The organism is Uliginosibacterium sp. H1, assembly GCF_036017065.1.
GTDB lineage: Bacteria > Pseudomonadota > Gammaproteobacteria > Burkholderiales > Rhodocyclaceae > Uliginosibacterium.
In genome coordinates, this window is record NZ_JAYXHR010000002.1 from 1,295,778 (window position 1) to 1,406,632 (window position 110,855).

Below are 110,855 nucleotides of genomic sequence, written 5' to 3' on the forward strand. Positions count from 1 at the left end.
CTCCAGTTCGCGCAGCAACAGGGCGTGATCGTAGTCGGGCAGCACGCCGGGCCGGCTGGCGCGCTGGATCGTGGCCAGCGTGCCCAGGGCTTCGGCGTACAGCGGGGCCGCGCTGGCGGGGTCGGCCGGGCTCAGTTGCGACAGGTAAGTGCTGCCGCCGAGATCGGACAATTCCAGGAAGCCTTGGCCCAGATCCTGCGCATGCACGACCGGGACATGGGCGCCCGCGGCACCGAACAGTTCCGCGACCTGGATGAACGGACGGCAGTCTTCGTGTTCCGGCGGCGCGTCCATGATGATGCGCGTGCTGCCGTCGTCGGCGAAGCGGACGCGGAAGTAGCGGCGGAAGCTTGCATCGGCCGAAGCGGGGGAGATGTCGTGCAGGCGGCCCGGGTGGCGGGTGGCCACCCAGTTGCGCAGAAGGGAGAGGCGATCCACGGTCGGTTCCGGCCCCGGCCGGGCTGGCCGGCAGAGCTTCATGTAAAATCGCGCATCCTATCAAAACCCTGCCCGCGGTCTGTTGTCCGACGAGGCAAGTTTTCATCCACCACCGTTCATGCCAAAGGCCCGACCGTTCCGCCAGGCCCTGCAACCGCTTGCCCTCAGCCCCGTCTCGCTGGCCGTGCTGACCGCACTGAGTACTCCGGCACGTGCCGAGCCGGTGCTGCATGTGGATCCGCGCCTGTTGCTCGTTGCCCAGGCCGCGCCCGCTGCCGTGCAAGCCCCCGGTGCCAAGCCGCCGACCGTGCTCGAGGCGGATGTCATAGAAGGCCGCAACGAAGTCGAGGTGAAGGCGCGCGGCAAGGTGCGGATGGAGCGCGGCAATGTGCAGCTCGACGCCGACAACCTGAAGCTCGACCAGGTCACCAACGACGCGCAGGCCGAAGGGCAGGTGGAGCTGCGTCGCGAAGGCAACCTGATCCGCGGCCCGCGGGCGAAGCTGAACCTGGACACCTTCGAAGGCAGCTTCGAGACCCCTTCCTACATCGTGAAGCCGCCTGCTCGGCGGGGCATGCCGGATGACGTGGTCGGCTCGGGTGAGGCAGAAGAGCTGCGCTTCGAGGGGCACAACCACTACCGGCTGTTCAACGCCACTTATTCAACCTGTCCCGCGCCCACGCCGGACTGGTACCTGCGCATGCCGAACCTCGGCCTGGATTTCGACCGCGATCTGGGCGAGGGCTACAACGGCACCCTGGTGTTCAAGGGGGTGCCGATCGCCTACCTGCCGTGGGCCGAATTCCCGCTGTCGGGCGGACGCCAGAGCGGCTTCCTGCCGCCTACGCTGGGGACGTCGACCAATACCGGCGTCGATGTCAGCGTGCCGTATTACTTCAACCTCGCGCCCAACTACGACGCCACCTTTGCGCCGCGCTGGATGGGGCGTCGTGGCCTGCAGTTGAATGGCGAGTTCCGCTACATCACGCCGAGCATCAGCAACGGGCGCCTGCAGGCGGAATGGATGCCGCGGGACGACCTGACCCAGGAGTCGCGTTCGCTGGCGTCGTGGTCGCATACGCAGGATTTCGGGCGGGGTTGGTCCGGCTTCGTGAATGCTTCCGAAGTATCGGACCTGGACTACTTCGCCGACCTGTCGACGCGGATCGCGCTGACCTCGCTGTCCTCGCTGAACCAGCAGGTCGGACTCAACTACAACAGCGGCACCTGGCTGAGCGCCGGGGTCAATGTGCAGCGCTTCCAGGTCATTACGGGCGCGACGCCCTACAGCCGCCTGCCGCAGGTCACGGCGCGCGTCCTGCAGCCGGACGTGGGGGGCTTCAGCTTCCTGATGCCGGCCGACTTCACCAGTTTCCGCCATCCGACCGATGACGAAGGCACGCGCAGCGTGGTGTATCCGCAGCTGTCCCTGCCGCTGGAGCAGCCGGGGTACTTCGTGGTGCCCAAGGTCGGCGCGCACCTGTCCTACTACAACGTGGACCGTCGCAGCACCAGCAGCGCCACGACCACCGCCATATCGCGGACCGTGCCGATGGCCAGCGTGGATGCCGGCCTGCGCTTCGAGCGTGATACGACCTGGGGGCAGACGGATTACATCCAGACGCTGGAACCCCGGCTCTACTACCTGCGCACCGCCTATCGCGACCAGTCCGACATTCCGGTCTTCGACACCGCGCGTGCCGACTACAACTTCGCGCAGCTCTACGCCGACAACGTGTACTCCGGCTACGACCGCATCGCCGACGCCAACCAGCTGACGGTGGGGGTGGCCTCACGTTTCGTCGAATCGGCCACCGGCATCGAGTGGCTGCGCCTGAACCTGGGCCAGCGTTTCTATTTCGAGGACCAGCGCGTAACCCTGCCGGGCGAGGTTCCGCGCGAGGGGGCCGTGGCCGACTGGCTGGCAGGTGTGACCGGGCGGATCCACCCGAAGTTCTACGTCGACACCCTGCTGCAGTACGACCCGCGCGAAGACCAGAGCGAGCGCGCCACGTTCGCCATGCGCTACCAGCCTGGCCATGCCCAGGCTCTCGCCGTGTCGTGGCGCTACAAGCGTGACGAGTTCCGTGACCTGGACATCGCCGGGCAATGGCCGATCCTGGGTGGCTGGTACGGGGTGGCGCGCTACAACCGCAGCCTGCGTGATCACCGCGTCAACGAAGGCCTCGTCGGGCTGGAATACAAGGCCGACTGCTGGGTGTTCCGCACCGTGTATCACAAGATCATCAACACCAAGCAGGAATACAACAGCGCGATCTTCCTGCAGATCGAATTCACCGGACTCGCCGCCATCGGGTCCAACCCTGTCGAACTCCTGCGTCGTAGCGTCAGTGGCTACGGCAAGATCAACGATACGTCCGTCCAGGACCCCGTCTTCGGCGCGCGTTAAGGTACGTCATCCATGCAATTCCCCGCACGACTGCTTTCCTTCCTCTTCCTCATGCTGCCGTTGTGGGCGCAGGCTGCCGCGCTGGACCGCATCGTCGCGGTGGTCAACAACGAAGTCATCACCGAGCTGGAACTCAACGGTCGGGTGGCGACTGTCACCGGCCAGCTGCGCCGCCAGGGCACGCCGCTGCCGCCGCAATCGCAGCTGCAACGCCAGGTGCTGGAGCGCATGATCACCGAGCGCCTGCAATTGCAGACCGCCCGTGACCAGGGGATCCGCGTCGACGACAGCGAGCTGGATCGCGCCGTGCAGCGCATCGCCGACAACAACAAGCTGAGCCTTGCGGACATGCGCAAGGCGGTGCAGAGCGAAGGCGTCGCCTGGAACACCTTCCGCGAGGAAATCCGTTCCGAGATCATCGTGACCCGCCTGCGTGAACGCGAGGTCGACAGCCGCGTCACCGTCAGCGACAGCGAAGTGGAGTCCTTCCTGGCGGCCGATGCGGCCGCGGGCCCGGGGCGCGAGTATCTGGTGTCCCACATCCTGCTGCGCGCACCCGAGGGCGCACGGCCGGAACAATGGGCACAACTGCAGCGACGCGCCGCGGATATTTCGCGCCTCGCCAAACAGGGTGAAGACTTCGCCAAGCTCGCTGCCTCGTTCTCCGAGGCCCAGGACGCGATGCAGGGCGGTGCTTTCGACTGGCGTCCGCTGGAACGGCTGCCGGCCTTGTTCGCCGACGTGGTCGTGCGCATGCAGCCGGGCCAGGTCAGTGACCCCTTGCGCAGTGCGGCCGGCATCCATTTCGTGAAGCTGGTCAACGTGCGCCAGGCCACCGCGAAGGCCGAGCAGATCCAGCAGACCCACGCGCGCCACATCCTGCTGCGTACCGCCGATGGTCTGAACGACGCCGAAGCACGTCGTCGCCTGACCGAACTGCGCGAGCGCGTCGTCAACGGCGGTGACTTCGCCGAACTCGCCCGCAACTTCTCCAGCGACATCACCTCGACCAAGGGCGGTGATCTTGGCTGGCTGTCGCCGGGCGACACCGTGCCGGATTTCGAGCGGGCGATGGACGCGCTGCGCCCCAATGAAATGAGCCCGCCGGTGCAATCACCGTTCGGCTGGCATCTCATCCAGGTGCTGGAGCGACGCACTATCGACGTGACCGACGACCGCCGCCGCGCACGCGCACGCAACGCCCTGCGCGAACGCAAGGCCGAGGAAGTGTACGAAGACTGGCTGCGTCAGTTGCGTGATCGCTCCTACGTCGAACTGCGCCTGGACCAACCGTCCTGACGACCCCCATGAGCGGCCTGCCCGTCATCGCGGTCACCAGTGGAGAGCCCGCCGGCATCGGGCCGGAGCTGTGCGCTGCGCTGGCCACCCGCGACTGGCCGGCGCGCCTGGTCGTGCTGGGCGACGCGGAGCTGCTGGCCGAACGCGCGGCCGCCACCGGCCGCCACGTCGTGTATCGGCCCTACAAGCCCGACAATGCGCCCATGCTAGGTGCGCTGGAAGTACTGCACCTGCCGCTGGCCCGGGCCGCGCAGGCCGGCCGGCTGGACGTCGCCAATGCCGCCTACGTGCTGGCCCTGCTTGACCGCGCCTGTGACGGCTGCAGCGCTGGCGAGTTTGCGGCGATGGTGACCGCGCCGGTGCAGAAGAGCGTGATCAATGACGCCGGGATTGCCTTCAGCGGCCACACCGAGTATCTCGCCGAGCGTACCGGCACGCCGCAGGTCGTCATGATGCTCGCCGGCGAACACGGGCCGGCCGGGGACCGCAGCTGGCTGCGGGTCGCGCTGGCCAGCACCCACCTTCCGTTGCAGCAGGTCAGCGATGCGCTGACGGCGGCATCGCTGGAGCGCACCCTGCGCATCCTGAATGCCGACCTGCGCGACAAGTTCGCTATCGACTCGCCGCGCATCCTCGTCGCCGGCCTCAACCCGCATGCGGGTGAGAGCGGCCACATGGGGCACGAGGAGATCGATGTCATCGAGCCGCTGCTGGAGCGCCTGCGTGGCGAGGGCATGCAGCTCATCGGACCACTGCCGGCTGACACCCTGTTCGTGCCGAAGCAATTGCAGCGTGGCGATGCCGTGCTGGCGATGTACCACGACCAGGGTCTGCCGGTACTGAAATACGCGACCTTCGGCGGCGGCGTGAACATCACGCTGGGCCTGCCCATCCTGCGCAGCTCGGTGGATCACGGTACGGCGCTGGACCTCGCCGGCAGCGGGCGTGCCGATGCGGGCAGCCTGTTTGCCGCGGTCGACTGCGCGTTGGCCATGACTGCTGCGCGCGGGGTGCAGGCATGAAGCGTCGCGACCTGCTGGGCGCTGGCCTGGCCAGTGCCATGCTCGCGGCCTGTGCCAGCAACAAGCCTTTCGAGACCGCTCCGACACCTGTCGCGGTGACGCCCCCGCCCGCACCGGTCGCCGTCATTCCGCCGCGCAAGCCGCGCATCGGCTTCGCCCTGGGGGGCGGGGCGGCGCGCGGCTTCGCGCATGTCGGCGTCATCAAGGCGCTGGAGACACAAGGGATCGTGCCGGACGTGGTGGTGGGCACCAGCGTCGGCAGTGTGGTCGGCGCGCTGTACGCAGCGGGGGGTGACGCCTTCGCGCTGCAGAAGCTCGCCTTCCAGATGGAAGAGAGCGCGCTCACCGACTGGAGCGTGTTCGATCGCGGCTTCATCAAGGGCGAGGCGCTGGAGCGCTTCATCAACCAGCAGGTCGGCAACCGGCCGATCGAGCAGTTGAAGCGCCGCTTCGGCGCCGTGGCGACGGATCTGGGGCGTGGCGAGATGACCGTTTTCGCCACCGGCAATGTCGGCCAGGCCGTGCGGGCTTCCTCGGCGATCCCGGGGGTGTTCGGCGCGGTGACGATCCGCGAACGCGAGTACGTCGACGGTGGCCTGGTCAGTCCGATCCCGGTGCGTGCCGCGCGACAGATGGGGGCGGACATCGTCATCGCCGTGGACATCTCCTCGCAGGCGTCCGGGCGTCGTCAGCAGGGCAATCTCGATCTGATGATCGACACCATCGCGATCATGGGCCGCACCATCGCCAACTACGAGCTGAAGGAAGCGGACGCCGTGGTGCGTCCGGACATCGTCGGCCTGCCGGTGAGCAATTTCCAGCAGCGGCATGAGGCCATCCTTCGTGGCGAGCAGGCGGCCTATGTGGCGTTGCCGCGCATCCGCGAGCGCATCGCGGCTTTCGGCAAACAGGGGTAGCGATGCCGGACGGCCACATCGCCCGCAAACGCTTCGGGCAGAACTTCCTGCACGACCGCAACATCATCGGCAAAATCGTCTCGGCCATTGCGCCGAAGCCGGGTGAGACCGTCGTCGAGATCGGCCCGGGCCTGGGGGCGCTGACGCAGCCGCTGCTGGCGGCCTGTGGCCACCTGCACGTGGTGGAAATCGACCGCGACCTCATCGCCCGCCTGAAGGAAACCTACGAGCCGACGCAACTGAGCATCCACGAGGGTGACGCGCTGAAGTTCGATTTCGGCAATCTGCCGACGCCGCTGCGCGTCGTGGGCAATCTGCCCTATAACATCTCCACGCCATTGCTGTTCCACCTCGCCCAGTATGCCGAGCGGGTGCGCGACATGACCTTCATGTTGCAGAAGGAGGTGGTGCAACGCATGGTGGCGGAACCGGACACCGAGGAGTACGGACGCCTGTCGGTGATGCTGCAGTACCGTTTCAACATGGCGCGCCTGTTCGATGTACCGCCGGGGGCGTTCAATCCCGCCCCGAAGGTGACCTCGGCCATCGTGTGGATGCAGCCACGCCCGCTCGCCGAACTGCGGTGTCGCGACGCGGTGCTGCTGTCGCGCATCGTCACCGCCGCATTCGGCCAGCGCCGCAAGACGCTGCGCAATACCCTGCGCGAATGGCTGGGCGATGCCGATTTTGCCGCGCTGGGTATCGACCCCGGCGCGCGCGGCGAGGTGCTCGGCGTGGATGACTACGTGCGCATCGCCAATCACCTCAGCATGCGCGACGGGCTGGAGCGATGAACCTGCCGCGTCGCCTCAACCTGTCGGTGCAGTACCAGGTGAGCGACCCCAGCCTGCCCACGCGCCCGCAGATACGCCGGTGGATCCGGGCTGCCGAGCCCGGTGCCGCGCAGATCGCCGTGCGCTTCGTCGACGCGGACGAGGGGCGTACCCTCAATCGTGACTACCGGGAGAAGGACTACGCCACCAACGTGCTGTCCTTTCCCTACGAGGTGGAGCCGCTGCTGATGGGCGACCTCGTGTTGTGCTGGCCGGTGTTGCTGGCCGAGGCGGCGGCACAGGGCAAGACGGTGGAGGCGCACGCGGCGCACCTCATCGTGCACGGCACCCTTCACCTGCAGGGCTACGACCACGAGAGCGAGGTCGACGCAGTGGAAATGGAGACCCTCGAGCAGGAGATTCTGCTCGGTTTGGACTATCCTGATCCTTATGCCGGTGAGGACAGGTAAGGAATGATGAGGGGCCGAAACGTGAAACGTGAGGGGTGGAGAGCTGCCACCCCTCACGTTTCTCGTTTCAATCCTTCCGTTTCACCCTCCGATTTATGGAACCTTCCAGTAGCCGACCCAGATTCCTTGAACGACTGTCCGCCCTGCTGACGCGGGAGCCGGAAGACCGCGGCGCCCTGATCGATCTGCTCCACGCCGCCTACGAGCGCAATCTCTTCGACGCGGATGCGCTCAGCATCATCGAAGGCGCACTGAACGTCGCCGACATGCAGGTGCGCGACGTGATGGTGCCGCGTGCGCAGATGGACATCATCGGGATCGACGATCCTTTCGAAGAGGTGGTCGCCTTCGTGCTGGAAACCGCGCACTCGCGCTTTCCGGTGGTGGGTGAGAACAAGGACGACGTGCTGGGCATCCTGCTGGCCAAGGACCTGCTCCGCGCGCGCAACCAGGACGGCTTCAGCCTGAAGGACAACCTGCGGCCGGCCGTCTTCATTCCCGAGTCCAAGCGGCTCAACGTGTTGCTCCGCGAGTTCCGCGTCAGCCGCAACCACATGGCGATCGTGGTGGACGAGTACGGAGGCGTGTCCGGCCTGCTGACCATCGAGGACGTGCTGGAGCAGATCGTCGGCGACATCGAAGACGAGTACGACTTCGACGAGGATGCCGACAACATCATCGTCGACCAGTCGGGCCGCTACCGCGTCAAGGCCATCACGACCATCGAGGACATCAACGAGGCCTTCGGCACCGACTTCCCGCGTGACGATGCGGACACCGTCGGCGGCATGGTGATCGCCCGCCTTGGCCGCCTGCCCAAGCGTGGCGAGGTGCTGCAGATCGACAACCTCCGGGTGCACGTGTTGCGTGCAGACAGCCGCCGCGTACACACCCTGTTGATCGAGCGCCTGACGCCGGCGCCCACAGTCGGAGGCTGAGCGCCAGCCCACGCACGAAAGCAGAACGCCCGCTGATGCGGGCGTTTTGTCTTGGCCTGCCGGATTTCAGACCGGCAAGGCGCGGTCGATCTGGCTGCAGAGGTTGCTTACCCACTTGTGATAGTTGGGGTGGATCAGTGCGGCGGCGCCTTCGCCGCGATAGTTCATCTCGGTGCTGTCCGCATACGCGACGGAGTAACCGGTCGCGTGATAGCTGACGTCGACCACCACGGTGTGGCTGCGCACCTGGATGCCCAGGCGGATCTTGCCCGGCTCTTCCGACCGGACCTGCCAGCCGAGATTGCGGCCGCCATTGACGATGGCATCGCGGACCTGGGCGGCGGTGCGCGCACCGTTGCCGGGCTGGACGACGGCACGTTGTGCCGGTTCGCCTACCGGCACGGCGCGGGCCGCCAGTGCGCCGCCGGCGGACAGGCCAATGACAAGCACGGCACAGAGCCGGATGAATTGCTGGAACATGTTGCGATCTCCCTTGAGCTGATTGGCCGCGCACTGCGTGGTGCGCGACGCGTACGGACTAACCCCGGTTTCAGGCCGGAGCAGAAACGGCGGCGCAGCCTAGCAAGCGGGCAGGGCGCGTAACAATCCGGCCAATCGGGCGGGCGACTGGTGGCGGATAATGCGGGTTCGATCGTTGCAGCTCTTCTCGCAGGAAGCTTTTTGCATGGCACAGACCCTGACCGCCGTCCGCATCGACAAATGGCTGTGGGCCGCCCGTTTCTTCAAGACGCGCACGCTGGCCACCGAGGCGGTGGAGGGCGGCAAGATCCACGTCAACGGCCTGCGCATCAAACCGGCCAAGGACGTGAAGGCGGGTGACCGGGTGGAGATCAGCATCGGCGAGACGCGCTGGGAGCTGGTCGTCCAGCAACTCTCCGACAAGCGCGGCCCGGCCACCGTGGCGCGCACGCTCTACGAGGAGACGGCCGAGAGCAGTGCGCGCCGTGCCGCGCAGGCGGAGGCGCGGCGCTTCGAGGTGGAGCCGGCCGACTGGATGCCCGAGGGGCGTCCCACCAAGCGCGCCCGCCGCATGCTGGAGCGGCTGCGGCGCGGCTGAGCGCCGTCGCGACACAGGCCCCGCTTATACTGCCCGCCATGATCGAGACCGATTCCTTCCAGCCTGGCCGCATCGTTTCCGCGTCGAACACCACGCCGCAGGAAGACGCCATCGAACGCGCGCTGCGGCCCAAGCGGCTGGCCGAGTACGTCGGCCAGAAGAAGATCCGCGAGCAACTGGAGATCTTCATCCACGCCGCGAAGAACCGCAAAGAGGCGCTGGACCATGTGCTGCTGTTCGGCCCGCCCGGCCTGGGCAAGACCACGCTGGCCCACATCATCGCCGCCGAGATGGGCGTGAACCTGCGCCAGACTTCCGGCCCGGTGCTGGAGCGCGCTGGCGACCTCGCCGCGCTGCTGACCAATCTCGATCCGCACGACGTGCTGTTCATCGACGAGATCCACCGCCTCTCGCCGGTGGTGGAGGAGATCCTCTACCCCGCGCTGGAGGACTACCAGATCGACATCATGATCGGCGAAGGGCCGGCGGCGCGCTCGGTGAAGCTGGACCTGCCGCCCTTCACGCTGATCGGTGCCACGACGCGCGCCGGCATGTTGACCAACCCGCTGCGCGACCGCTTCGGGATCAACGCGCGGCTGGAGTTCTACACGGCCGACGAGCTGGGCTACATCGTCAGCCGCTCCGCCGGCCTGCTGAACGTGGAGATCGAGGATGCCGGCGCGCTGGAGATCGCGCGCCGCTCGCGCGGCACGCCGCGTATCGCTAATCGCCTGCTGCGCCGCTGCCGTGACTATGCGGAAGTGAAGGCGCAGGGACGCATCACCCGCGAGGTGGCGGACGCCGCGCTGATCATGCTGGACGTCGATAGCGTCGGGCTGGACATCATGGACCGCAAGCTGCTCGGCGCCGTGCTGGAGAAATTCAACGGCGGCCCGGTTGGCCTGGACAACCTGGCAGCCGCCATCGGCGAAGCGCCGGACACCATCGAGGACGTGCTGGAGCCCTACCTGATCCAGCAGGGTTATCTGCAGCGTACACCGCGCGGTCGCATCGCCACGCCCGCGATCTGGCGCCACTTCGGCCTGTTGCCGCCGAAGCAGGACGGCGACATGTTCGGCGCCTGATTCCGTCACGATTTCACGTCCTCGTTCCCACTTCCTCTTTCCACGCCCTCGTTCCCACGCCCCTCATGACCCGCCTGCCACCGCCCGTTCCCGACAACGCGACTCCCGGCATCAAGGAGGCCTTGTCCGCAATGGTCCAGCCCTTGCTGACGGGCCTGCTGGCACTGGCGCCACTTGCGCTCACCGTGGTGTTGCTGGGCTGGGCGGCGCGCATCGTGCGCGACTTCATCGGCCCCAACAGCCTGATCGGCCGCGGCCTCGCCGCGGTGGGCTTCACCTTCGCATCCAACCCGATGACGGCCTACGCGATCGGTGCCGTCCTCCTGCTGGGCGTGGTCTACGCGGTGGGGGTGGTGGTGCAGACGCGCCTGCGCCATGCCTTGTCCGGACTGATCGACTCCACCGTGCGGCGCATTCCGTTCATCAGCACCCTGTACGACACCACGACGCGCTTCATCGGCATCTTCGACCGCGACGCGAAGGCCGATGTCGCGGCGATGAGCCCGGTGTGGGTGTTCTTCGGTGAATCGCGCGGCACGGCCGTGCTGGCCCTGATGCCCAACCCCGTGCCGGTGCTGATCGACGACCAGGAATACCTGACCGTGCTGGTGCCCACCGCGCCGGTGCCCATCGGCGGCGGCCTGTTCTACGTACGCCGCGATCAGGTCAGGCCCGCGGACATCGGCGTGGAACAACTCAGCAGTGTCTACCTGTCCATGGGCCTGACCCCCCCGACGCCGGCCGGGGCACCTGCCCGCAAGCAATGATCTGGCGCACGCTGGCCGATGCGGTGCTGGTGCTGCATCTGGCCTTCGTGCTGTTCGCCCTGCTCGGTGGCCTGCTGGTGCTGCGCTGGCGCTGGCTGGCCTGGCTTCATCTGCCCGCCCTGGCCTGGGGGCTGTGGATCGAACTCTCCGGCGGGGTCTGTCCGCTGACGCCACTGGAAAACGGCTTGCGCCTGCGCGGTGGCGAGGCCGGCTATGGCGGCGGCTTCATCGAGCACTACCTGCTGCCGGTGCTCTACCCTCCCGGCCTTACCCGCGAGACGCAATGGTGGCTGGCCGCCGTGCTGGCCGCGGTCAACATCGCCGTCTACGGCCGCTTGTTGTGGCGTCGCCGCTGACCCACCTGCCCTTCTGTCGGATGTCACGTATTTGACATGTACGCCTGCGCTTGCTTGATTGAAAGCTGGCATCGCAACACCGCGGCAACGCGGGCAGGGGGTGGCGCATGGCAGTCTGGCGTTATCTCGTTCTGGGGTTCGGGCTGCTGCTCGCAGCGCCGGCGCTCGCCCAGCTCGAATTCGACTACATGGTGGGGGTGGCGGAGGACCGCTACGACACCCTCGTGCTCAACGCGCGCCGCGACGGGCCACCCGACGAGCTGGCCAGCGGCTTCGAGAAGCGTGCGGGGAACGTCGCACGACGGCTGTGGGTGATCGTCCGCGAGCAGCATCCGGACGTGATGAACGCGCGCCTGGATGTGCTGGTCCTGGCCGATCTGGCGGTGCCCTTCGCGGTGCTGGGGCGCGGCAAGATCATCGCGGACCGTGACTACGCCCTGTCGCTCAGCGACGAAGCGATGGCCGCTGCCGTGGCACATGAGCTGGCGCATCTGGCGCTGTCGCACCAGAAGAAGCGCCTGGCGCTCGGCATGGCCCTGATGGGGAGCGACGTGCCGCAGCGGCTGGACCAGCGTGTGCGGCTGGCGATGCGGCTGTCGTCCAGCCCGGCGGAGTCGCGCGCCATCGAGGCGGAAGCCGACAGCTACGCCCTGAAACTGCTGCAGGCGGCCGGCATGCCGCGCGAGGGTCTGCTGGAAGCCTTGCTGGCCCTGCGGGGGCGCATGCAGGACGAGGCCTGGTTCAGCGACGTGGCGCCACGGGTGGCCAGCCTGCGGGCCGAGCTGGGCCTGGACCCTTCGATGCCGTAGCGCCCTGTCTTCAGGCGAGCCAGGGCCGCGCGACGTCGAACAGCAGCTTGGCGAGCAGGCTCAGGGCCAGTACCAGGAACAGGCGCCGTATCCAGGCGTTGCCGCCCTTGAAGGCGAGCCGGGTGCCGACGAGCGCGCCGGCGATGCCGGCCAGTCCCAGCGGGATGGCGATCTCGTAGAACACCAGCCCGGCCGGTACGAAGAAGGCCAGCGCGGCGAGGTTGGTCGCCATGTTCACGACCTTGGCGCAGGCCGTGGCGCGCAGGAAATCGAAGTGGAACACGCGCACGAACAGGAACAGCAGGAAGCTGCCGGTGCCGGGGCCGAAGAAGCCGTCGTAGAAGCCGATGGCACAGCCCAGTGACAGGCCGATCCACATATCGCGCCGGGTGATCGGACGATTCGCGTCCACCGCGCCGAACTGCGGCTTGAACCAGGTGTAGATCAGCATCACCACCAGCAGCACGATGACCAGCGGGCGTACCCATTCCGCCGGCAGGTGATGGACGGCGCGTGCGCCCAGGTAGGCGCCGGCAAACGCCGCGCCGGCTGCCGGCACCAGCATGCGCCAGGGCAGGGCGAGACGGCGGGCGTACTGTGACATCGCCACCGTATGGCCCATGACCGAGCCGAACTTGTCGGTGCCCAGCAGGGCGGCGGGGGCGGCGGCAGGGTAGGTGGCGAAGAGGCCCGGCACCAGGATCAGGCCGCCTCCGCCGACGACGGCGTTGATGAGGCCCGAGGCGAAACCCAGGGGCAGCAGGAAGATCAGTTCCAGCGGGAGTTCGGAAGGCATGTGCAGCGAGGAAGGGAGCGGCTGGTCAGGTTTTGTTGCAGCGCCGCGTCGGCGGACTGTAACATTCAACTACCATACAGGCTAGTTTGTCTGACAGCTTGGCCGCTCAGGGCACCGCCGCCCGCCCTCCAACTTTGATCTACCGCACAGCGCAACGATGCCTGGCCTGCTCCGCCGACTCGACAACCCTTACTTGCTGCTGGTACTGACCGTCCTGTTCTGGTCGGGAAACTGGGTGATCGGTCGCGGCATCCGCGGCGAGGTGCCGCCCGTGGCGCTGGCATTCTGGCGCTGGGTGCTGGCGTTCCTGTGTGTCCTGCCGCTGGCCTGGCCGCATCGTGCCGCGATGGCCGAGGCCCTGCGGCAGCAGCCCTGGCGGCTGATCGTCATGGCGTTGCTGGGCATCACCGGCTACAACACGCTGACCTACATCGGGCTCAAGCACACCACGGCCACCAACGGCGTGCTGCTCAATTCGCTGATCCCGGTGGTCATCATGGCGCTGTCGTGGCCGGTCTTCCGGCGCCGCCTCAGCCTGCGCCAGTGGTTGGGGACCATGGTCTCGCTCGCGGGCGTCACGGTGGTGGTGGCCCATGGCGAGCTGGAGTACCTGCTCGGCCTGCGCATCAACCCCGGTGACCTGTGGATCCTGCTGTCGGTCTTCGTGTGGGCGGCGTACACGGTGTTGCTGCAATGGCGGCCGGTCCCGCTGCATCCGATGGCACTGCTCGGGCTGTTGTGTGGCCTGGGGGTGATCGGCCTTGCGCCGTTCTACGCCTGGGAGCTGGCCCAGGGCCTGCGCATCCATGTGTCGGCGGCGTCGATGTCGGCCATGCTCTATACCGGCGTGGTGCCGGCTTTTCTCGGTTACGTTTTCTGGAATCGCGCGGTGTCACGCGTGGGCGGCGCGACTTCCGGGCTGTTCATCCATCTGATGCCGGTGTTCACGCCATTGCTGGCCGCGCTGTTCCTGGGCGAGGCGCCGCGCGTGTATCACTTCGTGGGGCTGGCGCTCATCGTCGGCGGCATCCTGGTGAGTACCTCGGTGCGCCGCTGACGAGCCGCTACAGCCAGAGCCGTGGCGCCAGGACGCGGGCCACGCTGCGCAGCGTGTTCTTGGCGCGATAGCCCAGTCCTTCGTAGCTCTTGTTGGAGTGTCCGCTGACGCCGGCCAGACGAGGCTGGCGACGGAAGCGCGGTACGACGCGGGCCTTGCCCCCTGCCGCTTCGGGGCCGGTGAGCAGCGTGAAGAAGGCCTTCTCCAGCACGTAGCTCTTGCCATACTGGCCGCGCAGGCATGCGTCGTAGGCAGCGGGCGTGAACGAAAACACCCGCAGCTCCATCCAGTCATTGCCACCGAGCCGCTCGCCGATCAAAGGCACCTTGCGCAGGTCGCAATAGAAACCGTAACCGGCTGGCGCGGTCGCCAGCATTTCCGCGATGTTGAGCAGCTTGAGCCGGCCGGTGAGCTTCCACATCGGCGTATCCATCTGGACCGCGCCGCTGGCAATGAGCCGTGACAGACCCTCGTCGACCATGCGGAATTCGCCGTAGCCCTTGCCCTTGGACGCGGGGTACTCGCTGCTGGTGTTGATGAGTTGCAGCCGCTTGGTCGAGCCTTGCTCCGCAGCCACCCGTGCGAACGGACTGAGATCGGCGTCGGAGTTCTCCATGATGACGATCTGGTCGACCAGCGCGTCGTCCACCGTCAGGTAGAACCGGAATGCCTCCAGGTACTCCCGTAGCCGTAGTTGCGGATCGTTGCGGACCGAGCCGGGCATGCCGGATGGGGGTTGCACGGTCGCCGTCATCACCAGCGTCGCGGGCTTGTTGTGCGGGGTCTTGGCCATCGGGCTCTCCGGTGCGCTAGTGGGCAGCTGCCGCCCATACTAGCGTTCAGAGTGCCTTGTTTTGCGGCGCAACACAGGATTGCCACACGGACAAACGGGCAGGCGTGTTCCCTACAGCCGCTCGACCGCCTCGCGCAGTCGCTCGGGCTCGTCCAGCTTGATGAGCCGGGCCACCTTGGCGGACAGGTCTGCGTAGTCCGCGCGCAGGACTTCCTGCTTCACTTCCAGGATCTGCGACGGGTGCATGGAGAACTGATGGAGCCCCATGCCCAGCAGCAGGCGGGTGAAGCGTGCGTCACCCGCCATCTCCCCGCACACCGACACCGGAATCTCGTTGCGGGCGCCGACCTGGATGGTCTGGTGGATCAGCCGCAGGATCGCCGGGTGGAGCGGGTCGTACAGGTGCGCCACCGCCTCGTCGGTACGGTCGATGGCCAGGGTGTACTGGATGAGATCGTTGGTGCCGATGGACAGGAACTGCAGGCGCTTGACGAACATGCCCAGCGACAGCGCCGCAGCCGGGATCTCGATCATGCCGCCCACCGGCACGCTGTCGTCGAACTTCACCTTGTCGGCGCGCAGGCTGGCCTTCGCCAGCGCAATCGCGTGCAGGGCGGCATCCACCTCGTGGGCGTGCGAGATCATCGGCAGCAGGATGCGGATCTTGCCGTACTGGCTGGCGCGCAGCAGCGCCCGCAGCTGCGTCTGGAACATCTGCGGCTCGGCCAGGCAGTAGCGGATCGCCCTCAGGCCGAGCGCCGGGTTGGTCTCCATGCGCGGGCCACCACTCTTCAGCGCCTTGTCGGCGCCGATGTCCAGCGTGCGGATCGTCACCGGCTTGCCGGTCATGGCCTTCGCCACTGTCCGGTAGGCCTCGAACTGCTCGTCCTCGTCAGGCAGTTCGTCCCGGTTCATGAACAGGAACTCGGTACGGAACAGGCCGATGCCTTCGGCCTCCACGTCGCGCACCTGCGGGAGATCGCGTGGCAACTCGATGTTGGCCTGCAGCGAGATCAGCTCGCCGTCGAAGGTGGCAGAGCGGTTGCTGCGCAGGCGCTTGAGCTTGGAGCGCTCCAGCTCCAACTCGCTCTTGCGCAGGCGGTACTCGTCGAGCACGCGTTCGTCGGGGTCGACGATGATGATGCCGCGTGCGCCGTCGATGATGATGATGTCGTCATCACGCACCGTGTGCCGCACATGGCGCAGGCCCACCACGGCCGGAATGCCGAGGCTGCGCGCGACGATGGCGGTGTGCGAGGTGGCGCCGCCCACGTCGGTGACGAAGCCCGCCACCTGGCGGTTGTCCTTGAAGTGGATGGTGTCGGCGGGGGACAGGTCGTGGGCCACCACGATGGTGCCCAGGTCTTCCTTGCGCCGTGGTGACACCGAGCCGGGGTGGCCGAGCAACACCTTCAGCAGGCGCTCCACCACCTGCACCACGTCCGCCTTGCGCTCACGCAGGTAGGGGTCGTCGATGGCCTCGAACTGCTCGACGATCTGCTCCATCTGCTGCACCAGTGCCCACTCGGCATTGCAACGACGCTCGCGGATCAGGCTGCGGGCCGCAACGGTCAGCATCGGGTCGTCCAGCAGCATGGTGTGCAGGTCGACGAAAGCGGCGACTTCGGACTGTGCGCTGGTGGGGGTGGCGCGCAGGGTGCGCAGTTCGGCATGCACTTGCGCGACAGCTTCGTCGAGGCGGGTGATCTCCGCCTCGACGTGGCGGGGTGCAATGACGTACTGGTTGACCTCCAGCAGCGCGTGCGAGACCAGATGGGCATGGCCGATGGCAATGCCCTGCGAGACAGGGAGGCCGTGAAGGGTGAAGGGCATCTGCGGAGTGTGGCCGGTCGTCGGGGGCGTTGCGGGCCTACTCGGCTTCGCCGAACCGGCTGGCGATCAACTCGACAATGGCCTGCAGGGCGGACTCGGCGTCTTCGCCCTCGGTCTCGATGGTCAGACGCGTTCCTTGCGACGCCGCCAGCATCATGACGCCCATGATGCTCTTGGCATTGACGCGGCGGCCCTGCTTTTCCAGCCAGACCTCGCTGCGGAACTGCGTGGCAAGCTGGGTAAGCTTGGCTGACGGGCGTGCGTGCAGTCCCAGTCGATTGGCGATCTCGGCTTCGGCACGAGGCATCTCAAACCCCTCCCTTCATGTGCAGCACGCCGTCGCAGCCACCTGCAACGGCTTTCTGGATCACGGTGTGAATATCGTCCTTCTCGCGGTAGGTCAAGATGCGAAGCAGCATCGGCAGATTGGCGCCGGCAATGCCTTCGACATGGCCGGGCTCCAGCAGCTTGAGCGCGATATTGGATGGCGTGGCACCGAAGATGTCGGTCAGCAGGATGACGCCCTTGCCGGAGTCGACCGAGTCCACCCAGCGTCGAGCGGTCGGCAGGATATCCAGCGGATCGTCCTGCGCCGAAACGCCCAGCTGTGCAAGCTGTGGCGGACGACGGTTGAGGACGTGGCAGGCACACTGGATCAGCGATTCGCCGAGCGTGCCGTGGGTGAGCAGGAAGATCCCGATCATGCTTGCGACTGTGCATCGTTGCGGTGCATCACTTTACCATCGGCATCGCCGCGGCCGTATGTCGCGGGACATATGGGGCGATGCACGGACAGGCAGTGAAGCGAACGCAGAAACGAGTGCCGGGGGGCGCTCAGGCGCCGTCGCGCAGGATCAGGTCGATGCGCTGCTGGATGACCGGCTCGGCGGCAAGAATGCCGGGCAGGCCGGGGCGGGAAAGGGTCTTCTGGCTGTCGATACGTTGCAGCATGCCGGCCAGCCATACCGGTTCGATTGCGTTGGCGCGCAACATTGCCAGCGCGTAGCGGTCGGCAGCCATGTTTGCCTCGGGGCTGCCTTGCCAGTCGATGAAGCGGCGGGCCAGCGCCTGGCTGCCGCGCTGCTCGTCCTGCAGATAGATGGCCGTCAGGACCGGCAGCATGGCATCACGGATTGCCGCCTCCAGGCGCCGTTGCTGCTGCAGCTTGCCCAGCAGGTGGGCGAGCAAGGCGAGGATCTCGCGATCATCCTGGGCCAGGTTCACGATCTCGTCGGTGACGACCAGCTCGCCGCCTGGCAGCGTGAAGGCACGGGCTCCGGCCAGGTCACCCCGGCGGAACAGCAGGCGGTAGGCGGGAGCCCCCTCGCTCGGGGCACGCATCGCAGCGAAATGCGCCCGGATGGCGTCCTGCCTTGTCAGCGGAAGCGCCGTGGGTTGTAGCCAGTCCTTGTCCAGTGCATCCAGCGTCGTTTGCGAAGCGCTGCGCACCCATTGGGCAGGCAGGCGCTGGGCCAGCTGGTCTGCCACGAGGGGTCGGGTGAGATGCATCCCCGCCACCAGCACGATACCGAGGACCAACATGCCCACCAGCACGATGCGCCACCGGCGATGGCCGCGGGAGGGCGATGCCTCATGCGCGCCCTGGCGTTGCTCCGGGAAGCGGAGGATGCGGGGCGAGGCCGCATAGGAAGGCTCGCGCTGGCTCGTGCCAGCAGCCGGCTTGCCGTCGCGCTGGCTATGGAGCTGCGCCGCTGCCGGAGTCATGTCCGTGCGGCTCCGTGGCGCCTGCCGGAACGCAAGGCATCCCGCCGTGGCACGTCATGGCGACACGGTTGCGGGATGGAGGGTGCGTAAGCAATTGGCATGGCGGGTGGGCGGGGAGGATGATCTGATTATGCTTACGGTGCCTTGAGAGGGGTCTGAAGCGCCCTTTGGTCTGTATCAAAAGGGCAGGGTCTTGCGCGGCGGATAATGCCTTGGGCATAAGAACGGCCGGCTGGCGCACGGCCAGCCTCAGCGATGGACCTTCAGGGCCTCGATGCGTTCCGCGGTATGCGGGTGAGTGGACAGTAGCGAGGGGGTGCCATCAACCTTTCCGGCATGCGCCTGCTCCAGCCGTTGCAATGCGGTGGCGAGCCATTCGGACGACAGATTGTTGTGTTGCAGCATGCGTGCCGCGTAGGTGTCGGCCTCCCGCTCGAACTCGCGGGAGTAACGCGCGCCGAGGACCGCTGAGGACAGTCCGGCCAGTGCGGTGCTGACATCGCCCAGCCAGGCCGTCACCGCGGCGCCGACGATGATGCCCTGCAAGGCACTGCGCAGTCCGTGCCGGTAGTGCTGGTGTCCCAGTTCGTGCGCCAGCACCGCCATGATCTCGCGGTCATCCCTGGCCAGCGCCACCAGTTCGTCGGTGAGCACGATGTCGCCGCCAGGCAGGGCGAAGGCGTTGGCGCCAACCTGTGGCGCGGCGCGGAACAGCAGTCGCCAGTGCGGTGCTTCGCCGTCGGGAGGGCGCAAGGCGGCGAACTGGCTGCGCAGCGCCTCGCGTCGCGCACCCGGAAGGCGAGAAGGCCGCAGCCAGTGGTCGTCGAGCAGTTCGAGGGTTTCTTCGCCGCTCCTGGCGACCAGCTCTTCCGGCACGCGTGCTGCCACGAGATCCGCGGCGATGGGAACGCCCCATTGGTAGCCGGCCGCCGCGATGGCGATCAGGGCGACGATGGCCAGCACTGCAAGCAGCAGGCTGCGCTGGCCGCGTGCGACCAGGCCGTCGCGATACCCGCCTGCCTGCAGCAGGCTCGCCAGTCCTTCGCGATCGTCGACCTCGCAAACCCCGCCGCCGGGCAGTCGCAGCAGGCGAGGACCGTCACCCAGTTGCTCGGTGACGTCCACTTCCTGCAGCGGATGCCGGCGCAAGGTTTCCTCGCCGTCGTTCAGCATCAACGCGCCGTCCTGCCAGTCCAGCAGGACGGCGCGAGGGCGGCTGCTGCGGCCGTCGAAGTAGCGGGCTTCCACCATGTGTCGCCTACAGTCCCAGGTCGAGGTCCAGCCAGTCTGCAGCTTCCTCCCCGGTGGCGCCGACGTCCTGCTCGGCATGGGCGAGGAAGTCGTCCAGCCCGCCATCGGCGAGCAGTGCGGTGTGCTCGGCGCGGTAGCGCGCCAGACGCACGACTGCCCAGGGCCAGTAGAACCCCAGCGTCAGGATCAGGCCCAGCAGGTTGGTCAGGCTGATCCACAACAGACCGCGCGCGCGTACCGTCGACACGAAGCGGATGCGGCCCAGCGTGCTGTTGTTCCACACGAGGTTCAGCAGGCGAGACCAGGCATAGGGGCCGATGAGGAAGAACACGACGAAATAGAACGCGACGACGCCGATGATGCCGATGGCAACACCATCAGGTGTAACGCCAGGCGCGAAACCCGCCATCGGCAGATAGCTCAGGAATATGGCGCCGAACGAGATCGCGAGGGCGAGCAGCATCAGGCCGAGGATCTTCAGGAAGACCTTGTAGTAGTCACCCACCGTCGCGGTCATTTCGAAGTTGCTCTGACCGAAGAACAGGTTGTTCATCTTGTAGCGCGCCTGCCCTTGCATGGCCCACGGGGCGGCCAGACCCAGGGTGATCGCAGTGGCCAGGCCACGGCCGACATAGGCACGGAACGCTTCGCCCAAGGTGCCGGCGAAATGGAAGCGCAGGCCGCGGTAACTGGTGTTCCAGGCCCGGAAGCGCAGCGCCTGGCGGATCATCCACGGGCTGATGAGGAAGACCAGGCCCAGCACGGCGTAGACCAGACCGAGCGAGCCGCTGAAACCGGCTACCTGATAGATCACGAAGATGCCGAACACCAGCAGGCGGCCCTTGAGGATGCCGACCGGGTTGCCGTGGTAGTCGAAGCCGGAGCCGGCCAGCAGGGTATTCCGATGGAAATACTGCAGGCGTCGCACCTTGGCCCAGGCGGAATAGATGCCCAGCGTGCAGATGCTCAGCAGCAGGTTGACGATCCAGATCCTGAAGTAGTCGCCGCCGCTGCCGGTGAAGGACAGCCTGTATTCCTGGGTGTTGCCCACTGCGTCGTGGGTCTCGCTCAGATCCATCGTTCCCCTCCCTGGAGAATCATTGTGACGTGGAGGGGATTATGCCGACACGCTAGCGACGGGCAGCGTGCCCTTGCGGGCCATGCGCGGCGGCCCGCGGCTTACTGCGTGGCTTCCAGCGCTTCGATGACCTTGGTGGCGATGTCGTAGCCCGTCTGCTGGCGGATCTCGACCATGCAGGTGGGGCTGGTGACGTTGATCTCGGTCAGCCTGCCGCCGATGAGGTCAAGGCCCACGATCAGCAGGCCGCGCGCCCACAGCGGCGTAGCCAGCGCCTCGGCGACCGCGCGTTCCTCGTCGGTCAGCGGCATCGCCACACCGCGGCCGCCCGCGGCGAGGTTGCCGCGCGTTTCGCCAGCCTTCGGAATGCGGGCGAGGCTGTAGGGCATGACTTCGCCGCCCACCAGCAGCACGCGCTTGTCACCTTCCGATATCTGCGGCAGATAGCCCTGCGCCATGATCGTGCGCCGGCCGTTGTCGGTCAGCGTCTCGACAATGGCGTTGCGGTTGGGGTCGTCGGCGCGCACCCGGAAGATGCCGATGCCGCCCATGCCGTCCAGCGGCTTGAGGATGGCGTCCTGCTGCTCGTCGATGAAGGCGTTGAGGTCGCCCGCGTCGCGCGCGACCAGGGTGGTCGGCGTGAACTGCGGGAACTCGGAGATGGAGAGTTTCTCCGAGTGGTCGCGGATCGCGCGCGGGTCGTTCCACACCTTGGCGCCCTGCGCGACTGCACGTTCCAGCATCCAGGTGGCGGCCACGTACTCGGCGTCGAAAGGCGGATCCTGGCGCATCAACACGGCGTCGAAGCTGCGCAGCGCTTCCTGCGCGGTCTCGCCGCTCACGTACCAGTGATGGTCGTCATCGTGCAGGGCCAGGGCGGTGGCGCGTGCGCTGACCAGGCCGTCGCGCACGCTCAGGCTGTCGCGGCCGATGCTGTACACGGCGTGGCCGCGCGCCTGCGCGGCACGCATCATGGCGATGCTGGAGTCCTTGTAGGCCTTGAGCTTCTCGATCGGATCGACGATGAAGGCGATGCGCATGCCTGTCGCCATCCTCAGGCCACCACCGCTTCCGCCGGGGCGGTCTGCTCCAGCTCGACCGAGGCGGCCAGCAGGGCCAGGCGGGCCACCACGCCATAGGCGTAGAAGCGGTTGGGACCTTCGTCCGGCGCCTGGCGGCAGTCCGGTACGCTGCACGGGCTGTCGAAGGCCAGCGGCTCGAAGTGCATGCCGGGGGCATTGAGGTTCTCGTCGCGGCCGCGGTCGTTGTTCACGCGGTAGAAGCCGCCCACGACGTAGTGGTCGATCATGTACACCACCGGCTCGGCCACGCCGCCGCTGATGGTCTCGAAGGTATGCACGCCTTCCTGGATGATCACCTCGGTGACCTGCATGCCTTCCTTCACCACGCTCATCTTGTTGCGCTGGCGACGGTTGAGGTCTTTCACCTCGCTGGCGTCATGCACCGTCATCACGCCCATGCCATAGGTGCCGGCATCGGCCTTGACGATGACGAAAGGCTTTTCGTCGACGCCGTACTCCTTGTACTTGGCGCGGATGCGCGTCAGCAGCATGTCCACCTGCCCGGCCAGGCAGTCCTCGCCGGTGCGCTCGTGGAAGTTGATCTGGCCGCAGCGGCCGAAGTAGGGGTTGAGCAACCACGGGTCCAGCCCGAGTCGTTCGGCGAAGCCGTTTGCCACCTGGTCGTAGGCGGCGAAGTGGCCGGATTTGCGGCGCTGGTGCCAGCCGGCGTGCAGCGGCGGGATCAGCCACTGGCCGTCGAGGCCCTGCAGGATTTCCGGCACGCCGGCCGACAGGTCGTTGTTGAGCAGGATCGCACAGGGGTCGAAGCCGTCCAGGCCCAGTCGCGAGCCCTTGCGCACCAGCGGCTCCAGCAACAGGGACTCACCGTTGGCCAGCTCGATGCGGGTCGGCGTGGTGACTTCGGGCAGCAGCGAGCCGATGCGCACGGTCAGCCCGGTGTGGCCGAGCAAGCTCACCAGGCGGGCGACGTTCTGCAGGTAGAACTGGTTGCGGGTGTGGTTCTCCGGGATCAGCAGCAGTTGCTGGGCGTCCGGACAGATGCGCTCCACCGCCGCGTTGGCCGCCTGCACGCATAGCGGCAGGAAAGCGGGGTTGAGGTTGTTGAAGCCACCCGGGAAAAGATTCGTGTCGACTGGCGCGAGTTTGTAACCGCTGTTGCGCAGGTCCACCGAGCCGTAGAACGGCGGCAGGTGGTCCAGCCATTGCATGCGGAACCACTGCTCGATGGTCGTGGTGTGGTCCAGGAATTTGCGCTCGAGTTCGAGCAGCGGGCCGTTCAGGGCCGTGGTGAGACGGGGCACCATCTTTGGAGTCCTTTCACGCTGCAGCGGACGGGTGCTGGGAGGTCGATCTTACATCAGCCCACGGCGTGCCCGTTCGCTCCCGGGGGCGACCCGCGGCGCGGTTTGCAGTAAAATCCGCCGTTCCCTCAAGCTGTTGCATGCGTTCGCGGATCGTCAGAGGTTTGCGGTAGCGCATCTTTCCTGCTTCATCTTTTTGCATTCTTTCTTCCCATGTTCTCTGGAATCGTTGCCACCACCGGTCGCATCGTCGAGGCGGCGCCCCTGCAGGACGGCCTGCGCCTGACGGTCGACACCGGCGCGTGGGATATCGCCGATGTCGCGCTGGGCGACTCGATCGCCTGCAACGGCGTGTGCCTCACCGTCATCGAACGCGCCGGCAGCACGCTGAAGTTCGACGTATCCCGCGAGTCGCTCAACTGGACCACCGGCCTGGAAAAGGCCGGCGGCGAACTGAACCTCGAGAAGGCCATGCAGCTCACCGACCGCATCGGCGGTCACCTGGTGAGCGGCCATGTCGATGGCGTCGGCGAGGTGCTGAAGTTCGAGCCCGTCGGTGAGAGTCATGAACTGGTGATCCGTTCCCCGCGCGAGCTGGCCGGTTACATCGCCCGCAAGGGTTCGATCACGGTCAATGGCGTCAGCCTGACCGTCAACTGGGTGCAGGGCACCGATTTTTCAATCAACCTGATCCCGCACACCGTGCAGGTCACCACGCTGAAGCAGTTGCAGGCCGGCAGTCGCGTGAACCTGGAGATCGACCTGATTGCCCGCTATGTCGAGCGCATGCTGGCCTGGAAGAAGGAAGAACAATGAGCAGCACCGCAGGCAGCGTCCTGTCGCCCGTCCTCGAAATCGTCGAGGATATTCGCCTGGGCAAGATGGTCATCCTCATCGACGACGAGGACCGCGAGAACGAAGGCGATATCGTCATCGCCGCCCAGCACTGCACGCCGGAAGCCATCAACTTCATGGCCAAGCATGCTCGCGGCCTCATCTGCCTGACCTTGTCCGAGGCGCGGTGCAAGAAGCTGGGCCTGGGCCTGATGGTGCGTGACAACGGCTCGCCGCACGGCACCGCCTTCACGACCTCCATCGAAGCGGCGGAAGGCGTCACGACCGGCATTTCCGCGCATGACCGTTCGCGCACCGTGCAGGCGGCGGTGGCGCCGAATGCGCGCCCCAGCGACATCGTGCAGCCCGGCCACATCTTCCCGCTGATGGCGCAGCCCGGCGGCGTGCTGGTGCGTGCCGGTCACACCGAGGCAGGCTGTGACCTGGCGCAGATGGCCGGGCTGGAGCCGGCCGCGGTCATCTGCGAGATCCTCAAGGACGACGGCAGCATGGCCCGCCTGCCGGACCTCGTGGAATACGCGAAGGAGCACGGCCTGAAGATCGGCGCGATCCGCGACCTGATCAACTACCGCGCCGCCGCCGAGAAGCTGGTGGAGCGCGTCGCCGAGAAGACCGTGCCCACCGCGCACGGTGACTTCCAGCTCGCGGCCTACGAAGACAAGGTGTCCGGCGAGATCCATCTCGCGATGTGGCGCGGCGACATCCAGCCCGGCGTCGAAACGCTGGTGCGCGTGCATGAGCCGGTGTCGGTGCTGGACTTCATCGACCCCGGCAGCACGCGCCACAGTTTCACCGTCGACGCCGCGCTGGCGCGCATCGCCGCCAATGGTCACGGTGTGCTGGTGCTGCTGCGGCGCGACCAGAGCCGGGAGGAAGTGCTGGCGACGCTGGGCTGTCCCGACGTGCCGCGCCCCAACGTGAAGTGGGACCAGCGCATCTTCGGCATCGGCGCACAGATCCTGCGCGATCTCGGCGTCGGCAAGATGCGCGTGCTGTCCACCCCGCTGCGCATTCCCAACATGACCGGTTTCGGCCTCGAGGTCACCGGCTATCTCTCCCCGGAAAACTGACATGCCCCGTTTCGAACACGTCCCCGAGATCGAACCCAACCTGCGCGGCAACGGCCTGCGCGTCGCCGTCGTGCTCGGCCGCTTCAATGCAGACATCGGCGACGGCCTGCTGTCCGCCTGTGTCACCGAGTTGCTGGAGCGCGGCGTGGCCCCCGAGCACATGCTGGTGGCCACCGTGCCCGGCGCGCTGGAGCTGCCGCTCACCCTGCAGCAACTCGCGCGTAGCGGCCGCTACGACGCGCTGGTAGCACTCGGCGCGGTGATCCGCGGTGACACCTACCACTTCGAGATCGTCTCCAACGAAATGGCCGCCGGCATCACCCGCGTGACGCTGGACACCGGTGTGCCCATCGCCAACGGCGTACTCACCACCGAGGACGACGACCAGGCCATCGCGCGCATGCACGGCAAGGGCCGTGACTGCGCACAGGTCGCCATCGAGATGGCCCATCTTCTGAAAGCGATCCGACCATGAGCGACAACAAGCAGGACAAGCCCGCCGACACCAAGCGCACGCCGCGTCACCTAGCGCGCGAACTGGCGATGCAGGGCCTCTACCAGTGGCGCATGAGCGGCAACTCGCTGCCGATGATCGAGCAGCATCTGGAAGCGGAAAGCGAAGACTGGTCGCGCGCCGACCGACCGCTGATGCTGGTGCTGCTGCGCGGCGCGGCGCAGAACGCCGACGCGCTGGAGGCGGAGTTCGCGCCCTACCTGGACCGTCCCATCCACGAGATGTCGCCGATCGAGCGCGCCATCCTGCTGCTGGGCACCTACGAGCTGACCCACCGCATCGAGACGCCGTATCGCGTCGTCATCAACGAAGCCATCGAGCTCGCCAAGCAGTTCGGCGGCAGCGACGGCCACAAGTACGTCAACGGCGTGCTCGACAAGCTGGCGCCGCGCCTGCGTGCGGCCGAAGTGGCCCACGGCCGCAAGTAACAAAGAAGGAACGAAGGCGTCGCGTGGGGCGGCGCCTTCCTGCGTGGCCGGCATCGCCCGGCCCTGTCGCGAGGCTGATCCATGCTCAAGGTGTATGGCGACGTGTATTCCGGCAACTGCTACAAGCTGCGGTTGTTGTTGTCGCAGCTGGAGATTCCGCACGTCTGGCAGCACGTCGACATCCTCGGGCGCGAGACGCACACCGATGCCTTCCTCGCGCGCAATCCCAACGGCAAGATTCCCGTGCTGGAACTCGATAATGGCGCCGGCGGTCGTGAGTTTCTCGCCGAGTCCGGCGCCATCCTGCACTACCTCGCGGCCGGCACGCCGCTGATCCCGACCGACAGGCTGGCGCATGCGCGCATGCTGCAGTGGATGTTCTTCGAGCAGTACAGCCATGAACCCTACGTGGCCGTGGCGCGCTACATCGTGCGCTACCTTGGCCGACCGGCAGACAAGGAAGCGGTGCTGCAGCAGAAGATGGCGCCCGGCTACCGTGCGCTGGACGTGATGGAGCAACAGCTCGCCCGCGAGGACTTCTTTGCCGGCGGCCACTACAGCCTGGCGGACATCGCGCTGTACGGCTACACGCACGTGGCAGAAGAGGGCAGCTTCGAGCTGCAGCGCTATCCGGCGATCCGCGCCTGGCTGGCCCGCGTGCAGGCGCAGCCCGGCTACGTCGGCATGGATTGAGCACGATGCCCGACACGAAGCCCTCCGAATTCGAACTGATCCGCCGCTACTTCACGCGGCCGGTCGCGCACACCGATCTCGCGGTGGGTGACGACGCCGCCTTGATGACGCCGCGGCCCGGCATGCAGCTCGCGGTATCGACCGACATGCTGGTGGCCGGCACCCACTTCTTCGCCGACACTGCCCCCGGCGATCTCGGCTGGAAAGCGGCCGCGGTGAACATCTCGGACATGGCCGCGATGGGGGCGGAGCCCCGCTGGATGTTCCTCGCCTTGTCCCTGCCCGCGGTCGACGAGGCCTGGGTGGCGGCGTTCGCCGAGGGCTTTGCCGCCTGCTGCGCACGCTTCGGCGTGGACTGGGCGGGCGGCGACACGACCCGCGGTCCCCTCAACCTGTGCCCGACTGTGATCGGCGAAGTGCCGGTGGCCGCGGCCATCCGTCGCGACGGCGCACGCGCCGGCGATGACATCTGGGTGTCCGGTACGCCGGGCCTGGCAGCGCTGGGGCTGCGCCATCTGCGCGACGGCCTGCCGCTGGCGGAAGAGGCGAGGGCGCAATGCCTGCGCAGCCTGCATCGTCCGCAGCCGCGTGTCGAACTGGGCCTGGCGCTGCGCGGCGTGGCAAGTGCCATGCAGGACGTGTCGGATGGCCTGCTGGGTGACCTGGGGCACATCCTGTCCCGCTCGCGTCTGGCGGCTGTCGTCGAGGATGCGGCATTGCCCTGGTCACCGGTGCTGGCGGCCTGCAGCGACGAGCCTGCGGCGCGCGCGGCGCTGACGGCGGGTGGCGATGACTACGAGCTGGTGTTCACGGCGGCGCCCGAACTGCGCGAGCAGGTTGCGTCCATCGGCCAGCGCATCGAGCTGCCGTTGACGCGCATCGGCCAGTGCCAGTCCGGCGAGGGGCTGCGTCTGCTCGCACGCGATGGCACGCTGCAACCGGTTGGCCGGGCGGGCTACGACCATTTCGGCTGAACCCTTCGGCTGAACCCTTCGACTGAACCCATCGGCCGGATCAACAGGAAACGAAACGACATGCCGGCTCCCACGCTGCGCTTCATGCTGTCCCACCCCGCTCACATCCTGTCGCTGGGCCTGGGCTCCGGCCTCGCGCCGAAGGCACCGGGCACCTTCGGCAGCTTCGCCGCCTGGGCGGGCTTCCTGCTGCTCAAGCCGCAGCTGTCCGACCTGTCCTTCGGCATCTTCCTGCTGGTCTGCCTGCTGGCCGGCAGCGTGATGGTGGCGCACACCTGCCGTGCGCTGGGCACGATGGACCACGGTGCCGTGGTGTGGGACGAGTTCGTCGCGGTGTGGCTGGTGCTGTGGCTGGTGCCCGCAACGTGGATCTGGCAGTTCGCCGGTGTGCTGGTGTTCCGTTTCTTCGACATCGTGAAACCCTGGCCGATCCGTGTGCTGGACGCGCGCTTCAAGAGCGGCTTCGGCGTGATGCTGGATGACCTGGTGGCGGCGCTGTTCACGCTCATGCTGCTGGCTTGCGCCTGGAGGGTGCTGGCATGAACGACGAGCTGATCGTTCTCGCGCGTGATCTGGGCGAAGCACTGCTCGCGCGCGGCTGGCGGCTGGCGTGTGCGGAGTCCTGCACGGGCGGACTCATCGCCGCGGCGGTGACGGAAATCGCCGGCAGCTCGGCGTGGTTCGAGCGCGGCTTCGTGACCTATGCCAACGAGGCCAAGATGGAACTGCTGGGTGTGCGTGCCGACACGCTGGCGCGGGACGGTGCGGTGAGCGAGGCCTGCGTGCACGAGATGGTGCTGGGCGCGTTGTCGCGTTCGCACGCCGACCTTGCCGTGGCGGTCTCGGGTATCGCCGGGCCCTCGGGCGGCAGTGCGGAGAAGCCGGTGGGAACGGTCGTCATCGGCTGGGCGGACATCGTCGGCGGCGTCAATGTCGCGCGCTTCCACTTCGATGGCGATCGCGCTGCCGTGCGCGAGCAAGCAGCGCACTACGCACTGCGCGGACTGTTGCAGCGGCTTGCGCCCGCAACGGACGCGACGGACGGACTCTACCTGCCCGAGATCTGACCGCAGGCCGGGCCGCCGTCCGCGCGGCGCACGGCGAACAACGGGAAGCGCATGCCAAGCTCCCGCAGCAGGTGCTGCGATATGCCGGCGTGAGGCGGGAGCTCCGTCACCACTCCTTCCGGCCTGAACTCCTGCAGCACGAAGCGGCGTACGCCCAGCGTCGTCAGCAGGTCCGCCGCGCGCAGCACCGCCAGTTCGCTCAGCAGCGCGCTGTGATAGGTCAGGCGGAATTCGCAGGCCACCCCGCTCGCCAGCAACATGCGTGCGCTGCGCATCGCACGCAGAGCGCTGCCGCGGGCGCCGGTGATGCTGTCGTAGTGAGCGGCATCGGCCTTGATGTCGAAGCCCACCCAGTCGAGCAAGGGGAGCAGGGCGGCAAGCCGGTCCGGATACGCGCCGCCGGTATGCAGCCCGGTGCGCAGGCCCATGTCGAGCACGGCGCGCAAGGCGTTCGGCAGCGCCCGGTCAGTCGTCGGTTCCCCGCCGGAGAAGACCACGCCGTCCAGGCTGTCGGCGCGTTGCCTCAGGGCACTTTCGACATGCTGCCAGGTGAGGGCAGGCGGTTCGCTACGTGATTGCAGCCCGGGGTTCTGGCAGTAGCCGCAACGCCATGGGCAGCCCTGCAGGAAGACCACCGCCGACGCGGTGCCCGGCCAGTCGACAGTCGAGAACGGCACGAAGGCACTGACGCGTATGCGCGCCTGCCACGGCGTAACGAGATGATCGCCACCGCGGATGTAGTGCTCGGTGTGGGCGGTATCGCTCAAATGTGTCGGTTAACGCTTGTGGATGACCACCGCGGTGATCGGACAGGCAGGCCGGCAAGGCCCGCCTTCATCGGACATGGCCGGGACTCATGGTTGCAGATTCCGGCGAAGGTTTGGAGGAGGACGAGGGCATGGCGCGAGCGTGCTTGACCTCCATCAAGCCTGCCGCTGACACCATGCACGCGGCTGCGGGCTGCAGGCGGACAGATAGAGGCCATCCGACCGGACGCAGGGATCAGAAGTAGAGCGACTCCACCTGCTGTCCTGCTGCCAGGATGTCGCACTTGTCCGCGCTGCGTCCTTTGGCGCCCTGGATGGCGCCCGCCACGATGCCGACCTTTCCGCCGCTGCCACCCAGCACGGACCCGAAGTAGCAGCTCGCCACCACCTCGGTGCCGCGGTACTGGGCGGAAAGGCGTTGGGTCGGGGTGTAGGGCGCGAAGCTTCCGCGCATCACGGGGTCGCCGTTCACGGTGACCGTGAGTTCCCGGCCGCGTGTCTTGTACTCGCCGCCGAAGACAAACTTCTGACCATTGATGACGACTTCCTTGTCCTGCGCCCGCTTCGGGGCAGAGCCACAGGCCGACAGGGCGATGCTGGCGCCAGCCAGCAGGAGGATGAATGAGGGCTTCATGCGCGTGTCCACAAAAAGCGCGAAGCGTATGCACCGCATGACTGCCGTGCAATTCGGCAATCCTGGCCTATCCGCCGGAAAACGGGTCCGCTCAGTCGTCATTCCGCCGGCATGTCGCGTTTGCCGCGAATTGGCCGATCGACGGCAGGCCGCAGACGCCGCTTTGCCCTTCAGGGAAGCACGGGGTATCGCTGGAGGGCAGGCTGAGGCCGGCGCAAAAAAAAGGGCCGCAGTAGCGGCCCTTTCAAGTCAATGTGCCTTGCGGTGCAGATCCTGTCCGCCGCTGATGCCCAGCTTGCGCTGCAGCCAGTCGAAGCCGAGATACAGCGCTGGCGTGATGAACAGCGTGATGAGCTGCGAGAAGATCAGGCCGCCCAGCACGGCGATGCCCAGGGGCTGGCGCAGCTCGGCGCCGGCGCCCAGGCCGGTGGCGATGGGGACTGCGCCCATCGCGGCGGCCAGGGTGGTCATCATGATCGGGCGGAAGCGCAGCAGGCAGGCTTCGCGGATCGCGTCGGCAGGGCTGCGGCCCTCCTTGCGTTCAGCTTCCAGCGCGAAGTCGATCATCATGATGGCGTTCTTCTTCACGATGCCGATCAGCAGCAGGATGCCCACCATCGCGATGAAGGTGAGTTCCAGTCCGAACAGTTTCAAGGACAGCAAGGCACCGACGGCTGCGGAGGGAATGCCGGCCAGGATGGTGATCGGATGGATCCAGCTTTCGTACAGGATGCCCAGCACGACGTAGATCACCGCGATGGCGATCAGGATCAGCCACAGCTGGCTGGTCTGCGACTCCTGGAACACCGCGGCGTCGCCGGCGAACTTGCCGAAGATGTGGTTCGGCATGTTCAGTTCGGTCTGCATGCCGCGGATCTCGTCGATGGCCTGCGACAGCGTCACCTCGGGCGCGAGGTTGAACGACAGGGTGATGGCCGGCAGTTGCCCTTCGTGGTTGACCGAGGTCGTCGCCGACACGCGCTCGACGCTGGAGAACGCCGCGATCGGCACCAGCTGGCCGCTGCGGGCGCGGACCTTGAGCTGTTCCAGCCCGCGCTCGTCGGCACGGTAGGCCGGGTCCAGCTGGAGGATGACCTTGAAGGTGTCCTGCGGCATGTAGATGCTGGCCGCCTCGCGTTCGCCGAAGGCCCCGTTCAGCGTTTCGCGGATGGCCGCCATGTCCACGCCCAGCGACTGGGCGCGCTCGCGGTCGACCACCACGCGCGCCTGCAGCCCGCTGCGTTCCGCGTCGGTGCTGATGTCCCGCAGCAGTTCAGATTCGCGCATGCGGCTCATCATGCGGTCGGACCAGTCGTTGAGCGCGGCGTAGTCGACCGACTGCAGGGTGAACTGGAAGCGGCTGCGCGAGCTGCGTCCGCCGACGCGCAGGTTCTGCACCGCCGAGAAGGTGACGGATACGCCGGGCAGGTCGGCGACGTCGCGGCGCAGGCTCTGCAGCACCGACTGCATGCTGCCGCGCTCGTTCTTCGGCTTGAGTGTCAGGAACACCACGCTGCGGTTGGAACCGCCACCGAAGAAGGCGGTGCTTTGCGCGACGGCCGGGTCCTTGGTGATGCGTGCCTGCACCTGGTCGTGGATCTCCGCCATGGCGGTCCAGGAAATATCCGGCGCGCCCTCGATCGACACGCGCACCTGGCCGATGTCCTCCTCGGGGAAGAAGCCCTTGGGCATCGACACGTAGAGCAGCACGGTGCCGACGCAGGTTGCCAGCGTCAGCAGCAGCATCAGGCCGCGATGGCGCAGGGTCCAGTCCAGCAAACGCTGGTAGCCATGCAGGGTGGCCTTGAAACCGGCTTCGAACCAGCGGCTCCATGCAGGCGGGCGCTTGTCGTCGTGGTGCGGTTTGACGAAGCGTGCGGCCAGCATCGGGATCAGCGTCAGCGCGACGGCCGCGGAGATGACGATGGCAATCGACACCACCGCGGCGAACTCGAAGAACAGCAGGCCGATGGTGCCCGGCATGAAGAAGATGGGGATGAACACGGCGACCAGCGACACCGAGATGGACACCACGGTGAAGCCCACTTCGCGGGCGCCGCGGATGGCGGCCTGGAAGGGCTTCATGCCGTTCTCGACGTGGCGGACGATGTTTTCCAGCACCACGATGGCGTCGTCGACCACCAGGCCCACGGCGATGGTGAGGCCCATCAGCGAGATGTTGTTCAGCGAGTAACCCGCCCACAGCATGATGCCAAACGTGCCCAGCAACGAGGCCGGCAGCGACAGCGAGGGGATGATGGTGGCGGACAGCCGGCGCAGGAACAGCAGGATGACCATCACCACCAGGGCGATGGTCATGATCATGTGGCTGCTGACGTCGCGGATCGATTCGCGCACCGACTTCGACCGGTCGTTGATGGCCTCGATCTCGACCGATGCCGGCAACTGCGACTTGAGCGTGGGAATGGCGGCGCGCACGGCATCCACCACCGCCACCGTGTTGGCGTCCGGCTGGCGCAGCACCGACAGGGTGATGGCGCGCTTGCTGTCCACCCAGGCGCCGTTGCGGATGTTCTCCACGCTGTCTTCCAGCGTGGCGACGTCCGACATGTAGATGGTCTGGCCGTTCTTGACGGCGACCACCACCTTGGAAAACTCGGCTGCGTTCTTCAGCGGATCGTTGGTGGCCAGCACCAGCGTCTGGCGCGGCCCTTCCAGCGTGCCGACCGGCACGTTGCTGTTGGCGGCGCGCAGCGCGTTCGATACGTCCGACAGCGTGAGGTCGCGGGCGGCCAGCTTGGCCGGGTCGGCCTTCACGCGCACCGCGAAACGCTTCTGGCCGTTGATGTTCACCTGCGCCACGCCGTTGAGCGTGGACAGCGACGGGGAGATCAGGTTGTCGGCGAAGTCGTTCAGCTCCGCCAGCGACAGCGACGGCGAACTGATGGCGATGAACAGGATGGGGTCGTCCGCCGGGTTCACCTTGCGGTACGCCGGCGGGTTGCTCATGTCATCCGGCAGCTGGCGCGTGGCGCGGAACAGCGCGGCCTGCACGTCGATGGCGGCGGAGTCGATGTTGCGCGCCGGGTCGAACTCCAGCGTGATGGAGGTGCTGCCCTGCGAGCTGGAAGACGTCATCGTCTTCAGCCCCGGGATGGTGGAGAACTGCCGTTCCATCACCGTGGCGACCGAGGACGCCATCGTTTCCGGGCTGGCGCCCGACAGGTTGGCGCTGACGTTGATGGTCGGCTGGTCGTAGGACGGCAGCGCGGCGATCGGCAGCTTGGTGACGGCGACTGCGCCGGCGATGACGATGGCAATCCACACCAGCGCGGTGGCAACCGGCCGGCGGATGCACTGTTCGGCAAGCATCATGTCGGGTTCTTCCCTTCGCCACTGCCTGCGTTGCCACCCTTCTTGCCGTCGCGGCGCTTCCGTGGTGCCGACTCGCCGTTGGCTGCGAGCGGCGCAGCTTCCTCGATGCGACCACCGGGCCGCAGGTTCTGGCCGCCTTCCAGCACGATCTTCACGCCGCCACCGATGCCGGTGACGACGGCCTGGCCGTCCACGATGCGCTGCAGCTCGACGTTCTGGGGCGTCACCGTCGCGTCGTCCTTCACCACATACACGAAGCGATGCGTCGGGCCGTTGACGATGGCCTGGGCGGGCAGGACCACCACGTCCTTCAGCTCGCCGACGGTGACCCGCGTGGTCACGTACTGGCCGGGCCACAGGTTGCGGCTGTTGTTGTCGATGCGGGCCTTGATGGCGATGGTGCCGGCCACGCGGTCCACGGTGCTGTCGATGAAGCTCACTTCGCCGGGCGCCTTGCGGCCGTCGCCGGTTTCCACCTCCACGCGGACGGGTTTTTCGCGTTGCGACGCCAGCAGCATCGGCAAGTCGCGCTCGGGCAGCGTGAAGCTCACGCCGATGGGATGCATGCGCGACACCTTGACCATCGGGGTGGTGGTGGTGACGAGGCTGCCGACCCGCACGTCGATGCGCCCGGCGCGACCGTCGAAGGGTGCGCGGATCACCGAGTAGGTGAGTGCCACCTTGGCCTGCTCCAGCGCCGCCTGGTTCTCCTGCATGCCGGCGCGGGCGGAATCCACCTTGTTGCGGGCGGTATCCAGCGCGGAGGAGGACACGAAGTTCTGGGCCGACAGGTCTTGGGCACGCTTGAGATCGCGCTCGGCGATGTCGAGCTGGGCGCGGGCGCCGACGACCGCGGCTTCCGCGCGCTTCACCGCGGCGGCATCCTCGCGGTCGTCCAGCGAGAACAGGACCTGGCCGCGACGGACTTCCTGCCCCTCGCTGAACTGGACCTGGGCGACCGTACCGGTCTTCTGCGCCCGCACATCCACCTCGTCCAGCGACAGCACGTTGCCCTGTGCACTCAGTACCAGTGGCAGGTTGCGCAGGGTGGTCTGCGTGGTGGTGACCATTTGCGGCTTGTTGCGATTGCCCCCGCTGGCGCCTTGCCCGGAGGCCGGGCTGGCGGCCGCGCTCTTCCCGGGAGCGTCCTTGGTGCCGGCGGAATCGTCTTGCTGGTTACTGCAGGCTGCCGTCAGTAAAGCTGTCAGCAGGAGGGGGGCGAAGCGCTTCTTGAGCATGGTGTTTTCGTTCTGCCAGCCTTGGCAAGGCTGCTTTGAATGGAAGGCTGTGGCACTACAACTTATTGATGTTGCGGCAATGCCGGGTGGCGAAGCAACGAATTGTGAGGCGTGGAAAGCGTAAAAACAGGAAAAGTTCCACAGCCTCCGGAAGGCGGCCTTGAATGCAAGAGCTATGCCATAATTTGCCGCGATCAACCCGAGGAAAAAACATGGACGACAACAAGGCGAAGGCGCTCCAGGCTGCGCTCTCCCAGATCGAGAAGCAGTTCGGCAAGGGCTCCATCATGCGCATGGGCGACGGCAAGCTGGAGGAGGAGATCCAGTCCGTGTCCACCGGCTCGCTGGGACTGGACATCGCCCTGGGCATCGGCGGCCTGCCGCGTGGCCGTGTCGTCGAGATCTACGGCCCGGAATCCTCCGGCAAGACGACCCTGACCCTGCAGGTCATTGCCGAGATGCAGAAGATCGGCGGCACCGCTGCCTTCATCGACGCCGAGCATGCGCTGGACGTGGGCTACGCCGCCAAGCTGGGCGTGAACGTCGCCGACCTCCTGATCTCGCAGCCGGACACCGGCGAGCAGGCGCTGGAAATCGCCGACATGCTGGTGCGCTCCGGTGGCGTGGACATCCTGGTCATCGACTCGGTGGCGGCACTGACGCCGAAGGCCGAAATCGAAGGCGAGATGGGTGACCAGTTGCCCGGTCTGCAGGCCCGCCTGATGTCGCAGGCGCTGCGCAAGCTCACCGGCAACATCAAGCGCACCAACACCCTGGTCATCTTCATCAACCAGATCCGCATGAAGATCGGCGTGATGTTCGGCAACCCGGAAACCACCACCGGCGGCAACGCGCTGAAGTTCTACGCCTCCGTACGCCTGGACATCCGTCGTACCGGCACGATCAAGAAGAACGAAGAAGTCATCGGCTCCGAAACCAAGGTGAAGGTCGTCAAGAACAAGGTGGCACCGCCGTTCAGGGAAGCCCACTTCGACATCCTGTATGGCGAAGGCATTTCGCGTGAAGGCGAAGTCGTCGATATGGGCGTCGAGCACAAGTTCGTCGACAAGAGCGGTGCCTGGTATGCCTACAACGGCGAGAAGATCGGCCAGGGCAAGGACAACGCGCGTGAGTTCCTGCGCGCCAATCCGCAGATCTCCCGCGAGATCGAGAACAAGATCCGCGAAGCGGTGGGCGTCGTTGCGCTGCCTGCCGCCGAGCAGGCCTGATCGACGGATCGTTGGCGGATGCCTCGCGATGAGCAGTTCTCCGGCGACGGCCCTGCGCAACCGGGCCTTGCGCCTGCTGGCCCGGCGCGAGCATTCGCGCGCCGAGCTGGCGGCCAAGCTGCGCGGCGAGGCGGAGCCTGAAATGCTGTCGGCATTGCTCGACCGTCTCGCCGAGACCGGACTGCAGTCCGATGCGCGCTACGCCGAGAGCTTCGTGCGCAGTCGCGCCGAGCGACATGGCGTGGGGCGCCTGCGCAATGAACTCGCACGGCGCGGCGTGGCCGAAGCGCTGATCGACGATGCACTCACCACCCTGGCCGATGAAGGCGGTGGCGACGAACTGGCCCGCCTGCGCGCGGTGTGGCAGAAGAAATTCGGCGACAAGCCGCAGGACGCCCGCGAGTGGGCCCGTCAGGCGCGCTTCCTCCAGTCGCGGGGCTTCACCAGCGAACTGATCCGCAAAGTACTGAAAGAGCCGTTCAACGATGAGTCTGCTTAGGGTTACCCAGCTCTCCAAGCGCTACAAGAAACGCACGGTGGTCCGTGACGTTTCCTTCGAGGTCGGCAGCGGCGAGGTCGTCGGCCTGCTCGGCCCCAATGGCGCGGGCAAGACGACCTGCTTCTACATGATCGTCGGGCTGGTGCGCGCGGACGGCGGTGCGATCCACCTGGACGGCACCGATCTGACCCACACGCCGATTCATCGCCGCGCGCAGATGGGCCTGTCCTACCTGCCGCAGGAGAACTCGGTTTTCCGCAAGCTGACGGTCGCCGAGAACATCATGGCCGTGCTGGAGCTGCAGAAGCTGGGCAAGGCTGAAGTGCGGGCCCGGCTGGACGAGCTGCTCAACGAGCTGAACATCGGCCATCTGCGCGACGCGACCGCCCAGTCGCTGTCCGGTGGCGAGCGTCGCCGCGTGGAGATCGCGCGTGCGCTGGCGACCAGCCCGCGGCTTATCCTGCTCGACGAACCCTTCGCCGGCGTGGACCCGATCGCGGTGATCGACATCCAGAAGATCATCGCCTACCTGAAGTCGCGCGGCATCGGGGTGCTGATCACCGACCACAACGTGCGTGAGACGCTGGGTATCTGCGATCACGCCTGCATCATCAACTCCGGCGAGGTGCTCGCTGGCGGCCGTCCTGACGAAATCGTGCAAAACGCACAGGTGCGTCAGGTGTATCTGGGCGAACATTTCCGCCTGTAGAAGTTTTCCGTCTCATTCATGAAGCCCTCGCTCCAGCTCAAGATATCCCAGCACCTCGCGCTGACCCCGCAGCTGCAGCAGTCCATCCGCTTGCTGCAGCTGTCGACGCTTGAGCTCAACACCGAAATCGAGCGCATCCTGCTGGAGAACCCCATGCTGGAGCGCGAGGACGGTGAGGAGGGCGGCGCCGAAGCGGTGGCCAGCGTCGAGCAGGCCGAAGCCACGCGCCACGAGGAGCGCGAGGAGCGCGACTTCGCGGAGATCCGCGAATCCAGCGGCAACGGCGAGGACGCGGACTTCGAGCCGGCGGTGTCGGTCGATCCGCCTGAGACCATCGATGCGGCCTACGAGGCGGCCTCCGACGACGATCTCGGCGAAGCCGCGGAGTGGCGTTCCGAAGCGGGCAGCCGCAATGGCGGTGACGACGACGAGTCCGACTTCCAGGAATTCCAGGCTGCCGCCACGTCGTTGCGTGACCACCTCGATGCCCAGGTGGCCTTGATGGCCCTGTCCGACCGGGACCGCGCGCTGGTGCGTTTCCTCATCGAGGCGCTGGATGACGATGGCTTTCTCGACACCCCGCTGGAAGAACTGCTCGAACTGATTCCGCCCGAGCTGGAAGTGGAAGTCGATGACCTGCAGATCGCGCTGCGCTATGTGCAGCACTTCGACCCCGTCGGCGTCGGCGCACGCAGCCTGCAGGAGTGCCTGACCCTGCAGCTGCGCAATTGCCCGGAATGCAGTGCCCGCAGCCTGGCGCTGCAGATCGTCGATGGCCAGCTCGAACTGCTGGCCGCGCGCGACTTCGTCAAGCTCAAGCGCCGCCTGGGCTGCAACGACGACGGCCTGCGCGCCGCGCAAGACATGATTTCCCGGCTGAACCCCCGCCCGGGCGCCCAGTTCACCCACGTGGAGCCGCGCTACATCGTGCCGGACGTCATCGTCCGCAAGACGCGCGGCCGCTGGGGGGCGAGCCTCAACCCGGAGGCGATGCCGAAACTGAGGATCCACCGCGTCTACGCCGACATCCTTCAGCAGAACCGTGGTTCCGCCAGCGCCCTGTCGGGCCAGCTACAGGAAGCCCGCTGGTTAATCAAGAACGTACAACAACGCTTTGACACGATCCTCAGAGTGTCGCAGGCTATCGTCGAACGACAACACCAGTTCTTCGACCACGGCGAAGTGGCCATGCGGCCGCTGACCCTGAGGGAGATTGCCGACGAACTGGAGCTGCACGAATCCACGGTGTCGCGCGTGACCACGCAGAAGTACATGGCCAGCCCGCGCGGCGTGTTCGAACTGAAGTATTTCTTCGGCTCTCACGTGTCCACCGACACGGGCGGTGCCTGCTCTGCCACGGCGATTCGTGCGCTGATCCGCCAGATGGTTGCAGGTGAAGACGGGAGAAAACCCCTGTCCGACGCCACGATTGCCGAGATGTTGGGCCAGCAGGGTATCGTGGTGGCGCGACGGACGATTGCGAAATACCGCGAGTCGCTCAATATCCCGCCGGTCAGTCAGCGCAAGTCGATCTGAGAGGAGTGCCCTATGAATCTCAACATCACCGGCCATCATCTTGAGGTGACCCCCGCCATCCGTGAGTTCGTCACCAGCAAGCTGGAACGCGTGATTCGCCATTTCGACCACGTGACCGCCACCCACGTGATCCTCTCCGTCGAGAAGCTCAAGCAGAAGGCCGAAGTGACCCTGCATGTCCGCGGCAAGGACATCCACGTCGAAGCGACCGAGGAAGACCTCTACGCCGCCATCGACGCCATGACGGACAAGCTCGACCGCCAGGTCGTCAAGCACAAGGAAAAGTCCTTCGACCACGGGCGCGACGCCATCAAGCACCAAGCCGCCCAGCCCTGACCGCCCGGCCGGCCGGGTTGTCGGGCATAATTCCCGCTTGCCTGCACCTCGGCCGGTTATCCTGCTCCAAGGTTCTGCTGTCCCATCCCGCTGCACCACGCCCGACAGGAAAGCTCGACAGTTTCGACAGTCCCAGACAGTCCATTTACGCCGAGTAGCGACCGTCTCGTCACCACTGGTGACAGCGCGGTCAGAGCCTCCCCCGGATGAACCTCATTTCCCACATCCTGCCACTGCAAAACGTGCTGCTCGACCTGGAGGCCGACAGCAAGAAGCGCGTTTTTGAACGGGCAGGACTGATCTTCGAGAACCAGAACAGCCTGTCGCGCAGCGCGATCATCGATTCGCTGACCCAGCGCGAGAAGCTCGGCTCCACCGGCCTGGGCCAGGGCATCGCCATTCCGCACGGCCGCATCAAGGGTTTGAAGGAAGCGCTGGGCGCTTTCTTCCGCCTGGCCAGCCCGATCCAGTTCGATGCGCCGGATGGCCGCGCGGTGAACCTCATCTTCGTGATGCTGGTGCCGGAGCAGGCCAACGAATCCCATCTGCGCCTGCTGTCCGAACTGGCCCAGATGTTCTCCGACCGCGCTTTCCGCGACGATCTTCTGGCGGCCGACAGCGCCGACACCATGCATAGCCTCTTTGTCGAATGGGATCCGCATGCGGCGAACGAGCGTCGCTCAACTCTTTGAGGCCAACCGTGCTGCGTTGCGCCTGCGCCACGTCGCCGGCCGGCTCGACACGCACCTCACCATCCATGACAACCGGGTATGGCCGGCTGACCTCGTCGGTCACCTGAACCTCATCCATCCGCAGCGCCTGCAGGTGATGGGCGAGGCGGAGTTCGTCTGGGCGCGCCGTCAGGCGCGCGACAAGCTGGAGCACCACCTGCTCGGCATCCTCGCCGCGGCGCCGCCGGGCATCATCGTGGCCGACGACTGCGAGGTGCCGGACATCATCCGGCGCAACTGCGAGGATGTCGGTGTGCCCTTGCTGGCCTCACCCATGGAGTCCGCACGCGTCATCGACGTGATGCGCAGCTACCTTGCGCGACGGCTCGCCGAGCGTGTCTCGCTGCACGGCGTCTTCATGGACGTGCTGGGCGTGGGCGTGCTGATCACCGGCGATTCCGGTGCCGGCAAATCCGAGCTTGCCCTGGAGCTGATCTCGCGCGGGCACGGTCTGGTGGCCGACGACGTGGTGGAGATCTCGCGGGTGGCGTCCGGCGTGCTGGAAGGTCGCTGCCCGGAGATGCTGAAGGATTTCCTGGAAGTCCGCGGCCTCGGCATCCTGAACATCCGCACCATCTTCGGCGAGACGGCCTGTCGCCGGAAGATGAAGCTCAAGCTGGTGGTTCACCTGCAACGTCGCTCCGCCGCCGACGAACCGCTGCGCCTGCCGCTGGACGACGAGATGCAGGACGTGCTCGGCGTTCCCGTACGCCGCACCGTGCTGCCGGTGGCGGCGGGCCGCAACCTCGCGGTGCTGCTGGAGGCGGCGGTGCGCAACACCATCCTGCAGTTGCGGGGCATCGACTCCACGCAGGAGTTCGTGGCCCGGCAGCGCAGTGTGCTGGACCAGGAAGACCCTTTCGAGCACTGAAAACACGGGACAGTGCTTCGCGGGTGTTCACGCCAGACAGCACGCGAAGGACAACAAAAAGGCCACGCATTGCGTGGCCTTTTTTCTTCCCTTGCGGAGGGGTGACCGGTCTCAGCGCTGGCCGATATCGAACATCATGCTGTCGACGTCGACCTCGTTGGGCGAATAACCCAGGCCCACGCGGCCGCGAGGTGGCAGGTCGCATTCACCACGGCGCAGCACGATCTCCACGCCGCTGTCGTCCACCAGGTAGGTGCCGTTGGTGCTGTTGTCGATCAGCACGTAGCGGCCCGAGCGCCATTCGATGCGTGCATGGTGACGCGAGGCGCGGCGATCGCCGATGACGACATCATTGCCCTCCTCGCGCCCGGCCAGCAGCACCGGCTGCAGTTCGCTGACCACGAAACTGTGGTTCAGGTAGCGCAGCATGAGGCGCGAGCGCGGCGCCGAGGGTTCGGCGGGCTTGGTGGGCGCCTCGACACGCGGTGCGGCCGCGGGCAGGGAGCGCAGCGTGGCTTCGCGCAAGGCGGCCGTGCCGGTCTTCAACTCGAAGATCGGCAGGTCGTAGCCGTTGGAGGACACCGACAGCTGGGTCTGCGTGTCGATCTGGCCGCGCACCGATTCCGGCAGGTGCATCGAGGCTTCACCGGACAACAGGATCTGGCCGGGCGAGGCCACCGAGGCGAGATTGTTGACGATCTCGACGGCCTCGTTGCTGGGGTTGCTGGTCTCGCCTTCGTTCGGGCCGCAGTGGACGCCGATGCGTACCGACAGCGACACACCGGACACCGGTGGCAATTGCGCCACGCGATCGCGGATGTCGCTGGCAGCCAGTACCGCTGCGTCACAGCGCGGGAAGACGGCAACCAGCCGGCGGCCCTCGCTCTTCAGCGTCTGGCCCTGATGGGCTTCGATGGAACGCTCGGCGCGCGACAGGCAACGTTCGCGGGCGCGCGCTGCTTCGGTTTCGCCAAGCTTGCTGACCAGGGTGCTGTCACCCGTGACCTCGGCTACCACCACGCAGGTCTCGGATACGGGGCTACTTATCATTGTTCGGGTGACTCCAGCTTGGTCCAGGGGTCGGCGCGGGTGTTCCAGACGATGGGCGCGACGACCGGTTCGGTATTGCCGGTATCGAGTTCGGGGGGGTCGAAAACCAGGTCACCGCCGGCGCTGTCTGCAAGGGGCGACAGGCTCTTGAAGTTGTACAGGTTGCCATCCGCAAGATGCGAGGGCACTACGTTCTGAAGGGCAGTGGTGATCGACTCGACGCGGCCCGGGAAGCGGGTTTCCCAGTCGGCGAGCATCGCCTTGATCTGCTTGCGCTGCGCGTTTTCCTGCGTACCGCAGAGGTTGCACGGGATGATCGGGTACGCCATCGCGCGGGCAAACTTCGCGACGTCGCGTTCGTTGCAGTAGGCGAGCGGGCGGATCACCACGTGCTGACCGTCGTCGCTGACCAGCTTCGGCGGCATGGCCTTGAGCTTGCCGCCGAAGAACATGTTGAGGAACAGCGTCTCGATGATGTCCTCGCGGTGGTGGCCGAGCGCAATCTTCGTCGCGCCGATTTCCCGCGCCGTCCGGTAGATGATGCCGCGGCGCAGGCGCGAACACAGTGCGCAGGTGGTCTTGCCCTCCGGCACCTTGCCCTTGACGATGGAGTAGGTGTCCTCGGTGACGATCCGGTACTCGACGCCGATCGACTCGAAGTAGCGCGGCAACACCTCGTCGGGGAAGCCAGGCTGCTTCTGGTCGAGGTTCATCGCGACGATGCTGAAGTCGATCGGTGCGCGCTGGCGCAGGATCGACAGCAAGGTCAGCAAGGTATAGGAGTCCTTGCCGCCGGAGCAGCACACCATCACGCGGTCGCCTTCCTCGATCATGCCGAAGTCGGCGATGGCGCGGCCGACCTGCCGCAGCAGGAATTTCTGCAGCTTCAGGACGTTGCCGGAGAGGCTGGTTTCGGCGATGTCGGCAGGGAGTACGGCTTCCACGATGGTCTTACCTTCAATGCCTTCAGGACGCTGCTGAAGGTCCGGGGATTATAGTGATTGTGCCCCGCACCAAGGCGGCAGCATTTCACGTTAGTTGGGACTGCGAACTTTCGCAAAACCCTTGTCGGCACTCGTTTTCCGGCCAGGCCGATGCGGCGGGGTGCTACAGGGTTTACGGCAGCGCCAGCCGGTAATCCAGTCGGAGTGCAGCTTTGCCGCGGGCGCGCCTTAATTGTGGTGTTCAGTGTGCCTGATCCCAGCTGTCTCCGCTCCCTACTTCGGCCAGCAACGGCACCTTCAGTTCGGCCACGCCCGACATGCGCTGCGGCAGGACATTTTTCACGTGCTCCAGCTCCGCGTCGGGGACTTCCAGGATCAGTTCGTCGTGCACCTGCAGCAGCAGGCGGCTGGCGAGGTTTTCCTCGCGGATCCAGTCGTAGACGTGGCGCATGGCCATTTTGACCAGATCGGCCGCCGTGCCCTGCATCGGCGCATTGATCGCCGCACGCTCGGCGCCCTGGCGCCGACCGACGTTGCTGCTCTTGATCTCCGGCAGCCACAGGCGGCGGCCGAACACCGTTTCCACGTAGCCCTTGTCGCGTGCGCTGCGGCGGGTGTCTTCCATGTAGGTGGCGACGCCGGGGTAGCGGGCGAAATAGCGGTCGATCCAGCCCTGGGCCGCGCCGCGTTCGATTTCCAGCGCCTTGGCCAGCCCGTGCGCGCTCATGCCGTAGATCAGGCCGAAATTGATGGTCTTGGCGTAGCGACGCTGGTCGCTGCTGACCTCGGCCGGCGTCACGCCGAACACCTCGGCGGCGGTGGCGCGGTGCACGTCCTCGCCGGCGGCGAAGGCCTGCAGCAGGCGCTCGTCGCCGGACAGGTGGGCCATGATGCGCAGCTCGATCTGCGAATAGTCGGCCGACACGATGCGCTTGCTGGGCGCGGCGATGAAGGCGGCGCGGATGCGGCGGCCTTCCGGCGTGCGGATCGGGATGTTCTGCAGGTTCGGGTCGGTGCTGGCCAGGCGGCCGGTGATCGCGCCAGTCTGCGAGAAGCTGGTGTGCACCCGGCCGGTCTGCGGATTCACGCTGCGCGGCAGCTTGTCGGTGTAGGTGCTCTTCAGCTTGGCGAAGCTGCGGTATTCCAGCAGCAGCTTGGGTAGCGGGTAGTCCAGCGCGAGCTGGGTCAGCACTTCTTCGTCGGTGCTGGGCGCGCCGCTGGGGGTCTTCTTCACTACCGGCAGCTTCTGGCGCTCGAAGAGGATTTCGCCGAGCTGCTTGGGGCTGTTGAGGTTGAAGGGCTGGCCGGCGGCGGTGTAGGCCTGCTGTTCCAGGTCCAGCATCTTGCGGCCGAGTTCATCGCTCTGCTGGGCGAGCAGGGTACTGTCGATCAGCACGCCCTCGCGCTCCATCGCCCACAGCACCTCCTGCACCGGTAGCTCGATGTCGCGATACACGCGCAGCAGCGAGGCGTCGTTCTCGATGCGCGGCCACAGCACGTTGTGCACACGCAAGGTGACGTCGGCGTCCTCCGCCGAGTAGTGCGTGGCCAGTTGCAGTTCCACTTCGTTGAAGCCGATCTGCTTGGCGCCCTTGCCGCACACGTCGGTGAAGCTCAGCGTCTGCAGGCCGGTGTAGCGGCTGGCGAGCTGGTCGAGGTCGTGGCCCTTGTCGCTCTCGTAGGCGGCGGATTCCAGCAGGGTGTCGTGCACCACGCCGCGGAAGCGGATGCCGTGGTTGGCCAGCACGTGCATGTCGTATTTCAGGTTCTGGCCGAGCTTGGGCTTGCTGGCATCTTCCAGCCAGGGCTTGAGGCGCGCCAGCGTGGCATCGAAGGGCAACTGGTCGGGCGCGCCAGGGTAGGTGTGCGCCAGCGGCAGGTAGGCGGCTTCGCCTTCCTGCACGCAGAAGCTCATGCCGACGATGCGTGCCTTCATCGGGTCCAGGCTGTCGGTCTCGGTGTCGAAGGCGGTCAGCGTCGCGGCATCGAGAATGACCAGCCAGCGGTTCAACTGGTCTTCGGTGAGGATGCACTCGTAGTTGTCGCGGTGGGCGGTGCCCTCGATGCGCTCAATGCTTTCTTCACGCGCGCCGGCCAGTGTCACGGCGGACAGGTCGGTGACGCGGGCGCTCACGGCAGCGGCTGCGGAGTCGGCCGGGCTGTCCTCGCCTTTCAGCTCACGCAGCCAGGTCTTGAATTCCCAGCGGGCGAATTGCTCGATCAGTGTGCCGGTGTCCGGCTCGCGCCAGGTCAGCGATTCCAGCGGCTCCGGCAAAGCCACGTCGGTGGCGATGGTCACGAGCTTGCGGCCCAGCGGCAGGAAGCCCAGCGCGCGGCGCAGGTTCTCGCCCACCACGCCCTTGATGTCGGCCGCGTGGGCCACGATGTTGTCGAGGTCGCCGTATTCCGCCAGCCATTTCACGGCGGTCTTGGGGCCGCACTTCTCGACGCCGGGCACGTTGTCGACGCTGTCGCCCACCAAGGTCAGGTAGTCGACGATGCGGCTCGGCGGCACGCCGAACTTTTCCATCACACCGGCTTCGTCCAGCGTCTCGCTGGTCATGGTATTGATGAGCTTGACGCCCGGCTGCACCAGCTGCGCCATGTCCTTGTCGCCGGTCGAGATGACGACCTCGAAGCCGCGCTCCACGGCCTGGCGCGCCAGGGTGCCTATGACGTCGTCGGCCTCCACGCCGTCCTGCACGATGATCGGCCAGCCCAGCGCCTGCGCACCCTTGCAGATCGGCTCCACCTGCAGGCGCAGGTCGTCCGGCATCGGCGGGCGATGCGCCTTGTATTCCGGGTACCAGTCGTCGCGGAAGGTCTTGCCCTTGGCGTCGAACACGCAGGCGGCGTGTGTCGCGCCGGTCTGTTCGCGCAGCGGGCGCAGCATGCTGAGCACGCCGCGCAGTGCGCCGGTGGGCTCTCCCGCCTTGTTGCGCAGGTCGGGCAGGGCATGAAAGGCGCGGTAGAGGTAGCTGGAGCCGTCTACGAGCAGCAGGATGGGCATGGCGGGGGCGGGCGCTGGATGAGGAAGGGGCAAGGCCTGTGAAGGCGCGGCCTGCGGAAACCCGGCGATTATCGCAGGTTCGTGTTCCCGGTCCCTTGCCTTGTCCCGCAGGGTGCTGCGGCGTAGCATCAGGGCTGTTTATAAACCCGACCCCGCGTAGCCGCGCGCCACCGCGACCTCTCGCGGCGCGTCCGCCGCAACCAGCCTCCCTCGCAAACTCCATGAGCGCAAAAGACAAGCTGCCCCCTTTCCGTGCCCCTTCCATCGGCGACGTGCATGACCAGGCGCGCGAAGCCTGGCGCATCTTCGGCATCATGTCGGAGTTCGTCGAGGCCTCCGAGCGCCTCAAGCCGATCCGCCCGGCCGTCAGCATCTTCGGCTCCGCGCGTACCAAGCCGGACCACCCGTACTACGAACTTACCGAGAAGATCGCGCGTCTACTTTCCGACGCAGGCTTCTCGGTCATCTCCGGCGGCGGCCCCGGCATCATGGAAGCGGCCAACAAAGGTGCCTTCTACGGCAAGAGCCCGTCGGTGGGGTTGAACATCCAGTTGCCCTTCGAGCAGAGCGGCAACCCCTACCAGGACGTGTCGCAGACCTTCCGCCATTTCTTCCCGCGCAAGGTGATGTTCGTACGCTTCGCGCAGGCCTACGTGGTGATGCCGGGCGGCTTCGGTACGCTGGACGAGATCATGGAGGCGCTGACCCTGATCCAGACCGGTAAGGGCCGCAAGATCCCCGTCATCCTGGTGTGCAAGGATTTCTGGGCGGGCCTGCTGGACTGGTTCAAGACCACCCTGCTCAGCGAAGGCATGATCGGCGAGAAGGACCTGAACCTCATCCAGGTGATCGACGAGCCGGAGAAGATCGTCGAGGCGATCTTCAAGCACTACGAACAGCGCGGCTTCGAGCCGTCGCCCACTGAACGCGAGCTGATGCTCAACCTGTGACATGCGTGAAAGGTGAAAAGTGAAAGGTGAAAAGTGAAAGGTGCCCTTGCGCGGCGCCCCGCATTTCACGTTTCACATTTCACTCTTCACCCCTTTAAGGTGTTTCCATGACGTACAAGGTTTTCATCGACGGCCGTTCCGGTACCACCGGTCTCAAGATCGACGAGCGCCTCGCCACGCGCAGCGATGTCGAGGTGATGACGATTCCCGACGCCGCCCGCAAGGACCCGAAGGCCAAGGCGGAATACATCAACGCCGCCGACGTCGTGTTCCTGTGCCTGCCGGACGCCGCGGCGAAGGAGTCCGTTGCGCTGCTGGCGCCGGACAACAGCCGCACCCGTGTGCTGGATGCCAGCACCGCGCACCGTGTCGCAGCCGGCTGGGTGTATGGCCTGCCGGAAATCTCGGCCGCGCATCGCAAGGCGCTGGAAGGTGCGCAGAAGGTCGCCGTGCCGGGTTGTCACGCCAGCGGTTTCATCCTGGCCGTGGCGCCGCTGGTGGCGGCCGGCGTGGTGCCGGCGGACTACCCGGCGACCTGTCATTCGGTGACGGGTTACACCGGCGGTGGCAAGGAGATGATCGCCACCTACGAAGAGCCGGCCGAGGGTGGCAACAAGCTGCCTGACAGCATGCTCAGCCCGCGCCAGTACGCGCTGGGTCTGGCCCACAAGCATCTGCCCGAGATGGCTGCGCTGTCCGGCCTGCAGAACAAGCCGCTGTTCAACCCCATCGTCGGCCCCTTCGCGCAGGGCATGCTGGTCACCGTGCCGCTGTTGCCCCGTCTGCTGCCGGGCAAGCAGGACGCGCGTGCCATCCACGCCGTGCTGGCGGATCACTACGCCGGTCAGACCTTCGTGAAGGTGATGCCCTTCGGCGACGACAGCGTGCTGGACGGTGGCTTCCTGCCGGCGACCGATTGCAATGGCACCAACCGCGCGGAGATCTTCGTGTTCGGCCATGCCGAGCAGGCGCAGGTCTGCGTGCGCCTGGACAACCTCGGCAAGGGCGCGTCCGGCGCGGCCATCCAGTGCATGAACATCGTGCTGGGCCTGGACGAGGCGACCAGCCTGGTGGCCTGAACCACCGCAAGCCGGTTCGCACCGGAAAGCACGCCTGAAAACAACGAGGCTCGCCGCGGCGAGCCTCGTTCGTTCATGGGGCCGATGCGACGGTCGTCAGGCCAGCATCTGGTTGGCGCTGGCCAGCAGCTCGCGGCTGTTGTCGATGACTTCTGCCAGCCGGTCCTTGTCCAGGACCACGCGCTCCAGCACCGCTGGCGACAGGTCGGCGATGATCTTGTCCGCCGCGTCTTCATGTTCCAGGCCGAAGGCGATCTGCGCCGCGATATGCACCACGGAGGCATGCGGGCTGGCCACGTCGTGCAACGGGTCGGCGTACCAGCGCAGCGCGCTCTGGATCACCGCCGGGAAATGCCAGAGCCGGGCCAGCTCCGCGCCCACCTCCGTGTGGTCGGTCTGCAGGTGAAGCTGCTCGATGGCGGCCAGTTCGGCGATGCTCAGGTCCTTGCAGTCCGCCGCAATCTGGCGCCCCTTCTCCGGAAACGCCAGGTCGATGAGCAGCACGCCCAGGCGATGCATCAGGCCCGCCGTGTAGGCGAACTCGCCGCTCAGCCCGGCCATCCTGCCGAGCTGGCGGGCGACACCTGCCGTGACCATGCCGTGCCGCCAGAAAGCCTGCAGGTCGATCCCCGGTACCTTGGTGAAGGCGCCGGTGACGCCGGAGGCGATGACGATGGTGCGCAGCGCGTTGAGGCCGATCACCGTCACCGCGTCGTCGATGGCGCCCACCTTGTGGCTGGCGCCGTAGTAACTGGAATTGGCCAGCCGCAGCACGCGCGCCGACAGGGACTGGTCCTGGCGCAACTGCTTCACCAGACCGCCGATGTCGGCGTCCTCGTCCTCCAGGCTGGCGATCATCTCCTGCACCACCTTGGGCATGCTGGGCAGGTTGGGAATGCTGGCGAAAAGCCTTTCCATGGGCGTCATGGCCGATCTCCGTCGTTGTGTGGGTGTGTGCTGCGGGCTTGTGTTGCCATCATCGGCGGAGCCCGCGACGGACTTGAGGCACGACGGACTGACGGCCATCCGGCCCAACCGGGCTATCATGCGCAACGCTCGCTGCGACGCTCCGGCGTATGCCGGCCAGCGTGATGGCAGCCCCGGCGCCGGCGTGTTCCGGGCTTCATTGTCCTTCTTTGTCCAACTCCTTCCTCCGACCGGTAGCACGTGAGTTCCGCCTTCGTCGAACGCTGGCAACGGCGCCCGCCCTTCCCGCCCCAGCACGCCCTGCATCCCTGGCTGACCGACGCCGGATCCCTCACCGCCCGCATCGCCGCACGTTGCGGCCGCGTCAGCGTGCGCCTGCTGTCGCAGCGCCTGGCCGTGCCGCGCCATGACGAAGCGCTGCTCGCCGGCGTGCGGCCCGGCCGCCGCGCCTGGTTGCGCGAGATCCTGCTGTGCGCCGACGGCGTGCCGGTGGTCTATGCAAGGTCGATCCTGCCGCGCACCGCGGTGCGCGGCGCCTGGATGATGTTCGCCGGCATCGGCAGCCGTCCGCTGGGAGCGGCGCTGTTTTCCGATCCCCTGATCGCCCGCAGCCCGCTGGCGGTGCACCGGCTGGACCGCCGGGACGCGCGCTATCATCGCGCCATCGCTGCGGCCGGCTCGAAGCAGCCGCCGGCCCTGTGGGCACGCCGCTCGCGGTTCGAACGGCAGGGCCGGGCCCTCGTCGTCTGCGAGATATTCCTGTCCGCCATCCTCGATCTTCCGGCCCAGCCCTGACGTCACTCCCACGCCCAACCATGTCCGCGTCCAAGCTCAGCCTCACCCAGCGCCTGACGGTCTACGAGCGCCTGATGCGGCTGGACAAGCCCATCGGCATCCTGCTGTTGCTGTGGCCCACCCTGTGGGCGGTATGGGCGTCCGCAGGTGGCACGCCCAGCCTGCTGGTGGTGTGGATCTTCACGCTGGGTACGGTGCTGATGCGCTCGGCCGGCTGCATCGTCAACGACTGGGCCGACCGTGATTTCGACGGCCATGTCGAGCGCACCCGGGCGCGACCGCTGGTTACCGGCGAGGTGAGCTCGCGCGAGGCGCTGCTGCTGGCCGCGGCGCTGTCGCTGGCGGCGTTCTGCCTCATCCTGCCGCTGCACAAGCTGGTGTGGGTGCTGTCGGTGCCGGCGCTTCTGCTTGCCGGTAGCTATCCCTTCACCAAGCGCTTCCTCGCCATCCCGCAGGCCTACCTCGGCATCGCCTTCGGTTTCGGTATTCCCATGGCATTCGCTGCGCAGCAGTTCGCGGTGCCGCCGGTGGCTTGGCTGATGCTGCTGGCCAACATCTTCTGGTGCATCGCTTACGACACCGAGTACGCCATGGTGGACCGGGAAGACGACGTGAAGATCGGCATCCAGACCGCCGCCATCACCTTCGGCCAGCGCGACGTGGCGGCGGTGATGGGCTGCTACGCCATAGCGCTGGCATTGCTGGCCTGGGTGGGCCACCTGCTGGCGCGCGGGCCGTATTACTACGCGGGCCTCGTCGTCGCGGCAGGGATCGCGGGCTACCACTACACGCTGATCCGCAACCGTGACCGTGAGCGCTGCTTCCGCGCCTTCCTGCACAACAACTGGTTCGGCGCTGCCGTCTTCTTCGGCTTGCTGGCCGACTACGCCCTGCATAGCGGCGTGCCCTTGCTGGCGCCCTTGCACGGCTTCGGTTTCTGACGGAGGAGGCAGGCGCAATGCTGCGAGTACTGGCCTTGATGCTTGTGCTGTTCGCGTCCACTACGGCGCTGTCCACGGTCTACAAATCGGTCGGACCGGACGGCAAGGTGACCTATAGCGACCGGCCGCCCGTGCAGGACAGCACGCCGACGAAGCAGGTGGACGGCGTCAGCGGCCGCCAGCGTCGTGACGAGGACGATCCGGTGAAAGCTGCCGGCATCGTCACCGGACACGAACTGGCGATGGACGCGGTGCTGCAGTTCTGCCGACGCGAAGTGCCAGCCACCAATGACGCGATTTCGCGCGCTCATCAGCAGTGGATGGAACGACACTCGGCGCTGATCGCCAAGGCCAAGGAAATCCAGCAGGACAATCTGGATACGCGGGAACGCCAGGCGCTGGCCGGCATCCTGCGACAGGCGTCGGCGTCCCTCGTCAATGGCCTGCGTCGCGCACCGGCGGATGAGCGCAACAAGACCTGTTCGGGCGCCTCCACGAAGATCGGTGCTTACGACGTGAACCTCATGGCCAACGCCACCCTGGTCAATACCCTCATGAACTACCGCAAGAAGCCGCGACCGCAATGAAGTACAAGGACCTCCGCGATTTCATCGCGCAACTGGAAGCGCAGGGCGAGCTGAAGCGCGTGCGCACCGAAGTCGATCCGCACCTGGAGATGACGGAGATCTGCGATCGCGTGCTGCGCGCGGGTGGTCCGGCCATCCTCTTCGAGAAGCCGAAGGGCCACGACATCCCCGTGCTGGGCAACCTGTTCGGCACGCCGGAGCGGGTCGCGCGCGGCATGGGCGAAAGCGGCAACGACTGGAGCAACGCGCTGCGCGAAATCGGCCGCCTGCTCGCCTTCCTGCGCGAGCCGGAACCGCCGAAGGGCTTGCGTGATGCCTGGGAGAAGCTGCCGATCTTCCGTCGCGTGCTCGACATGGCGCCGAAGGAGGTTTCCTCCGCGCCCTGCCAGCAGATCGTATGGGAGGGCAAGGATGTGGACCTGTCGCGCCTGCCCATCCAGCACTGCTGGCCGGGCGACGTGGCGCCGCTGATCACCTGGGGGCTGGTCGTCACGCGCGGGCCGGCGAAGAAGCGCCAGAACCTTGGCATCTATCGCCAGCAGGTGCTGGGGCCGAACCGCGTGATCATGCGCTGGCTGGCACATCGTGGTGGTGCGCTGGATTTCCGCGACTTCCAGCAGAAGAACCCGGGCAAGCCGTTTCCCGTGGCCGTCGTGCTGGGCTGCGATCCGGCGACCATCCTCGGCGCCGTGACGCCGGTGCCGGACACGCTGTCCGAGTACCAGTTCGCTGGCCTGCTGCGCGGTGGCAAGACCGAGCTGGCGAAGTGCATCGGCTCCGACCTGCAGGTGCCGGCCCGTGCGGAAATCGTGCTGGAAGGGGTGATCCACCCGGACGACATGGCGGCCGAAGGACCCTATGGCGACCACACCGGCTACTACAACGAGGTGGCCGAGTTTCCGGTGTTCACCATCGAGCGCATCACCATGCGCCGCAACCCCATCTATCACAGCACCTATACCGGCAAGCCGCCGGACGAGCCCGCGATGCTGGGCCTCGCGCTCAACGAGGTGTTCGTGCCACTGCTGCAGCGGCAGTTCACCGAGATCACCGACTTCTACCTGCCGCCCGAAGGCTGCAGCTACCGCCTCGCGGTGGTGAGCATGCGCAAGCAGTACCCGGGACATGCCAAGCGGGTGATGTTCGGCGTGTGGAGTTTCCTGCGCCAGTTCATGTACACCAAGATCATTATCGTGGTGGACGAGGACGTGAACGTCCGCGACTGGAAGGAGGTCATCTGGGCGATGACCACCCGCGTCGACGCGCGTCGCGACACGCTGATGGTCGATGACACCCCGATCGACTACCTGGATTTCGCCAGCCCCAAGTCCGGCTTGGGCAGCAAGATGGGCATCGATGCCACCAACAAGTGGCCGGGCGAAACCGACCGCGAGTGGGGTCGCCCCATCGTGATGGACGAGGCGGTGAAACAGCGGGTGGATGCCATGTGGTCGGAGCTGGGGCTCTGACCGGCGAGGGCCACCAGATTCATCCGGCGGCCCTGGCGGCGAAACTCAGGCGGCGATGCAGAGCGCGGGCAGTTCTTCGCTGGAAGCCCGTCGGCGCTCCACCTCCTTCAGCCGTGCCTGCAGGGTGAGGTAGGCGATCTCGAGATCGCGTGATGCGGCGAACAGGCCGGTGACGCATTGCTCGGCGACGGTGCGCTCAAGCTGGTGGCGATAGTCCTCGACGGACTGGTTCCATTGCTCATAGGCCTTTTGCAGTTGCTCGTCCATGACCTTCTTCTCCTTCTGATCGGGGCGAGGGACAGCCCCGTGTCTTCAAGATAGTCGGGGTCGGGGTGATGGCCCGTCGGTGCGCGCTGAACCGTGTGTCGGCCGTGACCTACGCGGAAGCAGATGTCACAAGCAATGCCACCACGAAATACACAACGCGCGGTTCATTGCTTCATGGGGCCGCGCACCATGTCGAGCCGGGCCACGATCATCATCAGCACGGCGAACAGTTCGTCGGTGGGGGATGCGTCGAAGATCTCCACCTCCAGGCCGGGTGGCCACAGTCCTGTCCGCGCATGGCGGGCCAGCGCCAGGGTCTCGTCGCGATGGACCAGGTGGAAGGCATCGCTGCCGAACTGGCGGCGCAGCCCGGCGCCGTCATGCGGGCCGCCGCACACTTCGAAGTGGCTGCCGGGGGCGAGGCGGCGCAGGCGCACCAGGGCGGTGGTCTCCGCGTAGCGCAGCGCCCATGCAGGCGACAGCGACAGGTAGCGGCGGCGGATCGTCGCCACCGGCTGGCCGAACCAGGCGACATGCCAGGTGGGAAAGAGCAGCCCGCTGGCGGCGGCTTCATAGACCAGCCGGTCGCTTTGCTCGCGCACGGTCATGCGTCCGCGCAGGGAAAGCAGGCGGTGGTCGACGACCAGCTTGCGGATCATGGCCGGCGCGCGGCCGCAGTCCTGACTGCCAGTTGCAGCAGCGCATCCACGTTGCCGACGTTGGGCTGGTTGATGATCACCACCAGCGCCTGCCAGCGGCCGCTGTCGTCCAGCACATAGCCGGCGAGGCCGGCCACGTCGCGCAGCGAGCCGGACTTCAGGTAGGCGCGACCGCTGTCGGGACGGCCGTCGAAGCGGCGGCGCGCCGTGCCGTCAAGGCCGGCGACCGGGAGTGAGGCCATCAGCTCCGGCATGCGCGGGCTGCCGAAGGCGTGCTGCAGCAGGGCGCCCAGATGCGCTGCGCTGATGCGCTCCTGCCGCGACAGGCCGGCGCCATTCTCCAGCACCAGTTCCGGGAAGTCCATGCCCTGCGCCTTCAGCCAGGTGCGCAGCGTGGTGCCGGCGTCGGTGGTGTTGCCGCCGCCCAGGCTGAGGTACAGCGCGCGCGCCATCACGTTGTTGGAAAACTTGTTGATGTCGCGCACCGCCTCGGCCAGCGGCGGCGAATCCCATGCGGAGAAAACCGCGGCGTCGAGCGGGGCGGGACCTTCGCGCAGGCGTCCCTGCCAGTTGCCGCCCATCTCCTGCCACAGCTGGCGGACGATGCCCTCCGGCCATTGCAGGCCCTCCGGCACGGCGAGGTTGAGGATGCGTTCGCCACATGACGCAGGCATCTGTCCGTCGAGCACCAGTTGCAGTCCGCGCGAGTCGGCCGTCAGGGGCGTGTCCATGCGTCCGCGCCAGTCCGGGCACGGGCCGGGCACCGCGCGCAGGCGATTGACGATGCGCAGGTTGGCCGACGGCACCAGGCTGACCGCATCGATGCCGTTCGCGGCCGGTGCCAGGCGCACGCTCAGCGCGTTGAAGTTGGCCAGCAGCGCGCTGGGCTGTGCGTTGTAGGCGCGCTGGGCACCGTCGTCGTCGGCCAGCGTGGAAGGTCGCGGAGGCGCGGTGAAGCGGCCCGCGTCGATGACGATGTCGCCACGGATGTCGCGCAGGCCGCGCGCGCGCCAGTCGCGCAGCCAGGCGCCGAGCCGGTCCCAGGTGAGCGTCGGGTCGCCGCTGGCGATGACATGCAGGGGGCCGCGCAATACGCCGTCCTGCAGCGGCGCGCCCAGCCTGGCGGTGGTCTGCCAGCGCCAGTTGGGCCCCAGCATTTCCAGCCCGGCCTGGGTCGTCAGCAGCTTGATGAGCGAGGCCGGGTTGAAGGGCTGGATGGCGTTGTGCTGCAGGCTGGCGGTGCCACCCTGTGCCGGCGCGATCCACACCGTGATGGCGCTCTCCGGAATGCCGGCGGCATTGGCGCTGCGTGCCAGTTCGGCGGGCAGTTCCGCGTGTGCCGTGCTGCTGCCGACCGCGAGCAGCAGGCAGGCGGTAGCGAGGGCCGCGATGACAGGGGAGAGGAGCGGGGCGAGGAAAGGGGAGAGGCGCGGGAAAACGCGCAGGGAAAAGCTCGGGGAGAGGGAAGGCTGCTGGGGCAAGGGGCTGGCTCCGGTGGGGCGGTGCCCGGCTTGCGTCAGGACACCATGACGACGCAGTTGCGTCCTTCTTCCTTGGCGAGGTACAGGGCCTGGTCGGCCGCCTGCACCAGTGTCGCGCTCAGCGCACCGGCGTTCGGCACGCTGCCCGCCACGCCGATGCTGATGGTGACGCGCTGATGCGGGCTCGACTCATGCGGCAGGCGTGCCACGTATACCGCGTTGCGCAGTTGCTCGGCAAGCTTGCGGGCGGCGTCCGGCGGCGTATCCGGCAACAGGACCGCGAACTCCTCGCCGCCGTAGCGCGCCACCATGTCCATGGGGCGGCGCAGGCTGTCGCGGAAGATGCCGCCCAGCCAGCGCAGGCAGTCGTCGCCCGCCTGGTGCCCGTAGGTGTCGTTGAAGCGCTTGAAGTAGTCGACGTCGATGAACAGCAGGGACAGCGACTGCTGCTGCCGGATGGCGTTGCGGTGCAGGCGCATCAGGCGTTCGTCCAGTTCGCGACGGTTGGCCAGGCCGGTCAGCGGGTCGCTGGAGGCCTGCGCGGAGAGGTTTTCGTTGGCGCTTGCCAGCCGCCGCTGGGTGATGCCGCCCAGCAGGCCGTTGGCGAAGGCGATGCGGCGCTCCAGTTCGAGGTTGCGGCGCACGGTCAGGCTGATGATGCAGGCCACCAGCATGCCGCCCAGGGCGAGGCACTGTTCCACCGGGCGCCCCTCGTAGTGGGCGGCCTCCTGAGCGAGGTACAGCAGCAGCATGCCGGCGGTGAAGCCGAAGGCGATGCGGTAGCGCAGCTGCGCGACGAGGTTGCCGATCAGCATGGCGAGGATCAGCAGGAGATCGAACTGCGCGACCGGTGCCGCGTCGCTGAGGATCGCGAAGAGCACCTGGGTGGCCGCCATGACGAGGATCAGGCCGGCCACCAGCGACTCCCGCAGGCGTTCCCAGTGGGCGCGCGGCATCCACAGGAGGCACACCAGCACCAACGGGGTGACGATGGCGTAGCGGATCAGCCAGGCGGTTTCGAGGATGTCCGGCAGCAGGAACAGATCGACGGCGCCGAGCAGCACGAAGATGACGAGCACCGCGCCCAGTGCGCGTTGCAGGCGTACCAGGCGCTGCGGCCTGCCCTGGCTGTCGAAGCGGGCATCCAGTTCGGCCGGAAAGCGCAGGCTGCGTGGCGCCTGGGCGAGCCAGGCGCGGGTTTGCTCCTCCAGCCTGTCGAGCTTGCCCACGTCGTCCGGCAGTGCCTGCCAGGCGTGTTGCAGTTCGTTGGGGGCCATGTCTTTCTTGTGAGGCGCCGTGGAAGAGGGCGCGTATTCCGTTTAACGGAATCTCACCTTCTGACTTGATGCACCGAGCGTGCCGCCTGTCACGGCCAGGCGCGTGCGCCGAACAGCATGCGCTTGGCCACGAAGTGGCGCAGCGGCGGCACGATGTCCAGCGCCAGCAGGGCCGCGCCACGGACGTGGGTGAGCAGCGGATTGGGCGTGGAAAAGATGCGCACCAGCGAATCGGTGAAGCCGATGGTGCCGGCGCGGTCCAGCAGGCGGCCACGGGCGTAGCGGGCCAGCAGCACCGGATCGCCGGGGTCGGCCGCGCCGCGCAGCGTGTCGGCCAGCTCCCAGGCGTCGCGCAGGGCGAGGTTGAAGCCCTGGCCGGCGACGGGGTGCAGGGTCTGCGCGGCATTGCCCAGCCAGGCCATGCGTTTGCCGACCGAATCGCGCCGCACGCGCAGGCCCAGCGGATAGCGGGCGCGCTCGCTGACGGCACCGAACCGGACGGCCGGACCGAAGGCGAGTTGCAGGGCGTCGCGCAGCGCCGCGTCGTCCAGCGCGTAGAGCGCATCCACCCGCGCAGCGGGCAGCGTCCACACCACGCTGTAGTCGTGCCCCAGGGGCAGCAGGGCGATGGGGCCGTCGGGCGTGAACCGTTCCCAGGCGAGCCCGCCGTGCGGGGCCAGCGGCCGCACGCGGCACAGCAGGGCGTGCTGGTCGTAGTCGCGTTCGAAGCTGCGGCCCGCGTCCTTGTCGATGGCGCCCTCGCAGCTGAGGGCGAGCTTCGCGGCCACGGGCACGCTGTGGGCCGTGCCTGTCTCACCCAGCAGCAGGGCCCGGTCCTCGTTGGCCTCGACACCCTGGACGGCAATGCCGTGACGGATCGCGATGCCGCGTTGCCCGCAGGCCTGCAGCAGCGTTTCCACCAGCGCCTGTGCCGGCAGCACGTAACCGAGGGCGGGCAGCCCGTAGTCGTCCGCCTGCATCAGCGTGCGGCCGAGCGCACCGCGTTGAGAAACGTGGATGCGGCTGATCGGCGTGGCCTGCGTGGCCGGCCAGGCGCCCAGCTTTTCCAGCAGCATGCGGCTGCCGTGCGACAGGGCCAGCACCCGGGCGTCGCGCAGCGGCGTGTCGGCTGCGCGCGCATCGATCAGGGTCGGTTCCCGCCCGGCGGCCTGCAGTGCGAGTGCGGTGGCCAGCCCCAGCGGGCCGGCGCCGATGATCGCGACGTCCAGCGTCGCGGCCGTGCTTGCTTCGGTTGTCGCAGCCATCGTGGCTAGTTCTGCATGACTGCTTCGACCTCGGCGACCGTCCTGGGCGTGCCGAGGGTGAGGATGTCATGGCCGTCGGCGGTGATCAGCACGTCGTCCTCGATGCGGATGCCGATGTTCCAGAAGGCTTCCGGCACGTCGTCGGCGGGGCGGATGTAGCAGCCTGGCTCGATGGTGATGACCATGCCGGGCATCAGCGGCCGCCAGTTGCCGGCCTGCTTGTACTCGCCGGCGTCATGCACGTCCATGCCCAGCCAGTGGCCGGTGCGGTGCATGTAGAAGCGGCGGTAGCTGCCGTTCTCCAGCACCTCATCCAGGCTGCCGGACAGCAGCTTCAGGTCCAGCATGCCCTGCGCCAGCACGCGCACCGCCGCTTCGTGCGTGCGGTCGTAGGCCTGGCCGGGGCGGGCCTCGGCCAGCGCGGCGTCCTGCGCGGCCAGCACCAGTTCGTACACGTCGCGCTGCGGGCCGCTGAACCTGCCGTTCACCGGAAAGGTGCGGGTGATGTCGGAGGCATAGCCGTCCAGCTCGCAGCCGGCGTCGATCAGCAGCAGGTCGCCATCGCGCAGCACGCAGTCGTTCTCGACGTAGTGCAGCACGCAGGCATTGGCGCCGCCGGCCACGATGGAGGTATAGGCCGGCGCCTGGGCACCGTGCAGGCGGAATTCATGCAGCAGCTCGGCCTCGATCTCGTACTCGAAGCGGCCGGGGCGGGTGGCGCGCATGGCGCGGGCATGGGCACCCCCGCTGATGCCGCCGGCCCGGCGCATCGTGGCGACCTCGTGCGCGTCCTTGATGAGGCGCATCTCGTCGAGTACGGCGCGGATGTCGCGGATGTCCACCGGCGCCACCTGGCCGCTGCGTGACGCCGCGCGCACCGCGTTGATGGCCTCGAACACGCGCGCATCCCACTGCGTGTCGTAACCCACCGAGTGCCACACGGCGCCGCGGTTGCCGAAATAACCCGGCAGCTTGTCGGCCAGTACGTCGATGGCATGTGCCTCGTCGAAACCGAAGGCCTCGCGCGCGCCATCCGGCCCGTGGCGGAAGCCGTCCCAGATCTCGCGTTCCTCGTGCTTGGTGCGGCAGAACAGCACGCTCTGCGCACTGTCGCCATCCACGACCAGCAAGAGCACGGCCTCCGGTTCCCGGAAGCCGGTGAGGTAGTAGAAGTAACTGTCGTGCCGGTACAGGTAATGGGTGTCGCGGTTGCGATGCACCTCCGGTGCCGTCGGCACGATGGCCACGCCACCCCCGGCGGCGCGCAGGCGGCGCGCCAGTTCGTCGCGGCGGGCGCGGAAGACGGTGGTGTCGAGGCTGTGGCGGGCGGTGACAGGATCAGGGGCGTTCATGCGGATTTCCTTGTCAGTCGTCTTCTTCAGTGCCCAGTTGCTGGTGCAGGCGCTGAAGCTGTTCCAGCAGGCGTGGAATTTCGTCCTGGACGATGCTCCACACGATGTCGTCGTCGATGCCGAGATAGCCGTGGATCAGGCGGTTGCGTGTTGCGACGACAAGGCGCCAGGCAATCCCGGGAGAGTTGTCACGAACATCCTGGGGAATGTGTGTCGCAGCTTCGCCGATCAGTTCGATATTGCGCAAGCTTGCATCACGAACCAGGTCATTCTTCCCGAACGCCGCGCGGTCGAGGCCGTGGGTGTAGTGAAGGACCTTCTCGCAGAACGAGATCATGTCCGTGAGATAGAAACGCCAGGCGCGAGCCCGGGGTTGTTCAGACACGAATCGCCTCGGGCTCGATGAAGCACTTCAGCTCCGGGCGCAGCGCCTTGCCGGTCACGAGATCCACCGGGCGCCCCAGGAGATCTTCCAGGTAGAACTGGACACCGAAGAAGCGTTGCGCATCGGCGGGCCCGTCAAAGTCGACCAGTACATCCACGTCGCTGTCCGTGCTGGCGTCGTTGCGCGCCGTCGAGCCGAACAGGGCCAGCGTGGTCACGCCAAAACGCCTGCTCAGCTCGGGCTTGTGGTCACGCAGCAGGGCAAGGGCAATGGAACGATCCATGGTGGCCGTCTCCGTCACATGAGGCATGCCTTATTGTAGCCGCAGCGCTGCATCCAGCTCCGCCAGCCGCTGTGGCGTGCCGACGTCAACCCAACGGCCGTCGTAGCGCTCGCCACCGAGCCGACCGGCGTCGCGGGCGGCGAACAGCAGTGGTGCGAGCTTGGCCTTCTCGCCCCGCGTGATGCCGTCGAACAGGCGAGGGTCGTAGACGCCCAGGCCGGAGAAGGTCAGCTTGCCGCTGTCGGCATCGACGATGCGGTTTTCCTGCAGCGCGGGGTCGGTATCCGCACGTAGCGCGGGATCGGAGTTCGCACGTAGCGCAGGATCGGAGTTCGCACGTAGTGCGAAGTCACCTTGCGGGTGGTGCTCGGGATTGGCCACGAGGGCGAGGTGAGCGAGATCGCCATGCGCGACGGCCTGCCGGCCACGTGCTGCGAAGGCCGCGATGTCGATGTCGCAGAACACGTCGCCGTTCAGCACGAGGAAGGTCTCGTCGCCGAGCAGCGGCAGCGCCTGCGCGATGCCACCGGCGGTTTCCAGTGCCTCGGCTTCCGGCGAATACGCGATGCGCGCCCCAAAGCGGCTACCGTCGGCCAGCGCATCTTCGATCTGCTGGCCGAGGTGGGCGTGGTTGATGACGATGTCGCGCAGGCCGGCGGCGACCAGCCGCTCGATGTGCCACACGATCAGTGGCTTGCCGGCCACCGGCAGCAGCGGCTTGGGCGTGTGGTCGGTCAGCGGACGCATGCGCTCGCCGCGACCGGCGGCGAGGATCATCGCCTTCATCCGCCGTGACCTTCCTGGCCTTGGGCGTCCTTCTGGCGTTGCTCGCGTTCGCGATGCTCGTCGGCGCGCTCATACGCCTCGACGATGCGTGCCACCAGCGGGTGGCGTACCACGTCTTCCTTCTGGAAGCGCAGGGTGGCGAGGCCGCGCACGCCGTCGAGGATGTTCAGGGCTTCACGCAATCCGCATTTCTGGCCGCGTGGCAGGTCGATCTGGGTGAGGTCGCCGGTGACCACCGCGCGCGAGCCGATGCCGATGCGGGTGAGGAACATCTTCATCTGTTCCGGCGTGGTGTTCTGCGCTTCGTCGAGGATGATGAAGCTGCGGTTGAGCGTGCGGCCGCGCATGAAGGCCAGCGGGGCGACTTCGATGGCCTGGCGCTCGAACAGCTTGGCCACCTTGTCGAAACCCATCAGGTCGTACAGCGCGTCGTACAGCGGGCGCAGGTAGGGGTCGACCTTCTGGGCGAGATCGCCGGGCAGGAAGCCGAGGCGTTCGCCGGCCTCCACTGCGGGACGGGTCAGCACGATGCGCTCCACCTGTTCGCGCTCGAAGGCATCCACTGCGCAGGCCACGGCGAGGAAGGTCTTGCCGGTGCCGGCGGGACCGATGCCGAACGTGATGTCGTGTTCCTGGATCTGCTTGATGTACTCGACCTGTCGCGGCGTGCGGCCGTGCAGGTCGTGCTTGCGGGTCAGCAGGCGTGGCGTGGCGTGGCTGGCGTCGCCATGCTTCTGCAGCTCGATGATGCCGAGCTGGATGTCGTCCACGCTCAGCGGCTCCGCGGCGTTGGCGTAGAACTTCTGGATCGCCAGCGCCGCGCCGCGCACGACGTCGGGCTCGCCACGCAGGGTGAAGTGCTCCCCCCGGCGGGCGATGGCGATGTCGCAGGCAGCCTCGATCTGGCGCAGGTTTTCGTCCAGCGCGCCGCACAGGTTGGCCAGGCGCGCGTTGTCCAGCGGCGTCAGCGTGAATTCCAGCGGACGCGGGCGGCGCACCGGGGCGGGCGTTTCACGGGTTCTCAAGACGGCACCTTGGTGAGCGAGGCGCGCAGCGCTTCGTCGATGGACGCGATGCTCTCGTCGATGTGCGCCCGCGCTTCCGGCGACAACCTGCCCTGGCCGCGCGCGCCTTGCAGCGTCTTGCGCAAGGTCTGGACCTCGGCACGGGCCAGGCTGCGGGCATCCGCCGGCAGGCCGGCGCTGGGACGCACGACGATGTTGGTGAGCCGTTGCAGGTGCGCGCGTTGCAGGTTGCGACGCATCAGCGGAATGTCACCGTTGCGGCCGAGCTCGCTCCAGATGTCGCGGCGCAGGCGGTCGTACAGTTCGGCCACGGTCAGCGGCGGCGCACCGGTGGCGATCATCGAGCCTTCCTGCAGGCGCTGGGCGACCCGCTCGAACATCAGTTGGTCGAGCACGCCCTGCTGCATGGCGAGGATCACGCGCAGGATCTGTAATTGCGGGTTGGAGGTCGTCTCGGGGTCCAGCAACTGGTCGTCGCGGTCCAGATAGTTCGGCACCAGGCGGGCCAGCAGCGGCGCCGGAATCTGCAGGCTGTCCGGCCGGAAGAGATTGCGCGACAGGCTGTCGAGCGCGGCGCGCTGGGTGGCCGCCGGAACGGGCGACAGCGGCGGGCGTTCCGACGCGCTGGTGCGGCGGCTCACGTTGAGGCCGCCGACGACGCGGGCGAGGGTGCGGGCGGTGGTGTTGAGCGCGTTGAGGCTGCCGACCACGGCTGCGCGCGGCTCGGCGTAACGGGTGGCGTCGGAGGCGGTGAGCTTGCTGGCCCAGTCGATCACCTCGCGGCTCTGGCCGAGGCGGCGCTCGAAGTAGGCGCGGGCGTCGTTGCCGAGATCGAAGCGGGTGATCAGGGGGTCGATGCTGTCGGCTTCGTAGTCGTTGCCGAAGATCAGCATTGGCTCCGTCTCGCCACGGCGGGCGATCGCCTCCAGTTCGCGTTGCGCCTGCGCCGGGTCGGCCTGCGCAATGTCGCGGTAGCCGTACTCGATGGCCCAGTAGTCGTAGGGGCCAAGGCGGTTGCGCGTCACCGGCTGCCGGTCGATGTTGCGTTCCGGCAGATAGGTGGGCACGTAGTCCATCACCGAGGCCGCGGTGCCGTACCGCGCGACGAAGGCCGGGTCCTGCAGCTGCTTCAGCGAGTAGGCGCTGGAGGCACGGAAGTTGTGCATCAGCCCCAGCGCATGGCCGGCCTCATGGGCGATCACGCCGCGCAGCGCTTCCTGCACGAAGCGTTCGGCCTCCGGGCTGCCCGGGTCCATCTGGCCGCGTGCGACGAGGACATCCATCGCGTTGTGCATGTCCTCCAGGGCCTCGACCGCGTAGCTGCAGTGCTCGTCGTGCGTGTGCGGCGTGGCGGCGTGCAGGGCGTCGAGAAGGCCACCGAGGAAGCGCCGTTCGTTGCGTGCGGCGCGGGTCCAGGATTCCGACACGATGATGTCGGCATCGAGGATCTCGCCGGTGCGCGGATCGATCTGGCTCGGCCCCATGGCGAGACCGGCGTCGGTGGAGGCGAACCAGCGCACCGAGGCGTGTTCGCGGTCCTGCGTCATGAAGTCGGCGTCGGCAGCCTGCTGTTCGACGACGATGGCGTTCTTGTAGCCGATGCGCTCGAAGGCCTCGTTCCACATCAGCAGGCCCTGGCGCACGCTGTCGCTGTAGCGCTCGGGGATGTTGCGGTCGAGCCAGAAGGTGATCGGCTTCACCGGTTCCGACAGCGCGGCGGCCGGCTCCTTCTTTTCCAGCCGCCAGCGGCGGATGTAGCGCACGCGCGGATTCACCGCGTCGTCGTTGCTGAAGTCCCAGCGGGTGACGTTGAAGTAGCCCACGCGCGGATCGGCCTGGCGGGGCGACATGGGGTCCGGCAGGGCCGAGAAGCTGTAGTGGTAGCCCAGCAGCAGGCTGCGCGGATCGGGCGCCGTGGCACTCAGCGGCGCTGCCGGGCTCTGGCCCGGCGGCGGCAGGGACAGGCGGCCCAGCGCGTAGTGCATGCGGATGTCGAAACTGGTTTCCTGCGCGGTGTTGCGCAACCGCGTGATGGCCGAGTTGCCGCGGTCGAAGGCATAACCTTGGCGATAGACGTTCTCCAGACGGGAAGCCATGCCCGGGATGTCGGTCAGCAACAGCGCGGTGGCGTCCACCAGCACCGCCTTGTTGTCGGGATTCGGCTGGCTGGCGATCGGGGCGACCGCGAGGATGCTCTCCGGGAAGCTCTGGCGCACGGCCAGCGCCATGGCGGGGTCGCGCGACAGGTGGCGGGTGTTCTGCTCGACCAGCATCACGCGGTCGGTGGTGCGGCGGAAGGTCACCACCAGGCCGTCTTCCATGAGGCCGGCCCAGATGCCGCGTTCGCCCATGCCCTGGGTGCGCTGGATGGCGAAGAAGAAGGGGCGCTCGAAGTCCTTCTCCTGCACCTCGATCCAGAAGCGGTCTTCCTTCACCCAGATCGGGAAGAAGCCGTCGATGCGACGGGCACCGCTGAGGGTCTCCTTGAAAGGCTTCTGCCCCTGCGGACTGCCGGGGGTCGCGGTGACGACGGTGGCAGCCGGTGCGGCGGCGGGGGCCGACTGGGCGGCAGGCGCGGAGGCGTCTGCCGCGGGCTTCGCGGGCGGGGCGGGTTTGTCCGCTTGAGGTTGCAGCTGTGCGCAACCGAGCAGCAGGCCCAGCGCCGCCAGGAGACTCAGACCGGTTTCAAACCGCAATGCGTACCTCGCCTCTCAGGGAATGCGGCAGCGCCGCGGTGATGTCGACTTCGATGAAGTGCCCGATCTGTCGCGGATTGCCGGGGAAGTTCACGATGCGGTTGTTGTCGGTGCGACCCATCATTTCGTTCGGGTCCTTGCGCGAAGGGCCTTCCACGAGGATGCGCTGCACCGTGCCCACCATGTCCCGGCTGATCGACTGGGTGTGGGCCTCGATGTGCTTCTGCAGGCGCGACAGGCGCGCGAGCTTCACTTCCTGCGGCGTGTCGTCGGCGAGATCGGCCGCCGGGGTGCCGGGGCGGGCGCTGTAGACGAAGCTGAAGGAGTTGTCGAAGCCGACGTCCTCGATGAGCTTCATGGTCTGCTCGAAATCCGCATCCGTCTCGCCCGGGAAGCCGACGATGAAGTCGGACGACATCGACAGGTCCGGACGCGCGGCACGCAGCTTGCGCACGATGGCCTTGAATTCCAGCGTGGTGTAGCCGCGCTTCATGGCGGCCAGCACGCGGTCGGAGCCGGACTGCACCGGCAGGTGCAGTTGCGACACCAGCTTGGGCAGGCGCGCATAGGCGTCGATGACGCGCTGGCTCATCTCACGCGGGTGCGAGGTGGTGTAGCGGATGCGCTCGATGCCGGGCATGTCGTGCACGCAGTCGAGCAGGAAGGCGAAGTCCTCGATCTCTTCGCCGCCCTTGGTCAGCGGCGCGCGCCAGGCGTTCACGTTCTGGCCCAGCAGGGTCACTTCCTTGACGCCTTGCTCGGCCAGGTTGGCGATCTCGGTGAGGATGTCGTCCAGCGGGCGCGACACTTCCTCGCCACGCGTGTAGGGCACGACGCAGAAGGTGCAGTATTTGGAGCAACCTTCCATGATGGACACGAAGGCGCTGGCGCCTTCCACGCGGGACGGCGGCAGGCTGTCGAACTTCTCGATCTCCGGGAAGCTGATGTCGACCTGCGAGCGGCCGCTTTCCTTGCGTTTCGCGATCAGGTCCGGCAGGCGGTGCAGGGTCTGCGGGCCGAACACCACGTCCACGAAAGGCGCGCGCTGCACGATGGCGGCGCCTTCCTGCGAGGCTACGCAGCCTCCCACGCCGATGATCAGGTTGGGGTTCTGCTGCTTCAGGTGGCGCACCCGGCCGAGGTCGTGGAACACCTTTTCCTGCGCCTTCTCACGCACCGAGCAGGTGTTGAACAGGATGACGTCGGCGTCCTCGGGGTTCTCGGTCTTGGTGAGGCCGTCGGTGGCACCGAGCAGGTCGGCCATCTTGTCCGAGTCGTATTCGTTCATCTGGCACCCGAAGGTGCGGATGTAGAGCTTTTTCATGGAGCGGAATGGAGCGGTGTTCATGCGGCCCGAGACGGGCCGGCACGGCTGAAACGGGCCCGCAAAGGCCAATCCGCAATGGTCTTTGATCGGCTTTGTGAAGTCAATCGAATGGCTGGCAAGCTCATGAAAAATCAGCGTTTTGTGCGGACGGAAGGCCTGCTTCGGTCTCTGGCGGGGCTTGACGCTATGCAATACGCCCGGCTATATTCGCGGGCTCACGTGGTGATGTAGCTCAGATGGTTAGAGCGATGGATTCATAACCCATAGGTCGGCGGTTCGATCCCGCCCATCACCACCACCGGATTCGAAAGCCGCTGCGCCGGAAGGTTCAGCGGCTTTTGTTTGTCCCGGGTTTGCCCGGGCTGCACCACGTTCGCCCGCCGGTTCCCTCGCCCTCCGGTTCCTGTTTCCACTGTCGCTCGCGTCGGCCGTCGCTGACAGGCAGGAGGAGGACAGGGCGGTAGAATCCCGGCACTCCGACAATCAGGTCGTTCCGCGCCCGCCCCCAACCGTGAACGCCGTCATCGACGACACCCCTGCCGCCGTGGCGCGCAAGCGCGTGCTGGTCCTCCGCTATTCGCAGAGCGGCCAGCTGGACGCCGTGGCCGACCAGCTCATTGCGCCCCTGCAAGCGGACGCACGTTTCGATGTGCACATCGAAACCCTGCGCCTGCAGGACGAGTTTCCCTTCCCCTGGCCGTTCTTCCGGTTCCTGGATGCCTTTCCGGAGTCGGCGCACCTCGTGCCGCCGCCGCTGGCGCCGCTGGGTCTGAGCGGTGACGAGGACTTCGACCTGATCATCCTGCCGTGGCAGGTGTGGTTCCTGGCGCCCTCGCAGCCCGTCACCGCGTTCCTGAAGCATCCCGTCGCCGCGCGCCTGCTGCGTGGCAAGCCCGTGGTCACGGCCATCGCCTGCCGCAACATGTGGATGACCGCGCAGGAAAAGATGGAGGCCCTCCTCGCGGCGGTCGGCGCCCGCCTCGTCGACAACGTGGTGCTGACCGATCCGGGCCCGACGCTGGCGACCTTCATCACCACGCCGCGCTGGATGTGGACCGGCCGCCGCGATGGCTTCTGGGGCTTGCCGCCGGCGGGCGTGTCGCCGCAGCAGATACTGGGTATGCGCCGCTTCGGCCTGGCCCTGCGCGACGGCCTGCTGCAGGATGCCGAGCGCCATGGCGCACCGCTGCTCGCCGGCTTGCGCGCCGTGGAGGCCGACCCGCGGCTGTATGTCAGCGAACGCGCGGGGACGCGCAGCTTCTACCTGTGGGGCAAGCTGCTGCGCGCGGCCGGTGCGCCTGGCAGTACGCAGCGGATCCCGCTGCTGGCGCTGTATGCTGTATTCCTCATTGCCATCATCATCACGGTGGTGCCGATCAGCCTGCTGCTGCAGGCTGCGTTGCGACCGTTGATGCGTCGCCGCCTCGCGGCGCTCAAGGCGCGTTTCGAATCACCCTCCGGCTCGGGCACCGAGCGCATGTCGCAGTATGAGCTCTGAAGTTTTCCTTACCCGTAGCGCGGCCCATCTGCCGCTGGCGCCGGTCTCGAACGACGAGATCGAGCAGGTGCTTGGCATGGTGGGCGGCAAGCCTTCGCGTGCGCGCCGCATGGTCCTGCGCAGCAACGGCATCCAGCAGCGCCACTACGCCATCGATCGCAACACCGGCGAGCCGGTGATGACCAACGCCGAACTGGCCGCCGCCGCGATCCGTGCGCTCGGGCCGCTGGAGCGGGTGGACTGTCTGGCGACGGCCACCTCGATGCCCGACCAGATCATGCCCAACCACGGCGTCATGGTTCACGGCGAACTGGGCTGGCCGCGCCTGGAGGTGGTGAGCAATGCCGGCATCTGCCTGGCCGGCGTGGCGGCGCTCAAGCATGCCTGGCTGTCGGTGCGCGCGGGCGAGAGTGCGCGCGCCGTGGCCTGCGCGTCGGAGCTGCCGTCGCCCATCCTGCGTGCCCGTCATTTCGAACCGGAGCACGAGCACAAGCTGCAGGCCCTGGAGACACGGCCGGAGATCGCCTTCGAGAAGGATTTCCTGCGCTGGATGCTGTCCGATGGCGCCGGGGCCTTCCTGCTGGAAGACAAGCCCGCGGCCGGCAGCCTGTCCTTGCGCATCGACTGGATCGAGATGTCCTCCGCCGCCCACGAGTTGCCGGCCTGTATGTATCTCGGCGCCGACCGTGCCGAGGGCGATGCGCAGGGGCGGCTCGCCGGCTGGGCCTGCTATACGCCGCAGGACTGGGCCGCGAGGTCCGTGTTTGCCGTCAAGCAGGACGTGCGCCTGCTGAATGAACACATCGTGCGCGCCACGCTGCGCGATCCGCTGGAACAAGTCATCGCCAAGCGCGGTCTGCGTGCGCAGGATATCGACTGGTTCCTGCCGCACATGTCGTCCTTCTATTTCGAGCAGCCGGTTGCCGCGGCGCTGAAAGAACTGGGGCTGGAGATTCCGCGCGAGCGCTGGTTCACCAACCTGGCCACGCGCGGCAACACCGGCGCCGCGTCGATCTACATCATGGTCGACGAGCTGCTGCGCTCCGGGCGGCTGCAGCGCGGCCAGCGCCTGCTGGCCTTCGTGCCGGAGAGCGGGCGCTTCTCCAGCGGCTTCTTCCACATGGAAGCCGTGTAGATGGATCTCGACGCCGTTCCGCAGGAAGGCAACCGCACGCATGCGGGATTGCGCAAGGCGATCTACGCCCGCGATGCGCAGGGCCGCATGGTGGTGGCACCTTCCGCGGGCTGGGAGGTCGAGGAAATCGTCACCACCCAGGCCGTCGACGCGATGGCTGCCGAGGCCGAGGCAGCACGCCTGCGCGTGCAGCAAGGCTCCGCCTCCACGCTGGAATACTGGATGAGTGCGCGGCGAATGGACGTACCCTTGCTGGCACAGAGCACCGGCCTGTGGCAATGGCGGGTGCGGCGTCACCTGCAGCCGGCGCGCTTTGCCAGGCTGTCTTCCTCCCTGCTGGACCGCTACGCCCAGGCGCTCGGCCTGAGCGCCGAACAACTCCGCCACCTGCCATGACCACGGCATCCACTGCCCTGCAGCACCCGTTCCAGCACCGCCACGCGGCGCACTGCGAGAGCGGCGTCATCTCCAGCCTGCTGTCGCATCACGGCGCACCGATGAGCGAGGCGATGGCCTTCGGCCTGTCGTCCGGCCTCTCCTTCGCCTACCTGCCCTTCGTCAAGCTGTCCGGCCTGCCGCTGGTGGCCTATCGCATGCCGCCGCGCGCCATCATCAAGGGCCTGGCGAAGCCGATGCACGCGCGTTTCCGCTTCGAGACCTTCCGCTCGCCGGAGGCCGGCCGCGCGCGGCTGGACGCCTTGCTCGCGGAAGGCCGCGTCGTCGGCCTGCAGACCTCGGTGTTCTGGCTGCCGTACTTCCCCCAGGACATGCGCTTCCACTTCAATGCGCACAACCTGCTGGTCTACGGACGCAACGGCGACGACTACCTGGTGAGCGATCCGGTCTTCGAAGAGCCGCAGCGCTGCGCCAGTGCCGACATGGCCCGCGCGCGCTTCGCCAAGGGCGTGCTCGCGCCGAAGGGCCTGCTGTACTACCCGCAGGACGTCGGTCGCCGGCAACCGGACGCGGAGGCCATCCGCCGCGCCATCCGCAAGACCTGCCGCGTGATGCTGGCGCCGGTGCCGATTGCCGGCGTGCGGGGCATGCGCATGCTGGCGAAGAAGATAGAGAGCCTGCCCGCTGACGCGACGGGCTCCGCCTTCATCGGCCACGTGGTGCGGATGCAGGAGGAGATCGGCACCGGCGGTGCCGGCTTCCGCTTCATCTACGCGGCCTTCCTGCAGGAGGCCGCTGCTCTCACCGGCCGCGCCGATCTCGCGGCCTTCGCCGATCGCCTGACCCTTATCGGTGACGGTTGGCGTGCCTTTGCCCTCAAGGCCGCGCGCATGATCCGCGGCCGCGAAGCCCTGGTGCCGCCCGCCATTGCGCAACTGCTGCGCGACCAGGCGAACGCCGAGGAGGCCTTCTTCCGCGACCTGAAGAAGGCCACGGCCTGATGCTGGAGGTCCGCGGCCTCGGCTACCGCTACCCGCGTGCGACGGCCGCTGCGCTCGATGGCCTGTCCCTCGTGGCCGAGCGCGGCAGCATCCTTGGCCTGCTGGGGCCGAACGGGGCCGGCAAGACCACCTTCATCTCGCATCTTGCCGGCTGGTTGCCGGTCACGCAGGGCGAGATCCTCGTCGACGGCCAGCCGCTGTCCGTCGTGCGACGCAGGCAGCCCACGCGCATCGCGGTGGCGCCGCAGGAATACGCCTTCTACGCCGCGCTGACGGTGCGCGAGAACCTGGAATGCTTCGCAGCCTGTGCGCGCCTTGCCGGCGAACGCAAGCGCAACCGCGTTGCCGACTGCCTGGCCTTCGCGCAACTGGAGCGCTTCGCCGACACACGCGCCAGCGATCTGTCCGGCGGGCTCAAGCGCCGCCTCAACTTCGCGCTGGCCTTGCTGCCGGAGCCGGAACTGGTGCTGTTCGACGAGCCCACCGTCGGCGTCGACCCCCAGTCGCGCGCCTTCCTGCTGGAGTCGGTGCAAGCACTGGCGCGCCGGGGCGTGGCCGTGGTCTATACCACGCACTACATGGAGGAGATCGAGGCGATCGCGGACCGCGCTTTGATCATCGATCACGGCCGTGTGCTGCGCGAGGGCAGCCTGCCCGACCTGCTCGCGCAGCGTGCCGCGCGCCTGCGCCTGCATGTCGAAGGCATGGACCCGGTCGTGCTGGTCGAGCTGTTGTCGCGCTTCGGTGCGGCCAGTGCCCAGCACGGCGACGCCGTCGTGGAGCTGGGCCCGGAGGCGTCGCCCGCCGGCGTCCTGCAGGCGGTCGAGGCGGCCGGCGGACAGGTGCGCCAGGCGGATTTCGGTCGCGGCAATCTGGGCGAACTGTTCATGGCGCTAACGCAGCGCTCGCTGCGGGACTGACCATGCTGCGTGCCCTCATCTGGAAGGAACTGATTGCCCTGTCGCGCGACCTGCACGGTCTTGCCGCGCTGTTCCTGATGCCACTGATCTTCATCGTCGTCATGTCGATGGCATTGAAGGATGTGTACTCCCCGCCGCTGGCGTCGTTGCCCTACGCGCTGGACCTGCGGGACGACGGCCCGGCGGCGAAGGCGCTGGCGGCGCGCTGGGCAGAGCGTCGCGGCCAGCCGCTGCTGCTGACCCGCAACTGGCAGGCGGAGCTGAAGAGCGGCCAGCTCAAGTACGTGTTGATCATCGAGACCGGTTTTGGCCAGGCCCTGCATGAACTGAAGGCGCCTGAAGAACCGCGCCTGCGCCTGCTGGCGGAACCGGGCATGGAGCCGGCGCTGTTCCAGGGCAGCGTGGCGGAGTTGATGGCGATCCTCGGCGAGGCCCGTGCGCGTTCGCTGGCCACGCGCTTCCTCGGCACCGTGCCGTCCGGCGTCGCCGACCTGGGCCGCTTCGTGTCGGGCGAGCGTTTCGAGATGCGCCAGCACCCCACCTCGGTGCAGCACAACGTGCCGGCCTGGCTCATCTTCGGCATGTTCTTCGTGGTGTCGGCGATGGCCGGCCTGTTCGTTCAGGAGCGCGACAGCGGCACGCTGGCCCGCCTCGCCAGCCTGGGGGTGCCCAATGCCGTGCAGATCACCGCCAAGGCCGTGCCCTACCTGCTGGTCAACGGCGTACAGGCGCTGCTGATGCTGGCGGTCGGCATATGGCTGATGCCGCTGATGGGCGGCCAGGGCCTGTCGCTGGCGGGCGTCGACCTCGCCGCACTCGGGCTGATGATCGTCGCGACCAGCTGCGCTGCCGTGGCGCTGGCGCTGGCGGTCGCCAGCTTCGTGCGTACCCATGGCCAGGCCTCCGCCGTGGGGCCGCTGGTCAACGTCCTGATGGCCGCCACCGGCGGCATCATGGTGCCCACGTTCGTGATGCCGCCGGTGATGCAGCAGATTGCCGCCGCCTCACCGATGAACTGGGCCTTGTCCGGCATGCTCGACGTGCTGTTGCGCGGGGCCGGGCCGCAGACGGTGTGGCCGCATGCCTGGCCGCTCTTCCTCTTCGCGCTGCTGACGCTGGTCGTCGCGGCACTGCGCTTTCCGCGACGGGTGCGTGCATGAGCGATGCCGTGAGCGACCCCCTCGTGGCGCAGCTCACCGCGCTGATCCTCGAGGCCTGCGAGAAGGACGCGCCGCCCGGCGGCCTGCACGCGGACGAACCGCTGTTCGGCGCCGAGACGCGCCTGCAGCTCGACTCGCTGGATGCGCTGCAGATCTCCATGGCAATCCAGAAGCAGTACGGGCTGCGCATGGCCGACAGCAAGGAGACGCGCCGCGCGCTCAGCTCGATCGCCCATCTGGCCGACTACCTCGTGGCATCCGGCATATCGCCGGGCGCGCAGGGTACGACGCCGACGGCATGAGCGCCCTGGCGATCCGCGGCCGTGGCCTGGCATGCGGCCTCGGCGTCGGTGCCGACGCGGCCGCTGCGGCTGTCGGCACACTGCCGGTGCCGCTGTTCGTGACGCTGGGCGAGGGGCTGCAACGACCGTTCCTGCCCATCCGCGGCATTCCTGACGACGCGACCATCACTGGCGCGGCAGCCTGGCATGCGCGGACCCGCGCCCTCATCCGCGACGTGGTGGCACAGGCGCTGGGAGAGGCGTCCGGAGCGGCGCTCGAGCTCGTGCCGCGCGACGGTGCGCTGCTGATCGCGTCGTCGTCGCTGCACGTCGGCGCTGTCGAAGCCGGCCAGCTGTTCCGTCCCCATGGCTCATTGTTCGCACAGCAGGTAAAGGAGTGGCTGGACTGGCAGGGACCGGTGTACTGCTTTTCCACGGCGTGCACGTCGAGCATCGTCGCCCTGTCCGCCGCGCGCGCACTGCTGGCGAGCGGTGCTGCCCCCTCCGCGCTGGTGCTCGGCGTGGAACTCGCCAATCGCCTGAGCCTGTCCGGCTTCCAGGGCATGCAGTTGCTGTCGCCGGACGCGGCGCGACCCTTCGGCCTGGGGCGCAACGGCCTAGTGCTCGGCGAGGCCGTCGCCGCCCTGCACTGTGTCGTCGCCAGCGGAAATGAGGCCGGCTGGCGGATCACCGGCAGCGCGCACATCGTCGATGGCAGCGACCCTGCCGGCGCGAGTCGCGGCGCGCTGCTGCGCGCCTGTCGCGAAGCCCTGGAGCAGGCGGGCCGTACGCCGGCCGAGGTCGAACTGGTGAAGGTGCAGGCCGCGGGCAGTCCCGGCAACGACGCCCTGGAGGCCGCCGTGCTGCACGAGTTGTTCGACCACATGCCAGCGCTGGTGTCGCTGAAACCATCCCTCGGCCACTGCCTGGGTGCGTCCGGTGCAGTGGAGCTGGCCCTGTTGTGCGCCGCGCTGGATGCCGGCGCGTTGCCGCCGGTGACGCACGAGCCGGATCCGGCGCTGGACCTGCGATTGGCGACACGTCTGGATGCCGCACCGCGCTGCGTGCTGGCGATCATCGTCGGCTTTGGCGGTGGTCATGCGGCAGCCGTGCTGGAGTGCCGGCAATGACGACCGCATTCCTGCCCTGGCGAGTCGTCGCCTGTCACGTCGAACTGCCGGCCGACTGGCGCGAGCGGCTCGTCCGAAACCTGGGCGAGCGGCCGCGTCGTCTCGGTGTGTTCGGCGAGCTGGCCCTGTACGGCGCCACGGCCTGTCTTGCACAGGCCGGCGTCGCCACGCTGCCCGGGCGGGCGATGCTGCGCGTGGCCAGCCGCAGCGCCTGCGCGAGCGCGACCGTCGCAGCGCTGGAGCAACTGGAAAGTGGCGGCCCGCAACCCTTCACCTTCCTGCAGGGCCAGCCCAGCCAGTCACTGGCCGCGCTGTCGCGCGCGCTGCGCTGGCAGGGCGATGCCTCCTTCCTGATCGATGAAGCGCCAGAGCAGGCGGCGCGGCTGGCGTGCTGCGAGGCTGCCGGACGTGAGTTGCTGCTGGGCTGGGTGAACGACCTGCCGCAAGCGGAGACGCGCTGGTACTGGCTGCGCCAGTCCGCGGACGAGCGACTGCCCGTGTTCACGCCGGAAACCTTCCAGGCGTTCTAGGCGTCCGGGTTCGCCGCGGCTGGTGCGCGTGGAGCTTGCGGCTTGCGGCGGATGTACAGGGTCTTGCTGACGGTGGCCACCACCTGTCCCTGCTGGTCGACGATATCCACCTTGAATACCGGCTCGTACTTCTGGTCGGCCGCCGTGTGCTGACGCGCCGCTTCGACAGCTGTCCCGGGCATCTCGAAGCGCGCGCGCACCGTGCCCTTGGCCGGCAGCTTGTAGTCGATGTGCGAGGACCGGTCCCACACCACGTAGCCGGTTCCCAGCCGATGCATGATCAGCAGCGCGAAGAACGGATCGGTCATCGCGAACAGCGAGCCACCGAAATGCGTGCCGAAGATATTGCGGTTGTAGAAACGCAGCGTCATGCGCACCTGTGCGCTGGTCCAGTCGTCGGCAATGCGCTCCACGCGGATGCCTGCACCGATGAAGGGCGGCCACAGGTTGATCAGGAAACGCGTCATCCGCGCGCTGAGGCCGGCCTCGCGCAGGAAGCCTTGCTTGAGCTTGGGACTGAGGCTCACGGCGGTGGCTCCGTTCAAGCCTTCGACAGCAGCTTCAGCGCCGCGCGGATGCCCTCCGACACGCCGATGTCGGCGGGCAGCTGCTTCATCGCAGCCAGCGCTTCCTTCTCGTTGTAGCCCAGCGCCAGCAGGGCGTGGGCGATGTCGGTCTGGGCGCCGGCGGGCGCACTGATGGCGGTGGCGGCGACTGCGGGCAGGGCCTTGGCCAGCTTGTCGCGCAGTTCCAGCAGCAGGCGCTCGGCGGTCTTCTTGCCGATGCCGGGCACCTTGGTGAGGCGGCCGCTTTCCTGCAGCGTGACGGCCTGCGCCAGCTCCGCCACCGACATGCCGGAGAGCACCGACAGCGCAGTGCGGGCGCCGATGCCGGAGATCTTCAGCAGCTGGCGGAAGGCGCCACGCTCGTCCTCGCTGCCGAAGCCGTACAGGAAGTGGCCGTCTTCGCGGATGGCGAGGTGGGTGTGCAGCGTCACCTTCTGGCCGGTGGCCGGCAGGTTGTAGAAGGTGCTCATCGGCACGTCCACTTCGTAGCCGACGCCACCGACGTCGAGAAGGATCAGCGGTGGGTTCTTTTCCAGCAGGGTGCCGGTGAGGCGTCCGATCATGTTCTGTCCACGGGATAGGCAAGGAAGGCGGGCAGGGCTTCGGTCTGCGCCGCGAAAGCTGCCAGCGCCGGCGTCAGCGACGGGTCACTGAGGCCGGGCTGGGCGAACTGGTTGAAGCCCCAGGCGACGGCCACGTCGATGTCGGCCTGGCACAGCGTGTCGCCGCACAGCCAGCTCGTGCCGCGGCCGGCGCAGGCCGCGTCCAGCAGCGCCCAGGCATCGGCGAGCTGGCTGCGGATGCGCGACAGCCACGGGTCGTACTGGAAGGCTTCGGGGCGCAGCTGGGTTTCGTAGAGGTGCTGCACGGTCTTCTCGCAGGCCACCAGCGCGATGCCGCCCAGTTGCAGGGCACGGCGGTAGGTGTCGGCCTGCGTGGGCCACAACCGCTGCGCCGGAGCGACGCGTGAATCGAGCCAGGCGAGGATCAGGCTGCTGTCCATCAGGACTTCGCCGTCGTCGCAGACCAGGGTCGGCGCCTTGATCAGCGGGTTGATGGCGCGGTACTGCTCGATCTGGCGCAGCACGGAGATGGAGCGGTGCTCGAAGGGCTGCCCCATCAGCGTCGCGCCGATGGCGACGCGGCGCACATAGGGCGAATCGAGCATGCCGATGAGCTGCATGGCGGACTCCGGGGCCGGAATGAGGTGATCTGACAGGGAAAATCGCGGAACCGGAAGGCATTTCCGCCGAATGCGCCGCCAGAGTAAGCCTTGCCGGTGGGCAAAAAGGCGCCCGGGGCGGGCATGGTATCCTCATTGTCCCTCATTCCTGTGCCGGAGTTGGCCGGCGCTGTATGGATCTCGCAATCGTTGTCCTGCTGATCGTGCTCAATGGCGTGTTCGCCATGTCTGAAATTGCGGTGGTGTCTTCCCGCAAGGCGCGCCTGCAGAAACTCGCTGAAGACGGCTCGCCCGGCGCGCGCAGTGCGCTGCGCCTGCACGACGAACCCTCCAGCTTCCTGTCGACCATCCAGGTCGGCATCACCTCGATCGGCATTCTGTCGGGTGCCATCGGTGAAGGCGCGCTGAGCGTGCCGATCCGCACCTTCCTCGAGCCCCTGCCCCTGATCGGCCCCTATGCCGGCCCGATCGCACTGGGCCTGGTGGTCGTCTTCATCACCTACCTGTCGGTCGTCATCGGCGAACTGGTGCCCAAGCGCCTCGCGTTGCTGGCACCGGAAGCCATCGCCTCCGTGATGGCGCGCCCGCTGACGGCGCTGTCGCGCATCGTGCGTCCGCTGGTGTGGTTGTTCTCGGTGTCCAGCGACATCATCCTGCGCCCCTTCCGCGCCCGCCGTGCCGGCGAACCGCCGGTGACCGACGAGGAGATCAAGGTGCTCATGGGGCAGGGCGCCGAGGCCGGCGTCTTCCACGAGAGCGAGCAGGAGATCGTCTCCAACGTGCTGCGCCTGGACGAGCAGCGCATCGGCGGCATCATGACGCCGCGCAAGGACATCCACTTCATCGACCTCGCCGATCCCGAGGCCGACGTGCGCGGCGAGGTCGCGAACAGCGAGTACGGACGCCTGGTGGTGTGTCGCGACGGCTTGGAGAACGTGCTGGGCGTGCTGCAGGTGAAAGACCTGCTGAAGCCCATCCTGAATGGCGAGCCCTTCCTGATCGAGCCGGTGCTGCGCTCGCCGCTGTACGTGCCGGACACGCTGACCACCTCGCAGTTGCTGGAGCACTTCCGCAAGTCGCGGGTGCAGTTCGCGCTGGTGGTGGACGAGTACGGCGAGATCGAGGGTCTGGTGTCGCTCACCGACGTGCTGACTTCCATCGTCGGCGACATGCCGGACCACGACGACATCGACACGCCGGAACTGGTGCAGCGCGAGGACGGCTCCTGGCTGGTCGATGCCTCGATGACGGTGGAGCGCTTCCAGGATCTGTTCGACGTCGACGAACTGCCGGAGTCCGACGGTGGCGGCTTCCACACCGTCGGCGGGTTCGTCATGCAGCAGCTGGGCCGCATTCCGCGCGTGGCCGACCACTTCGAGAGCGTCGGCCTGCGTTTCGAGGTGGTGGACATGGATCGCCACCGCGTCGACAAGCTGCTGATCGCCGAGACGCCGGAGCGCGTCGCGCAGAAGCAGCGTCGCGCGCAGGAGGAAGAGGAGAACGACGGCTGATTGCCGGCCGCCGTCTTCACCACAAAAAAACGCCCGGTCATGCCGGGCGTTTTTTCGTGCCGACGCGGCCGCTTCAGCCCAGCGCGGCGACGACGTCGCGCAGCGATTCCACCACCTGCACACCGAGTCGGCGGATGTCGGCGTCCGGCTTCAGCAGGTCCGGCACCATCACCACCTGCATGCCGGCCGCCACGCCGCCGCGTACGCCGGCGTTGGAGTCCTCCAGCACCAGGCAGTCGCGGCCCTCCACGCCAAGATGGCGGGCGGCGAGTTCGAAGATGTCCGGGTGCGGCTTGCCACGCACCACTTCGTCGCCACAGGCCAGCGCGGCGAAGCGCTCGCGGATGCCGGCGCGCAGCAGCTTGGCCTCGGCCCGCGTGCGGCGGGTGGAGGTGGCCACCGCGCGCGGAATGCCCAGGCGTTCCAGCTGGTCCAGCAAAGTGACCACGTGGGGTTTGAGCGGAACCAGGCCAGCCACGATGGCGGCCTCGTAGAGTTCGCCGAATCGCTCGCGCAGCGGCTCCACGGGATAGTCCGCGCCGAAGGCCGCGGTCAGCAACTGGTTGGAGTCGCGCGAATTCAGCCCGACCATGCTTAGGCCGACTTCGTGGGTCCAGGGGATCTGCAGCCCGCTGGCCGCTTGCGCAAACAGCTCCAGCGACACGCGCTCGGAATCGAGCAGCAGGCCGTCCATGTCGAAGATGACGGCACGGGGACGGGTCAGGCGGAGCATGTCGCGGACTCCTCGATCAGGTAGCGTGCTGCGGTCCCGCCTGCCTGCAGGCGTGCTTCCAGCCGGGTGCGGATGGCCGGCCACTCTTCGTCGATGATGCTGAAGCGCGCCGAATTGCGCTTGCGGCCATCGGCCATGATGCGCTCGTTGCGGGCGATGCCTTCCTCCTTCGCACCCAGGCGCAGGATGGCGGCGCGCGAACGGGTGTTCAGTTCGTCGGTCTGCAGCTGCACGCGCACACAGTTCAAGGTCTCGAAGGCGTGACGCAACATCAGGTACTTGGCCTCGGTGTTGACGAAGCTGCGCTGCCAGCTGGCGGCGATCCAGGTGTGGCCGATCTCCAGCTTGCGGTTCGCCCGGTCGATCTTCCAGAAGCGGGTGCTACCCACTACTTCGCCACTGTCGGCAAGGGTGGTGACGAAAGGCTGCGCGGTGCCGGCGGCAAGGCCGGACAGCGCGTTGTCGATGTAGGTGTCCACCGTCTCGCGGCTGGGCACCGAAGTGTAGATCAGGCGCCACAATTCACCGTCGCTCGCGGCGCGCACCAGCGCCTCCGCGTGCGCGGCCTGCATGGGCTGCAGTGCGACTCGATTGCCAAGAAGCGCGACAGGTTTCATGGGGCCTCGTGGTGGTGGGTTACAACAGCACGATGTCGAACTGTTCCTGCGTGTAGCCGGACTCGGCGTGCAGCGAGATCGGCCGGCCGATGAAGTCCTGCAGCATGGCGATGGACTGCGCCTCCTCGTCGAGGAACAGGTCGGTGACCGCCGGCGCGGCGACGATGCGGAACTCCTTGCCGTCGAACTGGCGTGCCGTACGCACCAGCTCGCGGACGATCTCGTAGGCGACGGTGCGGGCGGTTTTCACTTCGCCCCGGCCACCGCAGGTGGGGCAGGGCTCGCACAACACGTGGGCCAGTGACTCGCGGGTGCGCTTGCGGGTCATCTCCACCAGCCCCAGCGAGGTGAAGCCATTGACCGACACCTTCACATGGTCGCGCGACAGCGTCTTGTTCAGCTCCGCCAGCACGGCTTCGCGGTGGTCGGCGCTGTCCATGTCGATGAAGTCGAGCAGGATGATGCCGCCGAGGTTGCGCAGGCGCAGTTGGCGGGCGATGGCCTGGGCGGCTTCCAGGTTGGTCTTGAAGATGGTGTCGTCGAAGGTGCGGGCGCCGACGAAGCCGCCGGTGTTCACGTCGATGGTGGTGAGCGCCTCGGTCTGGTCGATGATCAGGTAGCCGCCGCTCTTCAGGTCCACGCGACGGGCGAGCGCCTTCTGGATCTCGTCCTCCACGCCGTGCAGGTCGAACAGCGGCCGTTCGCCCTGGTAGTGCTCCAGCAGGTGGGCCACCCGCGGCATGTATTCGCTGGAGAAGGACTGCAGCTTGTTGAAGTTCTCCCGCGAGTCGATGAGGATGCGGTCGGTCTCGGTATCCACCAGGTCGCGCAGGACGCGCTGCGCCAGGGTGAGGTCGTGGTACAGCGCGGCGGGCGCCTTGGCGGCGCTGCGGCGGGTGCCGATCTCGGTCCACAGCTTGCGCAGGTAGGCGATGTCGGCGGCCAGTTCTTCGTCGCTGGCAAGCTCCGCCTGGGTGCGCACGATGAAGCCGCCTTTTTCGTCCGCCGGGATCAGGCGCTGCAGGCGCTCGCGCAGGGCTTCGCGTTCGGCCTCGCTCTCGATGCGCTGCGAAATCCCGATGTGGTGTTCCTGCGGCAGGTAGACCAGCAGGCGACCGGCAATCGAAAGCTGGGTCGCCAGTCGCGCGCCCTTGGTGCCGATGGGGTCCTTCAGCACCTGCACCATCAGCTCCTGGCCCTCGTGCAGCATGCGCTCGATGGGGCGGTGCACTTCGCCGTTGTGGCGGTCCAGCCAGATGTCGGCGACGTGGAGGAAGGCGGTGCGGTCCAGGCCGATCTCGATGAACGCCGACTGCATGCCGGGCAGCACGCGCACCACCTTGCCGAGGTACACGTTGCCGACGATGCCGCGGGAGTGCTCCCGCTCGATATGCAGCTCCTGCACGGAGCCGTGATGCATCAGGGCCACCCGCGTTTCCTGCGGGGTGAAGTTGATGAGGTATTCCTCGCTCATTGGGTTCCGTTTTCCAGGCTGCTTGGGGTCGTGAAGATTCTACCGGCTGACGCGGGTGCGCACCGCGTGGAATCCCGTCTGTCCGCCTGCGTTCCGCCGACGGTCGCATGGTCCCTGTACGGACGGGCAGGAAATGCTCGTCAGAGCATGCCGGGCAAGGCGAAGGCGGTTACAGTCTTTCAGGCTGCCACAGCAGGATCCGTTCGCGCGCTTCTATACTCAGTCCGCGTATGGCTTGCACTCAAACAAAGACATGAAGCGGAGAGACCGATGAAGCGACTGTTGCAAACCCTTGCCATCACTCTGGGCCTCGGCCTGAGCCAGGCAACGATCGCGGGACCGTACACCGCGCACTACGTGTTCGGCGACAGCCTGTCCGACGCCGGCAACCTCTTCGTGGCCACGTCCGGCGCCTTGCCGCAACCGGGCGACTACTACAACGGGCACTTCTCCAACGGCACCAGCTACGCCGAGCGCATCTCGCTGGGCCTGGGCTTGCCCGGTGGCGCAACGCCTTCGTACCTCGGGGGCACCAACTACGCGGTGGGCGGAGCCCTCACCGATGCCCATATCCTGAATACGCCGCAGGCCAATGCCGCGTTCAGCCTGCAGGGACAAATGCAGAGCTATTTCAGCTCGCATGCGACGAGCGATCCGAACGCGCTCTACACGATGTGGATCGGCTCCAACGATCTGTTCCAGGCGCTGGAGCTGTTCAGTCTGGGGCAGGCCGCCGCCGCGCAATCGCGCATCGCCGACTCGGTGGGTGACATTGCTGCCGCCCTGGGCCAGCTGGTCGGCAGTGGCGCGCGCAACCTGCTGCTGCCCACGATCACCGATCTCGGCCTGACGCCCCGCGTCGCGGCGGCCGGCCCCATGGCGCAGGCCGCGGCCAGCCAGGTCGTGATGGACTTCAATGCCGCGATCGATGCGGTGCTGGCCAGCCTGTCCGGGGCAGTGCCCGGATTGAACGTGGTCCGCTTCGATACCTTCAACCTGTTGCGTGAAGTGGCGGCCAATGCGTCGGATTACGGCTTCACCGACATGAGCGCCTGCATCAGCGGTTTCGTCGGCATTCCGAGCCAGACGCCTGCCTGCATCAACCCCGACCAACACCTCTTCTGGGACGACATCCACCCCACCTCGGCCACGGCGGAAATCCTCGCCGACCGTACGCTGGCGGCACTGGTGCCCGCACCGGCCACGCTTGCGCTGGCCCTGCTGGCGCTCGGCATCGTGGGCGTGCAGCGCCGCCGCCCCGGCTGACCGGTACCGACCTGTGGCAATGAGAAGGGCCGCCCTCGGGCGGCCCTTCTCATTGCGTACCCGCCAGCCACTGCTCAGAGCAGTACGCGCTCGATGCCGCCGTTGGTGGCCTTGCCGACGTAGTCCTCCAGCCAGCTTTCGCCGAGCAGGTGCTTGGCCATCTCGATGACGATGTAGTCGGCCTCGGTACCCGAGTCCTCGTTGTAGCGCTTGAGGCCCTGCAGGCAGCTCGGGCAGGAGGTCAGGATCTTGACGTCGCCGGTGAAGCCGTCGGCGCGCAGCGCATCGGCACCCTTGCGCATTTCCTCTTCCTTGCGGAAGCGGACCTGCGTGGAGATGTCCGGACGCGATACGCCCAGCGTGCCGCTCTCGCCGCAACAACGGTCGTTCTTGCTGATCTTCGTGTTGTCCACGGTGGTGATCAGCGCATTGACCGTCTTCATCGACTCCTGCTGCTTCATCGGGTTGTGGCAGGGCTCGTGGTACATGTAGCGCACGCCGCTCACCCCTTCCAGCTTCACGCCCTTCTCCAGCAGGAATTCGTGGATGTCGATCAGCCGGCAACCCGGGAAGATCTTCTCGAATTCGTACATCTGCAGCTGGTCGTAGCAGGTGCCGCAACTCACCACCACCGTCTTGATGTCGAGGTAATTCAGCGTGTTGGCGACGCGGTGGAACAGCACACGGTTGTCCGTCGTGATCTTCTCCGCCTTGTCGTACTGGCCGGCGCCACGCTGCGGATAGCCGCAGCACAGGTAGCCCGGCGGCAGCACGGTCTGCACGCCCACGTTGTAGAGCATCGCCTGGGTGGCGAGGCCGACCTGCGAGAACAGGCGTTCCGAACCGCAGCCGGGGAAGTAGAACACTGCTTCCGAATCCGACTTGGTCTTCTGCGGGTCGCGGATCACCGGCACGATCTCGGCGTCCTCGATGTCCAGCAGCGCGCGCGAAGTGCGCTTGGGCAGGTTGCCCGGCATCTTCTTGTTCACGAAGTGGATCACCTGCGTCTTGATCGGCGGCTTGCCGAGCGATGCAGGGGGCGCCTTGGTGGTCGGCTTCGATAGCGGCCTGAAGACGTCCACGGCGATGCGCTGTGCCTTGAAGGCCCACTCGATGCTCGTCTTGCGCAGGAACTTGATGGTCTGCGGGTTGGTGGCGTTCAGGAAGGCCATCGCGAGCTTCTTGGTCGGATTGAAGCTCTGCTTGCCCATCTTGCGCAGCAGGTTGCGCATGTTCATCGACACGTCGCCGAAGTCGATGTCCACCGGGCAGGGGTTGAAGCACTTGTGGCATACCGTGCAGTGGTCGGCCACGTCCTCGAACTCTTCCCAGTGCTTGATCGACACGCCGCGGCGGGTCTGCTCCTCGTACAGGAAGGCTTCGACCAGCAGCGAGGTGGCGAGGATCTTGTTGCGCGGCGAGTACAGCAGGTTGGCGCGCGGTACATGAGTAGAGCAAACAGGCTTGCACTTGCCGCAGCGCAGGCAGTCCTTCACCGATTCCGAGATGGAACCGATGTCGCTCTGCTGCATGATCAGCGACTCGTGGCCCATCAGGTTGAAGCTGGGCGTGTAGGCGTGCGTCAGGTCGCCGCCGGGCATCAGCTTGCCCTTGTTGAAGCGGCCTTCCGGGTCAACCTTCTGCTTGTAGGCGCGGAAGGGGGCGACCTCCTCCTCGGTGAGGAACTCCAGCTTGGTGATGCCGATGCCGTGCTCACCCGAGATGACCCCGCCCAGCGAACGCGCCAGCGCCATGATGCGCACCACCGCCGCATTGGCTTCCTGCAGCATCTCGTAGTGATCCGAGTTCACCGGCAGGTTGGTGTGCACATTGCCGTCGCCGGCGTGCATGTGCAGCGCCACGAAAACGCGGCCGCGCAGGATTTCCTTGTGGACCTGCTCGAAGCGCTCGAGCACCGGGCGATACAGGTTGCCCTCGAAGATGGCCTCGATGGCTTCCTTCAGCTCGGTCTTCCACGAGATGCGCACGGAATAATCCTGCACGCGGTGGAACAGCACGGGGTTGGCGGCACGGTTGGAGAGTTCGCCCGCCTGGATGCCCAGCTCGTCGAACTTCGCTTCAGCCTGCGCCAGCGGCAGGTCGAGGTTGTCGTAGATCCACTGCCAGCGCGCCCGCACATGCGAAACCAGCTCCAGCGCGCGGGCACGACGATCGCCGATCAGCACTTCGTGATCGATGTTCTCGTCGTTGGCACGTACCGGCAGGTCGCCGTCCAGGAAGGCGGCAATGGCGTCGCACAGCTTCAGCTTGTTCTTCAGCGACAGCTCGATGTTGATGCGTTCGATGCCGTCGCAGTAGTCGCCCATGCGCGGCAGCGGGATGACCACGTCCTCGTTGATCTTGAAGGCGTTGGTGTGCTTCGCGATGGCAGCGGTGCGGCCGCGGTCCAGCCAGAACTTCTTGCGCGTGTCGGCGGTGACGGCGATGAAGCCTTCCGCGCTGCGCGCGTTGCAGATGCGCACGACTTCCGACGCGGCGGCCATCACGCTGTTCTCGTCGTCGCCGACGATGTCGCCGATCAGCACCATCTTCGGCCGACCGTGGCGCTTGGCCTTGGTGGCGTAGCCGACGGCCTTCACGTAGCGCTCGTCGAGGTGCTCCAGGCCGGCGAGCATGACGCGCGCATCGCCCACCTTGGGCAGGCCGTCGATGTAGTCCTTGATCTCGACGATGGCGGGCACCGCCTCGCGCACTTGGCCGAAGAACTCCAGGCATACCGTGCGGGTGTGCGCCGGCAGGCGGTGCAGCAACCAGCGCGCGCTGGTGATGATGCCGTCGGTGCCTTCCTTCTGGATGCCGGGCAGGCCGCCGAGAAACTTGTCGGTGACGTCCTTGCCCAGGCCCACCTTGCGGAACATCTCGCCCTGCAGGGTGATGGTTTCCTCGCGCAGCAGCTTCCTGCCGGACACGTCGAAGTGCTTGAGCCGGAACTGCACTTCCTTCTGGTCGTGGATCTTGCCGAGGTTGTGGCCGAGGCGCACCACCTCCAGCCATTCGCCGTCCGGCTTGACCATCTTCCACGAGGCCAGGTTGTCGACCGCGGTGCCCCACAGCACGGCCTTCTTGCCGCCGGCATTCATGGCCACGTTGCCGCCGATGCAGGAGGCGTCCGCCGACGTCGGGTCGCAGGCGAACACCAAGCCGGCGTTCTCGGCGGCTTCCATCACACGGCGGGTCACCACGCCGGCGCCGGTGAAGATGGTGGCGTAGGGCTGGTCGACGCCGGGCAGGGCGGTCAGCGGTTCCACGCCGCCGATGTCGATCAGCTTCTCGGTGTTGATGACGGCCGAATACGGCGTCAGCGGTACGGCGCCGCCGGTGTAGCCGGTGCCACCCCCGCGCGGGATGATGGTCAGGCCCAGCTCGATGCAGTCGCGCACCAGGTGGCCGATCTCTTCCTCGGTGTCCGGGTACAGCACCACGAAGGGGTACTCGACGCGCCAGTCGGTGGCGTCGGTGACGTGGGAGACGCGGGCGTAGCCGTCGAAGCAGATGTTGTCCTTGCGCGTGTGCTTGCCGAGCTGGCGCTGGGCACGCTTGCGCAGGTCGTACGTCTTCTCGAAGTGCGCGGCAAAGGCGTCGACGGCCTTGTTGGCGGCGACCACCAGCTGCGCGACCTTGGCCGCGCGCTGCGGATCGGCGCCTTCGGTTTCGGCGCGGCGCTTGTCGACTTCGGCCAGGCGATGACGCAGGGCTGCGATCAGCGCACCACGGCGGCCGCGGTTGTCCAGCAGGTCGTCTTCCAGGTAGGGATTGCGTTGCACCACCCAGATGTCGCCCAGCACTTCGTACAGCATGCGTGCGGAACGGCCGGTCACGCGCTCGACGCGCAGGGATTGCAGTACTTCCCACGCCTCGTCGCCGAGCAGGCGAATGACGATTTCGCGGTCGGAGAACGAGGTGTAGTTGTACGGAATCTCGCGCAACCGCGAAGCGGCGGGCGTGGCGTGAGGGGCGGCGAAGTCTGGAGCTGCTTGCATGGTCGGCCTGGTGCTTTCGCGGCTCTGCGAATAGAACCCGCTATTTTAAGGGACGGAGGGCGTCCCCGCACGGATAAGAACCGTTCGCGGGCGCGAAGTTCGACGCGGCCGCCTGCGCGGCACAGCTCTCCACACCTTTCCGGAAAGCCCTGCCGGCGGTAGGGGCGGCGCCCGGAGGTCCGCTAGTTGCTTGTGGCTGACAGCGAATTACACGATTACACAGTAAGATTGGCCGCCATGAACCCCAGCCCCCGCTCCTGCCGATACTTCCTCGCCGATGTATTTACCGGCCAGGCCTTCGCGGGGAATCCGCTGGCAGTTTTTCCCGAGGGCGACGACCTCAGTGACGCCCAGATGCAGCGCATCGCCCGCGAGCTGAACCTCTCCGAAGCCGCCTTCGTGTGTGCGCCGCGGGTCGCCAACGGCTGCAGGGTGCGCATCTTCGCGCCGGCCAGGGAGCTGCCGTTCGCCGGCCATCCCACCATCGGCACGGCGCATGTGCTGGCCCATATCGGCGCCTTCGATTTCCGCGACGGCGACAATCACCTCGAATTCCTCGAAGGCGTCGGGCCGGTGCCGATCCGCGTGGTGATGCGCGACGGGCGTCCCGCCTTCTGCCAGTTCACCGCAGCGGTGCTGCCGGAACTGGGCGACTCCCTCTCGTCCGAGGCCTACGCCAGCATCCTCGGCCTGCTGCCGGAAGATGTGCGCGACGACCGCCAGGGGCCGGATGCGGTGAGCTGTGGCGTGCCTTTCCACATGGTGCCGCTGACCGACCACAACCGCCTGGGCCTCGTGCAGCTCGACATGGTCAGCTACAACATGTGGGCCTCGCGCAGCTGGGCGGCCTCCATCTGCGTGTTCGCCAACGACCCGCAGATTCCGCACCGCTATCACGTGCGGGTGTTTTCGCCGTCCTTCGGCTTCTACGAGGACCCGGCCACCGGCGCGGCGGCGGCGGCACTGGCCGGCTACCTGGCGCGCCGCGAGCCGCAGTTGGACGGTTCCTTCCAGTGGGAGATCTGGCAAGGCGTGGCGATGGGCCGGCCCAGCCAGCTCTACATCGAAGCCGACAAGCGCGATGGCCGCATCGAGGCGATCCGTGTCGGCGGGACCGCCGTCGTCATCGGCGAGGGCGTGCTCTACCTCTAGCCGGCGGTGGTCACGGCCGCAATGGCCACTACTTCCACCCGCCAGCCCGGCCGCGCGAGCCCGGCCACCTTCACGCAGGCCCGCGCGGGCGCGCAGCCCGCCGGCAACCAGGCCTCCCATTCCGCGTTGAGTCCGTCGTAGTCGGCCATGTCGGTGAGGTAGACGGTCGCCATCAGGATGCGCGACTTGTCGCTGCCCGCGCGTTGAAGGGTGGCTTCCAGTGCAGCCAGCAGGCTGCGCGTCTGTTGGTGGATGTTGCCGTCCTCGCTGGCCGGGACTTCCACCGCATGCAGCAAACCGTTGAACACCGTGGCGTCGGCGTAGCGGGCGGTGACGCCCAGTCGCTGGATGTCGCTCATCGCTTGCCTCCCTGGGCGGTGGTGGCCTCGTCCAGCACCTGTCCGAAACGGGTGGCACCCATGAAACCGATGACGCGCAGGCCGTCGACCTCGCGACCCTGCGCGTCGAAGAAGATGATCCCCGGCGGGCCGAACAGACCGAAGCGCTTGAGCAGCGCCTGGTCGGCGTCGTCGTTGGCAGTGACGTCGGCCTGCAGCAGGGTGAAGCCTTCCAGTTGCTTCGCGACGGCGGCGTCGGCGAAGGTGAAGCGCTCCATTTCCTTGCAGCTCACGCACCAGTCGGCATAGAAATCGAGCATCACCGGGCGGCTGGCGCCCTGCAGGCGGGCGTCCAGATCGGCCACGGTCTTGATGCGTTCGAATTGTGGATGCGCCTGTGCAGTGCTGCCCTGCAAACCGGACAGTGGGGCTAGCGGATCGCGCGAGCCGGACAGGGCCCCGACCAGCAGGGTGGCGCTGGCTACCAGGGCGAGGATGCCGAAGCCCTTGCCGAGCTTGGCGGCAGTGCCGGCACGCGGCTTCAGCGCGTCGAAGGCGCCCAGCAGCACGCCGCACAGCACCAGCAAAGCCGCCCACAGCAGCATCGGCACGATGGCGGGCAACACCGGGCCCACCAGCCAGATGGCGGTCGCCAGCAGAAGCACGCCGAAGAAGCGTTTCACGCCTTCCATCCACGGCCCCGGTTTCGGTAGCCAGTGGCGGGCGGCGACGCCGACGGCCAGCAGCGGGATGCCCATGCCGATGGCCATCGCGAACAGCGCCGCGCCGCCGATGGTCGGGCTGCCGGCCTGCGCGATGTAGAGCAGCGCACCGGCCAGTGGCGCAGCCACGCAGGGGCCGACGATCAGCGCCGACAGCGCACCCATGCCCGCCAAGCCACCGAGCGAGCCGCCCTGCTTGTTGACGATGCCGGACAGCCGGCTCTGCAGCGCCGTCGGCAACTGGAACTCGTACCAGCCGAACATTCCCAGCGCGAGCACGACGAAGAAGGCGGCGAAGGCGGCCAGCACCCAGATGTTCTGGAAGGCGGCGGCCAGCAGCGTGCCGGACAGCCCGGCCAGCACGCCGGCCACCGTGTAGGTGGCCGCCATGCCCAGCACGTAGGCCAGCGACAGCGCGAAGGCGCGGCCGCGGCTGATGTCCTCGCCGTGGCCGACGATGATGCCCGACAGGATGGGCACCATCGGCAGCACGCAGGGTGTGAAGGACAGCAGCAGGCCGAAGCCGAGGAAGCTCAGCGCGATGAGGCCGAGATCACCACCGCGCAGCAGGCGCGCGACGCGCGCACTGTCATCTTCGTAGCGCGGTGCGATGGCGACGCCTGCTTCCGGTGACGGCGCCGCACTGTTCAGGGAAGGGGCGTTGGCGGGGGCCGTATCCATCATCGGCGCCGGTGCGCCAAAGGCCGGCGCGGTGTTCAGGCCACCGGCACTGGCACCGGGTGCCACCGACATGCCGAGCATGGACAGCTTCACCGGGATGGTGGAGGGCGGATAGCACACGCCGAGATCGGCACAGCCCTGGTGCACGACCTTCAGCTCGAAGGGCTCGCCGACCGGCGCATCCACCGGCAGGACGACGCGCAGCGCGTCGCGGAACACGGTCTGCGTGCCGAAGAAGGCGTCGGTATGGGACTCACCGGTCGGGTACTGCGGCGTGCCGACGGCCGTGGCCGGTGGGGCGGCCGTGAAGCGGAACTTGTCGCGGTACAGGTAGTAACCCGGCTCGATGGCGACGCGCACTTCCACATGCCGGTCGTCGATCGCCTGCGCACTGAGGCGGAAGGCGCGGTCGGGCGGCAAGGGATCGGCTGCGGATGCGACCGTGCCGCAGAGCGCCGTGCAGGCCAGCGCGAAGGACAGCAGACAGGACTGCAGGAGTTGCTTCATCGGTAACGAAGGGGTCAGGGTGCCGCGTTCAGGGCGTCGGGCCGGATGCAGGGTTCCGGGCCCCGCATTCTGCCTGCACCCAGCCAAGGTAGGCGGGCAGGCCGGCAGCGAGCGGCAGGGCGATGATCTCGGGCGTGTCGTAGGGATGCAGCGCGTGCAGGGTGGTCTCCAGGGCGGGGTAGGCTTGTCGCGTGGTCTTGATCAGCAACGGGACTTCCTCCGCCTCTTCGATGTCCCCTTGCCAGCGATACACCGACTGGCAGGGCGACAGCACATTGACACAGGCGGCGAGCCGTCGTTCCACCAGGGCGCGGGCGATGGTACGCGCACAGCCGGCGTCCGGCGTGTTGCACAGCACCAGCAGGACGTCGCCGGGTGTCAGGTCGGAATGCATGTCCGGTGTTCCTTTTTGAGGGAGTTCTGGCGGGAGTGCTGGCGGCAGGGTTGCGACGGCTTCAGTGCCCGGGCGCGACGCGCGGCAGCGTCACGATGAACAGTGTGCCCTTGTCCGGCGCGGACTCCACGCGGATGTCGCCGCCCAGCAGGGTGGTCACCAGGCGATGCACGATGTGCAGGCCCAGCCCGGAACCGCCCTGCCCCAGGCGGGTGGTGAAGAAGGGGTCGAAGATGCGCCCCAGCACCTCGGTGGAGATGCCGCGCCCGTTGTCGGCTACGCGCAGCTCCACCGTGTCGTCCGCCAGCAGCGTGGCCGACACCGACACGACGCCTGCTGCTCCTGTGGTGGCGTCGAGGCCGTGGATGACCGCGTTGTGCACCAGGTTGCTGATGACCTGGCCCAGCGGCCCGGGCAGGCTGTCCATGTCCAGCGCCGCCGGCAGTTCGGTGTCGATGCGCCACTGGCTGTGGCGCAGGGTGGGGCGGATGGTCTCCACCAGGTCCTCGACCAGCTGCGGCAGGCTGAACAGGCGGCGACGCTCCGAGGTCTGGTCCACCGCCACCTGCTTGAAGCTCTGGATCAACTCGCCAGCGCGCGACAGCGAGCGGGCGATCAGCGTGGACGCCTTCTGCGAATCCTCGACGTAGCGGTCCAGCGCGGAGCGTCGCAATGCGTTGTCGCGCACCTTGCTGGCGAATTCGCCGGTGTCGTGCTCCAGCGTGGTGGCCACCGTCAGCGCGTTGCCGATGGGGGTGTTCAGCTCGTGCGCGATGCCCGCCACCATGGCGCCCAGCGAGGCCAGGCGATCGGCGTGGATCAGCTCTTCCTGCGTATGGCGCAGGGTCTCGATGGTCTCGGTGAGGGTCGCGGTGCGTTCGGCCACGCGTTGCTCCAGCTCGGCGTTGAGGCGCTGGATGGCGGCCTCCGCGCGCAGCCGCTCGGTGATGTCGACGTGGCCGACGACGATGCAGTCGCGCCCCTCGTACTCCACCCTTTCCAGGTAGGTGAGGATGTCGTGCGGCTCGCCGTGACGGTTCTGGAAACGCACCTGGTAGGCATACAGGTGGCCGTCCTGTCGCACGTTCTCTATCCAGCTCTGGCGCTCGCCGGGATTCACCCAGATGCCCAGTTCGACGGCGGTGTGGCCGATGGCTTCGTCACGCGAGTAGCCCCACAGCGCCAGCCAGGCGTCGTTGGCATCCAGCAGCCTGCCGTCGGCCAGTTCCGCAATGGACAGGGGCACGGGCATCAGGCGGAAGAGCTTCTCGAACTTGTCCTCCGATCGCTGCAACTGGTTGAGGTGCCGGTCGAGTTCGTCGCGGGCCGCCGCGATCTGCGCGTACTGGCGGCGCGAGCTGTCGGCCACGTGCAGGGCCAGCGCGCAGCACATCACCGCCACCGCGGTGAGGGAGACCCAGTAGGAGGACAGCGGGTGCTGCATCGGCGCCGGGTAGAGGCGGGTGTCGAAGGCCGCCATGAGGGCGACCACCGTCAGCGTCAGGCAGAACATGAACCAGGTGCTGCGCCGGCCCAGCATCCAGCCGGCCTGGATGAAGATCAGCGGGTAGGCGATGGCGGCCGGCGAGCGGATGCCGTCCACCGCCAGGCACTGCAGCGACACCGCGGCCCACAGCCCCCACAGCAGGCAGTGCACGGCGGCCCTGGGATGGCGTAAGCGCAACAGGCCGCGCGCCAGGGCGGCGGTGGCCAGGCCGGTGACGATGATCTGCCAGCGCCATCCGATCTGCACGCTCTCCAGCCAGAAGCCGAAGATCACCAGCGGCACGATCAGGGCGGCCAGGAGATTGGTGGTCAGGACGACGAGACGCTCTCCCTGGTCGTCGAACAACCAGGAAAGCTGCGTGCTGTCGTCTTGGCGCAATGTCGGCGGCATAGTGGAAGCCCGGGGACGCGGGTGCCCGGTTTATCGGCGCGCGGGCCGGAATCTGGATGCTTCAGCGCAGCAGGCGACGGCGCATCAGCGCGCGCGCCACTGCGAAGCCCGCCAGGCCGTAGGCTGCCAGCGCGGCCAGATGCAGTACGGGCTGCGCGATCGCTTCACCCAGCAGCAAGGGTCGCATCAGGGCGATGGCGTGTGACAGCGGCAGCCAGTCGGTGACCAGGCGTAGCGCCGTGGGCAACTGGTCGAGCGGGAAGAAGACGCCGGACAGCATCGCCATCGGGCTGATGAACAAGGTGAACCAGTACATGAAGAAGTCATAGCCCGGCGCCAGCGCGGTGGCGATGTAGCCGAGGCCGGCGAAACAGAAGCCGGTGAGCAGCACCAACGGCAGTGCCGCGATGGCTGCCTGCCAGCTCACCAGGCCACAGGCGGCGATGACCAGCAGGATCGCGCCGCCGGAGAACAGGGACTTGGTGGCCGCCCACATCAGCTCGCCGACCATCACGTCGTCCAGCGACATCGGCCCGTTCATGATGGTCTCCCAGGTCTTCTGCTGGTGCATGCGCGCGAAGCCCGAATACAACGCCTCGAAGGTCGCTGCGTTCATGGTGGAGAAGGCCACGGTGCCGGTCGCCAGGAAGGTGATGTAGCTGACGCCGCCGACATCCGGCAGCAGGGCGCCGAGGCCGAAACCGAGGCCCAGCAGGTAGATCAGCGGATCGGCCAGGTTGCCGAGCAGCGAGGGAATGGCCAGGCGGCGCCACACCTTGAAGTTGCGGCGCCACACCGCGGCTGCGCGACGGGGTGCGAGGTCCAGCGGGGGAATCCAGTTCATGGCCTTGTTCATGCCCGGGGTAATGTTTCGAGTGTCGTCCGGATGTCACCCGAGATGTCGCCCGGACTGTCGCTCTTTTCCATGGCGATCAGTCGAGTGCGTGATGGATCAGGCGGTGGGCGATGCTCACCGGGCTGGGCAGCAGGACATCGGCACGTCCTTCGCGCAGCGCCTGCTTGCTGACCCACAGCGCGTCCTCGATCTCGCCGGGTTGTGGCCGGATGTCGCCACCCGCGTAGTCGGCATGGAAGGCCAGCATCAGCGAATGCGGGAAGGGCCAGCTCTGGCTGCTGAACCAGCGCAGGTTGCCTACCGACACGCCGACTTCTTCCATGACCTCGCGATGGATGCACTCCTCCGCATCCTCGCCCGCCTCGACGAAGCCGGCCAGCGCGCTGTAGACCCCGGGCTTGAAGTGCGGCGACCGCGCCAGCAGGATGTCGTCACCGCGATGGATCAGCACCATCACGGCAGGTGACAGGCGCGGATAGGCCACCAGTCCGCAGGCCGGGCAGCGCCTGGCGGCCTCGTGGGCGAGCAGTTCCGTCGCCGTGCCACATGCGCCGCAGTAGCGATGCTGGCGGTCCCAGGTGTTGAGCAACTTGGCGCGGGTCGCCAGTCGATACAGCGGCGGAGGCAGGTGTTCGTATGCGGCACGCAGGCTGGTGACGCCAAGGCCGGCCGGCAGCACGGTGTCGGCCGGCCACTGCTGCGCAATGCAGGCGCGGCCGTCGGCGTCGGCGATGCCGAAGCTGCTGGCTTGCGGCAGCGTGCCGAGGGCGCCTGCCGGTGGCAGAAGGCCATCGTGGCCGATGATGAGATCGTCGCCGAGGAAACCGAACACCCAGGCATCCGCAGGGGTCTCGACGAGCGATGCGAACGACATCTGGATCATGCGGGCTCCGGGCTGGAGGAGTTTCTGCGGACGGCGATGTCCGCGGGGTTTGGCAGGGGCGATTACACGCCGCGCATGTTGCCCCAGATCACCTTGTGCATCTGCAACTGCATGCGCACCGCCAGCTTGTCGCGCAGCACCCAGGCGGCCAGGTCCTGCGGGTTGAGCTCGCCCTGCACCGGTGACAGCAGTACCGGGCAACGCTCGGTGAGCCGGTGTTGCGCAATCACGTCACGCGCCCACAGGTAGTCCGCCTCGTCGGCGATCACCAGCTTCAGCTCGTCGCGGGCGTTCAGCAGCGGCACGTTTTCCCAGCGGTTCTTGTCCGCCTCGGCAGATCCCGGCGCCTTCAGGTCCATGATGCGCGACACGCGCGCATCCACGCCCGCGATGTCCAGCGCGCCACTGGTTTCCAGCGAGACGGAATAGCCGGCGTCGCACAGCGCGATGAGCAGGCCAAGACAATCGCGCTGGGCCAGCGGCTCGCCGCCGGTTACGCAGACATAGGGCGTGCCGTGGCGGGCGACCTCGGCGAGGATCTCGTCCAGCAGCATGTACTGGCCGCCGGTGAATGCGTACTCGGTATCGCACCAGCGGCAGCGCAGCGGGCAACCGGTCAGGCGGACGAACACCGTCGGCAGCCCTGCGCGGGAGGTTTCACCCTGCAGGGAAAAGAAGATCTCGGAGATGCGCAGCCGGATTGTCGCCGTCGGAGCGGCGGCCGCGCTTGCGGCGGTGTTCACTTCTTGCCGAGGCGGCTGCGGGCGGTCTTGGCCGCGTCGCTGTTCGGATACTTCGCCACCAGCGTTTCCAGCGTGGTGCGGGCGCCGCGCGTCTCCTTCAGTGCCTGCTGCGCGTCGGCCTGGCCGAGCAAGGCATCAGGCGCCAGCGGATCGTCCGGCCAGGTCTCTGCCATCTTCGCGTAGGTATCGCGGGCGGATGCGGAGTCCTTCAGTTGCGCATAGGTCGCAGCCAGCCAGAAATTCGCGCTGGGCAGGTAGCTGCTCTTGGGATAGTTGCGGATGAACGTCTTGAGGTTCACCGCGGCATCGATGTTCTTGCCGGCTTTCAGCGCGTTGAGCCCGGCCTCGTAGTCCTGGGCCTCGGTGCCCGCCACCGGGGCGGAGGCTGCCGGCGCTGCCGCAGGCGGCTGCGCGATGGTTTCCAGCTTGCGCAGACGGTTGTCGAGATCGACGTAGAAATCCTGCTGGCGTTTCTGGGTCTGGCCGATGTTGTTGGCCTGGACCTCCAGTTGCCCGCGGATGTTGGCAATCTCCTGGCGGATCGCCTCCAGCTGGTTCACCAGCGACAGCTGCGTGTTCAGGAGTGCTTCGAGTTTCTTGAGGCGTGCGTCCTGATCCTGCAGGCGGGTGTTCATGTCCTGCTGCAGGGACTCGATACGACGACGTGCCTCGTCATCATCAAACAGGCCCGCTTGCGCGGGCCCGTTCAAAGTTGCGAGGCAACACAAGGCGGCGATGGTCAGCCGCCGGATGTTGCGCTCATGCATGCTTACTTGCCTTGGTAGACGATGTCGGCGCGGCGGTTTTCAGCCCATGCCACTTCGTCGCTACCGGTGTTACGCGGCTTTTCCTTGCCGAAGCTGATCGTCTCGATCTGGCCGGCGGACACGCCTAGGGCGACCAGGCCAGCCTTGACGGCGTCAGCGCGCTTCTGGCCCAGAGCCAGGTTGTACTCGCTGGAGCCGCGCTCGTCGGCGTTGCCCTGAATCACGATCTTGTAGGACGGGTTCTTGGTCAGGAACAGCGCGTGGGTCACCACCAGCGGCTGGTAGTCTTCACTGACATCGAACTTGTCATAGGCGAAGAAGACGCTGCGCTTGGACAGCAGGCTCGCCGGGTTGTTGAGCTGGGACGGATCGTACGGATCAACCTTGGCAGCAGGAGCCGGAGCCGGCTTGGCAGCGGGCGCGGCCGGAGCGGCGGCGGGGGCCGGAGCGGCAGGGGCCGGGGCCGGCTTGGTCTCGGGCGTGCTGCTGCAAGCAGCCATGGTTGCGGCGGCGATCAGACTCAGGATCAGGTGACTGCGCATTGTGTTATCTCCCTCAATGTGATGAGTTTCGAGGCCAGGGACCACGCGGTCCCCTGAAGACGGCCCTGAATATTACCTGTTAAACGGACCCCATGCGGGCTCCCGTACATCGCCCTGTTGCTGGCTAAGGCGTTGTTTGATCTGGCCATCGCGTGAGCTGACGCTCAGTACGCCACGGCCGCCCGCATCGGTCGCGTACAGCAGGTATCGACCGTTCGGGGCAAAACTTGGGGATTCGTCTTTCGACGAAGTGGTGAGGATCTGCACCTGGCTGGTGGCGAGATCCTGCACGGCAAGCTGGAAGCCGCCGTCACCGCGGGTGATGACGGCCAGATACTTGCCGTCCGCTGAGATGCGCGGACTGACGTTGTAGTTCCCGCTGAAGGTGACGCGCTGGGCCGCTCCGCCGGAGACCGGCACCTTGTAGGTCTGCGGCTGGCCGCCGCGGTCGGACGTGAAGTAGATCGACTGGCCATCGGGGGCGAATACTGGCTCGGTGTCGATGCCCGGCGACTGCATGAGGCGGCGCAGGTTGCTGCCGTCCGCGTTCATGACATAGATCTGCGACAGGCCGTCCTTGGTCAGCACGACGGCGAGCTGGCGGCCATCCGGCGACCAGGCGGGTGCGGAATTGGAACCCTTGTAGTTGGCCACCACCGTGCGGCGCGCGGTGGCGAGGTCCATGACGTAGACGATCGGCTTCTTCAGCTCGAAGGACACGAAGGCCAGCTTGCTGCCATCCGGTGACCAGCGCGGAGAAATGATCGGCTCGCTGGAAATCAGCGCGTCCTGCGGGTTGAAGCCGTCGGCATCGGCGACCTGCAGGCGGTAGCGACCGCCGGCCTTCAGCACGTAAGCGATGCGCGTGGAGAAGATGCCGGGCTCGCCGAGCAGTTGCTCATAGACGATGTCGGCGATGCGGTGCGCGGTGGCGCGGCCGTACTCCGGTCGGAAATTGATCGACAGGCCGGTGAGGCGTGCCTGCTTGACGATGTCCACCAGCAGGAAGCGGGCGTCCAGCGAACCATCCGGGCGGCGTACGAGGCTGCCGTACAGCAGCGCGTCCGCACCACGGCCGCGCCAGCCTGCGTAATCCGGCGCGACATTTTCCGGCACCGGCTGCGGGCCTGCCTCGATGAGCTGGAACAGGCCGCTGCGGTTGAGGTCGGCGCGGATCACCTCGGTGAGGGACTGCGGGACCTGCGATTCGCCATCGAAGTTGGCAATGGCCACCGGGATGCGCTTGGCTCCTGCGCCGGAAATCTCGATGGTAAGTTGCGCCAGCGCCACGCCGGGCGCTACGAGCAGCAGGACGAAGAAACAGAGACGTCGGAAAATCATCGGCGGATTATATGTGGTCAGCAGCCATCGAGCGGATCGAAAACCAGCCTGAGTTGACGCTGGAAAACTTCCCCCTTCGGTGGCAGGGGCAGTGGGTTGGATTTGTCGATAGCCCGTTCTATGGCGGCATCCAGGGCCGCATTTCCGGAACTGCGACTTAGCCGTGGTTTGCCATTGAGCGAGCCGTCCGGCAGAAGTTCCAGTTCGAACTCAGCCTTGGGGCGTCCGCCTATGTTGCATAGCGTGGTGGGAATGTTGCCACGCACCTTGTTGCGGATCAGCGCTTCCCAGCCCGGCGCGCGCGAGCTCGATGCCGGTGTGTTGGACGTCGTGCGGGCCTGGTCGCGCTGCATCAGGTCTTCCATGCGGCGGCGTTCGCTGTCCCGTTCCATCAGCTGGCGCATGCGGTCGGTCGGGTCTGGCTCGGCCTTCTTCGGCTCCGGCTTGGGCTCGGGTTTCTTTGGCTCGGGCTTGGGCACCGGCTTGGGTTCCGGCTTCGGCTCGGGCTTTGGTTCAGGCTTCGGCTTGGGGGGGGGCTTGGGCGTCGGCAGCTCGATGTCCGGTTTGGCGGGGGGCGGTGGCTCCGGCGGCTGGGCGCGCGGCGGGGTGGGCGCCGGTGGCGGCTCTTCGCGCGGCGGAGGAGGGGGCGCCTGCACCGGTGGTGCCGCGACCGGGCGCACCAGTTCCACCTCGTAGGACTCGGCCGGGCGACGTTGCCACTGCACGCCGAAGAACAGCACGAAGGCCAGCAGGCCGTGGATCAGTACCGCGAGGGCGAGGGATGCGAACTTGCCGGGTTCTTCCGGCCGTTCGTATACATGGTTCATGCTCGTTTACTTGGCGGCCGGCTGTACCAGCAGGCCCACTTTCTGCACGTTGTTGCGCTGGAGCAGGTCCATGACCTTCATGACCGACTCATAGCGCACGCTCTTGGCGGCGGCGATGACGACGGGACGTTCCGGGTCGGCCGCCTGGGCCGTGCGCAGGGCGTCCACCAGCTCGCTCTCGTTCACGCGGCGGGCCGGCGTGTCGTTGCTGCGGTCGCGCAGCGACAGGTCGTTGTCGGCGCGGACCTCGATCTCCAGCGGTGGTTTCTTGACCTGCGAGGCCTTTGCCACGCTGGGCAGGTCCACCGTGCCGGTGGGCAGCATCGTGGCGGTCACCATGAAGATCACCAGCAGTACCAGCATGACGTCGATGTAAGGCACGACGTTGATCTGGTTCATCAGCTTGCGTTGCCGCATGGGCGTACTCCTTCCTCTGAGTCCGCTCAGCGCAACTGCCGCTGCAGGATGTTGGAGAACTCTTCCATGAAGCTCTCGAAGCGGATCGAGAGGCGGTCGATGTCGTGGGCGAAGCGGTTATAGGCCACCACCGCCGGGATGGCGGCGAACAGGCCGATGGCGGTGGCCACCAGTGCCTCTGCGATGCCCGGCGCCACGTGCGACAGCGTGGCCGAGCTCATGTTCGACAGGCCGCGGAAGGCATTCATGATCCCCCACACCGTGCCGAACAGGCCAACGTAGGGGCTGACCGAACCTACCGAGGCCAGGAAGGCGAGGTGCGCCTCCAGGTCGTCGATCTCGCGCTGGAACGTGGCGCGCATGGCGCGACGCGAGCCGTTGATGATGTCCGAGGCCTCCAGCCCCGGCTGGCCCCGCAGCTTGGAGAACTCGCGGTAGCCGGCGTCGAAGATGCGGGCCAGCGGCCCGGCGGCGGCGCGGTCGTTGCTGGTCATGCGCAGCAGGGCGGCGAGATCGCCACCGCTCCAGAAGGCGTGTTCGAACTCGGCGGTCCTGCCGCGCGCCTGACGGATCGCGAAACCCTTGCGGAAGATCCAGTACCAGGACATCACGGAGACGAGCAGCAGCATGCCCATCACCGCCTTCACGACGATGCTGGCCTCGGCGATCAGGCTCAGGATGGAAAGATCTTGGGTGATGTTCATGCAGGTTCCGTGGAGGTGTCGTTGTCGGAAGGGTTGTTGTCCGAAGGGCGCGGGAGGCGGGAGGGCAGCAGGTCCGCCAGGGCGGCAGGCAGGCGTCGCGGGCGCTTGCTGGTCATGTCGACACAGGCGATCGTCACTCGGCTGTCGAACAGCAGCGTTTCCCCGCGCCACACGCGTTGCCGGAAAACCAGGCTGGCGCGACCGCTGGCGGCGACCTCGCTTGCGACCCGTAGCCAGTCATCGAGTTCCGCGCCGCGAAGGTAGTCGGCTTCCATCCGCGTCACCACGAAAGCCAGTCCTTCGCTGGCGAACATCGCCTGCTGGGAAAAGCCGAGTGCGCGCAGCCATTCGGTGCGGGCGCGCTCGCAGAAACGTAGGTAGTTTGCGTAATACACCACCCCGGCCGCGTCGGTATCCTCGTAATAGACCCTCAACAACAGGTCTGCAGGATGGGAGATGGTGGCCGCTGACGGCCCGGAAGGCTCAGGAATGGGCGCGGGCGTGTCGTAAGTATCGGTCAGGCTCACGTGGGTATTGTACCTTTGCGTACCCGAAGCTGGCGCCGGGCTCGCCACTCTGCCCGTTCCGTCGTCGTCGGCCACTGTGATTCTTGGCGAAGCTGGGGCAGAATGCCGGGTCTTGGCGCAGCCGCCCGCCCGTAGGTGGTTGCAGGAAACTCACTGATTTGAGATGGGAGACGTGTCCATGTCGCTGACCGAAGCCAAGCTTTTGGCCATGCCGGAAGACGCCTACATGAATGAGCAGCAACTGGCTTTCTTCCGCGAGCGCCTGCTGGCCATGCGCGACGAATTGCAGCGCAAAGTCGACGAAACCGTCGAGCACATGCGCGAGCAGGAAGCCGTGGCCGATCCGGCCGACCGCGCTACCGTCGAAGAAGAGCACGCTCTGGAGCTGCGCACCCGTGACCGCGAGCGCAAGCTGCTGAAGAAGATCGATCAGGCGCTGGCCCGTATCACGGAGTCGTCCTACGGCTACTGCGAGGAAACCGGCGAGCCGATCGGCCTGGCCCGCCTCCTCGCGCGTCCCACCGCGACGCTGTCGGTGGAAGCACAGTCGCGTCGCGAGCGCATGCAGAAGCTGTACGCCGACTGATTGTTGTCCGCTGCCTGGCCAGTCGGTCGGGCAGCAACCGGCATCGCGGTAGCCGACCGCTGTGCCTTGGTGCGCGCTACGGGCCATTCCTGACTGTGCGCCGCGCTTGATCGGATTTAAACTTGCTGCAGTGCGGAATCGAACCGGCCAGCCGGAACGCTGTCCGAACGACTTCACCCGATCAGCCGACCTGGCCGTGCGCCGCGGTCAGGTGCACTTTCCTGGATCTCTCCTGAGATGGTTTTATCGTCCTTCTTTGGCAAGAAGCCTTCCGGCAACGATCGGGATGCGGATGCACGCGGTAAAGGCGATCACGCCGACCAGCGGCTGGAAACCACGTCCACGCTGGAGTTCACCCATCTCGGCGATGGCCGCGCGTTGCAGGTCGCGGCGGGCAAGATCCATGTTTCCGAAGGCAACTCCAACGACAGCGCGGCGGTGGAAGAGGCAGCCATCCTGTTTGCCAATGCCAGCGACGATGGCGCCTGTGCGGTGCTTGAGGCCGCCATCGACGCTTCCGGTGGCCACGCCTCGGAAGTGCTGTGGCAGATGCTCTTCGACCTCTACCGCCTGACCGGCAACCGCCAGCCCTTCGAGGAACGCGGCGTGGCCTTCGCCCAGCAGTACGAGATGTCGCCACCGGTGTGGGACCAGGATCAACCGGTCGCCAAGGGCCCCAGCAAGGACGCCGGGCCGTCGGTGAACCTCACCGGCACGCTGTCCGGCAACGCCAGGACCCAGTTCGACCAGCTCGTGCGCATCGGCGCCAAGTCCGGCAAGTTGCGGGTGGATCTCGGCAAGCTCAAGGGCGTCGACGACACCGGCGCGCAATTGCTGGCCGAAACGCTGGCCAGCCTCAAGCGCCAGAAGGTCGCCGTCGTCTTGCTCGGCGCCCGGCATGCGCTGGGCCTGGTGCTGCCCAAGCTGAAGGTGGGCGAGCGCGAAGGCCGGGATTACTGGCTTCTGGCGCTGGACCTGCTGCAGCAACTGGGAGACGAGGCGGCGTTCGAAGACATGGCGGTGAACTTCGCCGTCAGCTTCGAGGAGTCGCCGCCCTCCTATGAACCGCCCGTGGTGGTCGCACCCGAGCCGGACCCGGCCGTGGAAACGGGCGGGCTCAGCCTCGTGCCGATCGAAGAGGAGGGCGACCGCTTCGTGCTGGAGGGCGAAGTCGGTGGCGCCCAGCCGGAGGCGCTGCGCAAGCTGGCGGTGTTCGCCTCGCAGCGCACCCGTATCGAGATCGATGCCAAGCGTTTGCGTCGCCTTGAGTTCGTGAGCGCCGGCGGCCTGTTCAATCAGCTCGCCCAGCTGCAGGGACAAGGCAAGCTGACCGTGATCTACCACCCGAATGCGATGGTGGCGGCGCTGATGCGCGTCATGGGCATCGACCAGGTGGCGCAGATCGAAGCCCGCAAGCAGGGCTGAGCCAGCCTCCTCCGGCGTGCCATACGCGCGCATGTCGCGCGGGCGGCTTGAAATCCGCCGCACTGCCTCCATCTCTCTGAACTCGCGCCGGCTTTCAATGGTCGGCCACAGTGTTCCTTTCCGGAGAGTCCCTCATGGAGCAGTACCACGGCACTACCATCCTCTCCGTCCGCCGCGGCAACATCGTCGCCCTGGGCGGTGACGGCCAGGTCACGCTGGGCAACATCGTCGTCAAGGCCAGTGCGCGCAAGGTGCGCCGCCTGTACCAGGAACGCATCCTCGCCGGTTTTGCCGGCGGTACGGCGGACGCCTTCACCCTCTTCGAACGTTTCGAAGGCAAGCTGGAAAAGCACCAGGGTCACCTGCTGCGCAGCGCGGTCGAACTCGCCAAGGACTGGCGTACCGACCGCATGTTGCGGCGCCTGGAGGCGATGCTGGCGGTGGCCGATCGCGATCATTCGCTGATCATCACCGGCAACGGTGACGTGCTGGAACCCGAGCAGGGCATCGTCGCCATCGGCAGCGGTGGCGCGTACGCGCAGGCGGCGGCCAAGGCGCTCATCGACAACACCGAGCTGGCGCCGGCCGATGTGGTCAAGAAGGCGCTGAGCATCGCCGGCGACCTGTGCATCTACACCAACCAGAGCCACACCATCGAAACCCTGGACTGAGTGCCGCGGCCTGCCCGGCGCTCGTCCCTCGCATTACGGAACCAGCATGAACATGACGCCCGCGGAGATCGTCTCCGAACTCGACAAGCACATCGTCGGCCAGCATCAGGCCAAGCGCGCGGTGGCTATCGCGCTGCGCAACCGCTGGCGCCGTGCGCAGGTGGCCGAGCCGCTGCGCACCGAGATCACCCCGAAGAACATCCTGATGATCGGCCCCACCGGCGTGGGCAAGACGGAGATCGCGCGCCGCCTCGCCAGGCTGGCGAACGCTCCCTTCATCAAGGTGGAGGCCACCAAGTTCACCGAGGTCGGTTACGTCGGCCGGGATGTCGACACCATCATCCGCGACCTTGCCGAAGTGGCGGTGAAGGATGCCCGCGCGCAGGCGACGCGCCGTGTGCGTGACCGCGCCATGGACGCCGCCGAGGACCGTATCCTCGATGTGCTGCTACCGCCTGCGCGCCCCGTGGGTTTCGCCGCGGCGGAGCCGAGCAGCGACGATTCCGCCACCCGGCAGAAATTCCGCAAGAAACTGCGCGAGGGCGAACTCGACGACAAGGAGGTCGAGATCGAACTGGCGTTGCCCGCCATGAATGCCGAGATCATGACGCCGCCCGGCATGGAGGACCTCGGCCAGCAACTGCAGGGCATGTTCCAGAACCTCGGCCAGGGCCGCAAGAAGTCGCGCAAGCTGAAGATCGCCGAGGCGCTGAAGCTGCTGGCGGAAGAAGAGGCCGGCCGCCTCGTCAACGATGAGGAGATCAAGGCCGAAGCGATCACCGCGGTGGAGCAGAACGGCATCGTCTTCATCGACGAGATCGACAAGGTGACGACCCGCTCCGACTCCCACGGTGCCGACGTGTCGCGACAGGGCGTGCAGCGCGACTTGCTGCCGCTGGTAGAAGGAACGACGGTCAGCACCAAGTACGGCATGGTGCGCACCGATCACATCCTGTTCATCGCCAGCGGGGCCTTCCATCTGGCGCGTCCATCGGACCTCATCCCGGAACTGCAGGGGCGTTTCCCGATCCGTGTCGAACTCGATTCGCTGTCGGTGGACGACTTCGAGCGCATCCTCACCAGCACGGACGCCTGCCTGACGCGCCAGTACGAGGCACTGATCGGCACCGATGGCGTGAAGCTCGATTTCCGCCCGGAAGGTGTGCGTCGCCTCGCCGAGATCGCCTTCCAGGTGAACGAGAAGACCGAGAACATCGGTGCGCGCCGCCTCTACACCGTGATGGAGAAGTTGCTGGAGGAGATCGCCTTCGATGCCGGGCAACCGGGGCTTGGCACGGTGCAGATCGATGCGGCCTACGTCGATGGTCGCCTGGGCGTGCTGGCCGAGAAGGAAGACCTGGCGCGCTATGTCCTCTGAGTTTGACGAGGCTGTCGAGCCGACAGGGCCGGATGGCGTGACCCTGCGCGACTATCGTCCGGCGGACGCCGCGTCGCTGGCCGCGATCTACCGGCAGGCCGTGCAGGTTACCGCCGCGGCCGCCTACGATGCGACGCAGACCGCAGCATGGGCGCGGTTTGCCGAGGACGAGGTTGCTTTCGCCACGACGCTCGGCGAAGGCTGGGTGCGGGTTGCTGAGGATGCCGACGGCATCTGCGGATTTGCGCAGGTCAACCTGCCGGGGCACCTGCACCTGCTGTACGTCGCGCCGCGTGCCGGCCGCCGTGGCGTGGCGACCGCGCTGCTGGAGGATTGCTACTTCCTGGCGGCGGCGATGGGCGCGGCGGTGATGACCGTGGATGCCAGCCTTGTCGCGCAACCGATGCTGCTGAAGCTGGGCTTCGTGGTGAAGGCGGAGGAGCAGGTGGAGCGCGAGGGCGTGAGTTTCCGGCGCTTCCGCATGGAGAAGCGGCTGCCGCAGTTATGAGTCGGGTGCCGTCGCCTCCGGCGTGACGTGCAGCGCCAGCCAGACGGTGTCGCGCCCGGTGCGCGCGACGCGGTGGCGACAGCCGGCGGGAATCGTCACATGGTCGCCGGCGCGCAGCGCGAGCACCTTGCCATCGTCGAAAGCCAGTTCCGCTTCACCCTGGACAAGCAGGACCCATTCGTCGTCGGCCTGCTCGTACCAGAAGCCGGGCGGGCTGGCGTGAAGGTGCGAGACAATCCGCTCCAGCCGCAGGCCGGGCCGCGCCAGCAGGGTGTCGAAATGCTCTTCGGAGCCGGGGGCAGGTAGCGGCGAAACCAGATTGCCGGTTCGTGTCGGTGGGCGCATGCGCAGATGCTACGCCGTTCGCCACGGCCGGGTTGGTTGCCGGGCAGGCCTGAAGAACAACAGCAGAAAGAACATCCCGAACATGCGCCGCGCTTCACCGTTGCCCGCAGCCGCCACCGGCGAGCTGCACGCCTGGGCCACCATCAAGTCCCTGCTGCCCTACCTGTGGGCCTGGCGCGGCCGGGTGTCGCTGGCGCTGGTGTGCCTGATTGCTGCCAAGGTGGCGAACGTCAGCGTGCCCATCGTCTTCAAGCACGTCATCGACAGCCTCGGCGTCACGCGGGAGCAGGCGCTCATCATGGTGCCGGCGGCACTGCTGCTGATCTACGGCGTGCTGCGCTTCTCCACCTCGGCCTTCACAGAGTTGCGCGAGATCCTGTTCGCGCGGGTGACGCAGCAGGCGGTACGCAACATCTCGCTGGAGGTGTTCCGCCACCTGCACGCACTGTCGCTGCGCTTCCACCTGGAGCGGCAGACGGGTGGGCTGACGCGTGACATCGAGCGCGGCACGCGCAGCATCGGCACGCTGATCAGCTACACGCTGTACAGCATCCTGCCGACGCTGGTGGAGATCGCGCTGGTCGTCGGCATCCTGCTGAAGAACTACGACGTGCGCTTCGCGCTGATCACCGCGGTGACGCTCACGTTCTACATCGTGTTCACGGTGGTCGTGACCAACTGGCGCACGGCGCTGCGCCGGCAGGCCAACGAACTGGATTCGGCGGCCAACTCGCGGGCCATCGACAGCCTGCTGAACTACGAGACGGTCAAGTACTTCAACAACGAAGGCTTCGAGGCGCGGCGCTACGACGAGCAGCTCCACCGCTACATCGACGCGCAGATCCGCAACCAGTATTCGCTGTCGGCACTCAACACCGGGCAGGCGCTGATCATCGCGCTGGGCGTCACCGCCATGATGTGGCTGGCAGCCGATGGCGTGGCACGCGGCAGCATGAGCATCGGCGACATCGTGCTGGTCAACGCCTTCATGATCCAGCTCTACATCCCGCTGAACTTCCTCGGCGTGCTGTATCGCGAGATCCGCCAGTCGCTGACCGACATCGAACGCATGTTCGGCCTGCTGCATACCGAGCGCGAAGTCGCGGATTCGCCCGATGCGGTGGCGTTGCCGGCGGGCGCCGCCACCCTGAGCTTCGACGCGGTGGACTTCGCCTACGATCCGCGCCGGCCCGTGCTGGAAGGGGTGAGCTTCAGCGTGCCGCCGGGCAGCACCGTGGCGGTGGTCGGCCAGTCCGGCGCCGGCAAGTCCACGCTGGCGCGCTTGATCTACCGCTTCTACGACGTGAGCGGCGGGGCGGTACGCATCAACGGGCAGGACATCCGCGGGCTCACCCAGGACAGCCTGCGCAGGGCGGTCGGCATCGTGCCGCAGGACACCGTGCTGTTCAACGACAGCATCTACTACAACATCCTCTACGGCCGCCCGGAGGCGGGCCGCGAGGAAGTGGAGGCCGCGGCGCGTGCGGCGCAACTGGATGGCTTCATCGCGCGCCTGCCGGATGGTTACGACACCAAGGTGGGTGAGCGCGGCCTCAAGCTCTCCGGTGGCGAGAAGCAACGCGTGGCGATTGCGCGCGCCTTGCTGAAGAATCCGCCGATCCTGATCTTCGACGAAGCGACGTCGGCACTGGATTCGCATACCGAGAAGGCCATCCAGGCCCAGCTGGAGGCCGCCGCGCGCGGTCGCACGGCGCTGGTGATTGCGCACCGGCTGTCGACCGTGATGCACGCCGACGAAATCCTCGTGATGGAAGCCGGGCGCATCATCGAGCGCGGGACGCACGATGCACTGGTGATGGCGGGCGGCGCCTACGCACGCCTGTGGACCTTGCAGCAGCGCGAGGAGGCTGCCGAGGCAGCAAGCGGAACGGGTCCAGAAGCAGGCGCCGAAAGAGGCGTGGAAACAAGCGCAGGAACAGACGCAGGAACAGACGCAGGAACAGACGCAGGAACAGACGCAGGAACAAGCGAAGAAAAAGTGCGCACATAAACAAAAACGGCGCCTCGAGGCGCCGTTTTCACGGGACTGCCATGCGCCAGCGTCAGGGCGCGGCTTTGGACGGCGACTGCGTGACGATGCGGAACATGAGCGCCGTGGATGCCTCGTTGGCCACCACCGGTGCGTAGGTGGTCTTCATACGCGACACGAAGTTCAGCGGGTTCTTCAGCTCGTAGAACTTAACGCCCTGCTTCTCCAGCGCGGTCTTGGCCGCCGCTTCCTTCTCGGCGCGCAGGCGGCGCATGTGGGTGGCCGACTCTTTCGCAGCGGCCTGGAAGGCCTCGCGGTCTGCTGCGTCCAGCGCCTTCCAGCGTTGCGTCGAGACCACGATGGCCTCGGGCAGCACGTTGTGGTGGCTGAAGATGTAGTTGGGCGCTTCCTTGTAATGGTTCGAGATCAGGTACGACACGATGTCGTTCTCGGCCATGTCCAGTTCGTTGGCGTCCAGCGCGGCCTGCACCTTGTCGTAGGCCAGCGTGCTGGGTTGCGCGCCCAGGCCCTTGACCATGTTGATCATGGACTCGCGGTTGGCGACACGGATGCGCTTGCCTTCGAACTCCGAGGCGTACTGCGGGGCCTTGCCGCGGGCGTAGAAGGAGCGCGAGCCGCCGTTGTACCAGGCCAGCACGGTGAAGCCCTTGGCTTCCAGCGACTTGCGCAGGCTGTCGCCGATCTCGCCGTCCAGCACCTGCATCATGTGGTTCTGGTCGCGGAACAGGAAGGGCAGGGACATCACTTCCATTTCCGGCACCGCTTCGGCCAGGCCGGCGTTGCTGATGATGGCGAGGTCCAGCTCACCCTTCTTGAACTTCGGCAGGACTTCCTTCTGGTTGCCGAGGTCCTGGCGCCACAGCACCTGGCCGCTGTACTTGTTGTTGGTCTTCTGCTGCAGGACCTGGAAGAAGTGGATCAGGCCCTGGTGGTTGGGGTACTCGTTGTTTTCCAGCACCCAGCCCTTGAGCGGGGTCGCGGCATGGGCGGCGTGGATGCCGAGGCAGAGCAGCAGGGCGGCGGTAAGCAGGCGTCGCATGTGTGGGATCTCCATTGTCTGGAGGGCGCCTGGCACTGCCCGGCGACCCTTTGCCGGGGATTTACCCCGAGACTACCGGGATTATGTTGCCACACAGGCGTCGATCTACTGCCCGGGTTATTGTCAAAAACGTGAAAATTGATACGAACGTCGGGGGTTGCCTGACAAGCGGCGCTAGACCTTGCAACTTGCCGCCAGCCGCTTCAGTTCCGGGATGCAGGAGCCGCAGTTCGTGCCGCATTTCAGGCGCCCCTGAACCTGCTCCAGCGATTCCCCGCCCTTGAAGCCGGCGAGGATGTCGGTCTCCGACACGTCGAAACAGTTGCAGACCACCTTGCCACGAGCCTGGGCACCGCCCGGCGGTTCGGACAGGGGCGCGAGCAGCCATTTGCGCGCTTCGGTCGCACTGTCTTCGCTGATCACCATGTTCTGCAGCCAGCCGGCGGCCCGGGTTTCCCCGGTGAGGCGTACGGCGGCCAGCTTGTCGCCGTCCAGCCTTGCGCGCTTGCCGATGTCCCGCCGCTGGTCGCGGTAGCTCAGCACCTGGGTGTCGTCGTCCAGGGCCAGGGCGGCGTCCACCTGTTCCAGCAATTCGGTGGAAAGCTGGTCCGCCTCGGCGCGAAGCACCACCACCGGCCTGTCGCGGCCGGCCAGCGTGAGGCTGCCCTGCGGCAAGGCCGCCAGGGCGGGGCGCAGTGCCTCCAGTGTGGCCAGCGCGTTGTCGCCGGGCACGCCCAGCGCCACCATGTGCTGGGTGGCCTTGTACTTTTCCACCTGCACGGCCGCGTGCTTGAGTTCCGGCTGCTTGGAATAGGGGTCGAAGTCCGGCACCGTCAGGGTGTTGATGCCGAAGCCGCTCATGGCGTTGGCGCCCCAGTGCATCGGCAGGAAGGCCTGCCCCGGGCGGACGGTGTCGGTGGCCATCACCTTGATGACGATGTCGCCGCGCCGGCTTTTCACGCGGGCGAGTTCGCCATCCTTCATGCCGCGGCGCTCGATGTCCGCCGGATTCAGGTGCAGCAGCGGCTCGCCTTCGTGTGCGTACAGGCGTGCGGTGAGACCGGTGCGGCTCATGCCGTGCCACTGGTCGCGCAGGCGGCCGGTGGTGAGGCGAAGCGGGAAGCGGGCGTTCACTTCTTCCGCGGTCGGCCGGTGCTCGGTGGCGACGAACTGGGCCTTGCCGGATTTCGTGGGAAACACGCCGTCGTCGTAGAGGCGGACTTTGCCCTGCGCGGCGCCCTCGGGGAAGGGCCACTGCTGCGGGCCCTGTTCTTCCAGCATCCGGTAGGACAGGCCGGTGATGTCGAGGTCGCGGCCGCGGGTGCTTTCGCGGTGCTCGTTCCACACCTGTTCTTCATGGGTGTAGGGGAACAGCTTTTCCGCCAGCGTGCCGTTGCAGAGGTCGCCCAGTCGTTGGCCGAGGCGGCGTGCGAAGTCGACGCCGATCTGCCAGTCGTGGCGCGCTTCGCCCGGAGCCGGTACGGCGGAACGCACCCGGGTGACGCGTCGTTCGGAGTTGGTGACGGTGCCGGTCTTCTCGCCCCAGGTGGTCGCGGGCAGCAGCACGTCGGCATAGCGTGCCGTCTCGGTGTGGCCGAAAGCCTCCTGCACGACGACCAGCTCGGCCTTCTGCAGGGCGGCGTGGATCATGGTCTGGTCCGGCATCGACTGCGCCGGGTTGGTACAGGCGATCCATACCGCTTTCACCTTGCCGTCGTTGATGGCGCGGAACAGCTCTACCGCCGAATAGCCGGGCTTGTCCGGCACGCTGGGCACGCCCCACAGCGCGGCGACTTCGGCGCGGTGCTCAGGGTTGGCCATGTCGCGGTGGGCGGAAATCAGATTGGCCAGGCCACCGACTTCGCGGCCACCCATGGCGTTGGGTTGGCCTGTCAGCGAGAAGGGGCCGGCGCCCGGGCGGCCGATCTGCTGCGTGGCGAGGTGCAGGTTGATCAGCGCCGCGTTGTTGTGCGTGCCATGGGTGCTCTGGTTGAGGCCCTGGCAATACATGGACAGCGTAGCCGGGCTGGTGGCGAACCACTCCGCGGCAGTCTCGATGTCCTGCTTGCGCAGACCGCAGATGCCGGCCGCCATGTCGGGCGTATAGGCACGCACCAGCTTGCGCAGGGCGTCGAAGCCCTCGGTGTGCGCGGCGATGTAATCGTCCTTCACCCAGCCTTCCCACAGCATGACGTGCAGCATCGCGTTGTACAGCGCGATGTCGGTGCCCGGCAGCAGCGGCAGGTGCAGGTCGGCCTGTTCCGCGGTGTCGGTGCGGCGCGGGTCCACCACGATCATCTTCATCGCCGGGTTGGCGGCACGCGCATCCTCGATGCGGCGGTAGACGATGGGGTGGGCGAAGGCGGTGTTGCTGCCAGAGATGAACAGGCAGTGCGTGGCCGGGATGTCGTCGTAGCAGGCCGGCGGCGCATCCGCGCCCAGCGTCTGCTTGTAGCCGGCCACTGCGCTGCTCATGCACAGGCGGGAATTGGTGTCGAGGTTGTTCGTCCCCAGCAGGCCCTTGGCCAGCTTGTTGTAGACGTAGTAGTCCTCGGTGAGGAACTGGCCCGACAGGTAGAACGCGACCGAGTCTGGCCCGTGTTCGCGGATGATCGCCGCGAAGCGGTCGGCGACGTGGTCCAGCGCATCATCCCAGCCAACGCGCTCCCGTTTCGCCGCGCGATCCGTGCGCAGCTCCGGATACAGGGCGCGCACGGCATGGGTGGCCGGCGTTGCGGTCAGGTGCAGGGTCGAGCCCTTGGTGCACAGGCGGCCGAAATTCGCAGGGTGATCGGGGTCGCCGCGCACACCGGTGATGTGCCCGTCTCGGTGTTCGATGATGACGCCGCAACCGACGCCGCAGTAACAACAGGTGGAACGCGTTTCAGCCATTAAAGCCTCCGTTGGCGGGAGTGCAGTAGCAACGGCTATGCCACCACATGCTTTTCATTCAAATGAAGGGCTTGCAACGCTGGTCCGGCGGTATACGAATATTCATATGGGCGATATGCACCACGCTGGAACAAGCCGGCACCGCGATCGCCCATGCACGGCGGTCGAGCACGACGCGTGCCGTGGTCCAGGCAGGGGGTGCTGAAGAATGGTACTGCCTGAGTTGCCGGATTATGCGAATTGCATCACCGCCGTTGCGTTGCAACAGTCGTCCGGATCTCCACGAGGGTCACGCAAGTACTTGTCACCAAAAACAAAAAATCCGCAGAAAATGAGTAGGGGTTTTCCTGTACGTGCAGTGCACCATCAAAAAGTTTTAAGTGAAAACCCTGCTTTTACCCTTTCCGGGGTGACGCAATCTGTCACAATGCGCGCCTCCACGGACGGCGTTCCGCGTCAGAGATGGCGCCAAGCCCACCCCGGGGGAGGTAGGAGACAAACAAGGCCGACCCAGCGTCAAAGGCCGTACATCAAAGAGCTGTACCCCGCATACGCGGGCGTTTCAGCCGATGGTCGCACTAGCAGCATCCGCAGCACGTGCCGGGCCCGAGCGGCCCGGCACTTCGAATTTCCCCCTCCTCAGTACCCCATCCCCTGTTTCATCAATCTGTCGCGGCCGCCTCGCGCAGCATTGCTATGCTTCCACCATCCGTGGAGGCCAAGGATCGATCATGCGTTTCGACGACGGGCAGGAAAGCAGCAACATCGAGGATCGCCGCAGCAGCGGTCGTGGCTTGCCGGTAGGAGGCCGCTCCATCGGCGTCGGCACCGTGGTGCTGGCACTGGTGGCCTGGTACTTCGGCATCGACCCCTCGGTGGTCATGCAGGGCGCCAGCATGCTGGACAACCAGCCGCCCGCCGTCCAGCAGGGGCAACAGGGCGTGCAGAACACCGGCAACGCCCAGGAAGACCAACTCGCGCGCTTCGTGTCGCTGGTCTTGCGCGACACCGAGCAGACCTGGCAGCAGATATTCGCCCAGGGCGGCAAGCAGTACGCGGACCCGAAGCTGGTGCTGTTCCGCGACGCCACGCAGACCGCCTGCGGTACCGGTCAGGCCGCGATGGGGCCGTTCTATTGTCCGGCCGACAGCAAGGTGTATCTGGATCTCGGCTTTTTTGAAGAGCTGCAGCGCCGTTTCCGCGCGCCGGGCGACTTCGCGCAGGCCTACGTGATCGCCCATGAGGTCGGCCACCATGTGCAGAACCTGCTGGGGATCTCCGAGCAGGTGCATCGCGCGCGCCAGCGCATGTCCGAAGCCGAGGGCAATGCCCTGTCGGTACGGCAGGAACTGCAGGCCGACTGTTTTGCGGGCGTGTGGGCGCACCACGCCAACGCGGCGCGACAGGTGCTGGAAAGCGGCGACGTGGCCGAGGCGCTGGCGGCTGCAACAGCCATCGGCGATGACACGCTGCAGCGGCAATCGCAGGGGCGCATCGTGCCGGAGAGCTTTACGCACGGCAGCAGTGAGCAGCGCGTGCGCTGGTTCCGCCGCGGCCTCGATGGCGGCAACGTGGAGCAGTGCAATACCTTCAAGGCCGCCAGCCTGTAACGGCTTGCCCGACGACCAGAAACGACAAAGGCACCCGCGGGTGCCTTTGTCGTTTGGTGGGCAGCCGCTTCAGTTACCGAGCGTGACGCGGGCGAACTTGCGCTTGCCTACCTGCAGCACGACGGTGGTACCGGCGTTGAAGATCCGTCCCTTGTCGCTGAGCTTTTCACCATCGGCACGTACACCGCCCTGGTCGATCATGCGGATCGCCTCCGAGGTGCTGGCAGTCAGGCCGGCAGCCTTCAGCAGGGCGGGGGCCGCGATGCCGGCGCCGGCTGCCAGCGTGAGTTCCGGAATCTCGTCCGGAATGCCGCCGCGGGAACGGTTCTGGAAGTCCGCCAACGCCGCTTCGGCCGCCGCCTGGCTGTGGAAGCGGGCGACGATTTCCTGCGCCAGCGCCACCTTGAGG

110 protein-coding genes and 1 tRNA gene (2 of these 111 cut by a window edge) are annotated in these 110,855 nt (G+C 67.0%); 54 read left to right on the forward strand and 57 right to left on the reverse strand.

The genetic code is table 11. From position 1 onward, the window contains the following. Window positions 1-438 carry the 5' end (the start) of an aminoglycoside phosphotransferase family protein gene (locus VVD47_RS15460; protein WP_327604383.1) on the reverse strand. It extends 570 nt beyond the left edge of the window, so the window shows 438 of its 1,008 coding nt (coding positions 1-438); the start codon lies at window positions 436-438; the stop codon falls past the left edge of the window. 118 nt (window positions 439-556) lie between these two features. Here VVD47_RS15460 and VVD47_RS15465 point away from each other — a divergent pair, with 118 nt between their 5' ends. The 7 genes from VVD47_RS15465 to VVD47_RS15495 all read left to right on the forward strand — a co-directional run bounded on the left by VVD47_RS15465 (window position 557) and on the right by VVD47_RS15495 (window position 8,267). Then, a complete protein-coding gene (locus tag VVD47_RS15465; protein WP_327604384.1) occupies window positions 557-2,848 on the forward strand; it encodes an LPS-assembly protein LptD in 2,292 nt (763 codons plus the stop codon). Between the two features lie 12 nt (window positions 2,849-2,860). After that, window positions 2,861-4,147, forward strand: coding sequence for a peptidylprolyl isomerase (locus VVD47_RS15470; RefSeq protein WP_327604385.1), 1,287 nt, complete (start codon window positions 2,861-2,863; stop codon window positions 4,145-4,147). Between the two features lie 8 nt (window positions 4,148-4,155). Beyond that, on the forward strand, window positions 4,156-5,169 hold the full coding sequence (gene pdxA / locus VVD47_RS15475; protein ID WP_327604386.1) for a 4-hydroxythreonine-4-phosphate dehydrogenase PdxA: 1,014 nt from the start codon (window positions 4,156-4,158) through the stop codon (window positions 5,167-5,169). Beyond that, entirely contained in the window at window positions 5,166-6,086 is a 921-nt protein-coding gene (locus VVD47_RS15480) for a patatin-like phospholipase family protein (protein ID WP_327604387.1), read from the forward strand. Before pdxA ends, VVD47_RS15480 begins: the two co-directional genes overlap by 4 nt. Before the next feature lie 2 nt (window positions 6,087-6,088). Next, window positions 6,089-6,880: a 16S rRNA (adenine(1518)-N(6)/adenine(1519)-N(6))-dimethyltransferase RsmA gene (gene rsmA / locus VVD47_RS15485; RefSeq protein ID WP_327604388.1), complete on the forward strand. Its 792-nt coding sequence runs from the start codon at window positions 6,089-6,091 to the stop codon at window positions 6,878-6,880. Next, the gene (ybeY, locus tag VVD47_RS15490; protein ID WP_327604389.1) at window positions 6,877-7,329 is read left to right on the forward strand and encodes an rRNA maturation RNase YbeY; all 453 of its coding nucleotides are present in this window, start codon (window positions 6,877-6,879) and stop codon (window positions 7,327-7,329) included. The genes rsmA and ybeY overlap by 4 nt, the downstream gene beginning before the upstream one ends. 95 nt (window positions 7,330-7,424) lie before the next feature. Next, entirely contained in the window at window positions 7,425-8,267 is an 843-nt protein-coding gene (locus VVD47_RS15495; protein ID WP_327604390.1) for an HlyC/CorC family transporter, read from the forward strand. A gap of 66 nt (window positions 8,268-8,333) precedes the next feature. Here the strand turns inward: VVD47_RS15495 and VVD47_RS15500 are convergent, their stop codons facing one another. Next, the gene (locus tag VVD47_RS15500; protein ID WP_327604391.1) at window positions 8,334-8,747 is read right to left on the reverse strand and encodes a hypothetical protein; all 414 of its coding nucleotides are present in this window, start codon (window positions 8,745-8,747) and stop codon (window positions 8,334-8,336) included. A 205-nt stretch (window positions 8,748-8,952) separates the two neighbouring features. Here VVD47_RS15500 and VVD47_RS15505 point away from each other — a divergent pair, with 205 nt between their 5' ends. The 5 genes from VVD47_RS15505 to VVD47_RS15525 all read left to right on the forward strand — a co-directional run bounded on the left by VVD47_RS15505 (window position 8,953) and on the right by VVD47_RS15525 (window position 12,362). After that, window positions 8,953-9,345: an RNA-binding S4 domain-containing protein gene (locus VVD47_RS15505; RefSeq protein ID WP_327604392.1), complete on the forward strand. Its 393-nt coding sequence runs from the start codon at window positions 8,953-8,955 to the stop codon at window positions 9,343-9,345. A gap of 38 nt (window positions 9,346-9,383) precedes the next feature. Then, window positions 9,384-10,430: a Holliday junction branch migration DNA helicase RuvB gene (gene ruvB, locus VVD47_RS15510; protein WP_327604393.1), complete on the forward strand. Its 1,047-nt coding sequence runs from the start codon at window positions 9,384-9,386 to the stop codon at window positions 10,428-10,430. Window positions 10,431-10,495: 65 nt separating this feature from the next. Beyond that, the gene (locus VVD47_RS15515) at window positions 10,496-11,197 is read left to right on the forward strand and encodes a DUF502 domain-containing protein (protein WP_327604394.1); all 702 of its coding nucleotides are present in this window, start codon (window positions 10,496-10,498) and stop codon (window positions 11,195-11,197) included. Next, window positions 11,194-11,553: a DUF2784 domain-containing protein gene (locus VVD47_RS15520; protein ID WP_327604395.1), complete on the forward strand. Its 360-nt coding sequence runs from the start codon at window positions 11,194-11,196 to the stop codon at window positions 11,551-11,553. The genes VVD47_RS15515 and VVD47_RS15520 overlap by 4 nt, the downstream gene beginning before the upstream one ends. Before the next feature lie 107 nt (window positions 11,554-11,660). After that, entirely contained in the window at window positions 11,661-12,362 is a 702-nt protein-coding gene (locus VVD47_RS15525; RefSeq protein ID WP_327604396.1) for a M48 family metalloprotease, read from the forward strand. Between the two features lie 10 nt (window positions 12,363-12,372). Here the strand turns inward: VVD47_RS15525 and VVD47_RS15530 are convergent, their stop codons facing one another. Next, the gene (locus tag VVD47_RS15530; RefSeq protein WP_327604397.1) at window positions 12,373-13,158 is read right to left on the reverse strand and encodes a sulfite exporter TauE/SafE family protein; all 786 of its coding nucleotides are present in this window, start codon (window positions 13,156-13,158) and stop codon (window positions 12,373-12,375) included. 157 nt (window positions 13,159-13,315) lie between these two features. On the opposite strand from VVD47_RS15530, the gene VVD47_RS15535 reads away from it, so the two are divergent. Further along, window positions 13,316-14,215: a DMT family transporter gene (locus VVD47_RS15535; protein ID WP_327604398.1), complete on the forward strand. Its 900-nt coding sequence runs from the start codon at window positions 13,316-13,318 to the stop codon at window positions 14,213-14,215. A 7-nt stretch (window positions 14,216-14,222) separates the two neighbouring features. Here VVD47_RS15535 and VVD47_RS15540 read toward each other — a convergent pair whose 3' ends face one another. From VVD47_RS15540 to gshA, 9 genes are all read right to left on the reverse strand, one after another. After that, entirely contained in the window at window positions 14,223-15,008 is a 786-nt protein-coding gene (locus VVD47_RS15540) for a hypothetical protein (RefSeq protein WP_327604399.1), read from the reverse strand. A gap of 111 nt (window positions 15,009-15,119) precedes the next feature. After that, window positions 15,120-16,841 (reverse strand): phosphoenolpyruvate--protein phosphotransferase, encoded by a 1,722-nt coding sequence (gene ptsP, locus VVD47_RS15545; RefSeq protein ID WP_327604400.1) that lies wholly within the window; start codon window positions 16,839-16,841, stop codon window positions 15,120-15,122. Between the two features lie 37 nt (window positions 16,842-16,878). Continuing rightward, on the reverse strand, window positions 16,879-17,148 hold the full coding sequence (locus VVD47_RS15550) for an HPr family phosphocarrier protein (RefSeq protein ID WP_327604401.1): 270 nt from the start codon (window positions 17,146-17,148) through the stop codon (window positions 16,879-16,881). Window position 17,149: 1 nt separating this feature from the next. Beyond that, window positions 17,150-17,545 carry a PTS sugar transporter subunit IIA gene (locus tag VVD47_RS15555; protein WP_327604402.1) on the reverse strand — a complete coding sequence of 132 codons (396 nt, stop codon included), beginning with the start codon at window positions 17,543-17,545 and terminating at the stop codon, window positions 17,150-17,152. 130 nt (window positions 17,546-17,675) lie between these two features. Next, complete coding sequence (locus VVD47_RS15560; RefSeq protein ID WP_327604403.1) at window positions 17,676-18,566, reverse strand: M48 family metallopeptidase; 891 nt, start codon at window positions 18,564-18,566, stop codon at window positions 17,676-17,678. 249 nt (window positions 18,567-18,815) lie between these two features. Continuing rightward, complete coding sequence (locus VVD47_RS15565; protein WP_327604404.1) at window positions 18,816-19,817, reverse strand: M48 family metallopeptidase; 1,002 nt, start codon at window positions 19,815-19,817, stop codon at window positions 18,816-18,818. 7 nt (window positions 19,818-19,824) lie between these two features. Next, the gene (locus tag VVD47_RS15570; RefSeq protein WP_327604405.1) at window positions 19,825-20,895 is read right to left on the reverse strand and encodes a YjgN family protein; all 1,071 of its coding nucleotides are present in this window, start codon (window positions 20,893-20,895) and stop codon (window positions 19,825-19,827) included. A gap of 101 nt (window positions 20,896-20,996) precedes the next feature. After that, on the reverse strand, window positions 20,997-21,947 hold the full coding sequence (gshB, locus tag VVD47_RS15575; protein ID WP_327604406.1) for a glutathione synthase: 951 nt from the start codon (window positions 21,945-21,947) through the stop codon (window positions 20,997-20,999). 2 nt (window positions 21,948-21,949) lie between these two features. Then, window positions 21,950-23,242, reverse strand: a complete 1,293-nt coding sequence (gene gshA, locus VVD47_RS15580) for a glutamate--cysteine ligase (RefSeq protein ID WP_327604407.1) — start codon at window positions 23,240-23,242, stop codon at window positions 21,950-21,952. A gap of 210 nt (window positions 23,243-23,452) precedes the next feature. On the opposite strand from gshA, the gene VVD47_RS15585 reads away from it, so the two are divergent. The 8 genes from VVD47_RS15585 to pncC all read left to right on the forward strand — a co-directional run bounded on the left by VVD47_RS15585 (window position 23,453) and on the right by pncC (window position 28,840). After that, window positions 23,453-24,055 carry a riboflavin synthase gene (locus VVD47_RS15585; protein WP_327604408.1) on the forward strand — a complete coding sequence of 201 codons (603 nt, stop codon included), beginning with the start codon at window positions 23,453-23,455 and terminating at the stop codon, window positions 24,053-24,055. Then, window positions 24,052-25,164 carry a bifunctional 3,4-dihydroxy-2-butanone-4-phosphate synthase/GTP cyclohydrolase II gene (gene ribBA, locus VVD47_RS15590; RefSeq protein ID WP_327604409.1) on the forward strand — a complete coding sequence of 371 codons (1,113 nt, stop codon included), beginning with the start codon at window positions 24,052-24,054 and terminating at the stop codon, window positions 25,162-25,164. Before VVD47_RS15585 ends, ribBA begins: the two co-directional genes overlap by 4 nt. A gap of 1 nt (window position 25,165) precedes the next feature. Continuing rightward, entirely contained in the window at window positions 25,166-25,639 is a 474-nt protein-coding gene (ribH, locus tag VVD47_RS15595; protein ID WP_327604410.1) for a 6,7-dimethyl-8-ribityllumazine synthase, read from the forward strand. Continuing rightward, on the forward strand, window positions 25,636-26,106 hold the full coding sequence (gene nusB / locus VVD47_RS15600) for a transcription antitermination factor NusB (protein ID WP_327604411.1): 471 nt from the start codon (window positions 25,636-25,638) through the stop codon (window positions 26,104-26,106). Before ribH ends, nusB begins: the two co-directional genes overlap by 4 nt. Before the next feature lie 81 nt (window positions 26,107-26,187). After that, complete coding sequence (locus VVD47_RS15605) at window positions 26,188-26,799, forward strand: glutathione S-transferase family protein (protein ID WP_327604412.1); 612 nt, start codon at window positions 26,188-26,190, stop codon at window positions 26,797-26,799. A gap of 5 nt (window positions 26,800-26,804) precedes the next feature. Next, window positions 26,805-27,773: a thiamine-phosphate kinase gene (gene thiL, locus VVD47_RS15610; RefSeq protein WP_327604413.1), complete on the forward strand. Its 969-nt coding sequence runs from the start codon at window positions 26,805-26,807 to the stop codon at window positions 27,771-27,773. A 60-nt stretch (window positions 27,774-27,833) separates the two neighbouring features. Then, window positions 27,834-28,316, forward strand: coding sequence for a phosphatidylglycerophosphatase A family protein (locus VVD47_RS15615; RefSeq protein WP_327604414.1), 483 nt, complete (start codon window positions 27,834-27,836; stop codon window positions 28,314-28,316). Beyond that, entirely contained in the window at window positions 28,313-28,840 is a 528-nt protein-coding gene (gene pncC / locus VVD47_RS15620; protein WP_327604415.1) for a nicotinamide-nucleotide amidase, read from the forward strand. Before VVD47_RS15615 ends, pncC begins: the two co-directional genes overlap by 4 nt. Here the strand turns inward: pncC and VVD47_RS15625 are convergent. The 4 genes from VVD47_RS15625 to VVD47_RS15640 form a co-directional block, all read right to left on the reverse strand. Next, window positions 28,822-29,607 carry an anaerobic ribonucleoside-triphosphate reductase activating protein gene (locus VVD47_RS15625; protein WP_327604416.1) on the reverse strand — a complete coding sequence of 262 codons (786 nt, stop codon included), beginning with the start codon at window positions 29,605-29,607 and terminating at the stop codon, window positions 28,822-28,824. The genes pncC and VVD47_RS15625 overlap by 19 nt on opposite strands. 235 nt (window positions 29,608-29,842) lie before the next feature. Next, on the reverse strand, window positions 29,843-30,241 hold the full coding sequence (locus VVD47_RS15630; protein ID WP_327604417.1) for a hypothetical protein: 399 nt from the start codon (window positions 30,239-30,241) through the stop codon (window positions 29,843-29,845). A 249-nt stretch (window positions 30,242-30,490) separates the two neighbouring features. Then, window positions 30,491-33,577 carry an efflux RND transporter permease subunit gene (locus VVD47_RS15635; protein WP_327604418.1) on the reverse strand — a complete coding sequence of 1,029 codons (3,087 nt, stop codon included), beginning with the start codon at window positions 33,575-33,577 and terminating at the stop codon, window positions 30,491-30,493. Next, entirely contained in the window at window positions 33,574-34,815 is a 1,242-nt protein-coding gene (locus VVD47_RS15640) for an efflux RND transporter periplasmic adaptor subunit (protein WP_327604419.1), read from the reverse strand. The genes VVD47_RS15635 and VVD47_RS15640 overlap by 4 nt, the downstream gene beginning before the upstream one ends. Window positions 34,816-35,027: 212 nt before the next feature. Here VVD47_RS15640 and recA point away from each other — a divergent pair, with 212 nt between their 5' ends. From recA to hprK, 7 genes are all read left to right on the forward strand, one after another. After that, entirely contained in the window at window positions 35,028-36,044 is a 1,017-nt protein-coding gene (gene recA / locus VVD47_RS15645; RefSeq protein WP_327604420.1) for a recombinase RecA, read from the forward strand. Between the two features lie 28 nt (window positions 36,045-36,072). After that, window positions 36,073-36,543: a recombination regulator RecX gene (recX, locus tag VVD47_RS15650; protein WP_327604421.1), complete on the forward strand. Its 471-nt coding sequence runs from the start codon at window positions 36,073-36,075 to the stop codon at window positions 36,541-36,543. Continuing rightward, entirely contained in the window at window positions 36,530-37,252 is a 723-nt protein-coding gene (lptB, locus tag VVD47_RS15655; protein ID WP_327604422.1) for an LPS export ABC transporter ATP-binding protein, read from the forward strand. Before recX ends, lptB begins: the two co-directional genes overlap by 14 nt. Before the next feature lie 18 nt (window positions 37,253-37,270). Continuing rightward, entirely contained in the window at window positions 37,271-38,788 is a 1,518-nt protein-coding gene (locus VVD47_RS15660; RefSeq protein ID WP_327604423.1) for an RNA polymerase factor sigma-54, read from the forward strand. A gap of 12 nt (window positions 38,789-38,800) precedes the next feature. After that, entirely contained in the window at window positions 38,801-39,124 is a 324-nt protein-coding gene (hpf, locus tag VVD47_RS15665; RefSeq protein WP_327604424.1) for a ribosome hibernation-promoting factor, HPF/YfiA family, read from the forward strand. Between the two features lie 206 nt (window positions 39,125-39,330). Beyond that, a complete protein-coding gene (gene ptsN, locus VVD47_RS15670; protein WP_327604425.1) occupies window positions 39,331-39,816 on the forward strand; it encodes a PTS IIA-like nitrogen regulatory protein PtsN in 486 nt (161 codons plus the stop codon). Next, the gene (gene hprK / locus VVD47_RS15675; protein WP_327604426.1) at window positions 39,785-40,726 is read left to right on the forward strand and encodes an HPr(Ser) kinase/phosphatase; all 942 of its coding nucleotides are present in this window, start codon (window positions 39,785-39,787) and stop codon (window positions 40,724-40,726) included. Before ptsN ends, hprK begins: the two co-directional genes overlap by 32 nt. A 111-nt stretch (window positions 40,727-40,837) precedes the next feature. Here the strand turns inward: hprK and VVD47_RS15680 are convergent, their stop codons facing one another. The 3 genes from VVD47_RS15680 to polA all read right to left on the reverse strand — a co-directional run bounded on the left by VVD47_RS15680 (window position 40,838) and on the right by polA (window position 45,730). Further along, a complete protein-coding gene (locus tag VVD47_RS15680) occupies window positions 40,838-41,776 on the reverse strand; it encodes an FHA domain-containing protein (RefSeq protein WP_327604427.1) in 939 nt (312 codons plus the stop codon). Beyond that, on the reverse strand, window positions 41,773-42,720 hold the full coding sequence (gene ttcA / locus VVD47_RS15685; protein WP_327604428.1) for a tRNA 2-thiocytidine(32) synthetase TtcA: 948 nt from the start codon (window positions 42,718-42,720) through the stop codon (window positions 41,773-41,775). Before ttcA ends, VVD47_RS15680 begins: the two co-directional genes overlap by 4 nt. 241 nt (window positions 42,721-42,961) lie before the next feature. After that, a complete protein-coding gene (polA, locus tag VVD47_RS15690) occupies window positions 42,962-45,730 on the reverse strand; it encodes a DNA polymerase I (protein ID WP_327604429.1) in 2,769 nt (922 codons plus the stop codon). A 221-nt stretch (window positions 45,731-45,951) separates the two neighbouring features. Between polA and VVD47_RS15695 the strand changes: the two genes are divergently transcribed. Both VVD47_RS15695 and argC read left to right on the forward strand, forming a co-directional pair. Next, window positions 45,952-46,680, forward strand: coding sequence for a TIGR00730 family Rossman fold protein (locus VVD47_RS15695; RefSeq protein WP_327604430.1), 729 nt, complete (start codon window positions 45,952-45,954; stop codon window positions 46,678-46,680). 107 nt (window positions 46,681-46,787) lie between these two features. Beyond that, complete coding sequence (gene argC / locus VVD47_RS15700; protein ID WP_327604431.1) at window positions 46,788-47,759, forward strand: N-acetyl-gamma-glutamyl-phosphate reductase; 972 nt, start codon at window positions 46,788-46,790, stop codon at window positions 47,757-47,759. A gap of 96 nt (window positions 47,760-47,855) precedes the next feature. Here argC and VVD47_RS15705 read toward each other — a convergent pair whose 3' ends face one another. Next, window positions 47,856-48,686 carry an HDOD domain-containing protein gene (locus VVD47_RS15705; RefSeq protein WP_327604432.1) on the reverse strand — a complete coding sequence of 277 codons (831 nt, stop codon included), beginning with the start codon at window positions 48,684-48,686 and terminating at the stop codon, window positions 47,856-47,858. 240 nt (window positions 48,687-48,926) lie between these two features. Here VVD47_RS15705 and VVD47_RS15710 point away from each other — a divergent pair, with 240 nt between their 5' ends. From VVD47_RS15710 to ubiD, 4 genes are read left to right on the forward strand one after another with little or no spacing between them, the layout of a single operon-like run. Next, entirely contained in the window at window positions 48,927-49,481 is a 555-nt protein-coding gene (locus VVD47_RS15710) for a chorismate--pyruvate lyase family protein (RefSeq protein WP_327604433.1), read from the forward strand. Between the two features lie 20 nt (window positions 49,482-49,501). Continuing rightward, window positions 49,502-50,422, forward strand: coding sequence for a 4-hydroxybenzoate octaprenyltransferase (ubiA, locus tag VVD47_RS15715; RefSeq protein ID WP_327604434.1), 921 nt, complete (start codon window positions 49,502-49,504; stop codon window positions 50,420-50,422). Between the two features lie 17 nt (window positions 50,423-50,439). Beyond that, complete coding sequence (locus tag VVD47_RS15720; RefSeq protein ID WP_327604435.1) at window positions 50,440-51,009, forward strand: DUF4124 domain-containing protein; 570 nt, start codon at window positions 50,440-50,442, stop codon at window positions 51,007-51,009. Beyond that, window positions 51,006-52,478, forward strand: a complete 1,473-nt coding sequence (gene ubiD, locus VVD47_RS15725) for a 4-hydroxy-3-polyprenylbenzoate decarboxylase (RefSeq protein WP_327604436.1) — start codon at window positions 51,006-51,008, stop codon at window positions 52,476-52,478. The genes VVD47_RS15720 and ubiD overlap by 4 nt, the downstream gene beginning before the upstream one ends. A gap of 45 nt (window positions 52,479-52,523) precedes the next feature. On the opposite strand, the gene VVD47_RS15730 is transcribed toward ubiD, so the two are convergent. From VVD47_RS15730 to miaB, 12 genes are all read right to left on the reverse strand, one after another. Continuing rightward, window positions 52,524-52,745 (reverse strand): hypothetical protein, encoded by a 222-nt coding sequence (locus VVD47_RS15730; protein WP_327604437.1) that lies wholly within the window; start codon window positions 52,743-52,745, stop codon window positions 52,524-52,526. A 164-nt stretch (window positions 52,746-52,909) separates the two neighbouring features. Continuing rightward, the gene (locus VVD47_RS15735; RefSeq protein WP_327604438.1) at window positions 52,910-53,404 is read right to left on the reverse strand and encodes a hypothetical protein; all 495 of its coding nucleotides are present in this window, start codon (window positions 53,402-53,404) and stop codon (window positions 52,910-52,912) included. Further along, window positions 53,401-54,885 carry a D-alanyl-D-alanine carboxypeptidase/D-alanyl-D-alanine endopeptidase gene (gene dacB, locus VVD47_RS15740; RefSeq protein WP_327604439.1) on the reverse strand — a complete coding sequence of 495 codons (1,485 nt, stop codon included), beginning with the start codon at window positions 54,883-54,885 and terminating at the stop codon, window positions 53,401-53,403. Before dacB ends, VVD47_RS15735 begins: the two co-directional genes overlap by 4 nt. Window positions 54,886-54,920: 35 nt before the next feature. After that, complete coding sequence (locus VVD47_RS15745) at window positions 54,921-56,162, reverse strand: GGDEF domain-containing protein (protein WP_327604440.1); 1,242 nt, start codon at window positions 56,160-56,162, stop codon at window positions 54,921-54,923. 89 nt (window positions 56,163-56,251) lie between these two features. Continuing rightward, on the reverse strand, window positions 56,252-57,427 hold the full coding sequence (locus VVD47_RS15750) for an FAD-dependent monooxygenase (protein ID WP_327604441.1): 1,176 nt from the start codon (window positions 57,425-57,427) through the stop codon (window positions 56,252-56,254). A gap of 5 nt (window positions 57,428-57,432) precedes the next feature. Then, window positions 57,433-58,779: an aminopeptidase P N-terminal domain-containing protein gene (locus VVD47_RS15755; protein WP_327604442.1), complete on the reverse strand. Its 1,347-nt coding sequence runs from the start codon at window positions 58,777-58,779 to the stop codon at window positions 57,433-57,435. Between the two features lie 13 nt (window positions 58,780-58,792). Then, complete coding sequence (locus VVD47_RS15760; RefSeq protein ID WP_327604443.1) at window positions 58,793-59,164, reverse strand: HepT-like ribonuclease domain-containing protein; 372 nt, start codon at window positions 59,162-59,164, stop codon at window positions 58,793-58,795. Beyond that, entirely contained in the window at window positions 59,157-59,447 is a 291-nt protein-coding gene (locus VVD47_RS15765) for a nucleotidyltransferase family protein (RefSeq protein WP_327604444.1), read from the reverse strand. Before VVD47_RS15765 ends, VVD47_RS15760 begins: the two co-directional genes overlap by 8 nt. 30 nt (window positions 59,448-59,477) lie before the next feature. Continuing rightward, window positions 59,478-60,224 carry a nucleotidyltransferase family protein gene (locus VVD47_RS15770; RefSeq protein WP_327604655.1) on the reverse strand — a complete coding sequence of 249 codons (747 nt, stop codon included), beginning with the start codon at window positions 60,222-60,224 and terminating at the stop codon, window positions 59,478-59,480. Between the two features lie 5 nt (window positions 60,225-60,229). Further along, window positions 60,230-61,258 (reverse strand): PhoH family protein, encoded by a 1,029-nt coding sequence (locus tag VVD47_RS15775; protein WP_443080990.1) that lies wholly within the window; start codon window positions 61,256-61,258, stop codon window positions 60,230-60,232. Continuing rightward, window positions 61,255-63,954, reverse strand: a complete 2,700-nt coding sequence (locus VVD47_RS15780) for a zinc-dependent metalloprotease (RefSeq protein ID WP_327604445.1) — start codon at window positions 63,952-63,954, stop codon at window positions 61,255-61,257. Before VVD47_RS15780 ends, VVD47_RS15775 begins: the two co-directional genes overlap by 4 nt. Further along, the gene (gene miaB, locus VVD47_RS15785; protein ID WP_327604446.1) at window positions 63,944-65,278 is read right to left on the reverse strand and encodes a tRNA (N6-isopentenyl adenosine(37)-C2)-methylthiotransferase MiaB; all 1,335 of its coding nucleotides are present in this window, start codon (window positions 65,276-65,278) and stop codon (window positions 63,944-63,946) included. Before miaB ends, VVD47_RS15780 begins: the two co-directional genes overlap by 11 nt. A gap of 224 nt (window positions 65,279-65,502) precedes the next feature. Here miaB and VVD47_RS15790 point away from each other — a divergent pair. The 10 genes from VVD47_RS15790 (at window position 65,503) to VVD47_RS15835 (ending at window position 73,332) form a co-directional block, all read left to right on the forward strand. Further along, window positions 65,503-65,579 (forward strand) — tRNA-Met (locus tag VVD47_RS15790). Window positions 65,580-65,792: 213 nt separating this feature from the next. After that, on the forward strand, window positions 65,793-66,779 hold the full coding sequence (locus VVD47_RS15795; RefSeq protein ID WP_327604447.1) for a dialkylrecorsinol condensing enzyme: 987 nt from the start codon (window positions 65,793-65,795) through the stop codon (window positions 66,777-66,779). Beyond that, window positions 66,769-67,914, forward strand: coding sequence for a beta-ketoacyl-ACP synthase III (locus VVD47_RS15800; protein ID WP_327604448.1), 1,146 nt, complete (start codon window positions 66,769-66,771; stop codon window positions 67,912-67,914). The genes VVD47_RS15795 and VVD47_RS15800 overlap by 11 nt, the downstream gene beginning before the upstream one ends. Further along, window positions 67,915-68,310 carry a hypothetical protein gene (locus tag VVD47_RS15805; RefSeq protein WP_327604449.1) on the forward strand — a complete coding sequence of 132 codons (396 nt, stop codon included), beginning with the start codon at window positions 67,915-67,917 and terminating at the stop codon, window positions 68,308-68,310. Continuing rightward, entirely contained in the window at window positions 68,307-69,311 is a 1,005-nt protein-coding gene (locus VVD47_RS15810) for a BtrH N-terminal domain-containing protein (RefSeq protein WP_327604450.1), read from the forward strand. The genes VVD47_RS15805 and VVD47_RS15810 overlap by 4 nt, the downstream gene beginning before the upstream one ends. Continuing rightward, on the forward strand, window positions 69,311-70,231 hold the full coding sequence (locus VVD47_RS15815; RefSeq protein ID WP_327604451.1) for an ABC transporter ATP-binding protein: 921 nt from the start codon (window positions 69,311-69,313) through the stop codon (window positions 70,229-70,231). The genes VVD47_RS15810 and VVD47_RS15815 overlap by 1 nt, the downstream gene beginning before the upstream one ends. Window positions 70,232-70,233: 2 nt before the next feature. Beyond that, a complete protein-coding gene (locus VVD47_RS15820) occupies window positions 70,234-71,391 on the forward strand; it encodes an ABC transporter permease (protein WP_327604452.1) in 1,158 nt (385 codons plus the stop codon). Between the two features lie 8 nt (window positions 71,392-71,399). Further along, window positions 71,400-71,693, forward strand: a complete 294-nt coding sequence (locus tag VVD47_RS15825) for a phosphopantetheine-binding protein (RefSeq protein WP_327604453.1) — start codon at window positions 71,400-71,402, stop codon at window positions 71,691-71,693. Beyond that, window positions 71,690-72,802, forward strand: a complete 1,113-nt coding sequence (locus VVD47_RS15830; RefSeq protein WP_327604454.1) for a beta-ketoacyl synthase N-terminal-like domain-containing protein — start codon at window positions 71,690-71,692, stop codon at window positions 72,800-72,802. The genes VVD47_RS15825 and VVD47_RS15830 overlap by 4 nt, the downstream gene beginning before the upstream one ends. Continuing rightward, complete coding sequence (locus VVD47_RS15835) at window positions 72,799-73,332, forward strand: hypothetical protein (protein WP_327604455.1); 534 nt, start codon at window positions 72,799-72,801, stop codon at window positions 73,330-73,332. Before VVD47_RS15830 ends, VVD47_RS15835 begins: the two co-directional genes overlap by 4 nt. Here VVD47_RS15835 and VVD47_RS15840 read toward each other — a convergent pair. Genes VVD47_RS15840 through VVD47_RS15850 form a run of 3 tightly spaced genes read right to left on the reverse strand, consistent with a single transcriptional unit; the run spans window position 73,329 to window position 75,081 of the window. Continuing rightward, window positions 73,329-73,859, reverse strand: coding sequence for a DUF4442 domain-containing protein (locus VVD47_RS15840; RefSeq protein WP_327604456.1), 531 nt, complete (start codon window positions 73,857-73,859; stop codon window positions 73,329-73,331). The genes VVD47_RS15835 and VVD47_RS15840 overlap by 4 nt on opposite strands. A 14-nt stretch (window positions 73,860-73,873) precedes the next feature. Next, window positions 73,874-74,461 carry a Holliday junction branch migration protein RuvA gene (ruvA, locus tag VVD47_RS15845; RefSeq protein ID WP_327604457.1) on the reverse strand — a complete coding sequence of 196 codons (588 nt, stop codon included), beginning with the start codon at window positions 74,459-74,461 and terminating at the stop codon, window positions 73,874-73,876. Beyond that, window positions 74,458-75,081, reverse strand: coding sequence for a glutathione S-transferase family protein (locus tag VVD47_RS15850; RefSeq protein WP_327604458.1), 624 nt, complete (start codon window positions 75,079-75,081; stop codon window positions 74,458-74,460). The genes ruvA and VVD47_RS15850 overlap by 4 nt, the downstream gene beginning before the upstream one ends. Before the next feature lie 173 nt (window positions 75,082-75,254). Between VVD47_RS15850 and VVD47_RS15855 the strand changes: the two genes are divergently transcribed. Then, on the forward strand, window positions 75,255-76,592 hold the full coding sequence (locus tag VVD47_RS15855) for a hemolysin family protein (RefSeq protein WP_327604459.1): 1,338 nt from the start codon (window positions 75,255-75,257) through the stop codon (window positions 76,590-76,592). Between the two features lie 73 nt (window positions 76,593-76,665). On the opposite strand, the gene VVD47_RS15860 is transcribed toward VVD47_RS15855, so the two are convergent. Genes VVD47_RS15860 through rng form a run of 3 tightly spaced genes read right to left on the reverse strand, consistent with a single transcriptional unit; the run spans window position 76,666 to window position 79,416 of the window. Continuing rightward, entirely contained in the window at window positions 76,666-77,325 is a 660-nt protein-coding gene (locus tag VVD47_RS15860; protein ID WP_327604460.1) for an HAD family hydrolase, read from the reverse strand. Further along, window positions 77,313-77,942, reverse strand: a complete 630-nt coding sequence (locus VVD47_RS15865; protein ID WP_327604461.1) for a GNAT family N-acetyltransferase — start codon at window positions 77,940-77,942, stop codon at window positions 77,313-77,315. Before VVD47_RS15865 ends, VVD47_RS15860 begins: the two co-directional genes overlap by 13 nt. Window positions 77,943-77,961: 19 nt before the next feature. Continuing rightward, window positions 77,962-79,416, reverse strand: a complete 1,455-nt coding sequence (gene rng, locus VVD47_RS15870; protein WP_327604462.1) for a ribonuclease G — start codon at window positions 79,414-79,416, stop codon at window positions 77,962-77,964. A gap of 270 nt (window positions 79,417-79,686) precedes the next feature. On the opposite strand from rng, the gene VVD47_RS15875 reads away from it, so the two are divergent. Beyond that, entirely contained in the window at window positions 79,687-80,682 is a 996-nt protein-coding gene (locus VVD47_RS15875) for an SGNH/GDSL hydrolase family protein (protein ID WP_327604463.1), read from the forward strand. Window positions 80,683-80,756: 74 nt separating this feature from the next. Here VVD47_RS15875 and VVD47_RS15880 read toward each other — a convergent pair whose 3' ends face one another. Beyond that, a complete protein-coding gene (locus VVD47_RS15880; protein WP_327604464.1) occupies window positions 80,757-84,683 on the reverse strand; it encodes an FAD/FMN-binding oxidoreductase in 3,927 nt (1,308 codons plus the stop codon). A gap of 237 nt (window positions 84,684-84,920) precedes the next feature. On the opposite strand from VVD47_RS15880, the gene VVD47_RS15885 reads away from it, so the two are divergent. Then, window positions 84,921-85,835: a PhzF family phenazine biosynthesis protein gene (locus VVD47_RS15885; RefSeq protein WP_327604465.1), complete on the forward strand. Its 915-nt coding sequence runs from the start codon at window positions 84,921-84,923 to the stop codon at window positions 85,833-85,835. Here the strand turns inward: VVD47_RS15885 and VVD47_RS15890 are convergent. From VVD47_RS15890 to ybgC, 14 genes are all read right to left on the reverse strand, one after another. Further along, a complete protein-coding gene (locus VVD47_RS15890; protein WP_327604466.1) occupies window positions 85,832-86,194 on the reverse strand; it encodes a RidA family protein in 363 nt (120 codons plus the stop codon). The genes VVD47_RS15885 and VVD47_RS15890 overlap by 4 nt on opposite strands. Then, complete coding sequence (gene dsbD / locus VVD47_RS15895) at window positions 86,191-88,083, reverse strand: protein-disulfide reductase DsbD (RefSeq protein WP_327604467.1); 1,893 nt, start codon at window positions 88,081-88,083, stop codon at window positions 86,191-86,193. Before dsbD ends, VVD47_RS15890 begins: the two co-directional genes overlap by 4 nt. Before the next feature lie 28 nt (window positions 88,084-88,111). Further along, complete coding sequence (gene cutA, locus VVD47_RS15900; protein ID WP_327604468.1) at window positions 88,112-88,477, reverse strand: divalent-cation tolerance protein CutA; 366 nt, start codon at window positions 88,475-88,477, stop codon at window positions 88,112-88,114. Window positions 88,478-88,538: 61 nt separating this feature from the next. Beyond that, on the reverse strand, window positions 88,539-90,362 hold the full coding sequence (locus VVD47_RS15905; RefSeq protein ID WP_327604469.1) for an ATP-binding protein: 1,824 nt from the start codon (window positions 90,360-90,362) through the stop codon (window positions 88,539-88,541). A 73-nt stretch (window positions 90,363-90,435) separates the two neighbouring features. Next, window positions 90,436-91,218: an ABC transporter permease gene (locus tag VVD47_RS15910; RefSeq protein ID WP_327604470.1), complete on the reverse strand. Its 783-nt coding sequence runs from the start codon at window positions 91,216-91,218 to the stop codon at window positions 90,436-90,438. 88 nt (window positions 91,219-91,306) lie between these two features. Further along, window positions 91,307-92,113, reverse strand: coding sequence for an NAD(+) diphosphatase (gene nudC, locus VVD47_RS15915; protein WP_327604471.1), 807 nt, complete (start codon window positions 92,111-92,113; stop codon window positions 91,307-91,309). Window positions 92,114-92,175: 62 nt separating this feature from the next. Further along, entirely contained in the window at window positions 92,176-92,856 is a 681-nt protein-coding gene (gene queE, locus VVD47_RS15920; protein ID WP_327604472.1) for a 7-carboxy-7-deazaguanine synthase QueE, read from the reverse strand. Next, complete coding sequence (gene ybgF, locus VVD47_RS15925) at window positions 92,853-93,491, reverse strand: tol-pal system protein YbgF (RefSeq protein ID WP_327604473.1); 639 nt, start codon at window positions 93,489-93,491, stop codon at window positions 92,853-92,855. The genes queE and ybgF overlap by 4 nt, the downstream gene beginning before the upstream one ends. Before the next feature lie 134 nt (window positions 93,492-93,625). Further along, entirely contained in the window at window positions 93,626-94,165 is a 540-nt protein-coding gene (pal, locus tag VVD47_RS15930; protein WP_327604474.1) for a peptidoglycan-associated lipoprotein Pal, read from the reverse strand. 72 nt (window positions 94,166-94,237) lie between these two features. Then, on the reverse strand, window positions 94,238-95,506 hold the full coding sequence (tolB, locus tag VVD47_RS15935; RefSeq protein WP_327604475.1) for a Tol-Pal system beta propeller repeat protein TolB: 1,269 nt from the start codon (window positions 95,504-95,506) through the stop codon (window positions 94,238-94,240). A 17-nt stretch (window positions 95,507-95,523) separates the two neighbouring features. Continuing rightward, complete coding sequence (locus VVD47_RS15940) at window positions 95,524-96,333, reverse strand: energy transducer TonB (RefSeq protein ID WP_327604476.1); 810 nt, start codon at window positions 96,331-96,333, stop codon at window positions 95,524-95,526. Between the two features lie 6 nt (window positions 96,334-96,339). After that, window positions 96,340-96,750: a protein TolR gene (gene tolR, locus VVD47_RS15945; RefSeq protein WP_327604477.1), complete on the reverse strand. Its 411-nt coding sequence runs from the start codon at window positions 96,748-96,750 to the stop codon at window positions 96,340-96,342. Window positions 96,751-96,776: 26 nt separating this feature from the next. After that, on the reverse strand, window positions 96,777-97,454 hold the full coding sequence (tolQ, locus tag VVD47_RS15950; protein ID WP_327604478.1) for a protein TolQ: 678 nt from the start codon (window positions 97,452-97,454) through the stop codon (window positions 96,777-96,779). Beyond that, the gene (gene ybgC, locus VVD47_RS15955) at window positions 97,451-97,981 is read right to left on the reverse strand and encodes a tol-pal system-associated acyl-CoA thioesterase (RefSeq protein WP_327604479.1); all 531 of its coding nucleotides are present in this window, start codon (window positions 97,979-97,981) and stop codon (window positions 97,451-97,453) included. Before ybgC ends, tolQ begins: the two co-directional genes overlap by 4 nt. Before the next feature lie 178 nt (window positions 97,982-98,159). On the opposite strand from ybgC, the gene dksA reads away from it, so the two are divergent. The 5 genes from dksA (at window position 98,160) to VVD47_RS15980 (ending at window position 102,549) form a co-directional block, all read left to right on the forward strand. After that, window positions 98,160-98,567 carry an RNA polymerase-binding protein DksA gene (gene dksA / locus VVD47_RS15960; RefSeq protein ID WP_327604480.1) on the forward strand — a complete coding sequence of 136 codons (408 nt, stop codon included), beginning with the start codon at window positions 98,160-98,162 and terminating at the stop codon, window positions 98,565-98,567. 237 nt (window positions 98,568-98,804) lie between these two features. Next, complete coding sequence (locus tag VVD47_RS15965; RefSeq protein ID WP_327604481.1) at window positions 98,805-99,992, forward strand: sulfate transporter; 1,188 nt, start codon at window positions 98,805-98,807, stop codon at window positions 99,990-99,992. Between the two features lie 134 nt (window positions 99,993-100,126). Further along, window positions 100,127-100,663: an ATP-dependent protease subunit HslV gene (gene hslV, locus VVD47_RS15970; RefSeq protein WP_327604482.1), complete on the forward strand. Its 537-nt coding sequence runs from the start codon at window positions 100,127-100,129 to the stop codon at window positions 100,661-100,663. A 46-nt stretch (window positions 100,664-100,709) separates the two neighbouring features. Next, a complete protein-coding gene (gene hslU, locus VVD47_RS15975) occupies window positions 100,710-102,041 on the forward strand; it encodes an ATP-dependent protease ATPase subunit HslU (protein WP_443080991.1) in 1,332 nt (443 codons plus the stop codon). Continuing rightward, entirely contained in the window at window positions 102,031-102,549 is a 519-nt protein-coding gene (locus VVD47_RS15980) for a GNAT family N-acetyltransferase (RefSeq protein ID WP_327604483.1), read from the forward strand. Before hslU ends, VVD47_RS15980 begins: the two co-directional genes overlap by 11 nt. Here VVD47_RS15980 and VVD47_RS15985 read toward each other — a convergent pair. Further along, window positions 102,544-102,894: a cupin domain-containing protein gene (locus VVD47_RS15985; RefSeq protein ID WP_327604484.1), complete on the reverse strand. Its 351-nt coding sequence runs from the start codon at window positions 102,892-102,894 to the stop codon at window positions 102,544-102,546. The genes VVD47_RS15980 and VVD47_RS15985 overlap by 6 nt on opposite strands. A gap of 82 nt (window positions 102,895-102,976) precedes the next feature. Between VVD47_RS15985 and VVD47_RS15990 the strand changes: the two genes are divergently transcribed. Continuing rightward, window positions 102,977-104,905, forward strand: a complete 1,929-nt coding sequence (locus tag VVD47_RS15990; RefSeq protein ID WP_327604485.1) for an ABCB family ABC transporter ATP-binding protein/permease — start codon at window positions 102,977-102,979, stop codon at window positions 104,903-104,905. A 52-nt stretch (window positions 104,906-104,957) separates the two neighbouring features. Here the strand turns inward: VVD47_RS15990 and dctP are convergent, their stop codons facing one another. Both dctP and VVD47_RS16000 read right to left on the reverse strand, forming a co-directional pair. Then, window positions 104,958-105,944, reverse strand: coding sequence for a TRAP transporter substrate-binding protein DctP (dctP, locus tag VVD47_RS15995; protein ID WP_327604486.1), 987 nt, complete (start codon window positions 105,942-105,944; stop codon window positions 104,958-104,960). A gap of 174 nt (window positions 105,945-106,118) precedes the next feature. Further along, window positions 106,119-108,836 carry a nitrate reductase gene (locus tag VVD47_RS16000; protein ID WP_327604487.1) on the reverse strand — a complete coding sequence of 906 codons (2,718 nt, stop codon included), beginning with the start codon at window positions 108,834-108,836 and terminating at the stop codon, window positions 106,119-106,121. A 731-nt stretch (window positions 108,837-109,567) separates the two neighbouring features. Here VVD47_RS16000 and ypfJ point away from each other — a divergent pair. Next, complete coding sequence (gene ypfJ, locus VVD47_RS16005) at window positions 109,568-110,446, forward strand: KPN_02809 family neutral zinc metallopeptidase (protein WP_327604488.1); 879 nt, start codon at window positions 109,568-109,570, stop codon at window positions 110,444-110,446. Between the two features lie 69 nt (window positions 110,447-110,515). Here the strand turns inward: ypfJ and tyrS are convergent, their stop codons facing one another. Beyond that, window positions 110,516-110,855: the 3' portion of a tyrosine--tRNA ligase gene (gene tyrS / locus VVD47_RS16010; RefSeq protein WP_327604489.1), read on the reverse strand. The gene runs 869 nt beyond the window's last position; 340 of the gene's 1,209 nt are visible here — the last part of the coding sequence; its start codon lies beyond the right edge, outside the window; it ends in the stop codon at window positions 110,516-110,518.

What these genes read in the sequence shown, in the direction of transcription:
- tolQ (WP_327604478.1), bottom strand. Translation starts at nt 97,454, where the DNA reads ATGAACATCACCCAAGATCTTTCCATCCTGAGCCTGATCGCCGAGGCC.
- VVD47_RS15805 (WP_327604449.1), top strand. Translation starts at nt 67,915, where the DNA reads ATGGATCTCGACGCCGTTCCGCAGGAAGGCAACCGCACGCATGCGGGA.
- polA (WP_327604429.1), bottom strand. Translation starts at nt 45,730, where the DNA reads ATGCCCATCCTGCTGCTCGTAGACGGCTCCAGCTACCTCTACCGCGCC.
- recA (WP_327604420.1), top strand. Translation starts at nt 35,028, where the DNA reads ATGGACGACAACAAGGCGAAGGCGCTCCAGGCTGCGCTCTCCCAGATC.
- VVD47_RS15495 (WP_327604390.1), top strand. Translation starts at nt 7,425, where the DNA reads ATGGAACCTTCCAGTAGCCGACCCAGATTCCTTGAACGACTGTCCGCC.
- gshB (WP_327604406.1), bottom strand. Translation starts at nt 21,947, where the DNA reads ATGGCGACAGGCATGCGCATCGCCTTCATCGTCGATCCGATCGAGAAG.
- gshA (WP_327604407.1), bottom strand. Translation starts at nt 23,242, where the DNA reads ATGGTGCCCCGTCTCACCACGGCCCTGAACGGCCCGCTGCTCGAACTC.
- VVD47_RS15730 (WP_327604437.1), bottom strand. Translation starts at nt 52,745, where the DNA reads ATGGACGAGCAACTGCAAAAGGCCTATGAGCAATGGAACCAGTCCGTC.
- pdxA (WP_327604386.1), top strand. Translation starts at nt 4,156, where the DNA reads ATGAGCGGCCTGCCCGTCATCGCGGTCACCAGTGGAGAGCCCGCCGGC.
- ypfJ (WP_327604488.1), top strand. Translation starts at nt 109,568, where the DNA reads ATGCGTTTCGACGACGGGCAGGAAAGCAGCAACATCGAGGATCGCCGC.
- ybgF (WP_327604473.1), bottom strand. Translation starts at nt 93,491, where the DNA reads ATGAACACCCGCCTGCAGGATCAGGACGCACGCCTCAAGAAACTCGAA.
- VVD47_RS15535 (WP_327604398.1), top strand. Translation starts at nt 13,316, where the DNA reads ATGCCTGGCCTGCTCCGCCGACTCGACAACCCTTACTTGCTGCTGGTA.
- rng (WP_327604462.1), bottom strand. Translation starts at nt 79,416, where the DNA reads ATGAGCGAGGAATACCTCATCAACTTCACCCCGCAGGAAACGCGGGTG.
- VVD47_RS15885 (WP_327604465.1), top strand. Translation starts at nt 84,921, where the DNA reads ATGAACCCCAGCCCCCGCTCCTGCCGATACTTCCTCGCCGATGTATTT.
- dsbD (WP_327604467.1), bottom strand. Translation starts at nt 88,083, where the DNA reads ATGAAGCAACTCCTGCAGTCCTGTCTGCTGTCCTTCGCGCTGGCCTGC.
- VVD47_RS16000 (WP_327604487.1), bottom strand. Translation starts at nt 108,836, where the DNA reads ATGGCTGAAACGCGTTCCACCTGTTGTTACTGCGGCGTCGGTTGCGGC.
- ptsN (WP_327604425.1), top strand. Translation starts at nt 39,331, where the DNA reads ATGAACCTCATTTCCCACATCCTGCCACTGCAAAACGTGCTGCTCGAC.
- VVD47_RS15770 (WP_327604655.1), bottom strand. Translation starts at nt 60,224, where the DNA reads ATGATCCTCGCCGCCGGTCGCGGCGAGCGCATGCGTCCGCTGACCGAC.
- VVD47_RS15855 (WP_327604459.1), top strand. Translation starts at nt 75,255, where the DNA reads ATGGATCTCGCAATCGTTGTCCTGCTGATCGTGCTCAATGGCGTGTTC.
- ribBA (WP_327604409.1), top strand. Translation starts at nt 24,052, where the DNA reads ATGAGCAGCACCGCAGGCAGCGTCCTGTCGCCCGTCCTCGAAATCGTC.
- VVD47_RS15990 (WP_327604485.1), top strand. Translation starts at nt 102,977, where the DNA reads ATGCGCCGCGCTTCACCGTTGCCCGCAGCCGCCACCGGCGAGCTGCAC.
- VVD47_RS15500 (WP_327604391.1), bottom strand. Translation starts at nt 8,747, where the DNA reads ATGTTCCAGCAATTCATCCGGCTCTGTGCCGTGCTTGTCATTGGCCTG.
- VVD47_RS15530 (WP_327604397.1), bottom strand. Translation starts at nt 13,158, where the DNA reads ATGCCTTCCGAACTCCCGCTGGAACTGATCTTCCTGCTGCCCCTGGGT.
- VVD47_RS15940 (WP_327604476.1), bottom strand. Translation starts at nt 96,333, where the DNA reads ATGAACCATGTATACGAACGGCCGGAAGAACCCGGCAAGTTCGCATCC.
- VVD47_RS15505 (WP_327604392.1), top strand. Translation starts at nt 8,953, where the DNA reads ATGGCACAGACCCTGACCGCCGTCCGCATCGACAAATGGCTGTGGGCC.
- VVD47_RS15860 (WP_327604460.1), bottom strand. Translation starts at nt 77,325, where the DNA reads ATGCTCCGCCTGACCCGTCCCCGTGCCGTCATCTTCGACATGGACGGC.
- VVD47_RS15555 (WP_327604402.1), bottom strand. Translation starts at nt 17,545, where the DNA reads ATGATCGGGATCTTCCTGCTCACCCACGGCACGCTCGGCGAATCGCTG.
- hslV (WP_327604482.1), top strand. Translation starts at nt 100,127, where the DNA reads ATGGAGCAGTACCACGGCACTACCATCCTCTCCGTCCGCCGCGGCAAC.
- VVD47_RS15910 (WP_327604470.1), bottom strand. Translation starts at nt 91,218, where the DNA reads ATGAACTGGATTCCCCCGCTGGACCTCGCACCCCGTCGCGCAGCCGCG.
- VVD47_RS15540 (WP_327604399.1), bottom strand. Translation starts at nt 15,008, where the DNA reads ATGGCCAAGACCCCGCACAACAAGCCCGCGACGCTGGTGATGACGGCG.
- VVD47_RS15635 (WP_327604418.1), bottom strand. Translation starts at nt 33,577, where the DNA reads ATGATGCTTGCCGAACAGTGCATCCGCCGGCCGGTTGCCACCGCGCTG.
- VVD47_RS15465 (WP_327604384.1), top strand. Translation starts at nt 557, where the DNA reads ATGCCAAAGGCCCGACCGTTCCGCCAGGCCCTGCAACCGCTTGCCCTC.
- nusB (WP_327604411.1), top strand. Translation starts at nt 25,636, where the DNA reads ATGAGCGACAACAAGCAGGACAAGCCCGCCGACACCAAGCGCACGCCG.
- ybeY (WP_327604389.1), top strand. Translation starts at nt 6,877, where the DNA reads ATGAACCTGCCGCGTCGCCTCAACCTGTCGGTGCAGTACCAGGTGAGC.
- VVD47_RS15605 (WP_327604412.1), top strand. Translation starts at nt 26,188, where the DNA reads ATGCTCAAGGTGTATGGCGACGTGTATTCCGGCAACTGCTACAAGCTG.
- VVD47_RS15875 (WP_327604463.1), top strand. Translation starts at nt 79,687, where the DNA reads ATGAAGCGACTGTTGCAAACCCTTGCCATCACTCTGGGCCTCGGCCTG.
- VVD47_RS15525 (WP_327604396.1), top strand. Translation starts at nt 11,661, where the DNA reads ATGGCAGTCTGGCGTTATCTCGTTCTGGGGTTCGGGCTGCTGCTCGCA.
- VVD47_RS15630 (WP_327604417.1), bottom strand. Translation starts at nt 30,241, where the DNA reads ATGAAGCCCTCATTCATCCTCCTGCTGGCTGGCGCCAGCATCGCCCTG.
- VVD47_RS15820 (WP_327604452.1), top strand. Translation starts at nt 70,234, where the DNA reads ATGCTGCGTGCCCTCATCTGGAAGGAACTGATTGCCCTGTCGCGCGAC.
- VVD47_RS15850 (WP_327604458.1), bottom strand. Translation starts at nt 75,081, where the DNA reads ATGCAGCTCATCGGCATGCTCGATTCGCCCTATGTGCGCCGCGTCGCC.
- VVD47_RS15865 (WP_327604461.1), bottom strand. Translation starts at nt 77,942, where the DNA reads ATGAAACCTGTCGCGCTTCTTGGCAATCGAGTCGCACTGCAGCCCATG.
- ruvB (WP_327604393.1), top strand. Translation starts at nt 9,384, where the DNA reads ATGATCGAGACCGATTCCTTCCAGCCTGGCCGCATCGTTTCCGCGTCG.
- VVD47_RS15705 (WP_327604432.1), bottom strand. Translation starts at nt 48,686, where the DNA reads ATGACGCCCATGGAAAGGCTTTTCGCCAGCATTCCCAACCTGCCCAGC.
- VVD47_RS15735 (WP_327604438.1), bottom strand. Translation starts at nt 53,404, where the DNA reads ATGATCCGCAAGCTGGTCGTCGACCACCGCCTGCTTTCCCTGCGCGGA.
- VVD47_RS15565 (WP_327604404.1), bottom strand. Translation starts at nt 19,817, where the DNA reads ATGGTGGAAGCCCGCTACTTCGACGGCCGCAGCAGCCGCCCTCGCGCC.
- VVD47_RS15680 (WP_327604427.1), bottom strand. Translation starts at nt 41,776, where the DNA reads ATGATAAGTAGCCCCGTATCCGAGACCTGCGTGGTGGTAGCCGAGGTC.
- VVD47_RS15750 (WP_327604441.1), bottom strand. Translation starts at nt 57,427, where the DNA reads ATGGCTGCGACAACCGAAGCAAGCACGGCCGCGACGCTGGACGTCGCG.
- VVD47_RS15570 (WP_327604405.1), bottom strand. Translation starts at nt 20,895, where the DNA reads ATGGATCTGAGCGAGACCCACGACGCAGTGGGCAACACCCAGGAATAC.
- miaB (WP_327604446.1), bottom strand. Translation starts at nt 65,278, where the DNA reads ATGAAAAAGCTCTACATCCGCACCTTCGGGTGCCAGATGAACGAATAC.
- ruvA (WP_327604457.1), bottom strand. Translation starts at nt 74,461, where the DNA reads ATGATCGGACGCCTCACCGGCACCCTGCTGGAAAAGAACCCACCGCTG.
- VVD47_RS15520 (WP_327604395.1), top strand. Translation starts at nt 11,194, where the DNA reads ATGATCTGGCGCACGCTGGCCGATGCGGTGCTGGTGCTGCATCTGGCC.
- recX (WP_327604421.1), top strand. Translation starts at nt 36,073, where the DNA reads ATGAGCAGTTCTCCGGCGACGGCCCTGCGCAACCGGGCCTTGCGCCTG.
- lptB (WP_327604422.1), top strand. Translation starts at nt 36,530, where the DNA reads ATGAGTCTGCTTAGGGTTACCCAGCTCTCCAAGCGCTACAAGAAACGC.
- ubiA (WP_327604434.1), top strand. Translation starts at nt 49,502, where the DNA reads ATGTCCGCGTCCAAGCTCAGCCTCACCCAGCGCCTGACGGTCTACGAG.
- VVD47_RS15470 (WP_327604385.1), top strand. Translation starts at nt 2,861, where the DNA reads ATGCAATTCCCCGCACGACTGCTTTCCTTCCTCTTCCTCATGCTGCCG.
- hslU (WP_443080991.1), top strand. Translation starts at nt 100,710, where the DNA reads ATGAACATGACGCCCGCGGAGATCGTCTCCGAACTCGACAAGCACATC.
- VVD47_RS15660 (WP_327604423.1), top strand. Translation starts at nt 37,271, where the DNA reads ATGAAGCCCTCGCTCCAGCTCAAGATATCCCAGCACCTCGCGCTGACC.
- cutA (WP_327604468.1), bottom strand. Translation starts at nt 88,477, where the DNA reads ATGCATTCCGACCTGACACCCGGCGACGTCCTGCTGGTGCTGTGCAAC.
- tolB (WP_327604475.1), bottom strand. Translation starts at nt 95,506, where the DNA reads ATGATTTTCCGACGTCTCTGTTTCTTCGTCCTGCTGCTCGTAGCGCCC.
- VVD47_RS15585 (WP_327604408.1), top strand. Translation starts at nt 23,453, where the DNA reads ATGTTCTCTGGAATCGTTGCCACCACCGGTCGCATCGTCGAGGCGGCG.
- VVD47_RS15830 (WP_327604454.1), top strand. Translation starts at nt 71,690, where the DNA reads ATGAGCGCCCTGGCGATCCGCGGCCGTGGCCTGGCATGCGGCCTCGGC.
- pncC (WP_327604415.1), top strand. Translation starts at nt 28,313, where the DNA reads ATGAACGACGAGCTGATCGTTCTCGCGCGTGATCTGGGCGAAGCACTG.
- ribH (WP_327604410.1), top strand. Translation starts at nt 25,166, where the DNA reads ATGCCCCGTTTCGAACACGTCCCCGAGATCGAACCCAACCTGCGCGGC.
- VVD47_RS15640 (WP_327604419.1), bottom strand. Translation starts at nt 34,815, where the DNA reads ATGCTCAAGAAGCGCTTCGCCCCCCTCCTGCTGACAGCTTTACTGACG.
- rsmA (WP_327604388.1), top strand. Translation starts at nt 6,089, where the DNA reads ATGCCGGACGGCCACATCGCCCGCAAACGCTTCGGGCAGAACTTCCTG.
- VVD47_RS15720 (WP_327604435.1), top strand. Translation starts at nt 50,440, where the DNA reads ATGCTGCGAGTACTGGCCTTGATGCTTGTGCTGTTCGCGTCCACTACG.
- thiL (WP_327604413.1), top strand. Translation starts at nt 26,805, where the DNA reads ATGCCCGACACGAAGCCCTCCGAATTCGAACTGATCCGCCGCTACTTC.
- ubiD (WP_327604436.1), top strand. Translation starts at nt 51,006, where the DNA reads ATGAAGTACAAGGACCTCCGCGATTTCATCGCGCAACTGGAAGCGCAG.
- VVD47_RS15880 (WP_327604464.1), bottom strand. Translation starts at nt 84,683, where the DNA reads ATGCAAGCAGCTCCAGACTTCGCCGCCCCTCACGCCACGCCCGCCGCT.
- VVD47_RS15815 (WP_327604451.1), top strand. Translation starts at nt 69,311, where the DNA reads ATGCTGGAGGTCCGCGGCCTCGGCTACCGCTACCCGCGTGCGACGGCC.
- ptsP (WP_327604400.1), bottom strand. Translation starts at nt 16,841, where the DNA reads ATGCCCTTCACCCTTCACGGCCTCCCTGTCTCGCAGGGCATTGCCATC.
- VVD47_RS15985 (WP_327604484.1), bottom strand. Translation starts at nt 102,894, where the DNA reads ATGCGCCCACCGACACGAACCGGCAATCTGGTTTCGCCGCTACCTGCC.
- VVD47_RS15550 (WP_327604401.1), bottom strand. Translation starts at nt 17,148, where the DNA reads ATGCCTCGTGCCGAAGCCGAGATCGCCAATCGACTGGGACTGCACGCA.
- VVD47_RS15755 (WP_327604442.1), bottom strand. Translation starts at nt 58,779, where the DNA reads ATGAACGCCCCTGATCCTGTCACCGCCCGCCACAGCCTCGACACCACC.
- VVD47_RS15835 (WP_327604455.1), top strand. Translation starts at nt 72,799, where the DNA reads ATGACGACCGCATTCCTGCCCTGGCGAGTCGTCGCCTGTCACGTCGAA.
- argC (WP_327604431.1), top strand. Translation starts at nt 46,788, where the DNA reads ATGACGTACAAGGTTTTCATCGACGGCCGTTCCGGTACCACCGGTCTC.
- VVD47_RS15480 (WP_327604387.1), top strand. Translation starts at nt 5,166, where the DNA reads ATGAAGCGTCGCGACCTGCTGGGCGCTGGCCTGGCCAGTGCCATGCTC.
- VVD47_RS15800 (WP_327604448.1), top strand. Translation starts at nt 66,769, where the DNA reads ATGAGCTCTGAAGTTTTCCTTACCCGTAGCGCGGCCCATCTGCCGCTG.
- VVD47_RS15695 (WP_327604430.1), top strand. Translation starts at nt 45,952, where the DNA reads ATGAGCGCAAAAGACAAGCTGCCCCCTTTCCGTGCCCCTTCCATCGGC.
- VVD47_RS15810 (WP_327604450.1), top strand. Translation starts at nt 68,307, where the DNA reads ATGACCACGGCATCCACTGCCCTGCAGCACCCGTTCCAGCACCGCCAC.
- nudC (WP_327604471.1), bottom strand. Translation starts at nt 92,113, where the DNA reads ATGATCCAGATGTCGTTCGCATCGCTCGTCGAGACCCCTGCGGATGCC.
- dksA (WP_327604480.1), top strand. Translation starts at nt 98,160, where the DNA reads ATGTCGCTGACCGAAGCCAAGCTTTTGGCCATGCCGGAAGACGCCTAC.
- dctP (WP_327604486.1), bottom strand. Translation starts at nt 105,944, where the DNA reads ATGCGACGCCTGCTTACCGCCGCCCTGCTGCTCTGCCTCGGCATCCAC.
- hprK (WP_327604426.1), top strand. Translation starts at nt 39,785, where the DNA reads ATGCGGCGAACGAGCGTCGCTCAACTCTTTGAGGCCAACCGTGCTGCG.
- VVD47_RS15765 (WP_327604444.1), bottom strand. Translation starts at nt 59,447, where the DNA reads ATGGATCGTTCCATTGCCCTTGCCCTGCTGCGTGACCACAAGCCCGAG.
- VVD47_RS15560 (WP_327604403.1), bottom strand. Translation starts at nt 18,566, where the DNA reads ATGACTCCGGCAGCGGCGCAGCTCCATAGCCAGCGCGACGGCAAGCCG.
- VVD47_RS15965 (WP_327604481.1), top strand. Translation starts at nt 98,805, where the DNA reads ATGGTTTTATCGTCCTTCTTTGGCAAGAAGCCTTCCGGCAACGATCGG.
- VVD47_RS15745 (WP_327604440.1), bottom strand. Translation starts at nt 56,162, where the DNA reads ATGGCCCCCAACGAACTGCAACACGCCTGGCAGGCACTGCCGGACGAC.
- VVD47_RS15615 (WP_327604414.1), top strand. Translation starts at nt 27,834, where the DNA reads ATGCCGGCTCCCACGCTGCGCTTCATGCTGTCCCACCCCGCTCACATC.
- VVD47_RS15515 (WP_327604394.1), top strand. Translation starts at nt 10,496, where the DNA reads ATGACCCGCCTGCCACCGCCCGTTCCCGACAACGCGACTCCCGGCATC.
- tolR (WP_327604477.1), bottom strand. Translation starts at nt 96,750, where the DNA reads ATGCGGCAACGCAAGCTGATGAACCAGATCAACGTCGTGCCTTACATC.
- hpf (WP_327604424.1), top strand. Translation starts at nt 38,801, where the DNA reads ATGAATCTCAACATCACCGGCCATCATCTTGAGGTGACCCCCGCCATC.
- pal (WP_327604474.1), bottom strand. Translation starts at nt 94,165, where the DNA reads ATGCGCAGTCACCTGATCCTGAGTCTGATCGCCGCCGCAACCATGGCT.
- VVD47_RS15980 (WP_327604483.1), top strand. Translation starts at nt 102,031, where the DNA reads ATGTCCTCTGAGTTTGACGAGGCTGTCGAGCCGACAGGGCCGGATGGC.
- VVD47_RS15890 (WP_327604466.1), bottom strand. Translation starts at nt 86,194, where the DNA reads ATGAGCGACATCCAGCGACTGGGCGTCACCGCCCGCTACGCCGACGCC.